A 115,343-nucleotide genomic window follows, 5' to 3' on the forward strand; every position below is an offset into this window, starting at 1 on the left:
CTCGGGAAATGTGCAGGTGAGTAAACCGGCAGCGCGGCACAGAACGACCAATACACAAAAAAGAAAAAACAAGCTATGACTACAGCACTTATTAATACTCAAATATTTACAGGTCAATCAGTACTTCAAAACCATGCCGTTATTGTAGAGAGCGACAAAGTTGTTGCGGTAATGCCCCAGAGTGAACTGCCCGCTACGATAGAAAGACGATTCGATTTGTCAGGGCGTTACCTCGTTCCTGGGTTTATTGACCTTCAGGTTAATGGCGGTGGTGGTGTGATGTTTAACAATGCCCCAACTGTTGAAGGGTTACGAACTATCGCCAGTGCCCACAGACGTTTTGGTACTACAGGCCTGATGCCAACTCTAATCACAGACAGTTTTGAGGTCATGAGACAGGCCATTTCTGCGGTAAAGCAAGCTATTGATGAAGGGGTACCTGGTATTTTGGGTATTCACCTAGAAGGGCCATTCTTGAACCCTGAGCGAAAAGGGGCTCACGCAGAGGAAAAATTTTGCCTAATTGATGAAGAAGGCTTAGAAGTCATTAGTTCATTAAATGTAGGCAAAACTATAGTCACCATTGCCCCTGAATTGACTACCACGGATATGATTAAGCGAATCCGCGATAAAGGCATCACTATTTGTGCAGGCCATACGGGAGCGGATTACGAGCAAACATGTGATGCATTAGCTGCCGGTATAACAGGCTTTACTCACTTATACAACGCAATGACACCTCTTCAAAGCCGTGCGCCGGGTATGGTTGGAGCTGCACTTAACGATGAAGATAGTTGGTTCGGAATTATTGCCGACGGTTTTCATATGCACCCAGCTGCGTTTCGTGTGGCTGTAGCAGCTAAGCAAACTGGCGGGGCGGTATTGGTAACTGATGCGATGTCAACCGTGGGGGCAATTGATAAGTCTTTCGTGTTAGATGGTGAAACTATTTATGCAGTTGATGGGCGCTGTACTAATGCCGCGGGATCACTGGCTGGTTCAGACTTAGATATGAATACTGCTATTAAAAACGCGATGAAATTTGCGCGGGTAAGTTGGGTCGAAGCGGTTCGTATGGCATCTCTTTATCCAGCTCACGCTATCGGCTTAGAGCATCAATTTGGACGCATTAAATCAGGCTATCAAGCGAACTTTGTCGAACTAGATGAGGAACAAAACGTGATGGGCACTTGGATTAGCGGCCAGAGATATCCCAGCGAATGCACATAATGCTTTCATCTTTGATTACAGAATAACGCTGACTTACCTGTTGTTCTCTGTAGAAGATGTTCTTGTTTTTTAATCTGCGTTGGGCTTTGGTCTTGCGTATTTCTCAACGGATAAATATTGATTATGAATAGAAGAAAATTTTTAGTTAACACCGCTGCAAGTGCAGCATTAGCTCTTTCAGCTTCTCCATTTTCTTATGCTACATCATCGACTGCTAGCAAATTACGTTTAGGTTTTATCGGGATTGGTGCTCGGGGAACAGGGCAGCTAGCCCTCACCTTAAAAAGAAAAGATATTGTTGTAACTGCCGTGTGTGATGTAGACAAAGAAAGACTCGAAAATTCGGCAAAAATGGTTGAGAGTGCAGGCATGGCAAAACCTGCCATGTTTGGTGCAGGCGATGAAGATTATAAGAACCTTTTACTCAGAGATGATGTTGATGCAGTGATTATTTCAACACCCTGGGTATGGCATACGCCTATGGCGATTGATGCAATGGAAGCTAAAAAAGCAGTAGGGCTTGAGGTAGCTGGCGCCTTTGATATAGATGAGTGCTGGGCATTAGTTGATGCGTATGAGCGAACTCAAACGCCTTTCATGATCTTAGAGAATGTGGCTTATCGCCGTGACGTGATGGCTGTTTTAAATATGGTAAGACAAAACCTTTTTGGTGAAATTGTTCATCTTCAAGGTGGTTACCAACATGATCTGCGTCACGTCAAATTTAATAATGGTAAGCAATTGTATGGCGGTGGCGTAGAGTTTGGTCAAAAAGGTTACAGCGAGGCGCGTTGGAGAACCAACCACTCGGTACTTCGAAACGGCGATTTATACCCTACTCATGGGTTAGGTCCAGTTGCTAATTGCATTAACAATAATAGAGGTAATCGCTTTGAATACCTCACATCAACGGCAACAAAAGCCCGTGGTTTGAATGAGTACATTGATGAGCACCCAAAGGGTGGGGAATCCCATCCCAATGCTTCTGTTGATTTTAGGTTGGGAGATATTGTTACCACCGTTATTAAATGTGCTCAAGGTGAAACCATAGTGTTAACCCATGATACTAACTTACCTCGACCTTATTCTTTAGGGTTTAGGGTACAAGGCACTGATGGTATTTGGATGGATTTGAATAACAGTATACATATTGAAGGCAAGAGTCCTGCACATGAGTGGGAAAAAGATGCTGCTTATATGGAAAAATACGACCATCCATTATGGAAAAAATATCAAGGTGATGCGGAAGGTGCAGGTCACGGTGGTATGGATTTCTTTGTTATCCATGCTTTTGTTGAAGCATTAAAAAGGAATGAGCCTATGCCGATGGATGTGTACGATCATGCGTCTTGGGCTGCGGTCACTTGTATGTCTGAAAAGTCTATCGCTAGTGGCGGTAAGCCTATGCACTTTCCTGATTTCACCCGTGGTAAATGGTTAACACGTCAACCTATATTTGGATTAGACGACAGGTATTAAATCTAAAAAAGCGTGTGTGATTAAATACACGCTATATTTTGTTGCTTATATGTCTTTGTTAACAATAACAAAGGAAATTGAAATATCGTGGGGGCCTGAAATAAAAATGAAAGTAAATTTCAGGTTTCTGTATCTAATGGATGTTAACTGAACATTCGAGCTGCTATGAGTTACGCTGTAACATAAAAACCTAAATAGAAATGACATTAGGTTTTTATGTGTAATATCTCTAGTGGACGAATCTAAACTAACAGTAAATTTTAGAATGCCATGATATGTTTCTCACCTCTGAGAGATGACTATAAGGAACAAAATGATGACACACATTTCCAACGAACAGATCCCCCAGCAAGCATTTGATTGGTACGATGATTATGCTCATGGTGATATAGACCGTCGTACTTTTATGAGTCGTTTAGCGACATTGCCTATTGCGGGCCTAACATTCGGTGCGGTAGCGGGTGCACTCACTCCTAACTATGCATTGGCTGAGCAAGTCTCTTTTAATGATTCGGCTATTAAAGCAACTTATGAAACGTTTGAATCGGCGAAAGGGCACGGTACTGGTCAGGGGTATTTGGTTGTACCTACTGAGCTAAAAGCCAAGGCTCCAGCGGTTTTGGTGGTTCATGAAAATAGAGGTCTCAATCCGTATATTAAAGATGTCGCTCGACGTTTAGCAAAACAAGGCTTTATTGCTTTTGCTCCTGATGCTTTATTTCCCCTTGGTGGATACCCAGGTAACGACGATGAAGGTCGTACTATGCAGCGGGGAATGGACCGTTCTAAAATAGAACAAGACTTTATTGCTGCAGCTGAGTTTTTGAAAAAACATGAGGCTACAACGGATAAATTAGGAGTGGTAGGTTTTTGTTTTGGTGGCTACATAAGCAATATGTTGGCAGCCGCAGCACCAGAGTTAATTAATGCTGCCGTACCTTTTTACGGAACGCCTGCTAAAGATGAGTTGGTTAAAAACGTAAAAGCTCCGATTATGTTGCAATTCGCTGAAAACGATAAGCGGGTGAATGCCAGCTGGCCAGCCTATGAAAAGGTTTTAAAAGCTAACGGAGTTACCTATCAAGCTAATGTTTATCCTAGTACCCAACATGGGTTCCATAATGATTCTACAAGTCGCTATAATCCAGAAATGGCAGAGCTTGCTTGGTCTCGTACTTTAAGTTTCTTTAAAGAGCATTTAAGCTAAACATTCAAATCAAACCCTGTTGCGACGTCAGTGATGGCAGGGTTCTTTTATTAATGAAACTTTTAAAAAGCATTATATATTATTGCTTTTTCGTCATTTATCGTGAGTCTTGGTTTAACGCTACAGGTTAAATTGTGCCTTGTGCAAACCATTACCACTAAAGTCATTAAATAGCTTCACTTTGCGCCTGAGTTAAATAGTAACCTCTAATATTTTTATCTTATTAATGGTTAATATAATTTACCCTTATGCGTTGCGTTTTAACAAAATCTTGCCTATTTTATTTTTGGGGTATATTTATTACCTTTAACTTTAAAAATAATAATTATCAGGCAGAAAAAATGAAACTATCAAAACTATCTATATTACTACCACTAACACTTGTTGCTTTCTCTCTCGGCACATATTCACATGTCGCTGCTGCTGACGGGATCAAGAGCAAAAGAGTGATTGTTAAGTTCTCAGAGAACGAAAATGATCTGAGTACAGAAAGTCAAAGAAGGTTTTTACGAGCACAAAAGGTATCCAATTACCTTGCAAGAAAAGCTAAACATCTAAAACGCACTGCGCTTGAATCTGATGTGTTTGAAATAGAAGGTATGGCTGATTCAGACATGCAAGAGGTGATTAACAGGCTAAACAGTATGGCTGGAGTTTTATACGCTGAAGAAGATAAGCTTATGCAACATCAACTGCAACCCAATGACACCTTATATAGTAATCAATGGCATTATTTTGATTCAGGTACCAGCATCAATGTTGAGCCTGCTTGGGACAAGGCCACAGGTAATGGTGTAGTGGTTGCTGTGCTGGATACTGGATATCTCGCCCATGGGGATTTAGCTGCTAACATTTTACCGGGTTACGATATGATTAGTGATTCATTTATTGCTAATGATGGTGATGGAAGAGACAGTAATGCCTTAGATCCAGGCGATGCAACTGCCGCTAATGAATGTGGTTTTGGATATCCCGCGTCATCTAGTTCTTGGCATGGTACTCATGTTGCAGGAACAATTGCAGCGGTAACCGATAACAATTCAGGGGTAGCAGGGGTCGCTTTCGATGCACAAATTCTTCCAGTACGTGTTTTAGGCAAATGTGGTGGTTACACCTCAGATATTACTGACGGAATAATTTGGGCTGCTGGCGGCAGTGTATCTGGTGTGCCTACTAATACGACACCTGCACAAGTTATTAATTTGAGTTTAGGGGGATCGGGTAGTTGTTCACAGTCTTACGTTGCAGCGATTAGTTCAGCTAGAGCGAATGGCGCAACGATAGTCATTGCCGCTGGAAACTCAGGAATTAATGCATCAAATGCAGTGCCTGCAAACTGTGCTGATATTATTTCAGTTGCAGCAACTGGGCCGACAGGTGCAAGTGCTTATTACACTAACTATGGTAACGTAGTTGATGTAGCGGCGCCGGGTGGTGATTTATCTTTTGGTACCTCTAGTGGCGTATATTCTACTTTAAATACCGGAACAGGAAGCCCAGTTTCCGATACGTATGCGTATTATCAAGGTACGTCAATGGCAGCACCACATGTAGCGGGCATAGCCGCACTATTGTATGAGGCTGACCCTAGTGCCATGCCGGATGAGATTGAAGCTGCAATTGTAGCTTCTGCTGCTGCTTTTCCTGGAACATGTAGCCAATGTGGTTCTGGTATAGCCGATGCAAGTGCTGCAATCGATGAGTTGCTTGATACAAATGATGATGGAGGTGGCGATGATGGTGACTTTGAACCTGTTACTTTTTCAGTCAATATTCCCGATTTGTCACGTCGTAGTTGGGCGCATTATACCTTGGATGTTGAATCGGGTGCGTCGACATTAAGTGTCGATATTTCTGGTGGGACTGGAGATGCCGATTTATACATACGTTATGGTGCACAGCCCACTGTGGGTAACTGGGACTACCGTCCATACTTAAATGGTAATAACGAGTCAGTAACTGTGAGTTCCCCTCAAGCGGGCACATGGTATATTAGTGTTAGAGCTTATAGAGCAACGACTGGAGTTACCTTATCAGGCTCAGTTAATTAGTCAGTTTTAAGTGATATTCTAAAGCTCCTACTGGAGCTTTAGAATATCTTCATGGGAAAGAATGATTAGTCTGTTAACCCATGACAAATGCTTAGGCAATTGAAAATAAATCTGTAATAGATGACTAGGGGGAGCGTCTATTTCCAATAGTTTTGCTTACACGTTGGCTAGTCCCTTAAAAATCGTATGATACTTGTAAGTATATCCGGCGACGTTCACCAACAATTGCACCAGATACTTCATTGAAACCCGCAAGAGCAAATTCTTTATCGAATAAGTTTTTGATATTCAGTTGCAGTTTCCAATCTTGCAGTGCGGTTTGCCAAGATAAATCGTAAATTGTATATGGCTGAATAGTGAAAGGTGCGTCATAGCTCGTTGTACGGTCGGTTCTTTCACCTACGTATTCAGCGCCAAAAGCGATAGAAGATGAAATAGCTGGGAACTCATAACGTGTCCACACCCCAATTTGATGATAAGGGTTGTTGGCCAACACTCTATAAACTGTGCTGTCTTCGGAGATATCATCGGCTTCTACATCTGTGTAGGTGTAATTGATACTTGCCACCCAACGTGGAGTGATATCCATAAGCGCATCAAGCTCAAAGCCTTGGCTCCGAACTTTACCAATTGCTGATGTATTGCCATCTTCATCTGCGGTTATGGTGTTTTTACGATCAATATGATAAATCGCAGCGTTTAGGTTCAGGGTATTGTCTAGCAAATAGCTACGAATACCCACTTCAAATTGCTGTGCTTCTTCAGGGGCAAATAGCTCGTCATCTAAAGAGTCTTCTTGATCAGAGGCACTTTGGGGGGTTAAACCGGTAGAGAAAGACGTATAAGGTTTGATTTGTTCGTTGAGGTCATAAGTTGCACCTAAACGTACCGAGTAACCTAAATCATTGTATGAGGTGTTGTCTGCATTATCTTCATTATCAACGTAATCTTCAGAGAAATAATCTAGTCGAGCACCAGCCAACACATTTAGCTTATTTGTTGCTTGCCACTGATCTTGAATGTAAACACCTACTTGGTCTAATTCAGTTAGCCTGTCTCGGTTTAAGGTTGCATTGTAAGCACTGATATCAGAGTCGTAACTGGGGTTTGTGAGGCTTAAATTAGACACTCCAGTATTGACGCCATTGGCATAATAAAAGACTTCATCTTCACTGGCGAAATGGTAATCAGCACCCGCTACTACAGTGTGTTCACCTAAATCGGCAACAAGGTAAGACGCTAGATCTATCCCTTTATAAATACGCCTTTGGTCTTGGTATCGGCGAGTTACTTCGTCATATACACCATCATCGTCAGTATCTACTAAGGCTCTTGCTTGGTGAAATTTGATCACTTCTTCTGTTTCGTAATAACGCACAGTCGAGTGACTGGTTAGCCAATCGTTGAAAGAATGTTCGAGGTTAACTTGAAAAATGTCTGACTGAAAATCTTGCTCATCGTCAGGTTCGTTGCTATTCCAAGATATGTCCGTTAAAAAATTACCATTTTCATCAATGGGGACACCACGTAAGCGTTCACCTAACTGGTCAAAATGTGTGTATTGAACCGTTAATGTACTATCGTCACTAAAGTCCCAAGCATAGCCTAGGTCAAGAATTAGGTTGTCTTCTTCAACATTGTTACGGTAGGAGTCTTCGGTACTCGAGTAAATACCCACGCGATAACGCTGTGAGCTGTCTTCATTGATTGGCCCAGAAGATTCTAAGCTGCCACTTAAGAAGCCTTTATTACCTAATCTTAATTCGGCAGTATTTTCTTGCTCAAAAGTAGGCTTCTTAGTGACATAGTTAATGGCTCCACCTGCTTCCCCTGCTCCGTAAGCGGCACCAGACGGTCCTTTTAAGGTTTGAACTTGTTCAATATTAAAAAGTTGAGGAATAGTAAAGGTTCTAAAAGGGTCGCCTTTTATGCCGTCATAAAATACTTGGCTTTCTTGCTCGAAACCGCGCATTTTAACAATGCCGTAATTTAAATAAGACACACCTGACATTGAACGGAATAGGTCCGATATTTCATAGGCAGCTTGGTCTTCAATGAGCTCTTGGGTGATGATTTGAACCGTTTGTGGGATTTTATCAATATCTGAATTAGTGCGTGTGGCAAATACAGCGCCATTGCCTTGATACAGAGATAAAGCTCGACCTTCTACAGTAAGCACTTCTAGCTCAGGCTCTTGGTTAACCGAAGCATCTTGCGGTGTAGCTTGGCCAAAAGCCGAATTTGATATAAATAATAGGCCACAGACTTGCATGGCTATTAAAGTGATTTTTGTAGGCACAGCACGGATTCTCCGAATCGATTTTGAGGCGCGGGACTATAATCTAAATGGTAATGATTATCAATAACTTGCTTGAGCTCATTGATAATCTAAGTTAGTAACTCATAGTTTTTGGTGTACACAGCAGAGCTGCTTGACCTTGTATCGTGATGAAAATTTATAAGAGACGGGTGAAGTTACAAAAAGACTTGGCAATTTGATAATGGTATAAACTAAAAAAGCTCCCTAAGGAGCTTTTTAAAAAGTGATAAAATCTAAAGCTACACTCGTTCAAATATTGTAGCGATACCTTGTCCTAGCCCTATACACATAGTTGCCAAGCCAATTGATTTGTCGTTAGCTTCCATCAAATTAATCAAGGTGGTTGAAATACGCGAACCAGAACATCCTAGTGGGTGGCCTAACGCAATGGCACCACCGTTTAAGTTGACTCTGTCATCGTAGTTGTCTATCCATCCTAACTGTTTAATGCAGGATAGCGCTTGAGCTGCAAAGGCTTCGTTAAACTCAGCTAGTTCGATATCAGCCATGGTTAAGCCTGCACGTTTTAGCGCTTTTTGTGTGGCAGGTACTGGGCCAAAGCCCATAATTGCGGCATCACAACCCGCAACCGCCATGGCGCGAATTTTAGCTCGTGGTGTTAATCCAAGGGCTTTAGCTTTATCGGCAGACATAATTAACATAGCTGAGGCACCATCAGATAAAGCGGATGATGTACCAGCTGTTACTGTGCCGTTAACCGGATCAAAAACGGGTCTTAAGGCCGACATAGTTTCAACAGTTGAGTCAGGACGAATGACTTCATCTACGGTAATAGATTTTAATACGCCGTCTGCATCATGGCCTTGTGTGGCTACGATTTCACTTGCCCAGCGGCCTTCAATGGTGGCTTGGTTAGCACGTTGATGTGAACGTGCCCCGAATGCATCTTGCATCTCACGGGTAATGCCATTTTGGCGACCTAGTAACTCGGCTGTCATCCCCATGCTACCAGAGGCTTTTGCTGCGTGTTTGGCGATCCCTGGGTGAAAGTCTAGGTTGAAATCCATGGGTACGTGGCCCATGTGTTCTACCCCACCAATCATGTATACATCACCACGGCCAGACATAATGCCGCTGGTGGCATCGTGCAGGGCTTGCATTGATGAGCCACATAAACGGTTTACAGTAACTGCAGTCGTTGAGCGTGGAATATCAGTAAGTAATTGCGCATTACGGGCGATATTAAAGCCTTGCTCTTTGGTTTGTTGTACGCATCCCCAAATGATGTCTTCTATCTCACTTGGGTCAAGGTTTGGATTACGTTCTACTAATTTTGACATTAAATGTGCAGATAGGGTTTCTGCACGGACATTTCTAAATATACCGCCTTTAGAGCGACCCATTGGTGTACGAATACAATCGACGACTACGACTTCTTTCATGATCTTCTCCTTAGGCTATTGTGCAAAGTATGATTTATTAGAGGCGGCCATTTCGCGCACACCATCTGATAGTTGATAAATAGGACCTAAGTCTGCGTATTTATCTGCTAACGCCACAAAGTTGGCTAAGCCCATAGTTTCAATGTAACGGAATATACCGCCTTTAAATGGAGGGAAACCTAATCCATAAAGCAAGGCCATATCTGCTTCGGCAGCACTGGCGACTATGCCTTCTTCAAGGCAACGAATGGCTTCGTTAGCCATAGGGATCATCACACGTGCGATGATTTCGTTTTTATCGAACTCTTGAGTGGCTGCACAATGTGGAGCGAACAATTCATAAGCTTCTGGGGCGGCTGTTTTAACAGGACGGCCGCGCTTGTCTAAGCTGAAGTTGTAAAAGCCTTTGGCATTTTTCTGACCAAAACGTTCTGCTTTGTATAGTAAGGTGACCGGGTCGTTAGCAATTTTTTGCATACGCTCTGGAATGCCATCAGCCATTACACCAGATGCGTGATCTGCTGTGTCCATACCTACTACGTCTAGCAAAAATGCTGGGCCCATTGGCCAACCAAATATTTTCTCCATGACTTTATCAACGGCAACAAAATCGGCACCGTCCATCACTAACTTGCTAAAACCTGCAAAGTAAGGGAACAACACACGATTCACTAAAAAGCCTGGGCAATCGTTAACTACTATGGGGGTTTTACCCATTTTTAAGGTGGCAGCAACGACGGCAGAGATAGTGTCTTCAGTGGTCTTTTCACCGCGAATAATTTCAACCAAAGGCATTTTGTGCACAGGGTTAAAGAAGTGCATACCGCAGAAACGCTCAGGTTTTTGCAAGCTCTCTGCTAATTGATTGATTGAAATGGTAGAGGTGTTAGAGCAAATAATGGCATCGTCAGCAACATGTGTTTCTGTTTCTGCTAACACTATGCCTTTAACTTTAGGGTTTTCTACAACCGCTTCAATCACAAGATCGACATCCTTTATGGCTGAATATTCAAGTGTGGGCGTGATGTTGTTTAGGGTGGTGGCCATTTTAGTCGCGTCCACTTTACCGCGCTTCATACCTTTACCTAGTATGGTTGCGGCTTCTTTTAAACCTAAATCTAAAGCAGCTTGGTTAATATCTTTCATGATAACAGGTGTACCTTTAACCGCAGATTGATATGCGATACCACCACCCATTATGCCTGCACCTAACACAGCCGTTTGTTTTACTGCTTTTGTGGCGGCTTTAGCTTGTTTTTTGCCTTTGCTTTTAACGAGCTGATCCGCTAAAAAGATACCTACTTGCGCTCTAGCTTCATCGGTTTTAGCAAGGGTCGCAAACCCTTGGTTTTCTAGCTTAAGTGCCCCTTCTCTATCAAGGCCTGCAGCTTTGGCTACGGTATCGACCATCATGTGAGGGGCGGGGTAATGTTTACCTGCTTGCGCTGCCACCATAGCTTTTGCGGTTGAGAAGCTCATCATAGCTTCGTTTTTGTTGAGTTTAAGAGGGGATGTTTTCTCAGTACGACGAGCATGCCAATCAAACTCGCCAGCAATGGCATCTTTAAGCATGCTGATTGCGGCGTCTACTAGTTTTTCTGGAGCAACTACTGCATCCAGTGCACCTTCTGCTAAGGCTTTAGCTGCCTTGCGATCGCGACCTGTGGTCATCCACTCTAGTGCGTTGTCAGAGCCAATTAATCTTGGTAAACGAACGGTGCCGCCAAAGCCAGGCATAATACCTAATTTGACTTCAGGTAAACCTAGGCTAGCCGTGGTATCGGCCACACGAAAGTCACAGGCTAGAGTCATTTCACAGCCGCCACCTAGGGCAAAGCCGTTCACTGCTGCGATAGTAGGGAAAGGTAAATCTTCAAATCTATCAAATACTTGTGAGGTTTTAGCTACCCAAGTTAATACCTCTTCATCAGGCATATCGAACAAGCCTGTAAACTCAGTGATATCAGCGCCAACTATAAAAGCTGATTTTTCTGAACGAACTACTACCCCTTTTACGTCAGTGTTATCTTTTAGTGCTTGAGTGGCGGCATCTAAGTCGGCAACGGTTTGTTGATCAAACTTGTTGACCGAACCTGATGCGTCAAATACTAATTCTGCAATACCGTCTTGCAGCAAATTTACCGAGAGGCTGTTACCTTCGTATATCATTATCATCTCCTGTGATGTGAGCCAGAGCGCAGGTTGCAACGCGCACTCTCTTTCTTAAATTTTTGAGGCCAGTATTGTTAAAAAAAAGTTTCACCTGAAATCTAATTTTAACAATATTTACCAAGAATAATTACATGTGGGCAACTATACTGATTTCAACTGGTCATTCCAGTTAAACTTGAATGTTTTTGATAAATTTTCAGCTTTCTTTAATTAGCTACAAAAAGACCTAGGTAAATTTGTTACTATCGTCACTCACCCTTGTTTAGTTTTTTTTAATGACTGTGGAACCTGTGATTACTCGCTATTTGATTTGGTTAGTTGTGTTTATTGTCTTGAAATCTCAAGTAAGTTTAGCTGCGTCGAAACTTACCTTGGAGCAGCAAAGAACTTTATTCATTGAGGCTGAAGCTTTCACTGATAAGCCTAATAGCAAGGCTTATCAAAGTTATATGCAGCAGTTAGATGGGTACCCATTAAAGCCCTATCTTGAGCTCAAGATGCTTACTACATTCCCTTTTATGGCGAATAAAGCTCAAATTGAAGCCTTTTTAATAAAATATGATTCGTCTCCCCTCGATAGACCGCTCCGTAAAAAGTGGCTTAGCTATTTGCAGAAGCACCATCATGATGAGTTGTTTATCGCCTCATATCGTGACGTAGGTGATACCCAATTAACCTGTCGTTACGCTGAACTCTTAATGAAAGATGAAGATACTAGAGCCAAAGCTTTAAAGTTGGCTGAAACACTTTGGGTGGTTGCGAAGTCACAACCTAAGGCTTGCGATTCTCTTTTTAAAGACTGGCAAAAGCAGGGGAAACGTACCTCAGAACTAGTATGGAAGCGCTTAATTAAAGTGGCTCAGGGAGGAAATCAAACCCTGATCCCATATTTAAAAACCTTATTGCCCCAAGAGCAAAAGTATTTGGCTGACCTTTGGTTAAAAGTTCGCCGGTCTCCAAGTCAGGTGAGTCGCCTCTCTAATTTTCCTAATAAAATCTCTAATTTAGAAACTGAGATCGCCATCTATGGTTTAAAGCGTTTGGTTTGGCAAGACAGGGACTTAGCGCTGCGTACTTGGGATGAGCTTAGTAAACGACTTGTTTTTACTAAAGAGCAGCAGCAACAGATATTTCATAGATTTGCTGTCGCTTTAGCTCTTAGCAATCATGAACAAGCGGATCTTTGGCTGGAGAAAGCCATTGAGTTTGGTATTGATTCAGAACTGTCACGCTGGCATTTAGCCCATGTGATTAGAAAAAAAGATTGGCAGCACGCTCTGGATGTGGCTGATTATGCTATCGAGCAAGGGGGCATAGACAATGTATTTAGATATTGGCAAGCGATAGCCTATAAGCAATTGGGAGCTGATGAATTAGCAGAGCAAGGGTTTCAATACCTAGCCAAACAGCGTCATTATTATGGCTTTTTAGCCAGTGCCCAATTATCGGTAAATACCAGCTTAAACAATAAGCCAGTTCAAGTGCCACAAGCAGAGATAGATCTACTGATGTCAGAGCCAGCGGCTCAACGGGCTTTTGAGTTTAGAGCGCTAGATCGCAATTTAAGCGCGAGAAGAGAGTGGTATTACTTACAAAGTAACTTGGATGAACAACAGAAAGTGGCTGCTGCAGTACTCGCTGATCAACAAGGTTGGCATGCCCAAGCTATTTTTGGCTTTGCGAGGGTTGGATATCTTGATGATTTAGATAAACGTTTTCCCATGCCTTTTGATAATGAAGTTCAAGCAAACGCTGAAAAAAACGATATTGATGTGGCATGGGCGTACGCCATTGCTCGAAGAGAAAGCTCATTTATGGCTGATGCAGCCTCTGGTGCTGGGGCATTAGGTTTAATGCAGCTGATGCCGGGTACAGCTCATTATTTGGCAAAGAAAAAAGTGCATAGAAAAGTGTTGTTTGATCCTCAGCAAAACGTAGAGCTAGGGACCCAGTACATGCGTTATTTGTTAGATAAAATGGATAATAATCCTGTACTCGCCACTGCTTCTTATAATGCTGGTTGGCGTAAAGTTAAAGAATGGCAACCTGAGACAGGTACCATGCCTTTAGATGTCTGGATTGAAACTATTCCCTACAAAGAAACACGAAACTATGTGAAGGCCGTATTGGCATATCAGCAAATCTATCATCAACATCTGGGAAACAAAGATAATATGTTTCAAGATTGGGTGAAAATGCAAATAGCCCCCAAGAGCTAAGTGCAAATATCTTTTTACTTGGATTATCCTAATACAAGCTAATAACGGCATGTGATAATCTAAGTAGCTAACGTTTTTAGAGAGTGATTTATGTCATTATTGAAGCAAACCTACCCAGAACATATTGCAGAGTTACAGAATCGAACTCGGGAAGCCATACAGCGAGAGAGCATAGATGGCTTAGTTATCCATTCAGGGCAAAGCAAACGTTTGTTTTTAGATGACAATAATTATCCTTTTAAAGTTAATCCACAGTTTAAAGCATGGTTGCCTGTAATTGATAACCCAAATTGTTGGTTAATAGTAAACGGTGAGGATAAACCCAAATTAGTATTTTATCGTCCTAAAGATTTTTGGCATAAGGTACCCGATGAGCCGAATGACTTCTGGGCTGAACATTTCGATATTGTGTTACTAACCCATGCCGATACTGTTGAAAAGCACTTACCTTTTGATAAGACAAAGTTTGCTTATGTTGGGGAGTATATTGAGGTAGCTAAAGCCCTAGGGTTTGAGTTAGTTAACCCGGATAGAGTGATGCATTATCTACATTATCAAAGGGCCTATAAAACAGATTACGAGTTAGTTTGTATGAATGAAGCTAATCGTATTGCTGTGGATGGGCACCGTGCTGCAAAGTTGGCATTTGAACAGGGCCTAAGTGAATTTGATATTAATTTAGCTTATCTATGTGCCGTTAGGCAGGGAGATAATCAGGTGCCTTATAATAATATTGTGGCCTTAAATAAAAACGCTTCAATATTACATTACACCGAACTTGCCACTAACCCTCCCACAAATTTTAATTCATTTTTAATTGATGCCGGCGCTAGTTTTAACGGTTATGCAGCAGATATAACCCGAACATATTGCCCGCAAGATAATCTGTTTTCTGAGCTTATAGAAGCTATGGATATGGTGACGTTAGCTTTAGCGGATGAGCTAAAGCCTGGATTGCCATATACCCGTATTCATGAAAATGCTCATCAGAAAATTGCCCAAATTTTAACGGATTTTAAGATTGTTAATTTAGGCGCAGCTGATGTGTTAGAACAAGGTATTGTGAGTACGTTTTTCCCCCATGGAATTGGGCATTTCTTAGGTCTACAGGTACATGATGTAGCAGGCCATGTGTCTGACGACAGAGGTACCCCAAACCCTGCACCTACAGCCCATCCTTTTTTAAGAACGACTCGTACAATTGAGCCAAGACAGGTGTTTACCATAGAGCCAGGCTTGTATTTTATTGATAGCTTATTGAATGAGTTGAAAAGCACTCAACAATCAAAGTTTATTAACTGGGATGTAGTTGACGTATTGCGCCCTTATGGCGGAATTAGAATTGAAGATAATATTATTGTGCATCGTGATAAAAACCAAAATATGACACGAGAGTTTGGCTTGGAGTAGGTTGTTTTTTGACTGTGTGATGTTATTTATTGCTGTATTAGTCTCAAGGCGACTAATACAGCTGGCGTTTTAGTAATTGAACTTACAACCATTTTTTATCTTTGATTTCATTTAGCCATATAAGTAAATCATCAGCTTTTATTGGCCTACAAATGTAGTAACCTTGCGCTAGCTCGCATCCCCATTGAGCTAAAAGTTGCAACGACTCTAAATTTTCTACGCCTTCTGCGACAACATTCATATCAAAGCTGTGTGCAAGATTAATAACTGTTTGTACAATTTTTTTATCGCCTTCTTGCTCATGTAAGTTCAATACAAAACTTTTGTCTACCTTTAAGGTAGTAACGGGTAAGTTTTGTAGATAGGCCATTGATGAATAGCCTGTGCCAAAGTCGTCAATGGCAAGCTCAAATCCAGCATCTCGGTAGGCTTGCATATGCGCAATCGCTTTGGCGTGGTCTTTAACTAAGTCTCCCTCTGTTAATTCGAAAGAAACACTAGTTCTGGGTAGGCCACGAGCGTCTATTAACTCAACTATTTGTGTAAGTAGAGCAGAGTTCATAATATCTTTGGCTGACAAGTTGATAGCCACTGATTGAGGGAATCCAGCGTGATAAAATTTTGCGGCATCATTTATGGCTTGTTTTATCACCCATTGGGTAACATGTTGAATAAAGCCCGCTTGTTCAGCAATGGCTATAAAGTCTTCGGGGGATACAAAACCTAAGTGTTTATTGGTCCAGCGAATTAGAGCTTCAACATGGGTGACTCTTCCTGTTTTAGTGTTTAGTTTGGGTTGGTAATTAAGAGTAAGTTCTTGTTTTTCATTTTTAAGGGCATTTTTTAGCTCGGTAATGATCGCCAGGCGTCTTGAATATCTAGCTTCTAAACTGGGGTCAAATGGCAAAACAAATTGTCGTGTTATTTGGGCTTCATCTAACACTATATTCATACTTTTGAATATTTCTTCAGGGGTTTTTGCATCTTTAGGACATGTCATTAAGCCTAATGCAACTTTAAGATCTATATTGAATTCGCCAATGTTTACTGCGGTCTCTAACTCAGATTTCATTGCAGCAATAAAGGCATCACTAGGAATTTCATCGGGCAACCAAAGTAGTTCACCGCCAGTTAAGCGTGCAGATATGCCACCAAAACTGCTTAGTCTGAGGGCAAGTTCGGTTAAACATTTATCTCCATTGTGGTAGCCAAAAATATCATTAATGCCCCTAAAACCAAAAATATTGATACCAATAACTAAGAAGGAGCTACCAGTTTTAAACTTTTCTTCTATTAGGGTTTCTACAAACTGGCGATTATATAATGAAGTTAAATTGTCATGCCGGGCTTGAAAGGTGATCTTTTCTTCCCGTAATTGAATATTTCCCTGCATTGAAGTAAACGCTTCTGATAACTGATTAACTTCTTCGGTTGAGCAATGCATATCGATTGGATTGGAGTAATTTCCCACTGAAATTTCTTTTGCCTTGGTAGCCAATAAAGATAATGGTTTTGCCATTCGATTTGAAAATAAAGCCCCTAATAAACTCGCAAGCAAAATGGCTAAGGTCCCGGTTATAAATAACCTTAGTTGTAAGTCTTTGAAGTCTGAAAATAGTTTCTGTACCTCTTCTGATAAGGTCAAAACAGATTTATGCCCTAGCTCATCGGCGAGTATGAATTGTCTCGAAATATAGGGAATATCATTGGAAACAGTGATAGATAACCAAGAAGGCCGAGTTTCGACTTGTGATAAGGCTTGTTCCATCTGAGGAGCACTAAGGGTACTAATCTGATAGGTTTCTTGGTTATCGTTAAACACCTGAAGACTAGTGTTTAATTTAGTTATTGCTGTTAACTCTCGCAGAGTGGCTATATCTAGTTTAAAGCCAATTAAAGCTATAGCGATTGGCCTTGGGGCATCAACGGTTAACATGATGACTTGGTATAGTTGCTGGTCTAGCATCATCAATACACTAGCGCCTCCACCCTTTACAATGTCATTGAATACAGACTTATATGGAAAATCTTTGGCTGGGGTTAATATTTCTGGAGCGCTGGTTATCGTCTTACCGTCTAGAGCGATAAGGGCCATAACATCAGCGTTAATTCTCGAACCATGGTTTTTCAAGGCGCTGTCTATGGTACCTTTGTCCTTAGAGGCAACCGCTTGCTTAAAGCCAAAGTCAGCGGCCAATACATGGGCAGAGGTAAAGAGCAAATCTTCTCTACTTTTTAAAACTCGTTCTAGTACGTTTTGACCAATCTCTAATCCTGTATCAAGGCGTTTTTGGGTTTGCTCTATTGTTGCCAGCCAGACATTCAAAAATAGTGTAATTGAAGTGAATACAATTAGACCAACCACGAGTCGAAATATACTTTTATTAAGGGATTTTCTAGCCAACTATTTATCCTTATTTACATCGTTAGGATTGCGTTAATACCATACAAATTTTAGCTGCTTGGCTAAAATTACAATTTCGTCAGCTTCCCGCTTTGGTGCAAAACCATTAATCTCGTCCAAGTTAAATAAAACTATATCATCAAATGAGTTTATTAAGCTTTGCTTTATGGCTTTGATAATAGGTTCTGGTGTATCAAAAGTGTTACTCTCTATACTGAATTTATCTTCATATAGATCTTCAAATTGGTAAGCCTCAGTAAAGGGATCAAATTTTAAATTTCCCTTAAAACGAATTTTTGCTATTAATTTGGGGTTTTCACCCGAAGTGACCGTCATCATTAGTTTGATATTCTTATCAAGTACGTTGATTAATATCTCTGGCTCTGAAAACGTGGCGCTAATGCCTTTAAAAGAACGGATTACAGGGAATTGAGTTTGTAGCCCCAGATTGATCTTTTTAGCGGTTACAAGCTGGTATACCGATGATGCTTGACTACTGCTTGTTATAAATAGCCCCATTAGTAGCAGTGAAATAATGGGTAAGTTAGCTATTAACTTTAGGCCTTTTTTCATGTTTCTCTCTTCGTTGCCCATCTTTATAATATTAAGAATGAGTCTTATTATGGTTACCATATCACTGTCCGATTAAAATCGCTAAATTTTGAATTTACCTAGTATTTATTCTCATACTTAAAAGTTGAAAATATCTAGTCTATTAATTGAGCAGTGATTCAAAGTATTGCTTTAGTTTCAAGTTATTGGCTCTTGTATTTCAGCGTTAAACCTCATATAAACGTCATAGCTCTTTTAATGAAAGTACAACCGTAGATTTTTAAATGGCCCGGCACAGACCCTTATTCAAACATATCAGAAATCATGACACCCTCTTTGCAGAGTTAGCAATTGTTAGAAACACTTATGCTCAGAGCTTGGGGTTAACCCATTACGATTATCATAAAACCCCTAAGTTTGTGACTGAGGATGGCCGAAGGCTTACAATCGAACCAGAGCGCAGTATTGTCGTGAATAATTATCGTGATCTGCGAGGCGTCAGACATGTCTTAGAGCGACAGATTCAAGGTTTGTATATTATTAATAATAGTGACATTGGGTTTCGTTATCCAACAGCTGCCATTGCTGGATTAGATGCACCGTTTATTAAACGTTTTCGATCAGAGTTTTTTCACAAAGTAGATGAAGATAGAAGTATTTGTCGACCTTTAAATCTGTCGTATGGTATTAAAAGTCGCGGTAAAGCTGATAATCGTCAAGAATATGAAGTCTGGGTTGCTGATGATAATTTACAGCAAGATCCTTCACCTCTGTTTATTGATAAATATGGTGAAGACTTACCCGATGATATTCGTTTATTTGCAGCAGAACCACCGATAGTTCATGGATGGATGGGGGTAAAGCGAGCCGCATTTGAAGCCATCTATCAAGATAAGCAAAATATGGGTGATATTGCTATTAATATTGGGCTATCGGTTGATGCTTATAATATTGGGTCAATGCCTGATCTTTCTTATTCGCCACTGACAGAAAGCTCTATTGCTGTTGGAAATGCAGAACTGGAATGGGAGGTTATGGGGTATTACGCACCCGCGGGTGTGCGACTTGAACATGACCAAGTATGGTCTGCTATTAATTATGCTATCGAAGCCATTGGTGGGCCAATGGGTGATAACTATGCAAATGTGACTTTAGCTACTAATGAAAGTAAAACAGAACGTATTTTAAGCACCATACGTGACCAACAAGTTACAAATGAACAGATTAGAGAGTTAGATTTGAAACCTTGGGAGTTTTTACAAACAGCAAGTGACCATAGGCGTAAAGCCCATGATCCGTCACGAACTGTTAATCTGTTAGGGCGGCTCAATCGACTTTTTTATCAAGAATCTCATCAATTACCTTCACTGAATGAAATCCATGACTTAATTGCTGATCCTATAGGTCGATAATCAATATTAATTAGGTTTAGTTACCTTTAAGTTCTTTATCTAAAACCTCAAAAGTGTAATAGAAATAACTTTATTTTAGGCTCTCATTGCCGTACCACAGGGCTTTCTAAAAAATGAAATTTAAGAAGATATTATTGGTATTTGGTACCCGTCCCGAAGCCATAAAAATGGCTCCATTAGTACTAGAGCTGAAGAAACATTCAAAGTTGGATATTAAAGTATGTGTCACAGCACAGCATAGAGAAATGCTTGATCAGGTGCTTGATTTATTCGCAATTAAACCTGATTACGATCTTAATCTTATGCAGCCTGAACAGGATTTGTTCGATATAACCATCGGGGCACTGCACGGATTAAAAACCGTCTATGCTGAGGCTAAACCAGATTTAGTGCTAGTTCATGGTGATACAAGCACTACCTTTTCTGCTTCTCTGGCCGCATTCTATCAAAAAATTGCAGTTGGCCATGTTGAAGCTGGATTGCGAACGGGTGATATAAACAGTCCATGGCCTGAGGAAATAAATCGCAAATTGACAGGCGCTTTGACTCAGCTGCACTTTACCCCTACAAAGCAGTCAAAATTAAATTTATTAAAAGAAAACATCAGTGAAGATACTATTTTCGTAACAGGTAATACTGTTATTGATGCCTTGTTACAAGTTGTCAATCTTATAAAAACCGATACTAAGCTTAATGAAAGTTTAACGAAGCAGTTCGATTTTTTGAACCCAACTAAAAAGCTGATTCTTGTAACTGGGCACCGAAGAGAGAGTTTTGGTCAAGGATTTGAAAATATCTGCCAAGCCATAAAACAACTAGCGAATCGAAATGATGTGCAAATTGTTTATCCGCTGCACTTAAACCCAAATGTGAAAGAGCCTGTTGAGCGTATTCTTGGTAATGTGACTAACGTGTTTTTGGTTAAACCAATAGACTATTTGCCCTTTGTTTATTTGATGAACTTGTCGTATTTAATTTTAACGGACTCTGGTGGCATCCAAGAAGAAGCCCCTTCTCTAGGTAAGCCTGTGTTGGTGATGCGCAATAGCACTGAGCGCCCTGAAGCGGTTGAAGCTGATACTGTGAAGTTGGTGGGGACTCAATTAGCTTGTATAGTTGAGCAGACTGTCAACTTGTTAGATAACAAAGAAGCCTATAAAAAAATGTCAGTTGCACACAACCCCTATGGTGATGGCAGGGCCTGTAAAATAATTACCGAAGTCATTGTTTCGCAATGCTAGGCCTCTAAGCAACTTTCAGCCTAAGGGTAATGGACTATATGGCAAATATCGTAGTGAAAACGTCAGAGGTTTTTGACAGTGTTTTGAGTTCTCACTAGGGCCTGAGTTGGGATTTTTTTTAGCTGTAAATGTCTCATTATTTGCAGATGTTTGCAGAAAGTTTTCAGAAATAACACCGATATTACATCCCGCTTTTGCGATTACTTGATGGGCAATCGTGTCTTTTGTTAATCCATTACCTTTTTGCAACCATAACTTGAATCCCATGCTAGTTAATTGGTTTATATCAAAAAGAGCGGCTTTCAGTGGTGTACTCTCAGAAAGAAAATAGCTAACGGCTATATTTTCATCAATGGTCAAAATAAAGGATTGCAAAGCATAATTCAGGTCTGCCCGACCTTGGTTAGGGGGAGATGTGAGATATTCATGGGTAAGTTCCATTGGGAGATACCAGCCAGCAAAGTTGTCCTTATTAATTAAAGATAAAACCTCTAACAAGCTAACTCGTCTGCTATTTTCTAATAATACTCTTTGGAAATACTCTCTAGAATCAGGCTTATTATTACCCATTATTTGATAGTAGTCGTCAGGTAGGTATAGCCCTAACCAAATACGAAAATGCTTATTTTCAGCTATGGTCAGTACTTCTTTTAAAAAATTACCTTTGGTCACAAAGTTAGTGGGGCCGTATTGGGTCCACTGGATCACAATTTCTCGGTAACCTTCTTCATAAACCTTATCTAATAATGCATTCCATTGAGGAACTGTTATGAGCGAGTCCTGGCTTAAGGGTTGATAAAATATGGTGTTAGCAAATATCTTAGGTGCATGTAAACTACAGCATGCTAACAGCACAAGCAGACCTTTGCTAAAGTAGAAAAGCAAGTTGTGGGTTGTGGGTATCATCCTAGTAAAAGTAACTACCAATTAAAAATATGCCATGATTGTCATTGGTCAGGTTTCCTGAAACTGTTAGTCGCCACTCTAGAGCTAAGCTGTATGAATGCACTCGATCGTAGTAAAATTCGGGAGTGGTATACAAGTTCCATTTTAATCCTAAACCTAATGAACTTTGATTATAGCTAGATAGATTGCCTAATGGACCTATTTGTAGTCGACGAAAATCATATTGAGCTAGTCCATAGTAGCTGATAGTTTGTTTGGATGAGGTTTTTAGCGCTTCAGTATAGCCAATATCAAATCTACCTAAGCCTAACAATTGTTCTGATTTCGGTAGATATAAGAAATCGAAATAAAACAGTCTTTGCCACCAAGCATCCTCAAAGCGCCAGCCATTGCGCCAATCTCCTTGATCGAACAAGCCACCATTTACTCGAACTATGGCTTCCCAGTCACCAGAGACAAAGCGTTGCGCTCCTAGACTTGTTTTTATATTGTACTCATCAAATATTTTGTAACTCACTCCGAGTTCTTGGCTCCAATCACTCAAGGGGTGAGAATTACTTCCGTTGGCTGAAAGTTGAGCGTATACAGACCATTTTTTATTAGTGGTGTTGAAAAAGTATTCAGCTCGGCTGCTAATATTGTTAGTCGGAAGTGAAGCTATCCCTAAGTTACTATTTTCGTAAAACACGTCTCCTAATATGGCTCCACTGCCCTGGGAAAAACTTGCGCTGAAATGCCAATTTTGGGATAAGTCTCGATAATATTGATGCAGATTCCAGTTTAGCTCTGCTGTTTTAGGCTCACTACCTTGGGTGTGAGTTTCTATTCCTTTTTTTACATAATGGATGGCGGCATCTTGTTGGTTATTTTTAGCTGCGATATAGCCTAATTGTTGCCATATTAGGGTGTCTATTTCAGCTTCTCTCTCAGTCAGATTTTGGAGGATTTCATAGGCTTGTTGAGGTTGTGAATCAATTAAGCTATACGCTAAAGATAGTTGATAGGTTTCTTGTTCTGGAGCGAGTTGAGTGGCATTTTGCCATGCTCGTATTTCTTTGTTTTTTTGCCCTGTACCCTGATAAATGATGGCTTGCCTAGCCCATTGCTGTGCATTGAACTGATTTCTTTGGTTAATAAGCTGAGTCGATAGAGCTTGGGCTTTTGTGTATTTCTGTTGTTGAATTGCTAGCTCAATACCAAAATCTAACCAAGTCTCAGTATCATTCTCTGCTAAGAGCCAGAATTCCTCCGCTTTTTGGTAGTTTTGCTGTTGATAATACAATTGCGCTAAATACAGAAAGTCTGCCTGATTCCAGTTCGGGTCTCCTAGTTTATTTAGGCTATCAATGGCTGCTGAATGCTGGCCTAAGTTACCTTGTGCATAGGCTATGGCACGTAATGTTTCATCACTGGGCGATTGTTCATATGATTTTTGCCAATATTGCAGCGCTAGCACGGGGTCTTCGTTAGCACTACACAATGCTCTGGTCGTCCAGCTGAGGGCAGTCTTTATATTAGCTCGGGTCAAGATCTCAATTGCGTCACTACACGCTTGATTCAGTCTCAACATTTCTGCGACTAGATCTTGAGAAAAACTAACTTTGGCTAAGCTTTCTATGGCCACCGAGGAGAGTTTATTTGGTTGGAGCTGGTAGAGCTGACTTATACGTTCAACTAAATTCTGGGGCATGGTTTGGGGGGCTGCAATAAGTCGTTTTTCTAGCAGCGATAATGCTTCTGTATTTTTATTTTGCTTGAGCAAAAGAAAGCTACCAGTATCTAAATATTGGTCATCCTTGGTATCACGATATAGCCTTATGAATTGTTCTGTTGCTAAATCTAGTTGTCCTAATTTTTCATAACTAAAAGCCAGAGTTTCAATGTAGCTATCTGCCAATTTTGCTTGGTTTATTTGATTGACTGCTAATTGATATTCTTGCTGTGAAACGTATCTTGAAATGAGTATTTTAGATATGGACGTAGAGTACTTGGCCCCGCTGGTAATGAGATCTTGTAACTGTTGATTACTTAACAGTGTTGCTGCATAGGTTAACCATAATTCCTGTTCCATGGTGTTTTCACAGCGGATCAAATCTTGTTCTGCTCTACTTGTCCAATTAAAAGACAGGGCAAGGTCAATATGTTTTTGGCAGCTTTTATGAAGTTGAGACATGACAGCAAAGGTGGCGTCTCTGTCTTTTGACTGTATGGCATGTTCAAATTTTTGTTCTAATAAGCTGGAATTCAGCTGATGATATTTTTCTATCCATGCAAAGGCACTATTTGTTTCAGGTATATTTCCATTAGCGATGTTAGCCTGTAAATATTGATAGTAAATATCAAAGCTAAGCTGCGATTGTGGATCTTCTTGTGCAAAATCAAGTGCCTTGTGGATTTTACCTATCTTGAATAGTGTAAATGCATAAAGGCGTTTAGCATCAGCAGTGCGTTTTTCCAGTGGAATTTGCAAAAAGTATTTCTCAATTTCATCAAATTCCCCTAGCTTGTTCGCCAAACTCATCTGTACCTCTATTAACTCTGGAGGTAGATTGTCAATCTCACTTAACCATTCATATGTTAAAGCGTCTTGCTCTTTTGCTATAAGTCTAGATGCAACAACTTGATAATGAAACTGACGTTGTTGTGCTGGCGTTTCTTCAATTAATTGTTTCAGTTCTGCCGTTAATTGTAAGTTATTGTCAATAATTTGAGCTTCAATTAGGCGACTTAGTAAGGTACCTCTTGAGTCTTTTGGTATTGCAGAATAGACAGCAAACGCTTCATTAGTCTGACCATTGGCCAGTAACAATTCAAACAGTAATACTTGATAGGGTTGATGCTCAGGTGCAAATTCAATGGCAGATTTTAATTCTAAAATGGCAGAAGAGTATTGACCTTCAGCTTGCAAACGATAAGTTTTCTCTAAGTAAGGGTAAGATACAAACTGCTGATAATCGTTCAGTTTTGCAAAAGTGGTAGGGACAAACAAAAGTAATGTAATGATCTTAAGAGATTGACTCACTCCATAACTCATTCTCTCTCTCCTTTTAGGTTTTCATAGTGGGAGATAATAGAGTCAATGTTTTGCTGCCTTGATTTTTGTAGCTCGATAATATTCTTTACAACTTGCTCACTGATTACTTGCTGGTTAACTAAATAATCACCTAATCGCAGGTGACTAGAATAATCAAACCCCAAAATAATTTGATTAAATACCGCAGGCTCTATAAAACCTGCTTGCTGCAGAGCATCGCCAAACATAATTTGAGAGTTGTAGTACTGGTCTAATATGACTTGCTGCATATCACTGGCTAGGGTGCCAGCTGCAACTTTTTGTTTGATTTTTGCTGTTGGGTTACTTTCTGCATCACCTAAGTAGTGGTATCTAATGCCAACGGTACACGCGCCAAGTTGACACAACTGATATTCTACCTTTTTGTCTAATTGCCGTTCAATTGAAGCCAGTGCTACGGGCGACAACCTGTTTTCTCCTGTTATTATAAGTCGGCCATTGTCTTCCCTTAGGGGAATGAAGCGATACTTGAGTACTATCTCTTTGGGGACTAATTTGATGATATCGGATGAAATTTCGAAAGGCGTTATTCGCTGATACTTTTTGCTGGCTTGTTCAGCTAATGCTTCACCTAAGGTGTCCATATCAATAATGTGTAAACGGATCAGAGACTGGCCCAATTTTTCATCTGGTAAACGTTTTTCTAGCGCCATAGTAATTTGTTGTTCAGTTACCTGATGCTTTGATTTGAGAATGCTTCCCAATGACTGTGTATAGACTCGCTCGCTGACAGTCGGATATTCGTGATCGGTATTATCCCAAGCAACTCTGCTAGGGTTTCCACCTTGCGCTATCACCTGTTTGATTGCTCGGCAGTTTGCTAAGAAGTTTATTAAATTGCCCCAAACTAACCTAAAAGGGCTCACTAAGGCCTCGAGCATACCGTAGTATCGTCTAACAAAAATGATCCTCTGTATTATACGGTTTACAAAAAAGCAGAAGTTTATTTGTATTAATAGAACCGTCAATTCATCATTCATGAAGATAGACATGAATCGATATCCATCTTGAGTCATGTGCTCAAAAAGCCAGATGACTATTGCTTGCAGCGAAATTAAGGTGGCTAAAAAACTAAGAAAATGTGCGATAACCCCTTTACGATCTCGCCACAAAAAGTAATTGAGTTTCCAATCCTTTGACCACCTATGGACTAGGGTACCTTGAAAAACAATGCCGACTATCCAGCGGCTTTTCTGCCTCACTGAGGTGCTTAGCGTTTTAGGAAAATATTCTCTTACGCACACGACATTTCCGTCTCGCTTGTTTCTGCTTATGGACTTTTCAGCATAGCGAGCATATTTTTTATCGGTGACTGAAAAACGCACAAATATTTCTTCCATGCCCCAAGCTTTCATTCTGAAACTAATATCGTAATCTTCGGTTAAAGATTGAATATCGAATGGTAAGCCATCCCCTTCTTCAGTTAATTTGATAATCGCGCGGCGGCTAAAGCAGGTGCCGACTCCGGCGCTAGGTACTTGGCCGACAAAAGATTCACGTACAATAATATCTTTGCCGTGCATTTCTGAAAACTCATCTAAATAATGACCAGCGGTGAAGTGAAGGGGGCCTCTGGAGAAGGGATAAACTGGTAATTGAATAAGGTCTTTGTTTTCTAATAAGTGGTTAAACAGCCTCAATTCCATGGCTGATACTACATCTTCAGCGTCATGGATAATGAAGCCGTCAAACTTAACCTTAGTCTTCTCTTCAAATGTTAGGATAGAGGCTATGACATTGTTCAGGCAATCCGCTTTACTGGTAGGCCCAGGGCGAGCACAAACAACTTTGTGGACATTGGGATACTGTTTACAGACTAGGTCGACATCATCTTGAGTAGCTTGGTCGTTTGGGTAAGTACCAACAAATATTTGGTAATTTTCATAGTCTAACTCGGCTGCAGTAAATTCTGCCATCCTTGCTACTACACCGACTTCTTGCCAAGCGGGAACCATAATCGCCAAGGGCTTTTCTTTGGCTTTTAATAGAGATTTTTCATCAAATATGGGGCGCTTGCGGTATATAAAAATAGCTCGCCAAGCTTTGCGAGACCAATAATATATATCGATGATCACATCATCGACAGCGGAGATTAACATTAATACCATCAAGACAACGGCTATATAACGCAGCGCGAACAGGTAGTTCGCAACTATATCTACCCAACTCATTTAGAATTCAACGGCCTAATGCCTATTTTATATAGCCAAAAATGTACAGTCCATGAACTTTAGGCAAACTAAATCTACAGTGACTACATGTCAGCTATGTCTTATTACTATACTATTCATTGAAGCTAACAGGTTCAGTAATCTATTTTTCTAAGATGCTAGATAGTTAACTAACACTAAGCATAACTGCAACCAAATACAGAGTTTTACATATATTTAGGCAGTGGATCAGCTTGAATCTAGCAAAGGTCAATGAAATCAATACAGGCGTGTACTGAGCAGACTAACTGAGCAAAATGATAGCTAATGAATTATTCTCTTTAATTTAAAAATTATGTCAAACTATTTAAGAATTCAAAAGCTATCTCTTTAATTTTATTGCGGTTTTATAAAATAAAGCTATTCCCCAGCAATTTGCATTTCGTCAATAAGAACCGAACCCGTGTGGATACTTCCGCGGGTTTCTTGTACAGATCCTATTGCCACTATATTCATGAGCATGTCGGTTAGGTTACCAGCGATAGTGATTTCGTGAACTGGGTATTGAATGATGCCATTTTCAACCCAAAAGCCCGCGGCACCACGCGAATAGTCACCCGTTACAATATTAACTCCTTGTCCCATGAGTTCGGTAACAAGTAAGCCCGTGCCTAGTTTTTGTAGTAAAGCTTGGTCTGATTCACCTGTGTGCTTGATAAACCAGTTATGGATGCCGCCAGCATGTCCTGTAGTTTGCATCTTTAGTTTACGGGCAGAATAACTCGTTAATAAGTAATGATTGAGTATTCCTTCACTGATTACATTCATGTCTTGGGTTTTTACACCTTCATGATCAAATGGAGAGCTGGCTAAGCCTTTTAACAAGTGAGGCCTTTCGTTAATCTCAAACCAGTCTGGTAAAATTTGCTGTCCTAATTTGTCTAGCATAAACGAAGATTGCCTGTATAAGCTGCCGCCACTAATTGCACTGATTAGGTGACCGAATAGGCCCGAGGCAATTTCACGATCAAATAAGACCGGGACTTTGCAGGTCTTTACTTTACGAGCTCCCAAGCGATCTATTGTGAATTTAGCGGCTTCCTCACCAATTTGCTCTGGGCTCGCTAACGATGATATTTCGCGGCCAACTGTATAGCTATAATCACGCTGCATATCACCGTCTTGTTCGCCTATGACTACGCAGCTTAAGCTATAACGACTGCTGTTATAACCAACGTTAAGGCCGTGACTATTACCATAAACTTTGGTGCCCAAGTTGGCATTGTAAGATGCACCATCAGAATTGCTGATGCGCTCATCAGCTGCTAAAGCGCTAGCTTCAGCTGCTATTACTTGTTTAATGGCGTTTTCGGTATCTAGCTCTATGGGGTGAAATAAGTCTAAGTCGGGTGCGTCAAAGGCCATTAATGATTTATCAGCTAGGCCTGAACAAGGGTCGTCACTGGTGTGTTTAGCTATTTCTATGGCTTTTTCAACTGTAAGTTGTAAGGCTTTTGGTGATAAGTCTGCAGTAGAAGCGCTGCCTTTTTTTTGGCCTTGATAAACGGTAATACCTAAGCCGCCGTCGTTAGTAAATTCTACGGTTTCGACTTCTTTTAGGCGGGATGAAACGGCTATCCCTTCTACCTTTGACATGCTGGCTTCGGCTTGGGTTGCGCCTTTCTGTTTTGCTAGCTTTAATACGTCTTCTACTATGTTTTGAATTTCTGTTAATTGTTGTTGCATGAGACCTTCGTTATTTGGCTGCCGCTAATTTTCAAAACTCCGCCTCGAAACAATGGATTGGCTGAGCGTTGATTGATTTTGTGTGTAGTTTATTCTTGCATAGGGGGTTACAATCCCTCCTAGTGTATCACTAAAGATAAAGTCATGGTTGCCCCGAGAAAAAACAAAGATGTCGAAAATGAATTCGACCTTGTAGATGAAACTGAACAACTCAGTAAAACTCAAATTAAAGCCCAAATGCTAGAAAGACAAAAACTAGGTGAATCCCTTGTGCATCTTGGGCAGTCGTCTTTAGCAAAAATTCCTATGGAAGCTGAACTATTAGATGCCGTAATGCTTGCTCGTAAAATTTTGCGTAAAAAAGAAGGTTATCGTCGTCAACTGCAATTAATTGGTAAGATTATGCGTCATCAAGATATTGCTCCTATCGAGCAGGCGATGCTAAATATTAAATCAGCTCATAAAAAGTTAAATGATGCTTTTCATGAACTTGAGTTACTTCGCGACGCTATTTTGGCCGAAGGGGATAGTAAAATTGAAGAGGTGATGACAGATCACCCAATACTTGATAGACAAAAGTTGCGGCAGTATGTACGTCAAGCCAATAAACAAAAATCTGAAAGTAAGCCACCAAAGGCTTCGAGAGAGCTTTTTAAGTATTTAAAACAGGAAATTGGTGAGTAATAGCTGACTGACTTGGTTTAAAATTAGAGGCTAGTTTTTTATCCCGTATAAATATGTGTTAAATGAAAAGACTAGCCACTATTGAGTTTGAAAGAATGTTTCAATAATCACTCGAAGTTTATCGATTACCAGCTGCAGCCTCTTTTAACATCGCGCGGTTTTGATCATTCGCATCAGGCTCTGACTCACCAAAAATACTTGCCATCCAATGCCCATCTGTTGGGTTAGGAAATAAAACATATTTTTTGCCAAACATTGCGCGGTCTTCTTTCATTTTTTTCTTGCGGCCGTCGACATCATCTTTGACATAGTATTTACGACGGAAGTCATTCAGATTGTCACCAAGAAATACTGCAATGTCATAGTCTTTCATAATTTCATTTTGGCGAATCTCTTTGTTAGACGTGTCTCTTAACACAGTAAGATGAGACTCGTCTTTTAATGGAAACCCTAAATGGCGGATGTTGCCCAATGCATATTCAAAAGTTTTCTCACCCTGCTCACGGCTTGTAATATAAAAAATTTCTACCCCATTTTTGTGACAGAATTCAAGAAACGCTTTAGCCCCAGGGGAGGCAATCATTTCATTCTTGGGGATCCATTTATCCCAAATAGCATCGTCAAAAAAGTCGATATCTTTGTTTACCAAATGTCCCCAATAGGTAAGCGGCAGTGCTAAGGTATCATCAAAATCAGAAACGATAGCAAGGGGTTTATCCCCTTTCTTATGTTTCGCCAAAGCCAACTCCACATGCATTTTTGCTATATTAAAACCTTGATAATAAAGGGCTTCATATTCAGCAGACGCTTGCTTCCAAGCGAGAGAGTATAACAATGGGTTTTATTATTAGGCCGTTCAGTGGAAAAAGCAGGCGTGCCAACCAATACACTACAAAAAGCGAACGATCTTAATATGTGATGAAACAAGCTAGCCATGAAATATGTATTCCTAATAGATAAATTCAATTTTAAAGGAAATAAGTAAACCTCTAAATAGTGGTTTTAGAGCTGTTCATATAAAACCTAAGCCGTTCCGCCTACGGTTAATTCATCAACTTTTAAGGTGGGCTGGCCAACGCCAACAGGAACGCTTTGGCCATCCTTTCCGCATACACCTACACCTTTATCTAGTGCTAGATCATTTCCTATCATAGATATTTTCTGCATAGCTTCTGGGCCATTACCGATAAGTGTTGCACCTTTTATAGGTGTACTGATTTTGCCGTTTTCGATTAAGTAAGCTTCTGAAGTAGAGAATACAAATTTACCTGATGTGATATCTACTTGTCCGCCGCCAAAGTTGGGGGCGTATATACCTTTGTCGATAGAGGCAATAATTTCTTCGGGGCTATGTTCGCCGCCTAACATATAAGTGTTCGTCATTCGGGGCATAGGCAAGTGCGCATAAGACTCACGTCTGCCATTTCCTGTAGGAGCAACACCCATTAAGCGCGCATTTTGTTTATCCTGCATGTAGCCTTTCAGTATGCCATCTTCAATTAGTACATTGTATTGAGTAGGCGTGCCTTCATCATCAACACTGAGTGAGCCACGTCTGTTTTCAAGGGTGCCGTCGTCAACTACGGTACAACCTTTAGCTGCGACTTGCTCGCCAATACGGCCACTAAAAGTTGATGCGCCTTTACGGTTAAAATCACCCTCTAAACCATGACCCACTGCTTCGTGTAATAACACACCAGGCCAACCAGAGCCTAATACCACAGGCATTTGGCCTGCAGGGGCAGCTATGGCTTGCATGTTGACTTTAGCCATATGAATGGCTTCATCTGCTATTTGCTGATATCTAGGTTTACCGTCTTGATCTGCTGCAAAATAATCGTAAGCGTAACGCCCGCCAGCGCCTGAGCTTCCCCGTTCTCTACGGCCGTCTTTTTCCATTAAAACAGAGCAGTTCAAGCGGATTAATGGACGTATATCGGTACAAAAAGTGCCATCTGTAGCAGCGATTAATATTTCTTCGTAAACACCGCTAATGCTAATGATTACTTGTGTTAATGATGACTCTTGCTGGCGTATATAACTATCAACTGAGCGAAGCAGGGCGATCTTCTCTTGATCTTGCATGCCAAGTAATGGATTTTCTGAATGATAACGCTGAGTTTGTGAGCTAGGGGTAAGTGATTTTACTGTATGCTTGCCACCAGAGGCTGAGATACTGCGAGCCGCTTTTGAGGCTTTTAACAATGCACTGGGAGATATCTCATCTGAATAAGCGAAGCCTGTTTTTTCACCACTTACCGCACGAACACCAACACCGCGCTCAATGTTATAACTACCCTCTTTAATGATGCCATCTTCGAGAACCCAAGTTTCATGTTGGCTGGCTTGAAAATATAAGTCAGCAAAATCGTTGTCGTGCTTGTATATGCTATCTAGTGCTGTTTCAAGGTTGGAACGAGTTAAATCTGACGCATCCAATAAGTTTGTTTCCACTAGATTAGACAAGGTGACTCCTGAATTTGTTATGTTGGTAGACTGGCATGTTATTGCGAATTTCAGTCAATAAATTATGGTCAATTGGGCTTTGAATTAACCCTGTTTCGGTGGGGATTTCTGCGAGTTTTTCACCCCAAGGAGAGATGATACAGGAGTGGCCGTAGGTTTGTCGCTTATTCCTGTGTTCACCTGTTTGATTTGCCGCCACTAAATAGCATTGATTTTCGATAGCTCTGGCAGTTAGTAGAGCATCCCAATGTGCGCTGCCGGTTTTTTGAGTAAAAGCAGCGGGTAGGGTTAAAATATCTAACTTGTGTATTTCTGCCATGGCCTGAAACATAGCTGCAAAACGAATATCGTAACAAATAGCTAGGCCTAAGGTACCGAAAGGGGTGTCAACCACAACGAGTTTGTTACCCGCTTGGGTGTTACGAGACTCAAAGTAACTGCCTGTGTTATCGGCAACTTGTACGTCGAATAAATGAATTTTTTGGTACTCTTCAACCCGCTCTCCCTCACTGTTAATCAGTAAGCATGAAGCTGTATATTTTTCCTTTAAGTTACAAGTGATTGGCATGCTGCCTGCCACTAACCAAACATTATATTGTTTGGCTAAGTCCTTGAGTTTACTTTGAATGGGCCCTTGGCCAAGATCTTCAGCAATGTCGAGTAGCTGATGTTCTTTACCTCCGAAACACGCAAAACACTCCGGCAAAACTACTAAGCATGGTTGCTCAGCCTGTAAAATTTGTAATTGCTGTTCCACAAATTGCAAGTTTTCTTCAACCGTATCTGAAGAGGTCATTTGAATGGCTACAAGGTTACTCACTAATTGGCTCCTCTTCTGGCATATTAATATCTGTTGGGATATCCAGCTCTTGGTCTTCTGGTTGTATAGGCTCAGGTACTTGTTGAGCGGGTAGTGCGACTTCGCGACTATCGCGGCCTAACTCTGTGATGACAGGTTCGTCTATGGTACCCGTTAGTGAAAAATTAATGTTTGATATTACTTTTGCTGACGTTAACATTTGATCAATGGCCAATGCTGCAATGGCTGTAGCTGGGTTAACCATCCAAGCGACTATTACCGGCAAGCTTGACGTAATCTTTGGTGTAAATTCGATATTATAGTTTAGTTCTCTTGCCGTTAAGTCTGTGTATCCTTTCATAATGATTTCACCAGCCCCGCCATCAACTACTGTGTCTCTGGTGTCAGCTATACCATCATGAATTTGAAAACTGCCGTTAATTTCGTCGTAGAAAAAGCCTTTGGCGAATACATCTCTAAAATCTAGCTTCAATTTGCGGACTAAAGATTCAAAACTGAGAATACTAAAGATTCGAGAGCCTTTATCTGTAATTTCAGTGATGTAACCGTCACTCAAGCTCCAATCAATTTGTCCATTTAGGGTATCAAAATTAAACTCGTAGGGAGCTTTTTGCCAACTTAAATCAAAGGTAGATTGAGCTTTTGAGTCTTTCACTCCTGAGTTTACTTTGAAGCCTTTTAGTAGTGCACCAAAGTCTGAACTATTGAATTCACCTTGCAGCCTAGTGCTGCTTTTACCGTCTGTTATAAACCAATCTCCCGTTCCAGAAAACAGGCCGAGATTGTTATCGACTCGAATATTATCTATTTTCATTCCAGTTGCAGCACGGGATAATTTAAGGTCTATTTTCCCTAGATTATGCTCCATAAAGCTACAACGCAGACATGAAAAACTGATAGGGGGGATTGAGTTTTGCTGATCTTTTCGTAATACAGTGGATTGGGTATTAGGCTCTGTTGATTGCCATGAGTCCAGTGCAATAAAGTCTGCGTTAATATCTATACCTTTTTCTAACCAATTTTTGTGCAGTGCGATCTCCATTCTGGCCTGTTGCGCATTGATATCTAGTAGCCAACTTTCGTCAGTATTTTTAGCCACTACTTCAAAATCGGTCAAGCGCTGGGATGAAATAATGGCGTTGTCTGCATTAATGAAAATTCTTTTGGGTGCTTCAAGTATTGGTTTGTGCTCGCTTGTTGATTTTTCACTGAGCAGCACTTGTAGTGTATTCAACCAAGGTGCTGCATCAAATTCAGCGACGTTTGCAGATATGCTAAAGCCAAGGCCCATACCCACTAAGTCGCTTTCTCCGATAGACAGGTGAGCCCTAGAAAATTGCTTGTCTTGATGAGGCAATATGCCGTTAAACTCAATGTCGTTTCCTAGAGATAGCTTGATACTTGAAGCCTGTTGATTGCCTTCACTCGTAATCAGCAGAGGAAAAGCTTGCTCTGTTTTTTTGGCGAAAGGTTTAGGCAGAGATGACTCAATTGCCATAAGCTCGCTGCTAAACTTAGCTGTATATTGGAATCCTTGGCTTGGTATTATCAAGTCAATATTTGCCTGCCACTCACCACTGCCATTCAGATAATTGGCAAGTTGAGGATGATACTCTTGTAATATCGGTGTGACCTCACAATTACCAAGTGCTTCTATTGTCGTATGATACCCCGAAGCTTGTTGGCCGCCAGATAACGTAAGAGAAATAGGCTGATCCAATAACAGTGCGTCTACTTTTTCAATGCTAATTTTGTCATTTACAAAGGTTAGTTGCCCCTGGCTCTCAGATAAAGACAAATTCAAATTAGGAATAGTGACGTCATTACCTAATAGGGTTACTGTGCCTTTTGCGATAATATTTTTGCCTGTTAAGGGTATACTTAAATCTAAGTCTGTCGTGACAGGGCCTTCAACTATAACTTGTTGTAAGGTTTTACCTAAGGTATTGGCCAAATTACTTTGCGAGATCAGCAGGCTAGCTTCTTGGCCTGTCGCCTTTGCTTTTGCTGCTATCGTTAGCGTGGCATTTTGTGTGAATGAGGGAATAGATGCGCTTAAGTCTACTAAAGCCGCATCCATTAAATTAGCCTGCTTGCTTCTAATCGTTAGGCTCTGGTTAGTAAATAGCAGGTTAGCGGATATATTGCTTAATGCTGGCCATTGCGGGGCAAATTTAAATTGTCCATCGGTAACATCAAACTGCGCTTGGAATATCCCCTGATTGTCTGTAAAAGGAAAATCTGTCAATACGCCATGCCACAATAATTCGGCATTGCTAATCTTTCCATCTTGTATGGCATTGACTAAGTAAGCTCTGGTTTTCTTGCCCATTTTTTCTGTCGGGTAGAGTTGTGTCAGAGCCTCAACATGCACAGTGTCAATGGTGGATTTGAATGCCAAATAACCATCTCCAGTATTAAATGAAAAGTCTGGATTCAAGGTGATGAGGTCACTTTTAAATACTGCATTATCAGTATCAAACTGTATCCCTTCAGAGGATTTTTGAATGTGTAAGTCAGCATAAACTCTTTGATAGTCTATGTTTTCAGGTAATAAGTTATCGATAAAGAGTGTGCCACTTTTACTTTTTATTGTTACCTTGCCGCTGTCATTATTCCAATTAAAGTCTGCGTCTAAGCCACTCATTCCTGGTAGATAATTATTCTGCCGCCAAGATATATCGCTAATAGCGGCATGAATGGTTAAATTACCTTTAAGCGTACGCTGGATAAAAAGATTATTTAAGGTTGCTTCTGGCTGGATTTGTTCGAGTCGCAGCATATCTTGGTGTTTAAGACTTAACGCTAACATAGGTAACAGAGTGTCAAGTTTTAGGGGGGTAAGGTGTTGTATCGAAGCGGTACCTTGGGCGTCTATTTTTCCTTTCCAATTTGAAACTGATACTTGATCGTTAACTTGCAAGGTTAGATTGTCAAAATTAAACACCCAATCATCATTAATAGGGCTACCATTGATTTGACCTTGTAATACGTTGGCTTCTAACGTTTTAGATGGTTGGCTGCCCTGGGGTGTTTGCCATGCAAAACGACTATTAGATAGATCAAGTTGCACAGATTGAACAGCTTTATTTTGTATGTCAGCCCACATCACAAAACTGCCTCTACTTTCAACGAGTTCGTGTTTACTGGTTACCCATTGTTGAACCCAAGGGGAAAGGTCTACTTCTTCGCCTTCAGCAAAAAAAGTACCGTATATTTCGCTGCTTTTACCGTACAAGTCCAATACAAATGAAGCTGAATTTTTGGCTATTTCTTCAATTTGTAATTGACCTCTACCTTGGTGATGTTCATCTCTATTTAACCAAGATACTTGGTCAATTAAGACAACTTGTTGTCCTTTTATAGTATTGAGAATTATTTTACTGTCACTCACTGAAAACGATTGAAGTTGCTGTAAAAACAATTCTTCTAAAGCTTCTACTATAGGGTAATTAGATTTACCTGTTTTTAAGGTGGTTAGGTCTAAGGAGAGTTGCATATTACGCAAATCAAATTCATTTGACTTAATTTGCATAGCAAGTATAGATTGCCAAAAATCAACCTCAATGGCGGTTTCATCAATTAACAGGCTTACGGGAGATTGTTGATTTTGGGTTAACTCTATATTTCGCAATACTATTGCGGGCCCTAAACCTCTCCACTGAGCACTGATTTCAGCTATGGTAAGTTCAGCGCCTACCCTTTCAGACAACCAGTTTTCAAGGTGATGCTTTTGCTCATTCATGTAAGGCAAGGAATAACGCAACAAAGTAAGACAAACAGCAACCAATACAAGGCATAGAGCGGCTAAGCCCCAGAGCTTTTTCAATATGTATGCGACGTAAAATGACGCAGATTTTTGGTTAGTTTTCACTTTTGTTGATAGCGTTTTGGATATTCGGTTTAATTACATCATCACCACGTCAAACTTGTCTTGGCTATACAAGGATTCTGTGTGGACTTTTATTTGTTTACTTACAAATAGTTCTAATTCAGCCAGCATATGTGACTCTTCACCTAGTAAAGCTTCTGTTACATTAGGTGCGGCGTATACAACAAACATATCAGCATCATACGCACGATTGACTCTAACTATTTCTCGCATAATCTCGAAACAAACGGTTTCAATCGTTTTTACTGTGCCCCGACCTTTACAGACTGGGCACTCTCCACATAGTACATGCTCTAAGCTCTCTCGAGTACGCTTTCGAGTCATTTCGATTAGACCAAGGGAAGTAAAACCGTGAATATTAATCTTAGCCCTATCGTTAACAGTAGCAACTTCTAAGCTATGCATGACTCGTCTTTTGTGATCTTCGACTGTCATGTCGATAAAATCGATTAATATCATGCCTCCTAAGTTTCGGAGTCTTAATTGTCGTGCAATGGCCTGTGTTGCTTCAATATTAGTATTAAAAATCGTTTCTTCTAAGTTACGATGCCCCACAAATGCGCCGGTATTGATATCAATAGTCGTCATGGCTTCAGTTTGATCGATAATCAAATAACCACCAGATTTTAGGTCGACTCTTCGCTCGAGTGAGCGTTGTCCTTCATTCTCAACATCGTATAAGTCAAATATAGGGCGGTCGCCAGGATAGTATTCAAGTAATTTATTAAGTTCAGGTACATAATCCTTAGTAAACTGTTGTAACTCTTGAAAGCTTAGTTTGGAGTCTACCCTAATACGGTCAAGCTCTGTGCCTACAAAATCCCGTAAAACCCGCCTTGCCAAAGGGAGATCTTCATAGAGCATGTGTGTTTTATTTTTTAGTCGAGAGCCTATCTTTTCCCATAAGCGTCGTAAAAATTTAGCGTCTTGTATTAGTTCTTGTTCCTTCACTCCTTCAGCAGCTGTGCGTAAAATGAAGCCGCCATCTTCACTGCAAAAATCTTGGACGATTCTTTTTAGTCTTTCTCTTTCTTCTTCTTCCTCGATACGTTGTGAAATGCCTACATGCTCAACACTGGGCATAAATACTAAATATCGTGAAGGAATTGTAATGTCTGTGGTGAGTCTGGCTCCTTTAGTACCAATCTGATCTTTTACCACCTGTACAACTATATTTTGACCATCTCGGACTAGTTCGCGTATATCAGGCTTTTCAATATCATTAGGTGAAACTGCTTCTTCTACTTCGTTGTGGAAGGCGATATCTGAGGCATGTAAAAATGCGGCTTTGTCGAGGCCTATATCCACAAACGCCGCTTGCATACCAGGCAGTACCCGGCTTACCTTGCCACGATAAATGTTTCCTACTAAACCTCGTTTAGTATGTCGCTCAATATGAATCTCTTGCAGAATTCCGTTTTCTATTAATGCCACCCTTGATTCAGAGGGCGTGACGTTGATTAATAATTCAGCACTCATGGGTGATCCCTAGCTCCGCTAATAAGGTTTTAGTTTGATACAAGGGTAACCCTACTACCGCGCTATAACTACCTTGAATATGTTTCACGAATTGTCCTCCCAACCCTTGGATAGCATAACTTCCTGCCTTATCTTTAGGCTCACCCGTTTGCCAATACTGCTTAATTTGTTTTTGACTCAAAGGGCCAAAGGTCACTTGCGTCGGTACCACTATATGTTTGTGTTGTGTCGCTGTGACAATGGCTACTGCCGTCAATACTTGGTGGGTATTATCCGACAATATACTTAGCATACGCATTGAGTCGGCTTGGTCTTTTGGTTTTCCAAAAATCTCACCTTCAATGGCAATTGCTGTATCTGACCCCAACACTACATCTTTACTTTCACCTATGTGTAAAGATGCTTTGGCCTTTTCTAAGGCCATCCTTAGCACATAAAGTTCAGGTTTTTCGTCTTCAATCGGTTTTTCATCTATAGCGACAGCTCTTTGTATAAAAGGGATTTGAATCTGTTTTAGTAGTTCTGCTCGTCGTAGGGATTGTGACGCGAGTATTAATGAAGGTTGATTTAGCATAGTTACTTTAATCTTAATTGGCGGCGTATTTTACGTAATAGCCAGAATAACCAAGGCCAAATGATCATTGAGCTCGCTACGGGCCATAGGTATTCGAACAAAAAGTAAATATCGGTAAGTAAGTGTTGAAACCAAAAAACCACTAGATTATACAAAGCAGACATGATGCCAATAATCGTAGATTGCTGCCAAACTGAGTAGTTTCGCAGGCGCTGATAATTGGCAGCCAATATGTAAATACACAAGCACATAGCAAAGCTGTGGATACCCATACTTGTGCCAAGCAATATATCTAATATTAGCCCAGTGATAAATGCGACTCCGACACTGACTCTATTTGGGAGTGCTAAAGCCCAGTAACTTAACACTAACAAAACCCAATCTGGACGATATAGATCTACCACTGATGGCATGGGCGTTATTTGTAATACAAGAGCAATGAGTATACTCAGGGGAATGGCATAAGTGCGTAAACTCACGGGTTAACGTCCTGTGTAGATTGATCGCTGTCGGTTTCAGTCCATAACAGTAAAAGGTATTTAAGTCTGTCTAATTGGGCTATTGGTTTAGCTTTTACTTGTAAAAAAGGGCGACCTTCATCACTGACAATAGAGGTGATTTCGGCTACGGGGTAGCCCTCTGGGAAAACGTTACCTAAGCCTGAAGATAATAATAAGTCACCTTCATTTAGGTCAGTACTGTGGGGCACATGCTGAATAATTAACTCATTTAAGCTACCTGTTCCAGATACAATCAGGCGCACATTATTTCTTGCAACTCTTACGGGGAGAGCGTGAGTGACGTCGGTAATGAGTAGTACTCGGCTATTGGTAGACCCAACCTGCATAATTTGCCCAACTATACCTTTATCATCGAGGACAGGTTGGCTTTCATACACGTCATTTAATGTGCCTTTGTTTATAATTATTTGTAGGCTATAGGGGTTATTATCAACTGCCATTAGCTCTGCAACTTCTCGGTGGATATTATTTTTTACAGGAGAATTTAATAAGCTTCGAAGTCGGTCATTTTCAGCTTCCAAGAATCTAAATTTTTGTAATTGTTCACTCATTAACAGTGCTTCGCGAGTTAACTGGGCATTCTCTTTGAATAATTGCTCATGGGAGACTAAACGACTCGCACTGACACTTAATAATTCGCCTGGAAGGTTAGCTAAATATTGTAATGGACTGACAAAAGAGTTGAGATAAACGCGAGTGGTCGCAAACCCATTTAATTTATGATCAAACAAGATAAGAAAAACGGAAAACAACAAACCTAATACTAGCCGATTAGGTAGTGAAGGTCCTTTGGAAAACATCAAGTTCATTTATGGGCCTTGATTAAGTACTTGTAAACTATCGCAGGTGATCACTGACTATAATGTAAAGTGATATTAGGTGGTATTACACCACCTAATTGTTTAAGACATGTTTAAAGCTACTCTTCGTAACTAAAGAGGTCGCCTCCGTGGATATCTATCATTTCGAAAGCTTTACCGCCGCCTCTGGCGACACAGGTTAAAGGATCATCAGCTATAACTACTGGTATGCCTGTCTCTTCCATTAATAAGCGATCTAAATCTTTTAATAAGGCCCCACCACCGGTTAGTACCATGCCTCGCTCTGAAATATCTGAGGCTAATTCTGGTGGAGACTGTTCTAAAGCAACCATTACAGCAGATACAATCCCTGTTAATGGTTCTTGTAAAGCTTCTAGAATTTCGTTGCTATTAAGGGTAAAACTGCGGGGTACCCCTTCTGCTAAATTACGACCTCGGACTTCAATTTCTTTCACTTCTTCGCCTGGGTATGCAGCGCCAATTTCATGTTTAATTCGCTCGGCAGTTGCTTCACCAATCAAAGAACCAAAGTTACGACGTATGTAGGAAATAATGGCTTCGTCAAACTTATCACCACCGATTCGGACTGATGAAGAATACACGATCCCATTCAAGGAAATAATCGCGACTTCGGTAGTACCACCACCGATATCAACTACCATAGAGCCAGTGGCTTCAGAAACTGGTAATCCTGAACCAATTGCCGCGGCCATAGGTTCGTCGATTAGATAGACTTCACGAGCTCCAGCACCCAGGGCTGATTCTCTAATAGCTCTACGTTCAACCTGAGTTGAACCACAAGGCACACATACTAGAACTCTAGGACTAGGACGCAAAAAGTTATTATCGTGGACTTGTTTTATAAAATGCTGAAGCATTTTTTCGGTTACATAAAAGTCAGCAATTACACCGTCTTTCATTGGCCTTATGGCTTTAATGTTACCTGGCGTTCGGCCTAACATTTGTTTTGCTTCAACACCTACGGCTGCAACACTTTTAGGACCGCCAGTACGCTCTTGACGAATGGCAACAACAGAAGGCTCATTTAGAACTATACCCTGATCTTTAATATAGATGAGGGTATTTGCTGTACCGAGGTCGATTGATAAATCGTTGGAAAACATTCCCCGAAGCTTTTTAAACATGAAAAAACCGCACTTTTATTGATAAGTTAAATATTGCGCTAACTGTACCAATGCACTGTGGTTTGGGCAAGTAGAGTAGATCAACCTCGCAATAAAAAAGAGGGTTTAGGGGGGAATTTTGATAAATGACTACAAAATGAACAATATTCAGGGGGGAAGGGGCGGTACATACTAAAATTTGTAAGTAATTCAAAGTGTTTCTAAGTTTAGTCTTGAAGTGTGGCTCGCAATACCAATTGGCATTAATGCATATTTAACAACTACCAGTAACGACTGTAACTATTGGCGGTGTGTATTCATTCGCAGCTTCTGTGTATAAAGCATGGCAACTAAGGCCTGACTCACCTGTTTCTGTAAAATCTACATGAGCATTGCCCGTAGGGAAAAAGGCGATAGTACCGCTGGCTGGCGTCTCTTTTTGGGGATTTGATAAAGTTCCAGCTATGAGAGTCAATTGAGTTGAGTGAATATTTCCCCAAGACTGAACTGAGGTAAATGTAGCGGCTTCGGCATCAGGGTAGCCAAAATTTGTTTCGACAGGGTTTTTACCTAATGTTATTTGAGAGGAGGTGTTGAAAGTTGATGGATTCTTTTGTTTTCCTGCGACTACTGACTTAGCATAAACCAGTTGAGAACCGACTTTCAGTGCAGCTTGCACGCCTTTTAGGGTTGCTGCATGTGCATTACTCTTTGTATCAATCAATTTAGGTGTAGCTGATACCGCAGCAACCCCTAAAATAGTCATCACTATAATGAATTCAATAAATGTAAAGCCATCTTGTTGTTTCATTTTTATCTCAAAGGTAAGGTTTAGATTATAACTACTCTTAGGTTGGTTGTTATTTTAACCTCAGGCAGGTTTGTAACAAGTTAGTTTATCTATACCTCTGTATATTCAAGTCCAATTAGCGGCACCTATTTGTTGGGTGAAATTTGAATTGCTCTTACACGGTATTTTTTAATTTTAGCTCTAGCTTATACAGCTGTGTTAGTCGCCTAATAGTTATATCTGGCAAAAACAGAGAAAAGTTCCCAGTGATGTCCAGTGACTTTAAAGAGCCTTAAGACTTAACTTGCGATACTAGCCCTGAGTGCGGTTTGTATTCAAAATAAGGACCGGTTGAAAGCCTAAACCTACAGGTCGAATCTAACGGGTTATTTGTTAGTTTCAATCCATCATAATATTCTGCAATTACCTTAAAACCTTCAATTGTCATAGGAGCATTGAGTACCATATCCCAAATTTTTGCACAGCCTTTTGAGGTTGAGGCCGCTTTAGGCCAACCATCGTGAGTCATAAATATTGGTTTTCGAGACGTTTCGGTTACCGTTTCCTTTTCACCTATTTGACTCGTGTAAGACACTAACATTAATATTTCAGGCTTGCCTTCACCTTGCCACTGCCAATGAGCATTTTGGATATTTGTAGCAAATTGCTCAGCTAAGTTTTCTAAGGCGATACGTTTTATGTTTGTTGAGCCCGAATACAAATAAACTATAATGCCCAGCATTAAGCTACTAAAAACGACTATTGCGGAAATGTTTACAAACACACTTTGAGTATTTTTTTCAGGCTCTTGACCTTTTTTCATAATTTCGCTCGGGAATTAATGTAGCTCTATTTATTATATCTTAAACAGAGGTAAATATACCCCAAGTTGAGGACAACACCAAAAAGGGTTACCGGGTAACTCGAGCATTAGAAGAGCACTTTATGCCAATCGGTTTGAGGGTTTGTGTATTTCTCAAAAAATTACAACAGTAGGCATCCCAATCTGCACTTACGCTATTTTACGAGAATGAGAAAATTTAATAGGTACATTTGAAAAGCTGTTTGATAATAATTTTATTCTTTGGAAGGGGATAACGCTCAGTATTAAGAATTGTTACTTAATAGTAGGGGTAAGGGCAGATTTTTATGAAACATAAATCTAGCCCTTAAGGAATATTACTTGGTAACCAATCCTGATTTCAAACAACCATCTTTGAGCTCTTCAAACATCTCGATGTTTGCTCTAAGTCGTTTAGCATGTTTAGGTGTAGAAGAACCTACTTTTTCACGGGCTTCCATTGAATCGAGTTTTTCTTCAACAATTTTGCAGTTATGTGCTGAAACAGGTAGCTGTGTTTTAGCAAAAGCACCTGTTGAGAAAATAGCTATACTGATTAAACCTACATTTAATAATTTCATATTTTGGCTCCTTGGGTTGAGAAGTAAATACTAGGCTATATTTTCAGAAATGGTTATCAATTAATCCATACACGGTTACCCAAAACGATACCTTTAAAAAAGTAGTCAATTGTTCTTGGTGTAAACATTGACTAATCAGCAATAAACTAAGTTATTCATCTCTAAAAAAGCCGCTTAGTAGCGGCTTCTAACTGTATTTTTCAATATTTTTATTTTTGTCTAAAAGGGTTTCTATCACTAAAGCTATAAAATATAATTGTCAATTATTAAAAATAGCTCATTAAAATCAATAGTTTAGATCAAAAAAAGAACAAAAAAATCAAACTGCGTAAATTTTCATGTTCACTTTTAAGCGTAAAATATTATATTAGCCATCACATATCGTACAAAAACCAAATAAAAAGCATTAAACTTGGCATTTGTTATTGTTCACTGGTCTCGTCTTTCACGCTTCTTTGATTGTGAGCTATTTGTGTCATAGGTAACAGTATTCTTGGTAATCGCATTCTATCGCATTGCGACATTAGAAGTTCTCGCCAATAAGGCCAAACATGGTAGCTAACATTATGCAGGGCGAATTCATTAAAACATTCATCTTCTAAATCGTCTTTAACATCGTACTCAGCAACAAATTCTGCTTCGATGAATACTTGAGGGTTTAATTCTTTTTCCTCGTTTTCAATTGACCATTTAACACCGACCTCAACAAAGACTCTAAATAACTTCTCTTTATTGTCATTTTCAACAACCTCAGATTTCGTTACCAAATGCTTAGTTTGAACGACTAACTCTTCCATATCTGAATGCTTAGGATCAAATCCTTCATAACATTTTGATTCTAAATTTCTAACATAAAGATCTGATATACGAAGAGACTCAATAGCCTTTTGTAAATTTGTATTTGCCATTAACCTACTGCCTGAAGATCACCATAACCAGCATTGTGTCCAAAATCTTTTGACTTAATAACCTTGAGTACTGGACGTGGTTTGGGTTTCGTTGTCGCATTTAACTCAGGGATGAATTGCTTCCAATTCCATTGTTCACTGGATATCTCTTGTTCGACTTCTTTAGTGTATCCAGAGTTATGTGTTAGGTGAGCATATGCTTCAGGCACAGCATGGGCTAATCGCAATAACTTGTCCATTGATTCAGCTTGAGCTACATCGTCAGCTTCATATTTTGAAAATGCTACTGGACCACCACCAAATATTTTAGCGGCATCAGCTTGAGTAAGGACAAGTTCAATCCGAATTTCTTTAAGTTCCTTACCTGTAAGTAAACCATCGACTTCTTTCTTGAATTCAATCATTAATCTTTTATTTTTGCGTAAATCAGAAGATGAAGCTTGCTCTGAACCACAACAAGCACATTCACTATAGTGCATAGGAATAGTCTTACCTTTACCTTTGTATTCAACTTCATTTGTTCCAATTCTTGCTTCAAGAATACCTTCTTCGCAAATTGGACAAGTGGAAATTTTTTTCATTTTTAATTCCTCAATCAAGAACCTGATGGATGGCAAGAAGCAAGTAATAATACTTTTCCAGTCTTACCTATCGCAACTTTGATATAATAATTAAAGCTCATTTCTCTATACGCATTTTCATTCCACTCTCGACGAGTAAATCGATAAGAGTCGCATGCGGCAAATGCACCATTAGGTTTATTTGTACACCATTCAGAATCTATATATTGCCCATGCTCAATTGCATAACGAGTTAGCTCTTCTAAGTCATCTCCATCAAACGACCATTTCTGCATGTCTGATATACACCCATTAGCCCAAGCAATAGGTTGTTTTACATTAAGTATTTCCAATACTTTAGCTGGATCATATAAAGGGCCAGTCACGCCTTTTATCTTTCGACTTTTGCCTGATTCAGGTAGCTCACCAGAATATTGGCTGACGATGATACTGCTTACCATTATGGTAAGTCCACTTTATTTGTCAAAATTTGCTCACTTTAGTTCAATTCATTTGCAAAAATCCCTTTTTTTCGTCTCATCATATTGAAAAGGCGAAAAAAGAAATTTTAAATTATATTAGCCATAACATCACTTCGAAACGTTTTTAATATTCTCAGTATCCATACTCTGGCACTATGATCGTAAGGTGACTGGTAGATAATTTTCTATATGCTCTCATATCTCTCTCCATTATGTTCACTGTTTAGCCCAAAATGATTCAGGAGCTAACTAACACTAATTTCCGATTAATGAGCACTACTCATACAAATACTTTTGAAAACCAACAAACGTTTCCCTAATCGCTGCGGTTGTGCCGAACTCTTGCACCGCATCGCCAATGGTGTGGTATTTCAATTCAATTAAGTTGCGCATTTTACTGGTAGCTAATTCTCCGGCGCCGTCTTCTATGTATTTTTCCAAGATGAAGTCGATAAACTCTTGTTGCTTGTAATCACCAAAGGCTGTTTTGATTTTTGGCTTAGTAGTGGTTACTCGACTTTGACGACTAATTGCTTCTCTTGCGTATGCCACGTAGCGGAGTAAGTCGTACACATCGCTGTCTTTGGCATCTATTAGCTCTTTCATGCCTTCTAGCTTATCTTCGTCGTAACCCGCTTCAGCAAGGCTTTCAAGGAGCTGTTCTCGGGTTGTTGGGTCGCTCCATATTTCTCGCAGTTGGTCTTCGTCTTTGAAGAACTGTGGCAGATCTGAAAAGAGACGTTCTACAAATTCCTTAGCTGTAATTGGCTTATCGCCAAACCAGTACATTACTGACGAGATATGTTTAATTTGTCGCGTTTTACCATCACTGAGTTTAATTGTGATTTTTTCCGATTTATCGCATATACAAGGCGTGTTGTTGCACTCTGGACATTCAACAGGCTCGCATACACAGGGAGAGGCTCCGCAGAGACCACAAGGCGGTTGTTCACATACACAAGGCCCACTTCCACAGTCAGCACAAGGCTCTTTGGGGCAAGTACAAGGGCTAAAGCCGCAAACTTCACAGGGCACTTTTACACAGCTACAGGGCGAGTCACCGCAGACCCCACAAATGTTTTCAGGGGGCAATGGCTCACCGTCCCATTCGGGGTCGGCAAAGTTGTGGTGAGCTTTTACAAAATCATAGATAGTAAAGTAATCTTTGCCCTCATACATACGGGTGCCACGACCAACTATCTGTTTAAACTCAATCATGTTGTTGCAAGGGCGCATGAGCACAATATTGCGTACATTGCGAGCATCAACGCCAGTGGAGAGTTTGCGTGATGTAGTCAATATTGTGGGAATGGTCTTTTCGTTATCTTGAAACGTTTTTAAGTCATTGTCACCAGCTGCACCATCATTGGCGGTAACGCGCACGCAATAGTTGGTGTTGGTCGTCCAGCCTTTTTGCCTAGCATATTGATTGATAAAATCGCGCACCATGCCTGCGTGTTCTTGAGTCGCGCAAAAGACGATGGTTTTCTCTGTTGGTTCGAATAAGTCCATCCAATAATGAACGCGCTTTTGTTCACGCTCTGGGATAGTAATAATGCGATTAAAGTCACCTTCTTTGTACAGCCTGCCAGGCTCTGGAATGCCGTGTACCACCACGCCATCACCTGGGGTATACACATACTCGTCCATTGTCCCTACAATCGGGTACACTTTAAACGGAGTTAAAAAACCGTCGTTAATACCTTGCTTTAAGGTGTAACTGTATACTGGCTCACCAAAATACTTATAGGTGTCGACGTTGTCAGTGCGTTTCGGAGTAGCGGTTAAACCTAATTGAACAGCCGGACTAAAATGTTTAAGAATGTCTTGCCATGCACCTTCATCATTAGCGCCACCACGGTGACATTCATCAATAATAATTAAATCAAAAAAGTCTGAAGGATAATCTCCAAAATAAGGACAATCATCGCCATTATCATCCTTACCTTGCATAAAAGTATTAAATATTGTGAAAAATACAGCGGCATTCTTTGGAACATTTCTCACGCCAGCCTGACGAATTTTATCAGACAATTCAATGTTCATTTTGTCTTCGTCGCTGCGTTCGTTTGATTTTCGCAATTCATCGGATGCTATGCGTAATAGTGCATCCTCGGGAAATGAAGCAAAAGAATTATATGCTTGATTAGCAAGCAAATTTCTATCAGCAAGAAACAGTGTTCTTGGTCTGCGCTTAGCATCATCAGGGTTATGCCAAGAATTCAAACGCCAACGGCTGTGGAATAATTTCCAGGCAATCTGAAAAGCGATGGCTGTTTTCCCAGTGCCAGTCGCGAGCGTCAGTAATATTCTGTTATCGCCTCCGGCAATAGCCTCCAACACGCTATTAATTGCATTTTCTTGGTAGTAACGAGGTGCCCAGTCCCCTTTAAACTCCATCGGAATATTAGCAAAACGTTCTCGCCAAACCTTTTTAAAATCAGGTGCCTTTTTGTCTTGCTCAGCAAAAGTAAGTGACCAGAGTTCTTCTGGTGATAAATAACGCTCAACTAATTTTTCATCACCGGTGAGCATATCAATTTGGTAGATGTCGTGCCCATTGGTGGCATAGGCCAAACGGCATTGTAAGCGCTCGGCATAATCCTTAGCTTGGCGCACGCCTTCGGTATAGCTTAACGCTTCTTTTTTCGCCTCAACCGCCGCTAATTTGCGGCCATTGTACACCAACACATAATCACTGTTTACAGGTTGACTGCGTTTACCACCGATGAGTATACGTCCCGGGCAAATCATTTCCCGTCGAATAGAGCTTTTCTCTACTTCACCCCAGCCGTCATTTATTAACTGAGGATCAATTAAATCAGCGCGGGTGTCAGCTTCATTGCGATTGGCTTTATTCTTAGGAGTTAATGTCACGCGACAATTCCTTTGCTTTTAGTTAATTCGCCAGTAAAGGCTTTTTGGAGAATGGAGCTTTTAAGTTCATCTAAGTCCACTAACTTTTTGCTATATATTCTTGCTAATTTCAAAGCTTCTACTTCTAATTTATCGAAGTCACGACATAGCTCTAACTGCTTATCCAAACTTGGAATACCAATCAAAATATCTTTCATTGTTGTCGTGGAAAGATTGGCTTGTCGAGTTCCATTAGCCGTTGAATACAGCTTATCCAAGAATACTCTTGATCTTAATATTCGAAGAAGAAATCGTTTATCCAACTTCTTCATGTCTATGCTTGTAATTTTTGCAATCCGTTGATTTAGCAATAAAGTTTTGTCAGTCTTCGGTATCTCAACAGTATAGCCATAATCTTCTTTCCCAACAGTTCCAGTAAGGGAGATAATCATATCGCCTTCTTTAAGCTTGAACTGCTCATACTCATCTGAAAAATTATCTGGGTAATATACTGACTTCCTATTTAAGTCTAAAATATTTTGATACAGGTTTCCCATCCGTAGCAATTGTGTATTCGAGGTCTCAACAGTATCTTTACTTTTAAAGGCATATCCATTCTGAAAATTGCAAATATTACCTAGAGATGTATCAACCCAGCCTTCACCTCGTTGACTAAACACTTGCTGCAAATAGCTATCAAACAACTCACGGGCATTTCTCAGGTTTGTCTCTGCTGTAGCGTGGGCCTTTTCGATATCTGCAAAGACTTGATCTAGAATGGAGACGATGCGTTTTTGGCCCTCAATTGAAGGCAGCGGAATCAATGTCGATTCGATGTAGTCTTTCGGAACTCTCTTATGACCAACGGCACCGGTCATAACTGCCTTTCCTTGTTCTCTAAATTTTGGCCGCAGCAAAAAATAATATAAATATTCAGCAAGCAATTCTTTTGACGGTCTGAATACAATGAATTCACTTGACCCAAACCCAATTCCGTTAGTTAGGCCTCGGGCTATACCCAATTTCCCATTTTCAAAGCATGGAGTAATTTTTGCTAACAAGACGTCATTTTCTGCGAAGTAAGTATAGCTGCCACTAACTTTTGATAATTGCTTATTCTCGTCTAATTCAAGGTCAACAGTATTAATTCCGAGATTTTTCATTGGAACAAACGATACGAGATCTGTTGGCGATAAAACTTTCTTAGCTTCAGATTTTGGTGGCTTAATTTCGCAGCAATCATTTAATTTAACAAATTTCATGACCATCAACTAATTACCTTTTGAATATTAGCTAAAATCGCTTCACTCTCTTTATCCAGCGCAATAATTTCGTCAATAATTGCTTCCGGTTCACGCAAAGGTGCTTCTTCCTTGGCATTAGGATTTTTAACCGATAAATCCCAAGTGCTGTTGTCCAGTTCACTGGTTGCCAATGACCATGAATTGTCTGAATCGGTGAAACTTACTTGAGACTCAACAAACTCTTTTAAGTCCTTGTCATTTAATGGATTAGTTTTACCCATATTACGACCAACATTAAGCTGATAAAACCACGTGCTTTGTGTCGGTTCACCTTTTGTAAAAAACAACACAACCGTTTTAACCCCAGCACCAATAAAGGTGCCGCCGGGACAATCCAAGATAGTATGTAAATTACAGTTTTCGAGTAGCTCTTTACGCAGGGCAATGGCTGCTTTATCGGTATTAGACAAAAAGGTGTTTTTAATCACTATGGCAGCGCGGCCGCCGGGTTTGAGTGATTTGATAAAATGTTGCAAAAACAGGAAGGCGGTTTCACCGGTTTTGATAGGGAAGTTTTGCTGTACCTCAGGACGCTCTTTGCCACCAAAAGGCGGATTAGCTAAAATAATGTCGTGTTGCCTATTAGGGGTAATGTCTTGAAGGTTTTCAGCCAAGGTGTTGGTGTGAATAACGTTAGGCGCTTCTATACCGTGTAATATCATGTTCATGATGGCAATCACATAAGCCAGTGACTTTTTCTCTTTGGCGTAAAAGGTGTTTTCTTGCAATACCGTTAAGTCACTGGACTTAAGTTGTCGCTTTTCAGTACCGCCTTGACGTAAATAATCAAAGGTTTCACATAAAAAGCCAGCTGACCCTGCGGCGGGGTCGTATATGGTTTCACCAATTTGCGGTTTTATCACGTCTATCATGGCGCGGATTAGCGGGCGCGGTGTGTAGTATTCGCCACCGTTACGTCCAGCATTACCCATGTTTTTAATTTTTACTTCATAGAGGTGAGATAACTCGTGCTTGGCTTCTTGTGAGCGAAATTGCAGTTCGTCTACTTTTTCAAGGGCGTCTCGCAGCGAGTAACCACTTTGAATTTTGTTTTTTATCTCACCAAAAATTTCGCCAATTTTATATTCAATGGTATTAGGGCTTTCTGCGCGCTGCTTAAAGCCTTTGAGGTAGGGGAATAACTCGCCATCGACATATTCCATCAAGTCATCACCGGTTAAAGCGTTGTCGTGATCAAAGCTGCCATCGGCTTTTTTAGGCGCTGCCCACTTGCTCCAGCGGTGCGCTTCGTCAATGATGTAGCTGTAATCCTGCTCCATTAACTCAGCTTCTTGCGACTTGGCAAATTCTAAGTCATCCAGATACTTTAAAAACAGCATCCATGAAGTTTGTTCTGTATAGTCTAACTCGCTTGAGCAACCAGCGTCTTTATGGAGAATGTCGTCGATGTTTTTAAATGTTTGTTCAAACACGTTGTAATATCCTTTTGGCATGGGGCCAACTACGTCCCCATTATTATAATTTTTAATCTATAAATCAATCAGATGAGTAATTCGCTTTAAACAGGCCAACTCTGATTTAGCCCACTAATTTCTGCACTCAATTTTTCCATTTGAGTATTAATTGCTAGCACCTGTGACCTTATTTGCTCTGCTCGTTGTAACTCTTCTTCATTGAAGCTTGGAACTTTAAAGTTTGCCATTGCTTTCGAGGCAATCATTAATGCCGTTGTACCAGTCGCTACGCCTTGCAATTGTGATTGACCAACTGCTGATATAAAAAACTGATAAAGAGCTATAGTCGAGATTCCAGAGGTACTATGAACTCGAATAATTGAGAACACTTGGCTAGCGATACTATTTTCAGGAATATCGTCTGGAACCACAGCAACTTTGCCTATAGCCCCTTTACATACAACTAAGAGATCACCCGGTTTAATTATTTGCTTTGATGCTTTTACTTTATCAACCAATGAGACTTTTACGCTTCTTCCATAACCTGTTAGCTGACCCACAGAGTTGATGTCATGAATACTAAACTCTGTAAATTCATGATTACCAGATTCCTTATGCTTCAGCGGTTGAGGGCGGATTAAAGTTGCAATTTCAGCCAGTTCTTTACTATCGTGGTTATCTAGAAACTCCTGAATTTGCTTTTCTTCCTCACTAATAACATACCGACTTGGGGATAAGCTAAAGTTATTCTCTGTAATCCCTTCCATTGTTACCAATTCTGAGATTTCAGAAGGACGCATATCCTCTACAAGTTCAGAAATATAATGAATGTTTGTTAGTTTATTTCGCGATCTACCAATCGATTGAGTAAATTCATCTCCAGAAGCGTCTACGAATAATGTTGCTCTACTATTGTGTTTCTTATCTAGAATAATTAGATTGATGCTAATACCAGACTGAGCAAGTAGTTTTTGTGGTAATGCCACTACTGCTTTAAGCCATCCTTTTTCCAGAATGTCTCGTTTAAATTCCCCTTCACCTGCTGCGCTTCGGTGAAGAAAGCCCGATGATACGTATGCTGCAACAAAGTCGCTTTGCGCTAACATATGACGCAAATGATACACTTCACCCATCAGGGCATTTTCAGGGAATCGATCCCAAATATCTTTTACTTTGGAGTACTTAACATTTACTGCGGGGAATGCAAATGAACTGTCAAACTGTTGCAAACCACCTTCACCAATGAAACTTGGGCTGGCAATAGGATCAGAGCAATTCACCTTAGCATTTAGGTCGAGCAGTAAATTAAACATCTCAGCAAACATTGCTGTTTGAGCGTGCTTCGTTTCAATTGCGATATTACTGTTAACTGGCAGCTCTGATATGAAGCTCACACAGCTCTCAAACGGGCAGTACAGTTTGGTGTCTTCGTCTGGTTTCATAGAGACTGCAAGCTGAATCAATTCATATGGAGTGTGAAAAAAACCAGAATGAAAGCCTTCCGACAAATTAGCAATCGCATAAACAATGTCTCTGTAACTAGCTGCACCAGATTGTAAAAGCATTTTTAATGCAGCTAGATATTCAGTCAGTTCATTATTCGTCATTTCTTTCATAAAAAGATTGAATACTTCTTCCCAATAGGGGAAGAAGTATTCAACTAGTTTCTTAACTTCTTCAAAATTTATATTGGACGATAGCTCAATTCCTTCAGGCAGCTTATTTTCATCTGCTAATTTGATGATTACTGCCATTAGTCCCAATATTTGAGCTGCATTTACCGTATCGTATGATCCACGGTAAGTATCTAATAGAGAATGTAATGCTTTGTTCACGGTATAGTTCCTTGAAATTAATGTAGATGACGAGCTTTATTACGGCTGTAGCTGTCAAGCGAGTAAGCCGTGATTTCAACTCCATTAGCTTCCACAAGCACTACGCCACCTTTGTTTTTCATTTTCTGCATATCTTTGGATAGCTTGTTGATTTCAGAAAGTGCCGCTTCAATACCTTTCTCGTTAAGAATGGTTTTGTCACCATCGTCAACACCAAACATTTTCACGATCTCTAACATTTGTTGTTTGATTCCGCGTTGGTTCATACGTTGATGAATGTGTCTTGTTTTAGCCATGTCTAATACCCTCCGTATCTTCGATGGTTAAAACTATAGCGTTTATAAAATAAATTGCAACAATATTATTATAATTTTTTACTTATTTTTTTATGGTTAATTTATTAAATTTGAAGGGTTTTAAGTAACCTATTGTTTTGTTTGATATAAATCTATTAAGAGAATATGAGCTGAGTTTTAATGTTACTTTGGCAACGTAAATATTGATATTTTCAATGTATACACTGCAAAAATAAAAAACCCAGTTTTTACACTGGGTTTGAATAAAAACTCTAATTAAAAGTGGTTCATATTTACACTTTTAAGTCATTCGTAAGCTAGAACGGAATGTCGTCATCAAAGTCAAAATCTGGCTCAGGTGCAGGATTCGGTTTACCTTGAGCCGGAGCTTGATTAAACCCTTGGTTTTGAGCTGGAGCTTGGTTGAAGCCTTGATTTTGAGCTGGCGGCTGTTGATATTGAGGCTGTTGTTGATAGCCTTGGTTTTGCTGAGGTGCTGCTTGTGGTGCAGACCGCTGCTGTCCTTGGAAGCCGCCTTCAGATTGTGATTGTCCGCCACTTTTGCCGCCCAACATTTGCATTACGCCATTAAAGGGGTCGAGAACAACCTCTGTGGTGTAACGGTCTTGACCTTGTTGATCTTGCCATTTACGGGTTTGTAATTTGCCTTCTACATATATTTGGCTGCCTTTACGTAAATATTCGCCTGCTATTTCAGCTAACTTGCCAAACATTGAAACTCGGTGCCATTCGGTTTTTTCTTGAATCTGACCACTTTGGTCTTTCCAGCTCTCTGAGGTGGCTAAAGTTAAATTAGCGACCGCTTTGCCATTAGGGGTATATCTGACTTCAGGATCTTTACCTAAGTTACCTACTAAAATTACTTTATTTACGCCTTTACTCGCCATTATGACTCCTAATTATTCTGGTATGTTCAACAAGTCTCTAGCTTGCTGAATATCGAAATGTTTACCATCTGCTTTTAAGTAAACAACTTGCTCACTAGGTACTAGGGTGATATCCATTACACCTTCTAATTTGGCAAGTTGTTGAAACGCTAGATCAGTGGATTTATTTTGTGTTTTAAGTGTATATCTTTTTAAGCGATTAGTCGCCTGTAAACCGCGTATAAAAAATAGCCAAAGAACACATACAAGGCTGGCAATTACAAATACCCACTGCAGACCAAAATACTCGCTTATGCTACCGGATGTTACCCCGCCTATGAATGCACCAAAAAATTGAAAGCTAGCATAAATACCCATTGCAGAGCCTTTCTTTCCGGCAGGAGCAATATTAGACACCATCGCTGGGAAGTTGGCTTCAAGATAATTGAAACAGGTAAAAAACAAGCTAATTAGTATTATTAAATAGATCAAAGAATGATGGCCAAAAATCATACATGTGAATACTAGGGCGAGACCTAATACACTAATTTGTAATATGGCACTTGGATGTTTAGCCGCTACTTTCATTAAACCTAATAATCCAATTATGGAGGCAACTAATACCATTAAATAAACCTGCCAATGGCTAGCTAGGGGCCAGTTCAAGTCCACTAACAATATAGGAATTTGCACAAACACTAAGGTGATCATCATGTGAAGTAATAACACACTAATATTTAGACGTAGTAGTTGGGGGTGTTTAAATAGATTTTTAAGATCATCAAGAACTGGCAGGGTGTCACCCTTAGGGGCAATGTTAACGGCATTAGGCACCGCAAATATCACTAATAAAATACACACTACAGCTAAAAATCCGGTGGCCATAAATATGCCACTTAAGCCAAACTTACCGGCTATGACAGGGCCCAATAACAAGGCTAGATAAAATGAAAAACCAATTGAAATACCTATTACAGCCATTACTTTAGGGCGCTGGGATTCGCGGCTTAAATCGCCTGCCAGAGCCATGATTGCTCCGGCAATTGCACCAGCTCCTTGCAGGAATCTTCCAATTACTATCCATGTCAAACTTTCAGATAAACCTGCTAATACACTGCCTATGGAGAATAATATTAAGCCTACTACAATTACAGGCTTACGACCTATTTTGTCTGAAAGCACACCCATAGGAATTTGTAATATTGCTTGGGTAAGGCCATATCCACCAATAGCTAAGCCTACTAAAAATGCAGAGTAATCTACATAATTTGTGGCGCTAATCGCTAATACAGGCATCACCATAAACAAACCAAGCATGCGTAAAACATATACAAATGCTAGGGAAAATGCGGTGCGAAGTTCTATGGAGTTCAATGTAGAGAGTATCTGTTATTAGTTAATTTATAAGTGTGGTTAAACAAGGGAAAAACTGGCCGAATAGTCTAACATAAGTTTTTGCATGACTCACCCAATTAGCGCTTTGCTAATTGGGTTGCAGTTTAGTCAATTTTATTAAAAAACATATCTAAGTATTCGTGGTTTTCAGGTTCTTCTACCTTAAAGGGCGTCAAAGTGAATGAGGTTACTACACTGTTTATGTCAGTATTAAAGTGGATAAATGCATGACTAGCGGCATTTTGATTATCCCAAATTATTTTAAAGCTATGTTCATTAAATGGTTTTAGTGTTCCTGTAAGACTCAACATTCGGTCTGAATGAATACGTAATTTACCGTTAGAATTTTCTATAATTATCTTTCCAAACCACTTGTCTTCAAAAGTACCCACATAGTTTGATTGCGCTAATAAAACAGTGTTTGTGCCCTTGGGCTCTTGCCAATTTGCTAAGTACTCTTGCTTGCGAACTTCGCGATACTCAAATTCATCTTGTACCCAATCATAGTCATCATTTGGACTTACAAATGCTTTTAAGATGGTTTGCATAATCGATGCCCTAGCGCCTGAATTTGAGCCATTACTAAGCAAAACAATGCCTAACTCTAATTTTGGCACTAAAGTAACAAAGGCCTGAAAGCCTGATATGGTACCGGTATGTGAGGCAAGCTGTAGGCCGTCTACATCAAATAATCGCCAACCTAAACCGTAGGTTTTAATGTGGGTTTGGTTGTTCTCTCGCTCTCTTTTGGGTAAGGGTAATATGGTGGTGGGAGACCACATTTCTTTGAGTCTTTGGGCGCTAAATACCTGAGTTTCAAATTCTTGTTCTTCTAAATTTAACTGTTTATTTAAGGTTAATAAATAAGCGGCCCACTTCAACATGTCTTGTGCATTACAGACTATACCGCCAGCTGCTGCAGACATTAATGTTTTGCCATTGATGCCGTTGCGGGGTATTTCAAAAAAATCATTATTTGAGTTAATTCCATATCCTTTTGATACATTCTCAAGAGCTGCTTTTGGCATATCACCGGCATAGCAATTCATATTGAGTGGCGCAAATATTCGAGTGTCTACGAATTGTTCCCAAGGCATATTAGTTATTCGGGCTACAATTTCAGCTGCGGTAATATACATAACATTACTGTAAGCATATTGGGACCTGAAGCTATATTTTGGTGTTAGGTAATGTAGTTTAGAAATAACTTCTTGCCGAGAAAATCCTGAAGGTTCTGGCCAAATCATGCTGTCACCAGCTCCACTGACTAAACCACTTTTGTGAGTGAGTAAATCTCGAATGGTAAACTCTGCTGTTACCCAAGGGTCCATCATTTTAAATTCTGGCAAATGATCGGTGACCTTGTCTTCCCAGTTTAGTTTTCCTTCGTCTACCAAAATTCCTAAGCTTGCAACGGTAAAGGCTTTGCTGGTGGAGCCAATACGAAATTGAGTGGTCGCAGTGACTGCTAAGTCACCTTTGATATCCCGTTTACCATAACCTTCTAGATGAATTGCTCTCCCTTTGTAAGTCACACCCACTGCCATACCGGGGGTAGCAAACTTATCTAGGGCCTGAGCAACTTGTGCTGGCAAAGACGTTAAATCAACAGGTTCCGATAACTGCTCGTTAGCGTGAGCTTTTAATAGCCCAAGTATGCTGAAAATCAAAAAGAAGGTAATAGCTTTAAAGGTTTGGGTCATTGAAAATCCAGCTTGTTTATCATGAATAATGTAGGAGTCTGCGCTCAATATAGTGAGGAATAATGAACTATTCATAGAATAGAGTCTAACGTGAATTGTTCGATAGCAAATTTTTATTGTCACGGCTATTAAAATTGGTAAACACAGAATCGCCCTCACTTTAGACATAGGTAATGAAAATACGCCTTGCGCCTAAATTATTACTTTGTTTTAATATTCACTCTTGTCGGAGTGCGAGTATTTTTACTTAGGTAATGATGCGAGCTGAGACCGTTAATTCGGGATCCGTTGAACCTGATCGAGTTAGAACTCGCGAAGGAAACAAGCATAACCTTGTTGGATAAGGCTATTTTAGAATTAGCCTATCCAACAAGGTTACCGCCTAACAAAGTGTATTTTTATCCACAGTAGCTATGTGGATATTACTCTTTGTTGGCGCTTATCAACATATAACCTCTCCAGACAAGCAACTTCATTTTTTAACACTATGAGAGATTGCTAATGTCAAACCGTCGTCAAACTCGTGCTAAGGCACAACAATTTATAGATAACCTAAAACCACTGTTACATCCAAACTCTCACAAGGTACATTTGCGGGGAACCTTGCATGATATCCAAGTAGGTATGCGGGCTATCACTCAAACTGATACTGTTTTAGGAGGGAGTGAAGATGCCCCCGTTACTGAACAAAATCCAGATATTATGGTATACGACTGTGCCGGGCCATATTCAGATCCTAATGCCAATATCAATGTGCGTCAGGGCTTGGTGAAACTGCGCCGTGACTGGATCATGCAGCGCAATGATGTTGAGCAGCTCTGCCATGCTAGCTCACGCTTTACCCAAGAGCGAATGGCCGATGACGGCTTAGATCATTTACGTTTTGATTCACTCGACAAACCCCTCAAAGCCAAAGCTGGCAAATGTGTCACTCAAATGCATTATGCCAAGGCTGGTATTATTACCCCCGAAATGGAATACATAGCTATTCGTGAAAACATGGCTCGTGAGCAAGTAACTGCTGAAGTCTTAACTCAAAAAGCCCCAGGTAATGCTTATGGTGCTGTTGTTGGGCAGCCTATCACTGCAGAGTTTGTGCGTGATGAAGTGGCTAGAGGGCGCGCTATTATTCCCGTAAATATTAATCATCCAGAAGCGGAACCCATGATCATTGGCCGTAACTTTTTAGTGAAAGTAAACGCTAATATTGGTAACTCGGCGGTAACCTCTTCGATTGAAGAGGAAGTTGAAAAGCTTGTTTGGTCCACCCGTTGGGGCGCAGATACAGTAATGGATTTGTCCACAGGTCGTTATATTCACGAAACCCGAGAATGGATTGTACGTAATTCACCTGTGCCTATTGGTACAGTGCCTATTTATCAAGCTTTAGAAAAAGTAAATGGTGTGGCAGAAGATCTTACATGGGAAGTATTTCGAGACACCTTAATTGAGCAAGCTGAACAAGGCGTTGACTACTTTACTATTCATGCAGGTGTGCTTTTACGCTACGTACCTATGACAGCTAAACGCTTGACGGGCATAGTGTCTCGAGGTGGTTCTATCATGGCTAAGTGGTGTTTGTTTCACCATAAAGAAAGCTTTTTATATGAACACTTTAAAGAAATTTGTGAGCTATGTGCTGCTTATGATGTGTCGCTTTCGTTAGGTGACGGTATGCGCCCCGGTTGTATTGCCGATGCCAATGATGAAGCCCAATTTGCTGAGCTAGAAACCCTAGGTGAGTTAGTGAAAATTGCGTGGGAGTACGATGTACAAACCATTATAGAAGGGCCCGGTCATATCCCTATGCAGTTAATTAAAGAGAACATAGATAAGCAATTAGACATATGTGGTGAAGCGCCATTTTATACATTGGGCCCGCAAACCACTGATATAGCGCCTGGGTATGACCATTTTACCTCAGGAATTGGCGCGGCCATGATTGGTTGGTATGGAGTGGCAATGCTTTGCTATGTGACACCTAAAGAACATTTAGGTTTACCCAATAAAGAGGATGTAAAGCAAGGCTTAATCGCTTACAAGATTGCCGCCCATGCTGCGGATGTAGCTAAAGGTCACCCAGGTGCGCAAATTCGTGACAATGCTTTATCTAAAGCCCGTTTTGAATTTAGATGGGAGGACCAATACAACTTAGGGTTAGACCCTGATACTGCTAGGGCTTATCACGATGAAAGTCTGCCTCAAGAGTCTGCCAAAGTGGCACACTTTTGTTCTATGTGTGGACCAAAATTTTGTTCCATGAAAATAACCCAAGAAGTTCGAGAATACGCAGCCAAACAACAGATACAAGTTGAACAAGATGCTTCTCGTTTGGCTGCCAACCGAGCTAGTTTAAGTTCGGCCGACATACAATCTGCCATGGCTGAAAAATCAGCAGAGTTTAAGGCCCAAGGTGCGCAAATTTACACTCCTGTTAGCAGTGAATTTACTACTGAGTCCGAATAAATAATGAACAAAATGAGTAATGATAAGGGGTCAGTAAACTCTGATCCTAATCGGCCCGTTGTTTGGAGTATAGCTGCTTCAGACAGTGGCGGTGGGGCGGGTATTCAGGCTGATAGTTTAACTATTCAAGATTTGGGTGGGCATGCTTGTAATATAGTCACAGCTATAACAGCACAAAACTCTCAAAGAGTAGTCGAGTTAGAGGCTGTTTCCACAAGCATGCTGACCCAACAGTTAAATTGTTTACTTGAGGATATGCCGCCAAAAGCCATCAAAATTGGCGTGTTAGCTAATGCAGAGCAAGTTAAATTAGTGCGGGATTGGTTAGCTAAAACCTTAGCGAGCTACAAGAAAAAACATGGTGTTGAGATCCCCATTATTTGGGACCCGGTCATGGTGGCTAGCAGTGGCCAAGAATTATTGAGTGAAAACCAGATAATACCAGCAGATCTATATTTAAGCTTGGCGAAGCAAGTCACTTTGCTAACGCCAAACCTACAGGAATTGCAGACCCTAACTAGTGGTAATCATAACCAAGGTAATGGTGACCACGGAACTTTGGTTAATTTGAGCCAGTTAATCAACACCAATATCTTACAGACTGGGGGGGATAATCAAAGCTCATTGTCTGTGGATTGGCTTGCGGCCCATAATATTGCTCATACATCTTTGTACCACCAAGAGCAGTTGTTTGGCTTCAAAGCCAGCTCAGTGGATACCTTTCATAACCATGGTACAGGGTGCACCTTATCTTCAGCGATAGCCACGGCCATGGCATTAGGTCATCCGTTATTAGACGCTATTGTAATCGCCAAAGCATATGTGCATCGAGGTCTTGAGTGTAGCTTTGGATTGGGCAAAGGCCCTGGTGTGTTAGCCCGTAATGGCTGGCCCAATGATATGCGCTATTTTCCTGAAATCATTATGCCTGAATACCCTAAATTAGCAGTTAATAGTCAGTTAGTGTTTGCCAAGGTAAGTCAACCTTTACAGGTGTATACGGTCACTCAATCGCTAGATGTGTTGGAGCAAGTTTTAATAGCAGGTGCACACACTGTACAGTTACGAATAAAAAAACCTAAGAATGTAGAGCAATTAGAGCAAGATATTCAGCGGGCAGTGGTTCTTGGTGAAAAATATCAGGCTCAGGTTTTTATTAATGATCATTGGCAACTTGCGATTAAACACTGTGCGTTTGGTGTGCATTTAGGCCAAGAAGACATATTGCAAGCAGACCTAACCCAAATTGCTGCTGCAGGTTTGGCATTAGGCTTGTCCTCTCATGGATACTTCGAAATGTTATTAGTGCAGCAATTATCGCCAAGCTATTTAGCCATAGGCCATATCTTTGCTACACCCACCAAAGCAATGCCTTCGCAGCCGCAAGGGCTAGTAAAACTAGCGCGATACTGTCGGTTACTTAAAGGTCGTTTACCTCTTGTGGCGATTGGAGGGATTAACCAAGATAACCTTGCTCAAGTAAAAGAGACGCAAGTAGACGATATTGCAGTTGTTAGAGGTATTGAACTAGCCGCTGAACCCGGTAGAAGTTGGCAAGCATTACAACAAACATGGCAGGCATTAATATGACGTTCGCCACAACTGACACTCTAACTAAGCAGCAATTTATTCAGTACTACAGGCAAATACTCTTGCCTGAGGTAGAAGAGCTGGGCCAGCAAAAATTGCTTAATCAACACCTTATTATTATTGGCGTGGGAGGGTTAGGTACTCATGTGGCGCAACAACTTACGGCAGCTGGCATTGGCCACTTATATTTAGTTGATGACGACAAAATTGAAAGCTCTAACTTACCTAGGCAAATATTATTTAACCCAGAGTCTATCGGGCAATACAAAGTCAGCCATGCTGCTGCAGAACTTATAAAGTTAAATCCTGACGTAAAGGTTACTGCTTACGCGGAACGTTTCAGCAAGGACTTTTCTGAAAGCTTATTTGCAGGTAACTCTGCCCTGAAACAAGCCTATGAAGATGAAAGATTAATATTACTTGATTGCTCAGACAATATGCCAACTAGGCAGTTGCTTAATCATTGGTGTGCACGCCATTTTATTCCACTAGTAAGTGCGTCAGTTAGCGCTTTTTCTGGGCAACTTATGCTGATTGATGGCAAAAATACGCCTGAAGCAGGTTGTTACCAATGCGTGTTTTCAAGTTTAGATACACAACAAAATTGTCAGAGTATGGGCGTGCTAGGCACTGCAGTATCTTTGGTTGCAAGTATGCAAGCACTTACTGCAATGAAGCTAGTCTTAAACATAGGAGCCGTAGACAAGTATTTACATATTTTTGATGGTGTAGCTATGTCTTGGCATAAGGTTATGAGACACAGGGATGTAAAGTGCCCAGTTTGCAGAGACTGGCCCGAATCAAACAAAACTGAGTCTATGCACAACGTGGCGCTAACCTCTGGGGAGACAAAATTATGATAAATGTTGTAGTAAATAGCCAAGATCACCGCGTACCTGAAAACAGCAATTTGTTAATGACTTTACAGTTATTAGCAGAATCTCAATCATTAGACCTGAGTAATATAGCAGTAGCACTTAACCAACATATTGTGCCCAAAAGCCAATGGGCGGAGATGCTTTGTCAGCATGGTGATCAGATTGATTTGTTTAATGCTGTGGCTGGAGGATAGAAGATGTTAACCATTGCTAATCATCAATTTTCATCTCGTTTATTTAGCGGCACAGGGAAGTTTTCTAACAGTGATACTATGCTAGATGCGTTGCGAGCTTCTGGTACAGAGCTAGTAACTTTAGCCGTTAAACGTGTGGATTTAAAGCTGCGTACCGACAATTTGATGAAACCTTTAAGCGACTTAGGCGTAAAGTTACTGCCCAATACCTCTGGCGCTCGCAATGGCAAAGAAGCGATATTTGCAGCCCAGTTAGCTCAAGAAATGTTTGCGACAAACTGGGTTAAATTAGAAATACACCCCGACCCTAAGTATTTAATGCCGGATCCAATCGAGACCCTAATCGCCGCGGAAGCCTTAGTTAAATTAGGGTTTGTGGTATTGCCATATGTTCATGCGGATCCCGTTTTGTGTCACCGTTTAGAAGAAGTAGGCTGCGCGGCGGTTATGCCTTTAGCTAGCCCGATTGGCAGTAATCAGGGGTTACTCACAAAAGAATTCTTGCGAATTATTATTGAACAGGCACGGGTGCCGGTAGTGATTGATGCTGGAATCGGTTGCCCATCTGATGCAAGCGCCGCCATGGAAATGGGTGCAGATGCGGTGTTAGTTAATACCGCTATTGCTTCTAGCCCACAACCTGTGGCCATGGCTAAATGTTTTCAACAAGCAGTTATTACAGGTAGAGCGGCTTATCAAGCAGGGTTTGGGCAAGTGTCTTGTCAGGCTAATCATACTAGTCCACTCACGGGGTTTTTAAATGGCCTTAGTTAACAACTTTTCTGAAGTGTTTGCAGCAATAGACCGTGAGCACTTACGTTTGTCTATGTACAGCTGTACCGCTGCAGATGTAGAGCGAGCATTATTGCATCCAACCGCTAATGTTGAGGCATTAATGGCTTTGTTATCGCCAGCCGCTGAGCCTTATTTAGAACAAATGGCACAGCGTTCAATGCAGATCACTCAAAAGCGTTTTGGGCACAATATTAGTTTATTTGTTCCCATGTATTTATCTAACTTGTGTGCCAATGAGTGTGACTACTGTGGTTTTACTATGAGTAATAAAATCAAACGGAAAATCCTCAATTCACAGGAAATAGGTAATGAAATTGCAATATTAAAATACCGAGGCTTTGATTCTATTTTACTAGTGTCAGGTGAGCATGAAACTAAGGTGGGGGCAGATTACTTTGCCAAGGTTGTACCACAAATAAAGCAACAGTTCAGTTACCTAGCGTTAGAGGTGCAACCATTAGCCACTGATGAATATACAAAATTAGTGGGCTTAGGTTTAGATGCTGTCATGTTGTATCAAGAAACCTATGCCCCTGTTACCTATGCAAAACATCATACCCGGGGTAAGAAGCAAGATTTTCAATATAGGTTAAATAGCCCTGACCGATTAGGCCAAGCTGGCATTGATAAGACGGGCTTGGGGGTGTTACTTGGTTTAGATGATTGGCGCTTAGATGCTTTGTTGATGGGATATCATTTAAGTTATTTAGAGAATCGGTATTGGCGCAGTAAATACAGTATTTCATTGCCACGACTGCGCCCCTGTACTGGTGGTATAGAGCCTAACTCTCCAATTTCAGATAAAGGGTTAGTGCAAGTTATCTGTGCTTTTCGATTGTTTAGCGAGCAGCTTGAAATCAGTTTATCTACCAGAGAGCGCAGTGAATTTCGTGATAATTTGATGCCCTTAGGTATTACTCATATGAGTGCAAGCAGCTCTACTCAACCGGGAGGGTATGCCAACCCGGATACTCAATTAGACCAATTTGAAATCAGCGATGAACGTTCGGTATTACAAGTTGTAGCGGCGATAGAAAATAGCGGTTATACCTCTGTTTTTAAGGATTGGGAAGCAAATTGGTAGTATATCTTTGTTGAGTTGCAAGCAATTAACTTGCTTCATTAGGTTAATGTCCATAGAGCTAGTTTACAGATTGTGTAATACTTCTTCTTTTGCGGCGCATCTGGTAACCAATGGATAGAATAGAAGTACGTGGGGCTCGAACTCACAATCTGAAGAACATTAATTTAGATATTCCCAGAGACAAGCTGACAGTTATCACTGGTTTGTCTGGCTCAGGTAAGTCTTCTCTGGCTTTTGATACCTTGTATGCAGAAGGGCAAAGGCGTTATGTAGAATCTTTATCGGCCTATGCTCGTCAGTTTTTATCTATGATGGAAAAACCCGATGTTGACCACATCGAAGGGTTGTCACCCGCTATTTCTATTGAGCAAAAATCCACATCCCATAACCCACGTTCAACCGTAGGTACCATTACCGAAATATATGATTATCTAAGATTGTTATATGCCCGTGTAGGTGAGCCTAGGTGTCCGGAACATCATGTTCCTTTAGATGCACAAACGGTAAGCCAAATGGTAGACCGTGTACTAGACATGCCTGCAGATACTAAATTAATGTTGCTAGGCCCAGTGGTGCAAGACAGAAAAGGTGAGCACGTAAAAACCCTAGAGAACCTAGCCGCACAAGGTTTTATTCGGGCCCGAATCGATGGCAATGTGTGTGATTTGTCTGATCCCCCTGAGCTAGATTTACATAAAAAACACACTATTGAAGTAGTGGTTGACCGCTTTAAGGTGCGTGAAGATTTAAAATTACGCCTATCCGAGTCATTTGAAACTGCACTAGGTTTGTCTGGTGGCACCGCAAAAGTGGCTTATATGGATGAGCCTGAAAAAGATGAATTAGTATTTTCTTCAAACTTTGCCTGTCCACATTGTGGTTACAGTATGGCGGAACTTGAGCCAAGGCTGTTTTCGTTTAATAACCCAGCTGGAGCTTGCCAAAGCTGTGATGGTTTGGGAACTAGGCAATTCTTTGACCCCCATCGCATAATTGCCAATGAAGAAATTAGCTTATCTGGTGGTGCCATTCGGGGTTGGGATAAGCGCAGTTATTATTATTTTCAAATGTTACAAGCCGTAGCGGACCATTATGATTTTGATTTGACTGTACCTTTTGGTGAGTTAGATGAAGCGGCCCGAGACATTGTTTTACATGGTAGCAAGGGCACATCTCTTAAGTTTAAATATATTAATGACCGTGGCGACATTATGGAGCGCAAACATCCTTTCGAAGGGATTATTCCGAATATGGAAAGGCGCTATAAAGAGACTGAATCTAATGCAGTCCGTGAAGAGTTATCAAAATACTTAAGCCAGCAACCTTGCTCTAGTTGTTCAGGCTCTCGTTTAAGATTAGAAGCGCGGAATGTATTTATTGCTGATACCCCATTGAACCTAGTCTCTGACTTATCGATTGCAGAAGCTTTAGACTTTTTCTCTAATTTAACCTTAACGGGGCAGCGAGAGAAAATAGCTGAAAAAATCTTTAAAGAAATCAACGACAGGTTGAGCTTTTTAGTGAATGTTGGTTTGAATTATTTATCCTTGTCTCGCAGTGCAGATACTCTATCTGGCGGCGAAGCTCAGCGGATTCGCTTAGCGAGTCAAATCGGTGCTGGACTAGTGGGCGTGATGTATGTGCTTGATGAACCATCAATTGGGCTGCATCAAAGGGATAACGAACGTTTACTAAAAACCCTTATTCACCTTCGTGATTTAGGTAATACAGTGCTGGTGGTAGAGCATGATGAAGATGCTATTCGAGCCGCGGACTTTGTTCTTGATATTGGCCCAGGTGCTGGTGTTCATGGGGGAGAAATTGTCGCCCAAGGAACAATAGATGACATAAAAAACAGTGAGCATTCACTAACGGGTAAATACCTTTCTGGCCGAGAAAAAATTGAAGTCCCAACAAAGCGAGGTTCGGTTGCTGACGACAAATGGTTAGAGTTAAAAGGCGCGTCGGGTAATAATCTACAAGATGTGACTTTTAGAGCACCAATAGGTTTAATGACTTGTGTTACTGGGGTCTCTGGCTCAGGAAAGTCAACGCTAATAAATGATACCTTCTATAAAATTGCCCATCGTGACTTAAATGGCGCTACAACGGGTGAACCGTCTCCTTATACCTCAATAACGGGTATGGAGATGTTGGATAAAGTGGTGGATATAGACCAAAGTCCAATTGGGCGTACTCCACGTTCTAATCCGGCCACTTATGCAGGTATTTTCACTCCAGTACGAGAATTATTTGCTGGTACCCAAGAAGCGAGGTCTCGGGGTTATAAAGCTGGGCGCTTTAGCTTCAATGTTAAAGGTGGTCGCTGTGAAGCTTGCCAAGGTGATGGTGTAATCAAAGTCGAAATGCACTTTTTGCCAGATGTTTATGTACCTTGCGATATTTGTAAAGGCAAGAGATACAACCGCGAGACTTTAGAAATTCAATACAAAGGCTTGAATATTCATCAAGTCTTAGAAATGACCATAGAAGAAGCCCGTCCTTTCTTCGATGTCATCCCTGCAATTGCAAGGAAACTTCAAACCTTAATGGATGTGGGCTTGTCATACGTACGTTTGGGCCAGGCTGCTACTACTTTGTCGGGTGGTGAAGCTCAGCGGGTCAAATTAGCGAAAGAGTTGTCGAAGCGTGATACCGGACAAACCTTATATATTTTGGATGAGCCAACTACTGGTTTGCATTTTCACGATATTAAACAGCTTTTAGAAGTGCTACATAGGTTGCGAGATCATGGTAATACAGTTGTGGTTATTGAACATAACTTAGATGTGGTAAAAACTGCTGACTGGGTGGTTGATTTAGGCCCTGAAGGTGGCTCGGGTGGTGGTCAAATAATTGCGCAAGGAACGCCTGAACAAGTAGCTGAAGTTGAAGGCTCACATACCGCAAGATTCCTAAAACCTTTACTAAATAATTAGAGTGTAAGGGGCGAGTATGTATTTAGAGGAGTTTAATGTTCGATTTTACGAAACTGATGCATTAGCTCATGTTAGTAATACTGTACTCGCTGGCTGGTTTGAAGCCGCACGAGAACCTATTTTTAGATTGTTTACTCCAGAACTAGATTTAAGAAATTGGCCTCTGATTTTAGCCACTTACAAGATGGATTTTTTACAGCAAATTTTTATGGCCATAAAGTTGAAGTTAGAACCACCATTTGTAGGATAGGGAGTAGTGCGTTTGATGTTCACCAAGAACTATGGCAAAACCAAAATAAATGCGCAGTAGGGGTCACCACTTTAGTTCATTTTGATTTTAAGACAAATAAGTCAAAACCTATTTCAACAGACATAGTCGAAGCATTACAAAAGCATCTGAAAGAAGCTTAAGCTTCTTAGCATTAGAAGGTATCGATGAATTCACTTTGGTGGCAGGGTGATTCGTAACTTTATAAGACCTTTATCAAAAAACTTGATTGTTTTTTGATAAGGGCTAGCACGATATCTATACTTTAAATTGTGTGGCTATGCCTTCTAAGTGCTTCGCTAGTTGAGCTAGCTCGCCACTTGCCGAGCCAATCTCTTTAGAGCTTGTCGCAATTTCTTCCGTTTTCTGGTGAATTTCATCAACATTTGAGCTGATGGTTTGTGCCACTGCCTGTTGGTCCCCTGTAGAGAGCGCTATTTGATCATTCATATTAGTAATACGGCTAATAGTATCAGTAATAACCGTTAAGCTAGCCCCCGCTGTATTTGCAGTCTCAACACTAGTAGTGGCTCGCTCGGTCCCTTTTGCCATAGCACTCACCGCTGAACGAGCCGCATCTTGTAACTGCTCAATTGTGCTTTGAATTTGTTCAGTCGATTGTTGGGTTCTAGAAGCTAGGGTTCTTACTTCATCTGCGACAACGGCAAACCCTCGTCCTTGTTCGCCGGCTCTGGCGGCTTCAATTGCGGCGTTTAATGCAAGTAAGTTAGTTTGTTCTGCAATACCTTTTATCACATCAAGCACCACACCCACTTGATTAGAGTCTGCTTCAAGCTTACTAATTACTTCTGCTGTTTCTTCAACATTAGTTGCTAATTCTTGAATACTCATAACCGTGTTATTGACAACGTCTTGCCCGTCGTTAGCTGCAGTTGATGCATCTCCTGCTGCCGTAGCGGCTTCCGCGGCGCTCGATGCCACTGCACTAACACTATTTGTCATATCATCTACAGCTTCTTTAGCTTGTGAAGCTGAGCGTTGTTGTACAAAAATGGTTTGATTAGTGTCTTCTGTTAGTTTATTCAGATTTTGGGCTAATTGTGACAACGGTAAGGTAGAGTCAACTATGTCTTTCACTACCCCCTGAAGCTTTACCATAAATTGGTTAAACCAGTTAACTAAATCGCCTATTTCGTCTTTATTTTTCGAGTTGAGTCTAACCGTTAAGTCGCCATCACCTTGGGCAATATCTTTTAATGAACTCACCACTTCTACTATGCTGCCTTTTATACCGTTTACTATTGGAATTGCCGTTGCGAATAGCAACACTATGGTAAATAGGGCTAAAATGAAGCCAATTAAAATCATGGATTCACCGTTTGAGCTAGCTTCTTGTATGTCAGTTTGAAATGAGTTGACTCTGGCATCCTTGAACGATGTTAAGCCTTTGAATGCACTGTCATAACTGTTGTTCATCTTAGTCGACATTTCGCCTAGTTTAGAGTAATCAGCTGTGCCATCAATCATAGACTTAGATACTGTGAACGCTATCTCATAGTATTCATTAAACGAGTTGAGTATTTTGCTGATTTCTGAACTGAGAATAGGGTCAATTGATTTGATATCTTGCAGTAGTTTTTTGGTTTCAGAAGCAAAAGTCTGAGCATTACTTAAGGTATCTTCATCAGCGGTAGTCACCGCACTTGTTAATGCTTCTTTGACTTTTTCCATTTTCACCAAGGCAGTTTTGGATAAGTCAACTGAAGGATATTCAACCTCAATCACGTTCTCTAAAATTTTTACGTTGTTTAACGCATTGGCGGTTGTAATGCCCAAATATAAAATAAAAGCTACCGTTCCTATAATAGGAATAAGAAACAACTTTTGTGCAATAGACATGTTTTTTAAAAAGCTCATATTTTATCCTTGTAAGTTTACGCACCTCGTTTTTAGCCGTGCGCTCGCTTATTATTAACTAATATTGATGCTATTTAATATAGTAACCAATAAACTTAAGTGCGAATCATTAATTAGATTTTTTTCATAAATATTAATCATATACGTCAATATTTAGACCTTGTAACGTATATCCAACAGTGGCTAAATCACCCTGCCAAGTACTCGTTGATAAGGTTCCTGTTACCCAAACCGCGTCATATAAGTTGTTTATCGACACATCTTTAGAAAACTTCACATAAACAATTTGATTAGGTGGCGGGGGGGGGACATGTACGCAGGCACCAAAGTAGGGTACTAACAAAAATTCTGTTATTTTTTCATTATCTCCTTCTAGCGGCACCACGAACCCAGGTATTTTAACCAGCTTTCCGTTTAGTTCTGGCACTATGGGCGCGTCAAGGTTTTGCTGTTGCATACTATTACTATGAGCAAGTGGAATATCAGACGCAACATAGTCTTTAGGGATCATATCTTCCCAATACAATTCTAATGGCGCGCCAAAACTCATTTGAGTTATCAGCAGTAATATTGAAGTAAATAATTTATACATTTTATAGTGTGTACATATGTGTTTTGTTGTTTGCCTATGATAAAGGGTTTTTAACAAGCTTGTTACTTATGATGCATGGTATATCTGGGGTGTAAATTAATAATCATAGTGAATATACTGCAAACTTAGCCGAATATAAAATACCATGCTTTGAGACACTAGTGATATTAACCTTTAGTAGAGTCGCCTAATGAAAAGCCCGCTAATTACATACAACTGTATGCGTGTTTAATAATATTTATGTCATTGACTCTTGGGACAACTTTATATTGTCTATTAACTCTGTTTAGCTGCTTATAGTCAATACTCACTTTAAATACCTTCTAGCGATGCTGTCTTAAAAGCTATATTCTCAGATTTAAAAGAACAGAATAAAAATATGACAGGAAAACATAATGATGACTAGATTAAAATTAATCCCCTTAAGTATGCTAACTATCGCAATATCTGCGTGTTCTCCACAGCCCAGTGAGCAAACAGAGAAACCAATTGGACAAGCCGCGCAAAACGTCGTACAAACTGAGTCTGAAAAATTAGCTCAATACTTTGCGGATATGTTTGAACAAGATTTAAAACGCTCACCCATAACGCAGAGCTATTTAGGTTATAAATGGGATTACGATAAATGGAATGATATATCCGATGCCCATCAAGGTGAGACGATTGCTATTCAAAAGGCACGCCTAGCTGCTTTACAAAAATTTGATACAAGTCAACTGACTGAGCAAGAGAAGTTAAGCATTGATGTCGCTATAACTGATATTCAGCGCCGTTTAGCGAATGATAAATTTCGTGACCACACATACATAATGCATCAGTTCAGAGCCTATCACACCATTGTGCCTAGCTTTTTGATTAATATTCACAGAATCAAAAGCATAGATGACGCTGAGGCCTATGTGGCTAGGTTGAATAATGTAAAACCTCTATTTACTCAAGTGATTCAGCAAATGAAAAAACGTCAAGAGTTAGGAGTGTTTCCACCTAAGTGGGCTTACGATCAGATGATCCAAGCGTCTCATAATGTGATTAGCGGCAATCCATTCGAAGAGTCACCAGAAAACTCAACTATTTGGGATGATTTCATCACTAAAGTGGATGCATTAGGGCTAACTAATATGGAGACTGTTGGTTTAATAGCCGAGGCTAGAGAGGCTATTGAAGAGTCTGTTTTACCAGCGTATAGAGAGCTCATTGATGAGTTAAAAATTCAACAAAGACTCACTCCTGAAGGAGATGGAGTATGGCGTTTACCTGATGGCGAGAAGTGGTATAAAAACCGGTTAGAGTGGTTTACGACCACAGATTTAAATGCTGAGCAAGTTCATCAAATTGGTTTAGAAAATGTTGAACGCATTCACAACGCAATGAAAGTCATCAAGCAAAAAGTGGGCTTTGAAGGAGACTTAGCAGCATTTTTTGAGTTTATGCGTACCGACGAGCAGTTTTATTATCCTGCTACTGATGAAGGTCGTGCTCGTTATATGGAAGAGGCCAAAGCCTTAATTGATACCATGGAAGAAAAAGTGCCTGAATACTTCGGGTTAACGCCAAAAGCGCGAATGCAGGTAAAGCGTGTTGAAGCTTTTAGAGAAAAGTCTGCAGGTAAGGCTTTTTATCAAAGTCCTTCTAAAGATGGTTCACGACCGGGTACTTATTATGCAAACCTTTACAACATGAAGGATATGCCGACTTATCAAATGGAGGCCTTGGCTTATCATGAAGGTATTCCTGGCCATCATATGCAGCGCTCAATTGCTCAAGAGCTAGAGGGAATTCCAGAATTTCAAAAATATGTGAGCTTTACTGCGTATACAGAGGGGTGGGGCTTATATACTGAAGAGTTAGCCAAGGATATGGGGTTTTATGAAAATCCTTACTCAGACTTTGGGCGTTTGGCCATGGAATTATGGCGAGCCTGTCGTTTAGTGGTAGATACAGGAATTCATGCTAAAAAATGGAGTCGCGACCAAGCCATTGATTATTTAATTAAAAATACCCCTAACCCTGAAAATGACTCTGTTAAAGCCATTGAGCGGTATATCGCCATGCCCGGGCAAGCTACGGCTTATATGATTGGTAAGTTGAAGATTATGGAGTTGCGAACGAAGGCAAAAGACAGTCTAGGAGACAAGTTTGATATTCGTGGTTTCCATGATGAAGTGTTAAAAGACGGGCCGGTACCTCTGAATATTTTAGAGAGCAAAATCAATAATTGGATCGAGCAACAGAAAAACTTAATTTAATATAAACCTTAGTGTTAGTCGTAACCTAACTGATGCCGTTTACTGTGAGTGAACGGCATTTTTTTTGAAAATATCATGTTGGGAAATTCACGTATACTCGCTTACATTATCTTGTAGGGTTTATTCCCAAGTAGTACTTGTAATACCGACCTTAGTCTTATTGACCAAATTGAAGAGTTAGCCAATGCTTTAAGCAAATATTTTCTCGGAAAATTTGTATGAAACGCCTACTACTGCTTTTTTGTTTTTTTCCTTATCATTGCGCTTCTGCTAGTCCTCAAGTGACAGATGTAGGCTACGGGATGTCCAGTATTATTTTGGCGTTTACAGTTGGTTTGTTACTTGCCTCTATGGGTTTTTTAGCGATTAAATTCATTTCGAAAAAGCAGCACTTACCCCAGTTAAATAAGGATGCAGTAAGCGAAATAGGTGAGTTACACTCTCGGGCTGCTTTGGTCGGCTCGACAGTCGGAAAAATAGCTATCGGTGGGGCCAATGTCTCACACTTTATTGACAAACTTTCGATATTATTTGGTGAACAAGTTACTCAAACGGAACAAGCTCTTAAGGATATCCAAAGCCTAGAAAGTGCAAATGAGTCATTAATATTACAAGCTGATCTAGCTATGGAGAAGATTGGTGCTTCAGATGATATGGCCTCAAATAGCAATGCCATGCTAAAAGATTTAATACCTAAACAGTCATCTTTGAACGAGCAAATTTCTTTATCAAAAACCTTACTCAATGGCTTACTAACTCAAGCTGCATCAATTGGAAATATCATTACAACCGTAAACCAATTAGCCGATCAAACTAATTTGTTGGCTCTAAATGCAGCGATAGAAGCCGCCAGAGCTGGGGAGCAAGGACGAGGCTTTGCAGTAGTGGCTGATGAGGTTAGAGTGCTAGCTAAGCGAACCTCAGAAGCAATAAGTGGCATTGAAAATGTTTTGTCTGAAATAACCTCTGGCACCTCTGAATCCGCTAAAACTATTAATTTGGTTTATAGTGAAGGCCAGAGTATGTCACAGGTGATAGAGGATGTTTCTGAATCGATTGAGGCTAGCACTTTATCAACCAGTGAAGCGAGCGATGCTATGAAAACTGTGAAAATCACAGTGGATGGGCAAAAACAAACTAATCAGGGAATAACCGATACCATGAAGCAACTGCTGCAAACTTCACAAGCTTTTCAGCATGATTTTTCAGATGTTTCTAATAAGGTATTAGGTTTAAGCCACCATACTGAAAATATTTTTAGACTACTTAGCGTATTTGATTTTGAGAACAGGAACACTTATGTACAAGAAATTGCAGAGCAAACTGCGTTAAAAATTGGGCGAGTGTTTGAACAAGCGATTGCGAATAATGAGATTACCGAATCCGCACTTTTTGATTTATCTTATTTAGAAATACCAGATACGAATCCAACTAAATTTACCACCAAATTCGATACCTTCACCGATAGGTATCTGCCAGACATTCAGGAACCCATTTTAGTTAAAGATGATTTTATAGTGTTTGCTGGTGCTGTAGATAAAAATGGTTATTTTCCCACCCACAATAAAAAGTTTAGCCAACCTTTAACTGGAAATTATAAGAAAGATTTAGTTTCTAATCGTACTAAACGGATATTTGACGATTATACAGGTAGTCGTTGTGGTTCAAATACTCAACGCTTTTTACTGCAAACCTACAAGCGAGATACTGGCGAAGTGGTGCACGACCTTTCGGCTCCAATATATGTAAAAGGCCGACATTGGGGTGGGTTTAGAATAGGCTATATGGCTGAAGTATTCTCATAGCTTTGCCTAAAAATCAAAACGAGTAAAGGTGAGCTACTGCTCACCTTTTTTGAATAAGTAGAGTTTACTATTTATTAACGTAAGCTAGACAAGTCTCTACTTCTTCTTTAGAGCCAATTAAAACTGGTACGCGTTGATGGATTTCTGTTGGCATGACTTCCATTATACGGCCAGCTCCTGTATCTGCTAAGCCCCCTGCTTGTTCTACCAAAAATGCCATTGGGTTTGCTTCATATAATAAACGTAATTTTCCAGGCTTACTTGGGTCACGTTTGTCATAGGGATACATGAATATTCCCCCACGAGATAATACTCTATGAATATCACCTACCATTGCCGCTACCCAACGCATATTGAAGTCTTTTTCACGAGGCCCTTCGGTCCCAGCTAATAGATCACTTACATATTCTTGTATTGGGGCTTCCCAATGACGTTGGTTAGAGGCGTTAATAGAATACTCAGAGGTTTGCTCTGGCACTTTAATATTTGGGGTAGTTAAGAGAAAACCACCATGGGTTTTATCTAGTGTATATAAATGTGTGCCCTTACCTGTAGTAAGTGCAAGCATGGCTGATGGGCCATATAAAACGTAACCTGCAGCAACACTTTGTGTGCCTGGTTGTAAAAATGCAGATGGATCATCGGCATCCATCCATTGTGGAGCGTGAGTGATAGAGAAAATAGTCCCTATCAAGCTATTAATGTCTGTATTCGAAGAGCCATCTAGAGGGTCAAAGCTAACTAAGTATTTACCATCTGGGTTACAAGCTACTACGTCATCTTCTTCTTCTGAGGAAATTGCTTTTACATAGCCTGATTCACTTAGGATGTCTTTCAATATTTGGTTTGAAATTACATCTAACTTTTTCTGCGTTTCACCTTGAACGTTTTCACTTAAGGTAGAACCTAACACACCTGCTAATGCTCCCTGACTGACCCTAAAGGATATTTCTTTACATCCCGCTAAAATAGTTCTCAATAGCAGGATTAGCTCCATTGGAGCGCCGTCTTCTTGTAGTTGCGAGTTAAGTCTTTTCATGCTTTTTTACGCCTTGTGTTGTAGGAACAGAGTAGGTGACAAGTTTATTTTTTATTATTTTTGCCACAAGTTTCAATGATTGTACCTTCAAAAAGCAAGAAACTCAGCAACCGAAACGTATTCTTTATAACCGAATGTTAAGTCAGTTGAAAATGGCACATATTTTTACATTCAAAATTGGGTTCACCTTTGCTGTTCTGGTAACCTAAGAATATTGACTATATTGAACGACGAACTATGCATATACACATTCTTGGCATTTGCGGTACTTTTATGGGAGGCATCGCTGCATTAGCGAAGTCAATGGGACATAAAGTGACAGGTGCAGATGCAAATGTTTACCCTCCTATGAGCACGCAACTAGAGTCTCTTGGTATTGAGCTATTTGAAGGCTGGGATCCAAGCCAATTTAAAGTTGCATTAGACTCAAGTGACGGTTCAGAGATTCAATACGGAGAGCCAGACGTTGTCATTATTGGTAATGCTCTGTCTCGTGGTAATAAAGCCGTAGAATACGTATTAGACAGAAACTTACCTTATATAAGCGGCCCTCAATGGCTATTAGAAAATGTTTTAAAAGATCGTTGGGTACTGGCTGTATCTGGGACCCACGGAAAAACGACTACCTCAAGTATTTTGGCGTGGATATTAGAGTATGCGGAGTTAGCCCCGGGGTTTTTAATTGGCGGTATACCTCAAAATTTTGATGTGTCAGCTCGACTAGGTAAGCATCCGTTTTTTGTTATTGAAGCCGACGAATATGATAGTGCCTTTTTTGATAAGCGCTCTAAGTTCGTCCATTATCGTCCTCGCACTTTAATCATGAATAACCTTGAGTTTGACCATGCAGATATTTTTGAGGATTTAGGCGCTATTCAAAAGCAGTTTCATCATTTACTTCGTATGGTGCCTAATAATGGACTCGTGCTATCGCCTAAGTCAGATAAAGATCTTTTAAGAGTATTAGATATGGGCTGCTGGACACCGGTTCAATTTACAGGGACAGATTGGCAAGCTAATAACTTGATTGCTGATGGTAGTAAATTTGAGGTCTTGTTCAAAGGGAAGAAGCAAGGAGTCGTAACATGGGATCTGGTGGGGGAACATAATGTTAATAATGCACTTATGGCAATAGCTGCTGCTCATCATGTTGGAGTGCAGTGCCCCATAGCGATTGAGTCGCTTACCGAGTTTGTAAATGTTAAGCGACGCATGGAAGTAAAAGGTGTAGTCAATAAGGTTACTTTATATGACGACTTTGCTCACCATCCTAGCGCTATAGCTACAACCATTAATGGATTAAGGGCAAAAGTAGGAAAGGCTCGTATTTTAGCTGTGCTGGAGCCTAGATCTAATACTATGAAAATGGGGGTGCATAAAGATACCTTGGCGAAGTCATGGAGTCATGCGGACCATGTTTTTATCTTTGAACCTTCCAATTTAACTTGGTCAATGGACGACTTATTAGCCGAGAGTGATGTCACAGCCATGTTGTATAAAGATATGGATGTATTGATAAAATCAATTTTATCTTACGTACAAGCAGGTGACCATATTTTGGTGATGAGTAATGGTGGTTTCAGTGGGATCCATAAGGTGTTGCTAGAACAGCTAGCATTAATTAAAAACGATTAATTGAAGAAGTAAATATGAAATTGAAACCAATAATTTTAGGTGTAATAGTTGCTGTAATGAGTTTTCAGGCATTGTCTTGGGGGCAAATAGGACACAGGGTGACGGGTGCTATTGCTGAAAATTACTTAACTGCTGAAGCAAAATTAGCAATAGCCAAAATATTACCAAATGAAACCTTAGCTGAAGCCTCTACTTGGCCCGATGAAATGCGCTCTAACCCTAGCGAATTTTGGAAAAAAACGGCAGGTCCTTACCATTATGTAACTATCCCAGATGGGAAAACCTATGGCGAAGTAGGCGCGCCGGAACAAGGTGACGGTTTTAGTGCTTTGCAAGCTTTTACAAAGCAGCTTAAAAGTGACAAAACCACCATCGAGCAAAAGCAATTAGCATTACGTTTTATTATCCATATTATTGGTGATTTACATCAACCATTCCATGCTGGAAATGGCACCGACAGAGGCGGTAACGACGTAAAGCTTAAATTTTTTTGGCAGGACTCAAACCTACACAGAGTGTGGGATTCAGGGCTAATTGATAGTCAGCAACTTTCATATACCGAATGGAGTGCGATATTACTCGCTAAGATCAGCAAACAACAAGCACAGCAGTGGATGGATGTAGACCCACATATTTGGATTGCTGAAAGTGCTAAGCTACGGGCTAAACTTTACCCTGATTCAGATGAAATCTCATGGGACTACCAATACCAAAACTTACCTATCGTTAAAGAACGTTTGCAAATGGGCGGCGTGAGAATAGCGGCTTATTTAAATGAGCTGTTTAAGTAGGGTTGGGGTGCAGCTTAGTTGAGTCAGTCTACTTTTCAGCCTTTACCGGAAGTTTTAGCCGGGCCTATTGTTAGGCAGGTACATACAAAGCAAGTTAACTTTTGGTTAATGACCTCCAAACCTTATGATTTTGAGGTGCTGTTACATAATCTAGTTAATCAAGAAGTGCTGTTTGATGGGGCTGCTAGTACACCTGAATTATTTTCACAGGTACAGGTGGGAGAGCATGCTTTTGTAAACTTATTGACAATACCTGTAAATGTTGACGTGAAGTGCGGTACCAGAATTTACTATGATATTAAATTATGCCGCGAGAATGAGCTGCCGTTAACAATATCAGAGCTATTACCAGATTTACTTTATCAAGGGCAAACCCTGCCCAGTTTTGTGGTTAAACAAGCTGTCCGCCAGATTTTACATGGCTCTTGCCGTAAGCCTCACCATGACAGTGGTGATGGTTTGTTGGTAGTTGACTCACAGTTAGAAGCGGCGTTTAAAGATGCTCAGTGTAGCCCTGACTTGTTAATGTTATCGGGAGACCAAGTCTATACGGATGATGTAGCTGGCCCCATGTTAGTGGCAATTAAGCAAACCATTGGTCATCTTGGTTTGTTTAATGAAACCCTGTCAGGTGCGGTAATAGAACACAGCCTAGATGTCTTTGAACACCCAGATTGTTACTACCAAAGACCTAAATTATTACCCGATGAGCCAAGTGCAGAGAACACTCAAAAAAAGTTTTTTGGCGCTAAAAAGAAACCTATATTCACTTCTGTTAATGCTAACAATCATCTTATTTCGTTTGCTGAAGTCATGGCTATGTACATTTTGACTTGGTCGCCTGAGATGTGGCGCTTGGTTAATATTGATGACAAAGATATACCTATTCCTTTTCGCGCAACCTTTGCCAAAGAGAAGATTGCAATCGATCAGTTTTCGAGAGGCCTATCTAGAGTTAGGCGTGCACTGGCTCATGTTCCAGTGTATATGGTGTTTGATGATCATGATATCACCGATGATTGGAATTTAACCCGAGGCTGGGAAGAGGCAGTTTACGGTAATCAATTTGCAAAACGGATAGTAGGTAATGCATTAATAGGTTATTGGCTATGCCAAGGATGGGGGAATAATCCTCAAGATTTAGCTGGGTTATATCAGAACTGTAGGGAGCATTTTAGTAAGACGGGGATAGTTGAACACGATAAACTAGTAGACCAAGTTTTAGGTTGGGAGCATTGGCATTATCATTTGGATACGTCTCCAAAAATTTTGGTGCTGGATACCCGAACCCAGCGTTGGCGTTCTGAGTCAAATAAGAATAAGCCATCTGGTTTGATGGACTGGGAAGCTTTAAGTGAATTGCAGCAAGAGTTGATAGGTCAAGAAGCCGTTATTATGATTTCTGCGGCTCCTGTTTTTGGCGTAAAGTTAATTGAAACTATTCAAAAAGTGTTTACGTTTTTTGGAAAAGCACTGACCGTTGATGCTGAGAATTGGATGGCTCATAAGGGCACGGCTAGTGTCATCCTGAATATCTTTAGGAATCGAAAAACACCTCCTAACTTTGTGATTTTATCGGGGGATGTTCATTATTCTTTTGTGTATGACATAACTCTAAGGTTTAGGCATAACTCTCCAAACATTACTCAAATAACCAGTAGTGGTATTAAAAATGAGTTTCCAGACAGTTTGTTACAATGGTTCGACCGTTTAAATAGAGTATTTTATAGTAAATATTCACCGTTAAATTGGTTTACCCAGAGACGAAATATGTTGGTGAAACATCGTAGGCCAGATAACCATAAAGTAAGAACTTTATTAAATGGTTCAGGTATAGGGTTACTTAAAGTTGATGCCGATTGCTCAAAGGTTGAGGCGCAACAAATGTGCGCCTCGGGTAAGATAGTGACTTTTAAGAAAAAAGACTAACTACAGATGATAATGTTTACTGTACTTGTGAACCGCATCAATAAATATTTTGGCATTTTCTGGTGGAACATCTAAATGAATGCCGTGGCCTAGATTAAATACATGACCATTACCTTTTCCAAAGCCTTCTAGTATTGTTTGTACTTCTTGTTCAATTCGTTTTGCTGGTGCATACAACATTGACGGGTCCATATTGCCTTGCAGGGTAACTTTATCGCCTATCCGTTTTTTAGCATCAGCCATATCAACGGTCCAATCTAATCCCACCGCATCGCAACCTGTATCAGCAATAGACTCTAGCCACAGGCCTGCGTTTTTAGTAAATAGGGTAACAGGTACTCGTCTACCATCGTTTTCGCGAATTAAACCATCTACAATTTTATGCATATATTGTAATGAAAACTCTTTGTAATCACGCCCAGATAATACGCCCCCCCAAGTGTCAAATACCATAACAGATTGAGCACCAGCTTTAATTTGCGCGTTTAAATATAAAATAACCGAGTCAGCTAATTTATCTAGTAATAAGTGCAGGGCTTGAGGATCGCTAAATGCCATTTTTTTAATTTTGGTAAAAGCTTTACTAGAGCCACCTTCAATCATGTAAGTGGCCAAAGTCCAAGGACTACCAGAAAAACCAATAAGAGGCACTTGCCCCTGAAGGTTTTTACGGATGGTGCGCACCGCATTCATAACATAACCTAACTCAACTTCTGGATCTGGGTTAGGCAGTTTTTGTATGTCGGCCATACAAGTTAATGGGCGTTCAAATTTAGGACCTTCACCGGTTTCGAAATACAAACCTAAACCCATTGCATCTGGAATGGTAAGAATATCTGAGAATAAAATCGCAGCATCTAACTCAAATCGGCGTAACGGCTGTAATGTAACTTCACATGCAAGTTCTGCATTTTTACACAAGGACATAAAGTCGCCAGCTTGTGCACGAGTCGCTTTATATTCAGGTAAATATCGACCAGCCTGGCGCATCATCCATACGGGAGTGAAATCAACAGGTTGGCGCAATAATGCACGTAAATATCGATCGTTTTGCAGTTCTTGCATAGGTTACCTCAGATAAAAATTATTGATTATAGCGGCGTGGCTTAAAAAAAACGGCTGTATTGTAACGACTTTCAGAATATAAAGCTGAGTAATTTTGACAAAGTTTTTGAAATATTTACAAAGATTAACTGATTTTAATAGGAGATCTGGTCAAAAACGTCATATGGAAATTGAACTATAAAAATATTTTCGTGCTTTAACCAACCCACACTAGATAATGTAGGTAGGCATAGTTAATTAATTTTTCTGAATAATTTCAAGTTCAGCATTGTGTTCAATTTCCTTTAATGTGTGTTGAATGAGCTGTCCAGAAATTGAACCTGTAGGAGGAATATTAGGTAAGGCTTTCGGATCGAACCACTCTGCCTGGAGGATTTCTTTACCGTCTACTTGTATATTGCCAGAGTCAAAATCAGCTAAAAACCCTACCATTAATGAATGGGGAAATGGCCAAGGTTGGCTAGAAAAGTAGCGTAAATTTTTAACTTTTATACCTACTTCTTCGAATACTTCTCTATGTACAGCTTGCTCTAGTGTTTCACCACTTTCAACAAAACCTGCTAGGGTAGAGAACATATTTCTGGCTCGTTGTGGTTTGCCTTGAGCTAATAAAATTGTATTTTGATGCCGAATAGAAACAATTATACAGGGTGAAATTCTAGGATAGCAGCGGTGTTGGCACCTAGAACATTGTAACGCCATTTCCCATTCAATTTGCTGCATGACACTACCGCATTGACCACAAAAGCGATGGGTTCGTATAAATAAAGCTACCTGCCAAGCCCTAGATATAACGCTAAAGAAAGCACTGTCTATTTGGAATAATAAGGTGCGTATGCTAACGAGCGTATATTCATCATTTCTTATTTGTTCACTCCCCATATCTATCAATAAGCAAGGAATATCTAGATGACTACCTACTTTAACTATTTGTTCTTGATATTCGTGGGCAAAATCAAGGGCTCCCCAAGTGCTAACAAGGAGTTCAGGGCTATCCACTTTTTGAAATATTTTGTCACCATTTATTATTAACCAAATGGCTTTTGTATCGGGTGTCACAGATATATTTTGTTCTATCATGCTTTATTCTAAAAAGAGGTTTTCGGGGTAGATTATCATACCTATTACAGTGGATGCTTGTCTGTTAATAAATATGGTATCTAATATGTTCCAACTAGTGATATTTATTTGTGTTGTTAAACTATCGATTAGGGGGAATCGATAATTAATTAATGATAGTATTTGGCTGTTCATTTTGAAGGAAGTAATGTGACTACCACAGACCAAGCAAGTATAGATAACCAAGTATATAAGGCGCGGCAATTTTGTGAAGATAAAGGTGCAAGATTTACCCTGCTAAGAGAAAAAGTATATGGCCTGCTATTAGAGCAAGGTGGGGCTGTTGGGGCGTATGAATTATTAGATACGCTAAAATTAACGGAATCAAATGCAAAGCCTGCAACTGTGTATCGTACCTTGGACTTTCTATTAGAGTTTGGGCTGATCCACAAAATTGAATCAACTAATGCTTTTGTTGCCTGTCATCATTTTGACTGTCTTCATCCTGTACAGTTTTTAATATGTGATACATGTGGTGAAGTAACTGAAATTCAGTCTGCAGGCCTTAAAGATACATTAGATAAACAAGCATTAAGTGTAGGCTTTAATGTCGTAAAACAAACCATTGAGGCACACGGTACTTGTTCCGATTGTAGGGATTAACTTAACCTCGAATAAAAGAGCTAACTAAATGAATGCTGAATTTATTAACCCTTTTGTAGCTGCGCTACTGAATGTATTAAAAACTATGGCTCAAGTTGAGCTGGTGCCGGGCAAGCCGCGTAAAAAAACTGATGAGAAAGCCGGTGGGGATGTGTCTGGCCTAATTGGTATGGTTGGAGACAATATCCAGGGCTCTTTATCTATATCATTTGAAGAAAGTTTAGTATTTGAAATTATGGAAAAAATGTTAGGCGAGAAGCCTGAAAGCATAGACTCAGATGTAAAAGATATGGTGGGTGAAATAACTAACATGATTTGTGGCGGCGCTAAAAGTGACTTAGATCAAAAAGGGTTTGATTTTGGTATGGCGACTCCTATCGTGGTTTCAGGAAAAAATCACAGTGTAGACCACCAAGTTGATGGTAAAAAAATGGTGATGCCTTTTTCCCACCCATCGGGAAAATTATATTTAGAAATGTGTTTTAACAAATAAGCTTTTATACATGTCTGTTTGGCTGCAACAACCTATTGTGTTGAGTAAGAAATCCCGAGGGTATCACCTGATTACCAGCGAGGTGATTAAACAGCTACCTTTTATCCTGGAAATTGAGGTTGGCTTGCTACATTTATTTATTCAACATACTAGCGCAAGTATAACTATCAACGAAAATGCAGATCCAACTGTTAGATTAGATATGGAAACCCATATCAACAAAATGGCGCCTGAAAATATGGCCTACTATATGCATGACTATGAAGGTGCGGATGATATGCCTGCCCATATAAAATCCAGTTTGTTAGGGAGTAATTTAACCATCCCTATTTCTGGCGGGCAATTAGCCTTAGGCACATGGCAGGGCATTATTTTAGGTGAACATCGTAATTTAGCTGGAAACCGTCACTTAATTGCGACAGTTTCAGGTAAAAAAATGTAAATAAACAATAAAGCGGTTGCTTTCATTTTAATCATATATATGATCGCGCCCATTGTTATAAATTGAGATACATAGGAATAGTTGAAATGAAAAAATTATTGATTGCCAGTGTAGTAGCTGCTGCTATAAGTACTGCGGTTCAAGCAGAAGATAAAGCCAACGACAAATGGGTTGCTGGATTCGCTGAATATTATTTAACAGATGAAAGTGAATCAGGAGCTCCAAATTTTTTAGATAACGGTACTGGAATTGGTGCTGAGTTTGGTTATAGATTTGCGCCAGAATGGGCTACTAGGCTTGAAGTTTCTCATTTAAACATTGACGCCTCACCTGCTGATGAGTCAGGTAACCGTGTTGGTGTTGATGCATTGTATTTTCTACCAGAAGACCTTTTATATGTTTTTGGTGGTTTAAAATACACTAAAATCGTAGATGGCGGTTCTATGGTAAACGTTGGTCTTGGTAAACATTGGCATGTGAATGATGATGTTGCTGTTATAACTGAAGTAGCTGCTTATCAAGGTTTAGATGATAGTAATGAAACTCATGTTGGTTTTAAACTTGGCCTAGCATATACCTTTGGTGGCTCTGCGACTTCTAGCGCAAGTACTGATACTGACAGTGATGGTGTTGCTGATGGTCAAGATAACTGCCCTAACACAGCTTACGGTACCACAGTTGACGCGTATGGTTGTGCACTAGTTGCAGATGTTGCGCCTGCATCAGTAGTAGTAACTGATACAGATGGCGATGGTGTTGCTGACGATCTTGACGAATGTGCTAACACTCCAAGCACAGACGTGGTTGATGCAACGGGTTGTGGTGTATTTATCGAAGAAGAAGTATCTTCTAATATCAAAGTATTGTTTGCAAATAACAGTTCTGTAGTAACTAACCCTAATGATTCTCAGTTCCAAGATTTCGTGGACTTCATGAATCGTTACCCTTCAGCTGATGCGCTTATCGAAGGACATTCATCTGCTCCAGGCGCAGCTGATTATAATATGTACCTTTCTCAGAAGCGTGCCGATGCAATCCGTACATTGTTAGTAGAACAATACGGTGTTGATGCTGATAGATTGACGACTCAGGGTTACGGTGAAACTCAATTGTTAGATACTGCAAATACAGCAGAAGCTAACAAAAAGAACCGTCGTATCATTGCAATTGTATCTGCAAGTGAGCGTGTTAAATTACAAAAGTAATTTAAGCTTTTAAATAAAAAAAGAGATGCAATTGCATCTCTTTTTTTTATCTTAAATTTAGTCGTTAGATAAGCTATGACTATTTTATAGGCTTTAATTAATACTCGTCATCTAAAGCTGGGCCTGCATAATTATCAAATCTTGAAAACTGTCCTTGGAAAGTAAGGCGAGAGGTTCCAATTGGTCCGTTACGTTGTTTTCCAATAATTATTTCTGCTATTCCTTGTTCGGTACTTTGCTCGTTATAAACTTCATCCCGATAGATAAACATGATCAAATCTGCGTCTTGCTCTATTGAACCTGATTCCCTCAAGTCAGAGTTGATTGGGCGTTTGTCACTTCGTTGCTCCAAGCTACGGTTTAACTGTGAAAGTGCCACCACAGGTACTTCTAACTCTTTCGCTAGTGATTTGAGTGAGCGTGATATTTCAGCTATCTCTAAGGTACGGTTATCGCTTAAGCCTGGTACTTGCATGAGTTGTAGGTAATCAATCATGATTAAACTAATCCCGCCTTTGTCACGAGCAAGTTTTCTAGCGCGGGTACGAACTTCCATAGGCGTCAGGCCAGACGAATCATCAATAAATAGATTATCTTTGTCTTTTAACATTGCCATGGTGTTAGACATGCGAGCCCAGTCTTCGTCATCTAATTGTGCGGTACGGACTTTGGTTTGATCTACACGGCTTAGTGACGCTAACATCCGCATCATGATTTGTTCAGAGGGCATCTCAAGACTAAATACTAAAACGGGCTTCTCTTCCAATAACATGGCATTTTCACACAGATTCATGGCGAATGTTGTTTTACCCATTGAAGGCCTAGCTGCCACTATAATTAAATCAGATGGCTGTAAGCCACTGGTTTTTTTATCTAAATCTGTATATCCAGTGGAGACGCCCGTTACTTCTTTATTACTTTTAACTAGTACTTCTAATCGGTCAATAGTTTTGGTTAATACTGCTTCTACATTTTTTGGGCCTTCGTCTTTACCTGTTCTTTTTTCTGCAATTTCAAATACTTTACTTTCGGCCATATCCAGAATTTCGCCTGAGTTTCGGCCTTCTGGGTTATAACCGGTGTCGGCAATTTCATGTGCTACGCCTATTAATTCTCGAGTAACAGCCCGCTCTTTAATAATACTGGCGTAAGCTGAAACGTTAGCTGAGCTAGGCGTATTTTTTGCTAACTCCCCTAAATAGGCAAAACCACCAGCATCTTCCAGCTCGTCTAATTCTTCAAGGTTTTCAGAAACAGTAATCAGATCTATTGGCTGATTTTTTGTAAGCAGGCGTATGATGGCAGCATAAATGATCTGATGAGAGCGGTTGTAAAAATCTTCAACTACTACGGACTCAGCAACTTTATCCCAAGAATCAGGGGCAATAAGCATACTTCCCAAAACCGACTGCTCTGCTTCGATTGAGTGAGGAGGGACTTTTAATTTTTCGACTTTATCGTCCGAATTTTTCTTAGGAACTGCTTTTACAGGCATTGTTTTTTCAGTTGAATTACGGGCGAATAGTATGCGTTAAAAGCAGCTCAAAAGTAAACCTTGAGAGGCGTAAGTATGTAGACCATTTACTTATTAAGATGTGCCGAAATAGTAGAAATGAATCGCTCACCATAGCGGCTTAATTTTGTTTGCCCTACGCCATGGATATCTAAAAACTCGACTTCAGACTCTGGGCATTTATTAGCCATGTCAGCTAAACTGGCATCACTGAACACCACAAAGGGAGGCACGTCGTCTTGCTCTGCGATTTTCTTACGTAAATGTTTGAGCTTGGCGAATAAGGCTCTATCGTAGTCGGGAGTTTGCCAAGACTTTTGGTTGCCAAAGTTCATATCAAGCCTAGGCACGGCTAATTGTACATCTTGAGACTTTTGAAGAATGGGTCTGGCTTCTTCAGTTAATTTCAGCACTGCATTCTGCGTTATGTCGACCCTAATAAATCCCCTATGTATCAATTGGTTTATAATATTGTGCCAGTAGGCATCAGATTTATCTTTACCTATAGCAAAAGTACTCAGTTCATTATGTTGTTGTTCAATTATTTTTTTTAATTGTTTGCCCCGCAAAACATCAATTAAATATTGGCTAGCAACGCTTTGTTTTAGTCTAAGGATACACGATAGGACCTTTTGTGCTTCAACTGTCCCCTCAAACGCTTTAGGTGGATCTAAGCAAATATCGCAGTTACCACAATGCCCCGCTGAATATTCTGCAAAGTAGTTGAGCAATACTTGTCTACGACAAGTTTGGGCTTCTCCAAAGGCTTCCATTGCTGCAAATTTTTGTAATTCGATAGCATTACGTTCTGGGTTTTCACCACTGGATATCCATTGTTTAATTCGACTTGTGTCTTTTTCATCAAATAATAATAGAGCTTCAGCAGGCATTCCATCTCGACCAGCTCTGCCGATTTCTTGATAGTAAGATTCAATGCTTCTTGGTAAATCAAAATGCAATACAAACCGCACATTAGATTTATCTATACCCATTCCGAATGCAACGGTAGCGACTATGATATCGATTTTATCTTGAATGAAATCTCTTTGTATAATATCTCGAATATTGGGTTCTAGACCCGCATGATAACCTGCGCTGTTAATACCCTTACGTGCAAGAGCCATAGCCAAGTCGTCTACTTTGCTGCGACTATTACAATAAATTATACCGCTGCCTTCTTGCTGCTTTACAAAGCTAATGACTTGGTCAGTTGCTTTATATTTTGTGACTTGGTTATAGCGAATATTAGGGCGATCGAAACTGCCTTTAAAAATAAAAGGGGCCTTTAAGTTAAGTTGTAAGCTGATATCGGCACGTGTTGCAAGGTCTGCTGTTGCTGTCAAACCCATGATCGGTACGTCAGGAAAGTGGTTTTTAAGTTGCCCGAGTAGCCGGTAGTCTTTCCGAAAATCATGGCCCCAATGGGATACGCAGTGAGCTTCGTCTACGGCAATTAAACTGATACATAAGCTTTTTAAGCGTGCAATAAACTCGAGTTGCATTAATCTTTCTGGTGCTACATAAATTAACTTGTATTGGTTGTCCTGCATCCCTTTATATATCTTGAAAATGTCCTCGTATGAGAGGTTAGAGTTAATGTATGCGGCATTGACTCCGTAGGTTAATAGTCCGTCAACTTGGTCTTTCATCAATGAGATAAGGGGGGATACTACTATGGTTAGTCCCGGCAGTAATAATGCAGGTATTTGATAGCAAAGGGATTTTCCACCGCCAGTAGGCATTAAAACTAAGCAGTCTTGTTTATCTAGCACGCTAGAGATGACTTCAGATTGACCGTCTCTAAATTGGTCATATCCAAAAGTATTTTTTAAAATCTCTCTCGCTTTGGATAAGGGATTAGCTGATGATGGAGAGTGATTAGGTGCTTGCTCAGACAAAGATTTCTCAATGGGAATAATTTATCTAGTAAGTTTACGTGTTTTTAACTGAGTGTTCACTTGCTATCACTTAAAAAAGCACTTTGAGTTTATGAGCGCGGTATAAATATACATGACAACAGAATCATTGCGGCCTCAGTTATCAGTTTCTTAAATATTGAAATGCCGTTCAATCAATTAGTAGAGTTTAAGGTTGAGCATGTTGGGGGAGATAGAGTAGAAATTATCCTTCAATGGGATGATTTACAAACTGAAGTCGAGATCACACAGTATTACCAACAGTTACCTAATGGTAGCACTTTGGATATGGGGGGAGATTACTTGCGCCCAAGGTTTATTGCATCAGCTGAAGTAATACGTAAAGGAAATAAAGTCGCTGTCTGCAAAATGAACTTACATAATTAATCAGGTTTGCATATCGCAACTAGTACAGTGACTTGTGTTATCTAAGACTCTGAAAAATAACATAATAATATATTTGTGGTGGAAAGTTACCAGACAGGCGGGCGGTTGAAAGAAGACCTCATCTCTTTTTTAAAAAGAAAATACTTTATTGTTGCCAAATATTTAGACAATATGCAGAAGAGCATTTAGTTAATTTATTATCAGTCAATCGTGGCAGGTAGCTTGTAGATTAAATTTCAGGGAAGTTATGACAGTTTTTCAACAAAATCTTACATTGCTGATTGTTGATGATGATGTTGTGAATATATCAACACTTACGTCCCTGTTCGCTCAATTGTTTAATATTGAGGTTGCTCATGATGGAAAAGCTGCGCTACAAAGTATCTTGTTAAAAGATATAGATTTAGTGTTGAGCAAAGTGGACGCGCCAATGATTAACGGTCAAGAGTTATGTACATTCGTGAAAGACAATCGTTTAACATCACATATCCCAATAGTTTTACTTACTCAAAATGCAACGGCTGATGAAGAGGAAGCATGTTTAAGCATAGGTGCAATTGATTATATAGACCTAAATGCCCGTCCAAAAACGATACTCTTCAGGATTAAAAACCATATGAATATGGTGGCTCAGCAGAAAAGATTAGCTCAAGTATCCTGCACGGATGGCTTAACGGGGTTAGCCAATAGAATGCAGTTAGACACTATGCTAAATAAAGAATGGTATGCCGCTGTTCGTGGTAACCATTCAGTCGCTATCTTGCTGATTGATATTGATAACTTTAAATTATTTAATGACGAGTTTGGCCATTTGGAAGGTGACAAATGTTTAAAAACTGTGGCGTCGATTATTGCTAAAAGTAAAAGACGGGAAAGAGACTTTGCGGCTAGGTACGGGGGCGAGGAGTTTGTACTATTGTTACCATTTACAGATTTAGAAGGTGCAATTCAAGTCGCTGATAGTTTAATTTCTAAAATTAGAAATAGAAATATCAACGCTGCTAAAGATGCTCATTTTCCCATGGTGACTATAAGTGTTGGCATTACGGCTTATGTTCCTAAACATAATAAAGGAATCATCAAGAACCCAATAGATCTTCTTAATTGTGCAGACAAACATTTATTTAAAGCTAAACAAAATGGCAGAAATTGTTATTCGGCGTCAGAAGAATTTTAGAGGTTAGTTAAGTTTGCCCCATATGTTCAAAGAATAATAAATATTCATTCACCCTTGATTGCAATTCCTTTTGGCATAACTCACACTGCGCCACTAAATTATCCTGTTTTTTATTCGGTACGTATTTTTGAACCAAAAACCTGTTAAATCTGGTGTGCTATTCGCTATTGCAGCTTATGTGATGTGGGGCTTGGCGCCCATGTATTTTAAAGCCTTGAATGAAATGGCGGCTCCAGAGATTATGATGCATAGGGTGTTTTGGTCTGTGCCTGTATTATTTATTCTGTTATTGGCTAGAAGAAAACTTGGCCAAGTCATTGTCGCTATCCTAGCCCCTAAAATTTTAAAAACATTGCTAGTTAGCGGGTTGTTGTTAGCCGTTAATTGGTTGGTGTTTATTTGGGCTATTAATAATGACCGTTTGTTAGAATCTAGTCTTGGTTACTTCATTAATCCACTTATAAATGTGGCACTAGCGAGGGTCTTTTTAGGAGAGAAACTGACCCGATTACAAGGTGTGGCTGTTGCAGTTGTGTTTATTGGAGTAGTGAACGTTTTGGTTGCATATGGGGAACTTCCTTGGGTGTCTTTGGTTTTAGCTGGAACTTTTAGCTGTTATGGCTTATTACGCAAGAAAGTTGCTGTTGAATCAATGCCTGGTTTATTTATTGAAAGTCTTTTTATGTTTCCGTTTGCTGTCGCTTATTGGATAGTAGTTCAGCCGGAACATAGTAACTTAATAACCAATGATATTGAGTTAAACAGCCTTCTTGTATTGGCTGGAGTGATCACTACTGTGCCACTATTATGTTTTACAGCAGCAGCCAGACGTATTCGTTATACCACTTTAGGTTTCTTTCAATATATAGGTCCGAGCATAATGTTTGTTTTGGCCGTGGGGGTTTATGGAGAACCTATTGATAGTACCAAAATTTTTACTTTTATTTGTGTTTGGGCCGCTTTGATTATTTATGTGTATGATCTACTCAGAGTATATAAACAAGCTCCCAAAGTTTAATCTGATACTACTTTGTTGCGGCCACTGTTTTTGGCTGTATATAAAAGTTCATCAGCTTTACGTATCATTCCCTTTATACCAGCGCTATTACTGTGGGTAAGACCAATACTCACAGTACAAGACAAGGTTTGTTTTTCAAACGTCAATTTTTTATTGCTCATAGCAAGACGAAATTTTTCAATTATTTCTGATACTTCATCTTTAGGGATATTGGTAAAATATACACAAAACTCTTCTCCACCAAATCTGGCTGCAGTGTAGTCAGAAAAGTAGTCTGCAACTAATTTGGCTATTTCTTTGAGGGTATAATCTCCACAATCATGGCCATATGTATCGTTTATGTTTTTGAAATGATCCACATCAACAATCGCTAAGCTTTCTAATTTAGGGTTAATTTTTTGTAACGCTTCAACTCGTGTAAAAAAATAACGGCGGTTAGGTAATCCAGTTAAATAATCTGAATTGGCTACTCGTCTAATGGTTTCAATGTTCTCTAGTCTTTCTATATTTTGCATCACCCTACAAAAGAACTCCTCGTGGGAATAGGATTTATGTAGGTAATCCGTGGCACCGCTTTTAATAAAGCGTGCCGACAGACCACTAGTTGTATCAGCAGTAATGCCAATGATCCCTAAGTCTTCTTTAGAATGGGTGAGACGTAACTCTGAAATAAGCTGTATTGCAGACGAGTCAGACAAATTTTCGTCAATAATCACTAAGCGAATATTTGAATTGTGGCGCAAAGCCTGGATACTCTGTTCTGAGTTTACGGCTTCAAAAGTAATGAAGTTATGACGTTTAAGTAGGGCTGTCATAGCATTTCTGCTATTTCTAGATTGATTTGCGACTAATACCGCTATTTTTTTATTTTTGTCTAAGCGACTTAATAAACGAGTTAAGTATTCATACACTTGAGCGTTTTCTTTGGGAATATAATCCACAATATTCTTTTCAAGAATAATACTTCTTGTGGTTTCATCTAGGTTTTCAGTAACAACAATCGTGGGTAAGAAAGAATCAATTGTAAAATCAATTGCTTCTCCGTTAGGCGCATCCGCTAGATTAAAGTCGACTACAGCGCATAAATATTCTTCAGGTGTAGAACTACAGAAAACATGTTTTGCCTCGACTAAGCTAGTGGTGCAAACGGGTTGCAAATTAGCATCAGAAATAAGACGTTGCATTACAAGCATACTTGTTTGGTTGTTTTCGACTATTAATACTTTATGTTGCATTGATTCTTTTAAACCTTAGCTAACTTAGCGAAAGACATGACAAGCCATTTACTACCAAAGTCATCAAAGTTGACTTGAATACGAGCATGCTCTCCAGAGCCTTCGTAATTGAGCACTGTACCTTCAGCAAACTTGGGGTGGCAAACTCTTTCTCCTAATTGAAAGGCAGATGATTCAAATGAGGTATGCCCTGTTGCTGGGGTAAATCGATTATGTACAGGACGAGAGATAGTCGTGCGTAGTCTTACTTCTTCTATGTGTTCTGATGGTATTTCTTTAATAAACCGTGATGGAGTGTGGTATTTGTCTTGCCCGTATACTCGTCTGTTTTCAGCGTAGGTGATATACAGTTTTTGCATAGCCCGGGTCATGCCCACGTAACAAAGCCGGCGTTCTTCTTCTATCTTGCCTGGCTCTTCATTACTCATTTGGCTTGGAAACATGCCTTCTTCTACACCAACCATAAACACTAAAGGGAACTCTAAACCTTTAGCTGTATGGATTGTCATCATTTGTACTGCGTCTTGATGGCTATCGGCTTGGGTGTCGCCAGCTTCTAAAGAAGCGTGTGCCAAGAAGGCTGAAAGTGGGGTCATATTGTCAGCTTCTTCTGGTACTACAAATTGTTTACATGCTGTGACCAGTTCTTCTAAGTTTTCGATTCTTGCTTGGGCTTTTTCGCCTTTCTCTGCTTTATACATGGCGTACAGGCCAGAGTGTTTTATCACATAGTCGGCTTGTTGCTCTAAAGGCAATTCAATAATATCTTGTCTTAACTCCTTAATGAGTTTCATAAAGGCGTCGAGAGCATTTGAGGCTCGGCCATTAAGCCTTTTTTCAGCTAACATTTTGGCACTGGCATCCCACATAGATAATTCAGAATCTCGTGCTAGCTCTCTTACTTGGGATAAGGTTTTATCTCCTAAACCTCGAGTAGGTGTGTTTACAATTCTTTCGTAGGCCGCATCATCAATAGTTTGATTGATAATACGAAGATAACTCAGTGCATCACGAATTTCTTGTCGTTCAAAGAATCGTAACCCACCGTAAATTCGATACGGAATTAATTCTTGAAGTAGAGCTTCTTCTAATACCCGAGATTGTGCGTTACTTCGATAAAGGATAGCACAATCAGTTAAGGCGTTGCCGTTGTCACTCCACTCTTTTATTCGTGAAACGTTAAAGCGCGCTTCATCAAGTTCATTGAAACCCGCATACAAGGATATTAATTCTCCTTGACTATCCTCGGTCCATAATTCTTTACCAAGACGGCCGCTGTTATTATCAATCACTGCATTTGCAGCTTTTAATATATTGCCTGTAGAGCGATAGTTTTGCTCCAGGCGAATAGTGCTTGCGCCCTTAAAGTCTCTTAAAAAGTGTTGAATGTTCTCAACGTTGGCGCCGCGCCAGCCATATATAGATTGGTCATCATCTCCCACAATAATCATATTGTTAGTGGGTGCTGCTAGTAATCGTAACCATGCATATTGAATATTGTTGGTGTCTTGAAACTCGTCTACCAGTATCGCTCTAAAGCGTTTTTGATAATGTTGTAAAATGTGCGGGTTGTTTAACCATAACTCGTGAGCTCTAAGTAATAATTCAGCAAAGTCTACTAAACCTGCGCGGTCACATGTTTGCTGATAGGTTTGGTAAATTTCACGCATTTTCTGTTGAGTAGCATCACCATTTGTCTCAATATGTTGTGGGCGTAAACCTTCATCTTTATTGCCATTGATATACCACTGCACATGCTTAGGTGCCCAATGTTTTTCATCTAGGTTTAAACTTTTAAGTACACGTCTTACTAATCTATATTGATCATCTGAGTCTAAAATAGTGAAATTTTCGGGTAAATTCACATCGGCATAATGGGTGCGAAGTAATCTGTGGGCTATACCATGAAAGGTTCCAATCCACATTGAGTTGAGAGCAGACCCTTGCAGCTGCTCTACTCTGCCACGCATTTCTTTGGCGGCTTTATTGGTAAAGGTTACTGCTAAAATCCCATAAGGTGCAATATTTTCAACTTCCATTAACCATGCAATACGGTGCACTAAAACACGAGTCTTACCACTACCGGCACCTGCTAAAATTAGCATGTCAGATGCGGGAGCTGCTACAGCATCCCTTTGTTTATCGTTTAATTGGTCTAGAAGTCGAGATACGTCCATTACACTACATGTCGTCAAAAAAATTATGTGACTAGTATATCAGTAATACTGTATTTAATTACACTAGACTATAAAATTGTAAATTTGCCCCAATTGTATTGAGTAGTGTTCTACAAACAACGTTTATCGTTATTTTAATGTTAAGTTGGTAAAATGGAAATTACTGAAATTATTGAATGTATAAATGGTTCTAGTGAATATGAGTACACCCCTAGTCGAGGAATAGCAAATGACGATAGAGTTTTGGCAGCGTTTAAAATCTGAAGCGCAAACTTTGGTGACCAAAGAGCCGTTATTGGCGAGTTATGTGCACAAATGTATTTTAGCCCATCATAATTTCGAAACCGCATTGAGTTTTATTTTATCCACAAAGCTAGCGGATGACGTAATGGGATCTTTATCATTACGAGAAATGTTTGAGCAGAGTTATTTATTGCACCCTGAGATAGTTGAGGCAGTTGTTGGTGATGTTGAAGCTGTGTATAACCGCGACCCAGCAGTGCATTCTTATTTAACTGTATTGTTGAATTTCAAGGGGTTTCACGCTATTCAAGTGCACAGATTAGCTCATCAATTGTGGTTAGCTGATAGGCATGACTTAGCGCTGTTTATACAGAGTCGTAATTCTGAAGTGTTCTCAGTAGATATTCACCCCGCAGCACGTATTGGCCAAGGAGTGATGTTTGATCATGCCACTGGGATTGTTGTAGGAGAAACCGCGGTAATTGAAAATAATGTATCTGTCATGCAATCGGTTACTCTAGGGGGCACAGGTAATGAAGCAGGAGACCGCCACCCTAAAATTAAAGAAGGGGTTATGATTGGTGCCGGTGCAAAAATCTTGGGTAACATTACTATTGGTAAAGGCGCTAAAGTTGGAGCGGGTAGTGTGGTATTAAATGATGTGCCAGCACATGTTACCGTTGCAGGTATTCCTGCTAAAATAGTCGGTAAACCAACCTGTCAAAGTCCCTGTGAAACCATGAATCAAAATATACTTGAAGACTAAATATTTTATAGGTTGAACTCAGTGTTAACTATCCTATTTATATAAGTAAAAGTAGCTCTTCAAGCTTATCAAGTTGTACATGAGGTATAGTTGTTACGTGTTCATTCACCAACGCCATTGTTCTATTTTCTGCATACCAAGCGGTTTGATAGCCAGATTTTAATGCGCCCCATATGTCTTTATGTAAGTCATCTCCCACATGCAAGATATTACTCTCTGGCAGTTTTAAAAATTGCTTTGAGGCTTCGAACATAGCGCTATTAGGCTTCATGGGTAAGGTTAAAGACGCTTTCAGCGTTTTTGAAAAATAAGGCGCTATGCCAATTTGTTCGAGGTTAACATTACCATTAGTGATAGCTACAAGAGGAAGCTTTGCAGACAGGGCTGCTAATAAAGAATGAATATTTTTGGATAATGAAAAGTTACTCCTCTGAAAATAAAAATAATCAAAACTATGCTGAGCAGCTTCTTTAGCCGCCTCTGGTAATAGCCCTAAGTGTATAAAACCAGAATGCATGGTTGAGTAGCGCAATTGTCCCATGTCATGTTTTAACATTGGTTTGCTTCTTAAGACATTTAATTGATGGGTTTTCCAAAAGTATTCATCTGTGTTTTTAGTCTCAGGATAGTGTTTTTCTAGCCATGCAAAGAGAGCGTGATTTGCTTTCACGATAATGGGGTAGTTGTTGTATAAGGTGTCATCTAAGTCAAAGGTAATAGCCTTAACTTTTTTTAGTTTTTTATAAAAAATCATTCGTGATTAATGGTTCTTCTATAAGTGTATGACGGCGCATTATTTATTCTTTTTAGCTCTAGGGTGGGCGTTGTCATAGACAGTTGCTAAATGCTGAAAATTTAAATGAGTATAAACTTGAGTCGTTGCAAGGTTAGCATGGCCTAAAAGCTCTTGAACACCTCTTAGGTCAGAGCTTGATTCTAATATATGAGTTGCAAAGCTATGCCTTAATTTATGGGGATTGACAGATTGTTTTAAATCTTGATTTGCTGCCCATAGTTTCATTCGCTTAGCAATTTGGCGAGTGCTGATCCTATTTTTTCGTTTACTTAGAAATAATGCTGGTTCAGCCTCATCGGCAAATTCAGGTCGTAATTTTAACCACTCTGAGATTGCTAACATTGCCACTTTACCTATTGGGAGTAGGCGCTCTTTGCTGCCTTTGCCTAATACTCGTAGTTGGCAGTTGGCTTCTATACTTTGCAAGTTCAGAGATGCTAATTCTGCTAATCGTAAACCACAACTGTACATGAGCTCCATTATTGCCTTATCTCTGACTGCCAGTATGTCGTCATTTTTGATATCGAGTAATTGATGCATTTCATCAACGTTTAGTTGCTTAGGTAAAGGTTTACCTTGCTTAGGAGCGCTAATCGAAGTGGCAGGATTTTGAGTTAGGACATTTTGTTGAATCAAAAAAGCACAAAACCCTCTGATTGCTGATAACCGTAATGCGATTGAGCGGGGGTTAAGGTCTTTTCTTCTGGCTTGATTTAAAATATGCCGCACATTATGAGTGTCAAATAATGTCCAGTTATCAATATTTAAGTCCTCAAAAGCGGCATTAAGCTGCCTTTGGTAGCTATCAATAGACTTACCTGCAAGGTGCTTTTCATACTTTAGATAAAACAGATATTTGTCTAACCAAGACTGCAAACTTGGCGCTAACATAATGACGCGCGCTGTTAGTAGGTAAGCATTTTAGGCAATAACACGCCTAAAAACTGTTGTAACTGAGTGATTAGCAAGGTGTCCATATCTGGATTAAAGTGACTAGCATCTCTGCTACCAATTGCTAAGATTCCTAGCTCTCCAGTTTCACCAATCAGTAATAATGCCACTGAGTTGGCTTCTTGATCGTTGAACAACAATTTACGCTCGTGCTCACTTAAGCGGCCAAAGAAAAATTGATTACGTTGAAAACGCTTTTCAATAAATAATCTACGTTGAATTTCAGGAAGTGCGTGGGGGCCTTTGAATGGCTTAATAGTGACAGCTGATAATTCGAGGTTCTCTTGGATAACTTCTTCTAGGGTAAATTTTATTTCATCTAAATCTTTACATTTTAAGATACGCAGGTTTAAGTCAGCATAGACTCGATATATCGCTTCATTTTGTTTGGCGATAGAAATCAATTGGTTTAGTTTATGATTTAATGTCCTGACTTTTTTACGCAACTGCTCACTTTGCAACTCAACTAGAGAAACGCTTCCTTTAAGGGAATGCGGAATATTTATTTTTTCAATTAAATGAGGATACAGTGCAAAAAAATCAGGGTTTTCAAGTAAGTAAGTGGCTACTGACTCATGGGATAAAGTGGCTGGCTCCTCAAAATTAGAGTTTATGTCAGTATTGTTTTTATATTGTTCCAAACTCTCACTCATATGTTTATATGTCCATCAAATACATGTTCAGCTGTTCCCGTCATTTTTAAGACATTATCTTTGCCTTGCCAACGTATTTTTAAACTTCCACCAGGTAAATCTACTCTAACATCTTTACTTAATTTGTTGTGTATTTGTCCAATAGCCACTGCGGCGCACGCACCACTTCCGCAGGCTAGGGTTTCACCTGCTCCACGCTCATAAACCCTTAACTTGACATGGTTAGGGTTGATGATTTGCATAAAGCCGACATTTGCGCCTTCAGTAAATCTTTCATGTTGCTCAAGTAAAGGTCCCATTCCTTCAACATCTGCTTTTTGTACGTCATCAACCAGTAATACACAATGAGGATTACCCATAGATACGGCACCACAGAAGAAAGTATGGCCTTCTGCCCGCAACACATAGATTTTTTCTTGCTTCTTAGCTTTTATTGGTACCATATGAGGTTCAAATTTTGGAACTCCCATATTGACCGTGACTTGGCCATCTTTTTCAAGATATAAAACCATACGCCCTGCTTTGGTACTCACTACGATTTTATTACGATTGATCAAACCTCTCATTTTGACAAATCGTGCGAAACATCGAGCGCCATTACCACATTGTGATACTTCGGACCCGTCAGCGTTGAATATTCTATAATGAAAATCTTGCTCAGGGTCATAGGGAGGCTCGACCAACAATAGTTGATCGAATCCTACTCCAAAATTTCTATCTGAGAGCTGTTGTATTTTCTCTTTTGAAAAGAAAACATTCTGGGTGACGTTATCAATGACCATAAAATCATTGCCCAGACCATGCATCTTTGAAAACTGGATTTGCATTGTAATTACTTAGCTAAAATTGTTATCTAACCGCTTTAAGCAGGTCGTTAGATTCGTTGCTCACAGTTATATCATTTCAAATAAAGACTGACCATGTCTTTAGCTAACATCAGCAAAAATAATCTAAATAACTTTCTGTTTTAACATAATTTTGTAATAAACAAGTTTACCAATAAACTAGGTTGGTATGTGTTCACTCTCAAATAAGCTCTCGATAGTTTCTCTGTCTCTTATTAAGTGAGCCTCTGCATCATCAATTAGAATTTCGGCTGCACGACCACGGCTATTATAGTTTGAAGCCATCACAAAGCCGTAAGCGCCCGCGCTTCTTACTGCAAGATAGTCATTGGGGGCAATTGCAAGCTCTCGTTCTTTTCCTAAAAAGTCACCTGTTTCACAAATGGGCCCTACTACATCATAGGTGGCCACTGCTCGGTCTAAATCTGTTTTAAGAGGAATAATATTTTGCCATGCTGAATATAATGAAGGACGGATTAAGTCGTTCATAGCTGCATCTACAATTGCAAAATTTTTCTCATCACCTGCTTTTAAAAACTCAACTTTTGTCAATAACACGCCGGCGTTTGCCATGATGGCGCGGCCAGGTTCAAAAATAAGTAATAAGTCTTCACGCCCTTGCATGCGCTCCGCAATTGCTTGGGTGTACTCATCAGGGTGAGGAGCTTTTTCGTTATTGTAAGTGACCCCTAATCCACCACCAACATCTAAATGTTTCAGATGAATGCCGTGTTCTGCTAACTCGTCAATCAAGGCTAATAAAATATCTAACGCATCAACAAAAGGTGATAGCTCAGTTAATTGAGAGCCAATATGGCAATCAATACCAATTACATTCAAAAATGGCAGGCTCTTGGCGTATTGATATATTTCAACTGCATTTTGACGGGCTACTCCAAATTTGTTGGCTTTTAGCCCTGTAGAAATATAAGGATGAGTGTTGGCATCAACATCTGGGTTTACCCTAATTGAAATAGGTGCGTGTTTACCATGTTGTTCGGCCACTTCATTAATTCTGGCTAATTCGCTGCGAGATTCAACGTTGAAACACTTGATGTTATGTTCTAGTCCAAGGGCTATCTCTGCTTCTGTTTTACCTACCCCAGAAAATACTACTTTGCCGGGGTCGCCACCCGCCTTAAGTACTCGTAATAATTCTCCTCCTGACACTATGTCGAAACCAGAGCCTAGTTTTGCCATTACATTTAACACAGCTAGATTAGAATTGGCTTTAACCGCATAACAAATTAGATGAGGCTGTTCACCAGCTGCTTTATTGAAAGCATGCCAATGACGCTCTATTGTAGCTTTTGAATAGACATAACATGGTGTTTTAAATTCTTCAGCTACGGCAGTCAACGAGACATTTTCAGCGTAGAGTTCTTGGTTTTTATATGCAAAGTAATCCATATCAATTGGTTCCTGTAGCAGGGGATTCGGTGGCATCTGTAGTTGTTGTTTCTGCTTTATTGCTTTTAGGTTCTTCAGGAAGATAAAGCGCTCGCTTTTGACCACAAGCCGACATACCTAGTAGGCATGAAAGTAGTATGAGTTGTGATGCAACTTTTAAATTTTTCAGCATAACTACCACCGCAAAATAAATAGCTGGCAATAATGTCATTACCTAGCCAAAAAACAAGAGGTAGAGTGAGATGATTTGGCATTTTATGCAATAAGAAATAACTAAGTCTAAAATTTAATGGGGAATTTGACGTAGTTGATTTAGTACTGATTCAGGAAACTTCACTTGACGCCACAAAGCCGAACATAAACTTTCGGTATCAGACCATTGCTTATTCAGAATCCAGTCTATTAGTGTATCTGGGTTGGCTGAAAATCGAATAGTGTCCGGTGTATCACTTTGCAACCATTGCTCAATGGCATCTAAATCTAAAGCGCGCATAAATTGGCAAAGCCCTAATTCAGATAAGGTATGCGCGTTAGAAACCTGTTCATACTGACCATTGAGAGGCTTTAATAACATGCGTTTATTAAATTGTAAGCACTCACTAGCTAATTCAAACCCAGCATTGGCGATTACGCCATTACATTTGCTAAGCACCCTATGAAAAGGTGCTATGGCTGTAGGGTGCCAGCATATGTTCTCATGTTTGTGGGCATATTTGATAGATGGATGAAAACTAATAAAGTCATGCTCAGCAAATGAACTAAGTGTTTCTTGTATTGCTGAAACATCTTCAAAAGGAAGATATACAAGTATGCTTTTATCTTGCCTTTCACTATGAAATTCTGGATCAATAAAGGGAGGAAGAATAGGGTAACCATAATGGTACCAATGTACTCCAAGCTGTATGTCGGTGGGAGCAAAATAACGAGTAATTAAATTGTCAACAATATCGGCCTCTTGTTTGGGAATTGGGTGAGCGAAAGCTGCCTGGTGACTGATTGAAATAGAAGGCACCTTTTGTTTTTTAGCAGCCCAAGCTGTTACGGGCTCAAAGTCATTTAGAACAAGGTCATAACTTGTCACGTCAAAATGTTTAATGTCATGAAAAAATTGTCTAATTTTCGCTGATTTAATGGTGTCCCAATGATTCACTGCGCCATTTTGGGTTGCGAAAGATAAACCTTGTAAGCTTTGGTATTGCCCAAACACTTCCATATCAAAGTATTTATCTGGATCTCTACCAGAGAATACAAAATCTACATCCACATCAGCTCTTTTTGCAAATGCCTTTGCCATTATTCTTGCGCGGCTGATATGACCATTTCCCGTACCTTGCACGCCAAAAAGAATTTTCATAACACCCTACCTTAGAAAAGCGACAAACTAAGCATTGATATACCCATTCCAAGAGCAGCTCCCGCTAAAATGTCTCCAGGGTAATGCACACCTAACAAAACCCTAGAGCATCCGATGCAGCAGGCCCATGTATAAACTGGAATAGCGATTATTGGATAAAAGCTGGCTAGCAGAGAAGCCATAAGAAAGGCTGCAGCTGTATGCCCTGAAGGTAAACTAAATTTATCAGAGGGGACGATATGTGCAGCAATATCGGTTTGTTGATTACAAGGTCGTTGACGACGTAAACTTTTTTTTAAAAAAATATATAATGGCACTTCAAAAGCATAGGCAAGTAGAGCGGTATATAAAAAAAGATCCCCATGTTCAGGCTCTAAGTACCATAATAACAAACCTATAATTAAATAGAGTTGTCCATCTCCGGTTTTAGAAAGCCACTTGATCCAGCGACAATCCCGATTAGCCGTTAAGTTAAATAACCAATGAAACAAGGCTTTGTCACTTTGTAATAAAGATTTCATAGGCATAGCTCTCACTCTTACAAAACTAAGCTTATCTTATAAATCACCTATGAATCGTATATGACAGTTTTGCTAAAGCTTTATTACAGTGAATTTGAGTATTCCTAGAATATTGATGTAAATACACTAGATTTGAATTTCTCTAGCAGTATACTCGGGGTAAACCTAGCAGACTTGGAATTAATATGGACTACAACACATCTACTTTATGCGATATTTTTGCGGACAGCGTTGACGTGGTTGAGCCCATGTTTATATCTTTTGGTGGTAGACCTTCTTATGGTGGTGAAATAACTACAATTAAATGTTTCGAAGATAAAGGTTTGATTGATAAAACCTTAGAAATGCCTGGCGTAGGAAAGGTTTTGTTAATTGATGGTGGGGGCTCTATGCGCCGTGCCTTAATTGATGCTACTTCAGCTCAACTCGCATTTGATAATGGTTGGGAAGGGATAGTGTGTTACGGCAGTGTCCGTGAAGTTGATGAACTGGAAGATATAAATATTGGCATTCATGCAATTGCTTCAATTCCTGTTGGTGCTGACGATCAAGAATTAGGTGAGGTTGATGTTGCAGTTAATTTTGGTGGGGTAACCTTTTTGCCAGAAGATCATCTTTATGCCGACCAAACAGGAGTGATCCTGTCTCCTGAATCTCTTGACCTTGAATAACCTTTGAAGTCTTTAGCTTAACACTTACTTTATTTAGGATAATAAAAAAGCCGTGCTTCACTGAAACACGGCTTTTTCAATTATGGCAATGGTAAGCTCTAACTTATTTGCCAACCAATACAGAAACGTTTGCAATACCAGCTTTCTTAACTTCGTTAATTACTTCAGTTACGTCACCGTGTTTTGCTTTAGGGTGAGCTTGAACAGCTGCAGCATCTTGATTGTTTTCAGCCAAGAAGCTTTGAATATTCGCTTCTACTCGACGAATATCAACCTGACGACCGTTCACAACTATTGTTCCATCTTCTTCTACACGAATAGATAAAGATTTTACGTTAGTTGGTGGTGGTGGTGTATTAGAGTCTTTAGGGCGACTAACTTCTAAGCCTTTCTCTTTTACGAAAGAGGTGGTCACAATAAAGAAGATAAGCATGATGAACACTATGTCCAACATGGGAGTCATATCAATTGCAGCTTCGTCGTCTGCGCTGCCGTGCTTTTTTCTTTTCATCGGTATAAATCGCCAATTGGGTTAATACGAATACTGACTTAATAAAGACAGTTCATCTTTAGAGATCCTAAGCATTGTTGAACAATAATCAGAGTACTCTGTGGGTTAGTGTTTTTCACTTCCCTATAGCGTGCCCCAAATGACGAAAATAATCCAGTAGGTTTTTTGAAATTGTTGCTCTATGTTCATCTACTGGGTAGATCCCTAACTTAGCCTCAGGGCTTTGTTTGGTACCTTGCACCAGAAACGCATTTTTTCTAAAGTGATCTTGGATACAGGCCTCAAAGGCACGGGCACTAAGCTCCTGAGGTTGGGCGTAGTAGTAAATTTGCAGTGTTTTGTCAGCCAATGCGCAACGATTTACATAGTCACTTGGTTGGCTTTTACTGTTAGTTAAAAAAATTGACTCAAAAACTTTGCTGAGTTTAAGATTTAAAGCATGTTGCTTTTGATGGTTATCTTTTAACCAACACTGTGATGCAAAATGATGATGTTGAGTGTTAATAAATAATTTATTGCAAATGTAATGGTCAAATGCATGAAACCACTCATGGGCTAAGGCTCCTCCTCCGGCATTTTTTGCCAATGCTAAGGTTTTAGTTTGTGAGTCATAGTGAGCACTACTGTGTTTTCTACCACCACTTCCAAATGCTAAAGATAGACTGCTATTAAGGGAGATAACTGTTTCTGAGACTTCTAATATTTCCATTAAGTCACACAATGCATCAAAAAATAAATTAGCAGCTATTTGTTGTTCTGTTTTGGTGACCCACTTGCCAATTGTGACTGTTCTAAAACCAAAGATTTTGACTATGTCTTGGAAACTTACATCTGCGCCGTCTCTATGCGATGGGCCATTTCGATAATATGGCTGATGAATTCGCGAGGCTCTGTCTGACATTTTAAATGGCATCAAGCTCGGCTAATACTTGGGTACTCCACTCTTTTATTCGTTGCTCAGTTAAATCATATTGATTCTCATCGTCTAAACTTAAACCAACGAAGAAACTATTTTCTGCCACTAGTGCTTTTGAATGGGTAAACTCATAGCCTTCATTTGGCCAATAACCAACAAATTCGCAGTGCAAAACCGCTAACTCATCGTGCAGCATACCTAGCGCATCTTGAAACCAGTCAGCGTAACCAAGTTGATCTCCTAAACCATATAAAGCGACTGTTTTACCTGCTAGATTCAAGTCTTTAATATCTTGCCAGCTAGACTCCCAATCTTCTTGTAATTCGCCAAAGTCCCAGGTTGATATTCCGAATATCAATAGGTTATATTCCTCCGATTTTTTTAAGTTGGTGTCTTTAACATCAAATAATTCAACCTGACAGCGATCTGACAATTCGTGTAATTGAGTTTGAATTTTTTCAGCAGCCATTTCGGTGTAGCACGTTGTGGAGCCATAGAATAAGCCAATCTTTAGTTCTTTTGTGGGCATGTGGACCTTAATGAAAAATTTAATCAGACGATATGTAGTAACTTAAAAAAATCCACTGATATTATACCTAATATTACACATTACTCTTTGGGATTTTTACTTACCCAGTCTTTTAACAAAGTGTATTAGAAAAAAATAAAGCGGTATTATTTGGTTTTATTTTACATTGCTTTGGGTAATATTCGAGTGCTTGGAAGCATGAGAGCGATTTTTCATTGCATCACTTATTTAATTTGTACGGAACGAATATGAAACTTACCTCAACATTATTAGCCATAACTAGCTGTTTTTGGATGCTAGGGTGCAGCAAACCGTCTATCACTGACAATATTGATGTATACGGTTATTGGGTAATGGAGCACGACGGCACTATAATGAAGGACCCGCAGCCATCAGGTTTAAAGGCTTGGCAAGGTGGCTTGTTAACTGTGAGTGACCGTAGTGCGATACCTTCACAACGTTTACAACTTCGAAAAATATCAGCTAATAAAGCTCAATTGAATGGTCCAGATTTACTCATTTCATTGTCTCCAAGCCTAGCCAATAGTTGTTTTGCAACTTACATCAGCGGTAATCCAGATTTAGAAGCCTTGGCAATAGACCCTGACGACGACAAAGTATTTTACTTAGTGACAGAAGATGCTAGTGGCGCTGAGCCTATGCCAGGTAAGTGTCAGCAAAAATATGCTAATACAGGCTCTACACATTACCCCAGGTTATTAATACGCTTAGAGCAGCAAACTAATAGCTCAGTCCTGATGACTCATGTTCGCCCCATCAAATTTGCCGAAGAGATGCAAGTTGGGGACTTTCCTAACGATGGTGTTGAGGCCTTAACTTTTGGTAGTAATCGCACTTTGTATTTGGGCATAGAGAAAGATAAACAATCAAAAGCACGTATTTTTTCTTTGAAAATGGGGGAAGGTTTCTGGGGCACTGAGGATTTTGCAGAAGTTTCTGACTTACCTTTAAGGTTACCTAATTTTTCAGAGGGCAGACATCCCATAAATGGCATGGATTTTTACCAAACACCAGCAGGGCAGGAGTTTTTGATTGCAGCAGCCCGTAATGATGGAAAGTTATGGGTAATAGACCTAAGTGGAGCAAAAGAAACACGTATATTACCACTTACATTCTACGCTGAGTTAAAAAATGGAAGTGAAAACTGCACAGGTTTTGAAAAAATGCATAATGCTTCAATTGAAGGAGTCGCAGTAATGGATGATACCCTGTGGTTGATAAATGACCCGTGGAAAAAGATGTATCCGAAAAATATTCAGTGTATCGAAAATAAAGAAAACTATGAAAATTACTCCCCTTTATTGTTTAGCTTAAAGGTTCAAGCTGAGTGGTTTCAATAGTCAATTTATAAATTGAGTTGCGCACTATAGGTTTAGTGCACAACCCCTAAAGCCTTTACTTTAATTTACTGGCGAATTTTTTCTTAAATTTTGCCAGTTTAGGGGCTACAACCATATTGCAATATTGGTTTTGTGGATTATTAGAGAAATAATCTTGATGATAATCTTCAGCTTGATAGTAATTATTCACTTCGGTTAATTCGGTGACTATAGGATCTGGCCAAATTTTTTCTTCTGTAATTTCTTGTAAAATATTACTCGCAATTATTTTCTGTGACTCATCGTGGTAATAAATTGCACTACGATACTGGGTTCCCACATCATTACCTTGGCGGTTTAATTGTGTGGGATTGTGCAAGGCAAAAAATATTTCAAGAATGTCGCGATATGTAATTAAGTCTGCATCAAAATTCACTTGCACCACTTCTGCATGGCCAGTACTACCGCTACAAACTTGCTCATAAGTTGGGTTGTCGAGTTGCCCGCCTGCGTATCCTGCATAAGCAGACACGACACCGCTAACACTATTAAACGCTGATTCAATACACCAGAAACAGCCACCACCAAAAGTTGCGGTTTGAATTGTTGCCATTTTTTACTCCAACATTATTTGTTTATAGTCATAATGTGGTTGTTACAGATACAAAATTCAAGATATAAAAACTTCAAAGAATTTTAAATGTGTGTCGGAATAGTCTTACCTGATTCGTTATTAAATTGAGAAGTTTGATGAGCAAATTTTTCAATAACCAATTAAGAGAGGAAAATATGCAATTTTTAGCGTTGATTTATGCTGGTGAAGGCAAAGATGATGTGGACATGGAAACTCTAATAAGTCAGTACGAGTCTTTTGAAGAGGAAGCAAAAAATGTTGTTTTGGGGAGTAATGCCCTAGAGGCAGTAAGTACCGCCACATCAGTGAGAGTTAGGGATGGAAAATCACACCTAACAGACGGTCCTTTTGCTGAGACTAAAGAGCAACTTGGAGGCTATTATTTATTTGACTGTAAAGACCTTGATGAGGCATTGCTTTGGGCTGCTAAAATTCCTAGTGCCCGTTATGGCACAGTTGAAGTGAGACCGGTCATGCTATTTGATTGATAGACACTGACTGTTTTGCATATGGATGAGATATCACGCATTTTTAGAGCTGAGTCAGGTAAGGTTATTGCCTCTCTGGTTTATATTTCTAAAGATATACAGTTAGCTGAAGATGCGCTACAAGATGCTTTGGAACAGGCGAGTATCCACTGGCCTGTTCAAGGTGTACCTGTTAATAGTTGTGCTTGGCTTTACTTAGTCGCTAAGCGTAAGCTCATCGATAATTTACGCAAAACAAAAGTCTATAATGATAAACAAAAGACCGACTTAATTAGGCAGAGTATTATTTTACATGAAGCTACTGCTGAGCTTGAATATGATGTACCGGATGAAAGGCTTAGATTAATCTTTACATGCTGTCATCCCGCATTAAATGAAGATGCACAAGTTGCATTAACTCTTAGAGCTTTATGTGGTTTAACAATCAAAGAAATAGCTCGGGCTTATTTTGTCTCTGAAGTGGCAATGGGTCAAAGGATCACCAGAGCCAAGAGAAAAATTAAAACTGCAGGTATCTCTTATGAAGTGCCTAGCCATGCACAACTAAACGCTCGTTTATCCAGTGTACTTAAAGTTATTTATTTAATTTATAACGAATCTTATAGCGCATTTGAGGGGCAAACACTGACTCGGCAAGATTTTGCTCAAGAAGCCATTAGGTTAAGTCGCTTGATGGTTGAGTTAACGCCATCTGCGGAAGTATTCGGTATGGCGGCATTACTGTTGTTTCATGATGCGAGAAGAGCATCTCGTAGTGATAACCAAGAGTCTTATATTCCACTAGAACATCAAGATAGACAGTTATGGGATGACAAGCTGATTGTTGAAGCGAATAAATATATGGATAAAGCATTGGCATATAAACAAGCCGGGCAATATCAACTACAAGCTGCAATTAGCGCGTTACATTGCCACGCACCTAGTTGGGAGGCAACAGATTGGTACCAGATTACATTACTCTATTTGCGCTTGTTAGATTTTAATGGGTCGCCAATGGTTCTGCTTAACCTCTTGGTTGCTAAGTCTTATACAGCAGAACTAGACAAGGTATATCAAGAGTTATTGTTATTAGAGGCTCAGTTGCCTGATTATCAACCCTACTATGCAGCGAAAAGCGATATAGAGGGTCGTTTAGGGTTACTGGTAGCGGCAAATGCCTCACTAGATAAGGCGATCAAGTTAAGTCAAAATGGTAGTGAGCGAGACTTCTTATTACGAAAAAGGGCCGTATCTCTCAAAAATTGAACCGACATCTTTGTTTGTACGTATTAACAATTTAAATGAATCTAATTGACTGGCTCTAATGTTAACTACCGAACTCATTATATTTTATGATGGCTATTGCCCTTTATGTTTAGCTGAAATGCGTAAGCTAAAGGAGTTAGATACATCACAGGCTATTTCTTTTGTTGATATCCAAGAAGACAGTTTTACTCAACATTATCCACACTTAGATTGGGGGGCGTTGAATGCCCGTATTCATGGTTATCTTGCTGATGGCAGGTTGATAAGTGGCTTAGATGTGACATACGTAGCGTGGAAATTAGTAGGAAAAGGTTGGGTATATGCCCCCCTTAGGTGGCCCGTAATTAGATGGTTTGCAGATATAGCTTACAAAGGTTTCGCTAAGCATCGTTACACTATTTCGTTTTTGTTAACAGGCAAAAAGCGTTGTTTACCTTGTGAGCAAGTTGATAGAGGTTCAGATGTCAAAAACTAACGCTCTTGTGATTGGTGCATCTGGGGGCATTGGCGCAGCATTAGTTAATCAGCTGCAACACTCAAATGTTTACCATCAAGTACATGCTGTTTCTCGCAATTTACCCTCTGAGCCTTTAACTCATGTCTGTTATCATCAAGTGGACTCGGAAGATGACCATAATATTTTTGAATTATGCCAACAGCTTAATTCCCAAGGGATTCAATTTACACTCGTTGTTTGTTGTATAGGAGCGTTACATGGGCAAATTGGTGAGCATTTAGTTAAACCTGAAAAGCGCATGGAAGATTTAGACTCTAAAAGCCTAGATTTTTATTTTTCAACTAACGCCATTACTCCTGCTATTTGGCTTAAAAACGTAGAGACGTTGTTGAAAGGCAAGCAAGCAGCAAAGTTAGTGTTTTTGAGCGCTAGGGTGGGCAGTATTAATGATAATGAGCTAGGCGGTTGGTATGGTTACCGCGCAAGTAAGGCAGCCTTAAATATGTTGATAAAAACGGCACAAGTTGAGTTGAAAAGGCGTGCTAAAAATGTCGCATTGGTTAGTTATCATCCTGGTACTGTAGATACTAATTTATCTAAGCCTTTTCAGAGCAATGTTCCTCAAGGTAAATTATTCACTGCTGATTTCACTGTGTCGCAATTGTTAAACATACTCTTAGACTTAACAACAGAAGATGCCCCTTATTACTTAGATTGGCAGGGGAAAACGATTTCTTGGTAACCTTCATCCGTATCGATACCTGTGATGATTTTTATGCTTAAGCCTACGGATTGCCTAACAACAAAGACATTCTGAAATTCTGCTGGTAATATCTGCCCCCAATTATAAAAATAAAATAGGACTTGTTATGAGCGCACCTCGTGAACAATTTGGCTCTCGTTTGGGTTTTATATTGGCTGCAGCGGGTTCAGCAGTCGGTATAGGTAATTTAGTTGGGTTTCCGGTTGGCGCGGCTAAAAATGGTGGCGGAGCATTCTTATTGATGTACGCCATATTTGTTGTGGCAATTTGTGTTCCTGTGATGATTGCTGAAATGACGATAGGCAGAGCTAGCCAGAAAGACCCTTTAGGGGCATTAACATCTCTGTCCGATGGTCATAAAGGTTGGCGCTTCGCTGGTTGGTTATCCATAGTTACGCCTTTTATGATCGCGGTATTTTACTTAGTTATTACTATTTGGATTTTTGGTTATTTATTTGAATCTAGTATAGGAAATCTAGACTTACTGGCAGACCCCGCAACGTTTGGAAATTTTATATCTGGCAATAGCATCTTTATATACATGGCTGGCGTACTGGCGATTGTATATTTGATTTTACAAGGTGGCGTAAAACAAGGTATCGAAAAAGCAGCTAAAATATTGATGCCAGCCTTGTTTATTATGCTACTTGGCATGGTTGTGTTTGTGTTGACCCGAGACAATGCTATGGCAGGGGTATCGTTTTACCTTGTTCCCGATTTTGACAAGATTAATGCTAGTGTCATTAATGGCGCGCTTTCTCAGGCATTTTTCTCTTTGTCCTTGGGAATGGGGATAATGATTACCTATGGTAGTTATATTGATAAGCGCTCTAATTTACCTTCTTCTGCAAAGCTGGTGGCACTGACCGATACTGCCGTTGCCTTTACTGCTGGCTTGATGATCCTACCTGCAATTTTTTCATTTAATCCTGAGGTAAATCCAAGTGAGTTAAGTGAATCTTCAGTCTCAATGATTTTCTCTTACTTGCCGCAAATATTTTTAGCTTTGCAAGACTCATTGGGATATGCAGGGGCTAGTGTTGTCGCGAGTATCTTCTTTTTATTAGTATTTTTCGCTGCCATCACTTCTCTTGTTTCTATATTCGAAGTCCCCGTATCGGCTCTAATGAGTGAGAAAGGTGTAAAGCGTAAAAACTCATTGTTTATTTGTGGCACTTTACTTGTCGTGTTTGCTCTTATGTGTGCATTTTCATTTGGCTTTTTCGAGTTTTTTACGTCATTTATTAGTTATGGTGGTTCTGAAACGCCTAAATCATTCTTCGATTTGGTATATGACGTTTTTTACGACACTATTTTGCCGCTTAATGGCTTATTGATTTGCTTATTTGTAAGTTACAAGTGGAAAGCTAAAGCTTTTAACCAAGAGTTAGACCAAGGTGCTCCTGAGTTCAAGAAGAGTTTCCTTGAACGATACGTAAATATTGCCCTTGGTACTTTTATTCCTTTGATTTTATTGGTTATTTTTGTGAATACCGTGGCGCTGAAGTTTTTTGGTAATGCTTTGATTGGTTAATGACCCTTGTATGGACAGTCACCTATGGGTACTGTCCTAGCATATCGAAGGGGTTTGGATATTTAAAGCGTAGCCCTAATAGTTGTAAGCTGTTGTCACTATTAATTTGTTTGCCTGATGGTATCCCTGAACCTGCTATAAAAGTTGGAGGGGGCAGACCAAGCTTTTTGGCGGCCCATGTGTAATATTGAATGCGAGTAGGATGAATCAGTGAACTTAAATTTATAATATTTCCCCATAATGACTTTTGAATCACTCGCTCGATTGTATTTATTACGTCCTCTTGGTGAATTAAATTCACCATATCATCTGGGTTTGCTACCCCAGTTTTACCTGCTAGGTAATTGACAGGGTGACGGTCTGCTCCCACTAAACCAGCTGGGCGGATAATACTGCTGTTATTAGGGAAGTATTTAGTGACCAGTTTTTCAACGTGGAGATTTATTTTTCCGGACAAAGTCGTAGGATTTGTAGGGCTTTTCTCTGTAATGACACAACTACTATTGCCATAAACAGATGTCGTACTGATAAAAATAACCTTTTTTATTTTACTATGTGAAGCCTGTTCCAATAGTATTTGCATATGCTGTGCAAAGTTTTCGATTGTGGGGTTTTTGCGGCCGACAGGTATATTTAAAATTAAAATATCGCTTTCAAACATCACTCCTAACGCCTTAGAGTGAATATTATCTCCTAGTGAATACTGCACTGGATGTAAACCTAAACTGGCTAATGCTTGACACTTTTGTTTCGAACGTGTTGAGGCCACAATATCGCAACCACAACTTTTTAATCTTAACGCTAGTGGTTGGCCTAACCAACCACAACCCGTAATCGAAATTTGCACGCAGTAATCCAACCTAACAGTTTAATAGCCCCTAGGTTATCACATCAATTGAGTTTCTTTACTCATGTGTAACACATCTAAGCTACTAAGTTGCTTAACATTTAGTTGTAGCTGATTTTCAGCTATATCTATCTTGGTGAGTGTGTCACACAAAGCATTGGCATTTTTTTCTAAAACTATGGCTTGAGTTTCAAATTTATGTTCAATACGTTGACCAAAATGTTCCATTTTTTGCTCGAATTCATCTAAATCCCCCCCACCAAAAATAATTTGGGTGCCTAGGGCAACCATAATGTGTCCAATTGATTCAGAAACGACCTCTTCTATAGTTTCTTCGAACTCTCGCTCCCACTGCTCTCCCATAAACGCTCCATCTTCAAAAGCATTTGAGTCGATTCTTATACTGCCGTTGTCCCCGTAAAAGTTATATTGAACTTGTTGATCTAATTCATACAGTTTATCTGACAAATCTTGCATGACATGGCTATTAGAGCCTAATAATTCTTCAAATACTTCATTCATAGCACTACTGGCTAAAGCGATGGCATCGGTTGCGATGTTAGCCGCTTGTGGTACTGCTTGATTAATACCATTGTAATATTGATTCACCCATTGCTGTTGCTCGGTAGACAAGTCAACTACCTGATTATTGACATATAGAGTTTTGTCTTCAGTAATGGTGAGCTGATTCTGGTGGTCCATTTGAACTTGTAAAACCTTATCTTCAAGTTGCAATTGACCGTCAAGCTCAATATTGCATTGATTGGCGAAAGCTGAAAGTGAACCGAAAGTTAGAGTGGCGGCTAAAATAATTGAACGCATATTGTTCTCCAAGAGTAATCGTTTTTTTATTCACTAGAGCAAAGGCTAAGCCAAAATTAAAAAGTCATATAAAACAATAAGATAGATGTGATTTATAAGTTGCCAACTAAAGTTCACATGAATTTTTTAGTGAGCGTGACTAATAAGTCGTTATTTAGACCATCTAATTTTTCTATTTATGCTTTTCGTCCTTTGGTTTTTTGGTGCATAATATGTAGAGATAGCAATAACTAGGAATTAGCTAATGAGTAACTGGTACGAACCCATTTTATTTGGATTCACATTAATCGCGTTTGTTTTGGGTATGACTAGCCTTATTATGAGTTTTTTGCCTGTTAAAGAAGGCGAAGATCCTATGCAGTCTAGAGTTGAATATGGATTTTTTGGTGTTTCAGGTTTAGTGCTGTTTATCGTATTTATTTACGCTTTGGCTGTTGCTTAAACTATTGTTGGGGCCTGTCACTGACACGTTGATAGGCTCTTAGTTTGAAGGTTGGCAATATAGCTAACAGATGATCAAAAATGTCGCTTTGTATCCCTTCATAGTTTTGCCATTTTTTATCTGCACAGAAACAATAAATTTCGATAGGCACACCTAACTCGGTAGCCGGCATTTGGCGCACAATTAACGTCATTTCTTTATTAATCATTGGATGATTTTGTAGATACGCACGCATATAGGCTCGTAAGGTCCCGATATTTGTAAGCCTGCGGCTGTTAACTAAATCTTCTGTGTCAATATTTTGAGCTTTGTGGAAAGCTTGTAACTCCTCAAGTTTGTGCTGAATATAAGCCTTGATATAGCGAATGTTTGAAAACTCTTGCAACATCTCTTGGTCACAAAACTTAATACTCTGAATATCAATGTAAACAGAGCGCTTTATACGTCTGCCTCCAGACTCTGACATACCTCGCCAGTTTTTTACTGAGTCAGTGATTAGCGCATAAGTTGGGATGGTTGATATAGTTTTATCCCAGTTTTGAACTTTTACAGTAGTTAAGCCTACTTGTAGTACATCACCGTCAGCTCCATATTTTGGCATTTCTATCCAATCGCCAGTGTTTACCATACGATTAGCCGCAATCTGAATGCCCGCAACGAAGCCTAATATGGTGTCTCTAAACAACAATAGTAAAATTGCGGTTACGGCACCTAAACCAGAAATTAGTAATAATGGTGATTTATCTAATAGGTTGGAAATAATAAGCAGTGCGGCAACGACAATTATGAACAGTTTACCAACCTGTATAAAGCCTGTTATGGGGGCTTTTTTGGCTAAGTTCGAGGCATTGTATGTATCTTCAACGGTATTAAGTATGGCGCTCGCGGCTAGTACTGAGGCAACTAATACATACACCACAGCTGATTTTTGTAAAAACGTTAGTAGTAGTACATTGTCTATCAATAAAGAGCTTAATAAATATAGCAATATAGCAGGAACGATATGGCCTACTCTTCTAAAAAAGTTATGCTTGTGTAACTCATCATCAAAGGTATTTTTGCTTTTGCTTATTATTTTGCGAATACGGCTATGAAGTATGCTTTTTGTTAGCCAGTTGCTAGTCCAAGCCAACAGTAATATAGCTACTAGCGCTGTGACTTGGAAAACCCAACTTTGTTCTGATACGTGAAAGCCAAAATATTCTATCAGTGATAACAATTTTTGACTGAGGTACTCACTCTTTTCCATTTCAATCTCGATAGATGTTTAATCGTTAGTCGCTGCTGGTTTATCTGTGTTGTTGTTATCTGACATTGACTGTAGGCGTTGGTCTTTTTGCAACCATAGACCCGTTAGCCAGCGTTGAAACTTCACTCTTTGCTCTGGGTTATTGAAATAATCAGGCCCATAAATATCATTTCTCAATATGTCTTCGATTGAATGAGTTTGAATATCTACTTTGATATAGCTCACTTTACCACACGCAAAATCCCAGAAACTAGGCGTACCCTGAGGGTAATGTATGGTGACATCTAACAATTTATGGAGTTGCTCGCCCATTGCACCTAACACAAACGCCATCCCTCCCGCTTTGGGTTTAAGTAAGTGTTGAAATTGACCAGAGAGTCGCTGCTGTTTTTCTTCTGTTAAGCGAGTCCCTTCAACAAAATTCATAATACTGACAGGTTTGTATTTGAATTTTTCGCAAGCTTTGCGAGTGTTTTCTAAGTCTTTGCCTTTTAAATGTGGTTTTTTAGCGATGAGTTTTTTGCTGTACCTATGCATAAATGGAAAATCTAGCGCCCACCAAGCTACCCCTAAAAATGGCACCCAAATTAACTCCTTTTTTAAGAAAAACTTCAAAAATGGAATTTTGCGATTAAATACTCTCTGTAACACTAAAATATCTACCCAAGACCTATGATTAGATATGACTAAATACCAGTCTTTTTGACTTAAGCCTTCTAACCCAGTGACCTCAATTTTGGTTCTGCTAAATAGAAATTGATTACAGCTGTTAACGCTTATCCAAAGTGTGGCGCATCCATCTAACAGGTAGGACATAAAAGTTCGCCATATCTCAATGGGAATAAGTTTAAGAAATGAAAAAATCAAGATAGGAATTAACCAAAAAATGGTATTAAAGAAATAAATGATAACGGACAGTGCGCCCAACAATGAAAAAAACATGGTATTCAACATAACTACTACTCCAAAACTTGCCCAAGTTTAAACTAAAATCATTCCAAATATGTAGTAGTTCTTTATTAGGGATTTAAGAGTTATAAATGTTTTGTAACACTTGGGGGTAGGAACTATTAAGTAATAACCAAGCCTGATGGGTATAAAGTCTTTTAAAGTGTGAGTTTGTATATCATTATTCCATTTGAAATTTTATTAGAAGGATATTTTTCGTAGTGAAAAAACATATTTTATTAACTGCTGGTATCGCAGCTATTTTGAGTTTAAACGCGTGCAGTGTGAAAGAGTCACATATTGATTCTTCATCTTCAAGCAATGACATCGTGGTTCCGGCTGGTTTTAAAAAAATTACTTCTGTGGTGAAAAACTCAGAAGAACTGGTTATTCCTTTTAATAAATATGAGTTAGACAATGGTTTAACTGTGGTGTTACACCCAGATAAATCAGATCCCTTGGTGCATGTTGATGTGACTTACCATGTTGGCTCTGGCAGAGAAGAAGCTGGAAAGTCTGGTTTTGCCCACTTTTTTGAGCATATGATGTTTCAAGGTTCTGAAAATGTAGCTGACGAACAGCACTTTGCTTTAATTACTGAGTCTGGAGGTACGTTAAACGGGTCAACCAACACTGACCGCACTAATTACTACGAGACGGTACCAGCCAATCAACTGGAGCGTATGCTTTGGTTAGAGTCTGACCGCATGGGGTTTTTCC

Annotated in this window: 95 protein-coding genes, 1 pseudogene and 1 riboswitch (1 of these 97 running past the window's edge); of the genes and pseudogenes, 39 read left to right on the plus strand and 57 right to left on the minus strand. The window is 39.8% G+C overall.

Annotation, left to right across the window (positions count from 1 at the left end; translation table 11 throughout):
* The first annotated feature begins 75 nt into the window (after positions 1 to 75).
* From nagA to ABJE44_RS15640, 4 genes are all read left to right on the plus strand, one after another.
* On the plus strand, positions 76 to 1,230 hold the full coding sequence (nagA, locus tag ABJE44_RS15625) for an N-acetylglucosamine-6-phosphate deacetylase (RefSeq protein ID WP_348110971.1): 1,155 nt from the start codon (positions 76 to 78) through the stop codon (positions 1,228 to 1,230).
* A gap of 123 nt (positions 1,231 to 1,353) precedes the next feature.
* Positions 1,354 to 2,709 carry a Gfo/Idh/MocA family oxidoreductase gene (locus ABJE44_RS15630; RefSeq protein WP_348110972.1) on the plus strand — a complete coding sequence of 452 codons (1,356 nt, stop codon included), beginning with the start codon at positions 1,354 to 1,356 and terminating at the stop codon, positions 2,707 to 2,709.
* Positions 2,710 to 3,025: 316 nt separating this feature from the next.
* Positions 3,026 to 3,916, plus strand: a complete 891-nt coding sequence (locus ABJE44_RS15635) for a dienelactone hydrolase family protein (RefSeq protein ID WP_348111089.1) — start codon at positions 3,026 to 3,028, stop codon at positions 3,914 to 3,916.
* A 341-nt stretch (positions 3,917 to 4,257) separates the two neighbouring features.
* Entirely contained in the window at positions 4,258 to 5,967 is a 1,710-nt protein-coding gene (locus ABJE44_RS15640) for a S8 family peptidase (protein ID WP_348110973.1), read from the plus strand.
* Between the two features lie 175 nt (positions 5,968 to 6,142).
* On the opposite strand, the gene ABJE44_RS15645 is transcribed toward ABJE44_RS15640, so the two are convergent.
* The 3 genes from ABJE44_RS15645 to fadB all read right to left on the minus strand — a co-directional run bounded on the left by ABJE44_RS15645 (position 6,143) and on the right by fadB (position 11,859).
* Positions 6,143 to 8,266: a TonB-dependent receptor gene (locus ABJE44_RS15645; protein ID WP_348110974.1), complete on the minus strand. Its 2,124-nt coding sequence runs from the start codon at positions 8,264 to 8,266 to the stop codon at positions 6,143 to 6,145.
* Between the two features lie 260 nt (positions 8,267 to 8,526).
* A complete protein-coding gene (fadA, locus tag ABJE44_RS15650; RefSeq protein ID WP_348110975.1) occupies positions 8,527 to 9,690 on the minus strand; it encodes an acetyl-CoA C-acyltransferase FadA in 1,164 nt (387 codons plus the stop codon).
* A gap of 15 nt (positions 9,691 to 9,705) precedes the next feature.
* Positions 9,706 to 11,859, minus strand: coding sequence for a fatty acid oxidation complex subunit alpha FadB (gene fadB / locus ABJE44_RS15655; protein WP_348110977.1), 2,154 nt, complete (start codon positions 11,857 to 11,859; stop codon positions 9,706 to 9,708).
* A gap of 278 nt (positions 11,860 to 12,137) precedes the next feature.
* Here fadB and ABJE44_RS15660 point away from each other — a divergent pair, with 278 nt between their 5' ends.
* Positions 12,138 to 14,081: a transglycosylase SLT domain-containing protein gene (locus ABJE44_RS15660; protein ID WP_348110978.1), complete on the plus strand. Its 1,944-nt coding sequence runs from the start codon at positions 12,138 to 12,140 to the stop codon at positions 14,079 to 14,081.
* Positions 14,082 to 14,171: 90 nt separating this feature from the next.
* Positions 14,172 to 15,491, plus strand: a complete 1,320-nt coding sequence (gene pepQ / locus ABJE44_RS15665) for a Xaa-Pro dipeptidase (RefSeq protein WP_348110979.1) — start codon at positions 14,172 to 14,174, stop codon at positions 15,489 to 15,491.
* 82 nt (positions 15,492 to 15,573) lie between these two features.
* Here pepQ and ABJE44_RS15670 read toward each other — a convergent pair whose 3' ends face one another.
* Together ABJE44_RS15670 and ABJE44_RS15675 are read right to left on the minus strand one after the other, a co-directional pair.
* Positions 15,574 to 17,895: an EAL domain-containing protein gene (locus ABJE44_RS15670; protein WP_348110980.1), complete on the minus strand. Its 2,322-nt coding sequence runs from the start codon at positions 17,893 to 17,895 to the stop codon at positions 15,574 to 15,576.
* 33 nt (positions 17,896 to 17,928) lie between these two features.
* On the minus strand, positions 17,929 to 18,468 hold the full coding sequence (locus ABJE44_RS15675; RefSeq protein WP_348110981.1) for a hypothetical protein: 540 nt from the start codon (positions 18,466 to 18,468) through the stop codon (positions 17,929 to 17,931).
* A 263-nt stretch (positions 18,469 to 18,731) separates the two neighbouring features.
* On the opposite strand from ABJE44_RS15675, the gene ABJE44_RS15680 reads away from it, so the two are divergent.
* Positions 18,732 to 19,859: a hypothetical protein gene (locus ABJE44_RS15680; RefSeq protein WP_348110982.1), complete on the plus strand. Its 1,128-nt coding sequence runs from the start codon at positions 18,732 to 18,734 to the stop codon at positions 19,857 to 19,859.
* Between the two features lie 113 nt (positions 19,860 to 19,972).
* Positions 19,973 to 21,100 (plus strand): UDP-N-acetylglucosamine 2-epimerase (non-hydrolyzing), encoded by a 1,128-nt coding sequence (gene wecB / locus ABJE44_RS15685; protein ID WP_348110983.1) that lies wholly within the window; start codon positions 19,973 to 19,975, stop codon positions 21,098 to 21,100.
* A gap of 15 nt (positions 21,101 to 21,115) precedes the next feature.
* Here wecB and ABJE44_RS15690 read toward each other — a convergent pair whose 3' ends face one another.
* The 4 genes from ABJE44_RS15690 to pmbA all read right to left on the minus strand — a co-directional run bounded on the left by ABJE44_RS15690 (position 21,116) and on the right by pmbA (position 28,975).
* The gene (locus tag ABJE44_RS15690; protein ID WP_348110984.1) at positions 21,116 to 21,955 is read right to left on the minus strand and encodes a DUF4434 domain-containing protein; all 840 of its coding nucleotides are present in this window, start codon (positions 21,953 to 21,955) and stop codon (positions 21,116 to 21,118) included.
* A 52-nt stretch (positions 21,956 to 22,007) separates the two neighbouring features.
* Positions 22,008 to 25,040: a tetratricopeptide repeat protein gene (locus ABJE44_RS15695; RefSeq protein WP_348110985.1), complete on the minus strand. Its 3,033-nt coding sequence runs from the start codon at positions 25,038 to 25,040 to the stop codon at positions 22,008 to 22,010.
* The gene (locus ABJE44_RS15700) at positions 25,037 to 27,250 is read right to left on the minus strand and encodes a glycosyl transferase family protein (protein WP_348110986.1); all 2,214 of its coding nucleotides are present in this window, start codon (positions 27,248 to 27,250) and stop codon (positions 25,037 to 25,039) included. Before ABJE44_RS15700 ends, ABJE44_RS15695 begins: the two co-directional genes overlap by 4 nt.
* A gap of 399 nt (positions 27,251 to 27,649) precedes the next feature.
* Positions 27,650 to 28,975 (minus strand): metalloprotease PmbA, encoded by a 1,326-nt coding sequence (gene pmbA / locus ABJE44_RS15705; RefSeq protein ID WP_348110987.1) that lies wholly within the window; start codon positions 28,973 to 28,975, stop codon positions 27,650 to 27,652.
* Between the two features lie 144 nt (positions 28,976 to 29,119).
* Here pmbA and yjgA point away from each other — a divergent pair, with 144 nt between their 5' ends.
* On the plus strand, positions 29,120 to 29,659 hold the full coding sequence (yjgA, locus tag ABJE44_RS15710) for a ribosome biogenesis factor YjgA (protein ID WP_348110988.1): 540 nt from the start codon (positions 29,120 to 29,122) through the stop codon (positions 29,657 to 29,659).
* A gap of 118 nt (positions 29,660 to 29,777) precedes the next feature.
* Here the strand turns inward: yjgA and ABJE44_RS15715 are convergent, their stop codons facing one another.
* The 23 genes from ABJE44_RS15715 to ABJE44_RS15825 all read right to left on the minus strand — a co-directional run bounded on the left by ABJE44_RS15715 (position 29,778) and on the right by ABJE44_RS15825 (position 57,284).
* A complete protein-coding gene (locus tag ABJE44_RS15715) occupies positions 29,778 to 30,494 on the minus strand; it encodes an HAD family acid phosphatase (RefSeq protein ID WP_348110989.1) in 717 nt (238 codons plus the stop codon).
* Positions 30,495 to 30,682: 188 nt separating this feature from the next.
* A complete protein-coding gene (tldD, locus tag ABJE44_RS15720) occupies positions 30,683 to 32,125 on the minus strand; it encodes a metalloprotease TldD (RefSeq protein ID WP_348110990.1) in 1,443 nt (480 codons plus the stop codon).
* The gene (locus ABJE44_RS15725; RefSeq protein WP_348110991.1) at positions 32,118 to 32,945 is read right to left on the minus strand and encodes a carbon-nitrogen hydrolase family protein; all 828 of its coding nucleotides are present in this window, start codon (positions 32,943 to 32,945) and stop codon (positions 32,118 to 32,120) included. Before ABJE44_RS15725 ends, tldD begins: the two co-directional genes overlap by 8 nt.
* Positions 32,938 to 36,819 carry a YhdP family protein gene (locus ABJE44_RS15730; RefSeq protein WP_348110992.1) on the minus strand — a complete coding sequence of 1,294 codons (3,882 nt, stop codon included), beginning with the start codon at positions 36,817 to 36,819 and terminating at the stop codon, positions 32,938 to 32,940. The genes ABJE44_RS15725 and ABJE44_RS15730 overlap by 8 nt, the downstream gene beginning before the upstream one ends.
* Positions 36,820 to 36,852: 33 nt before the next feature.
* On the minus strand, positions 36,853 to 38,316 hold the full coding sequence (rng, locus tag ABJE44_RS15735; RefSeq protein WP_348110993.1) for a ribonuclease G: 1,464 nt from the start codon (positions 38,314 to 38,316) through the stop codon (positions 36,853 to 36,855).
* Positions 38,306 to 38,890: a Maf family protein gene (locus tag ABJE44_RS15740; RefSeq protein WP_348110994.1), complete on the minus strand. Its 585-nt coding sequence runs from the start codon at positions 38,888 to 38,890 to the stop codon at positions 38,306 to 38,308. Before ABJE44_RS15740 ends, rng begins: the two co-directional genes overlap by 11 nt.
* 2 nt (positions 38,891 to 38,892) lie before the next feature.
* Positions 38,893 to 39,369, minus strand: a complete 477-nt coding sequence (gene mreD, locus ABJE44_RS15745; RefSeq protein WP_348110995.1) for a rod shape-determining protein MreD — start codon at positions 39,367 to 39,369, stop codon at positions 38,893 to 38,895.
* Positions 39,366 to 40,220 (minus strand): rod shape-determining protein MreC, encoded by an 855-nt coding sequence (mreC, locus tag ABJE44_RS15750; protein ID WP_348110996.1) that lies wholly within the window; start codon positions 40,218 to 40,220, stop codon positions 39,366 to 39,368. The genes mreD and mreC overlap by 4 nt, the downstream gene beginning before the upstream one ends.
* Before the next feature lie 110 nt (positions 40,221 to 40,330).
* On the minus strand, positions 40,331 to 41,377 hold the full coding sequence (locus ABJE44_RS15755) for a rod shape-determining protein (RefSeq protein ID WP_133469822.1): 1,047 nt from the start codon (positions 41,375 to 41,377) through the stop codon (positions 40,331 to 40,333).
* A gap of 253 nt (positions 41,378 to 41,630) precedes the next feature.
* Positions 41,631 to 42,167, minus strand: coding sequence for a prepilin-type N-terminal cleavage/methylation domain-containing protein (locus ABJE44_RS15760; RefSeq protein WP_348110997.1), 537 nt, complete (start codon positions 42,165 to 42,167; stop codon positions 41,631 to 41,633).
* 271 nt (positions 42,168 to 42,438) lie between these two features.
* Positions 42,439 to 42,969 (minus strand): hypothetical protein, encoded by a 531-nt coding sequence (locus ABJE44_RS15765; RefSeq protein ID WP_348110998.1) that lies wholly within the window; start codon positions 42,967 to 42,969, stop codon positions 42,439 to 42,441.
* A gap of 356 nt (positions 42,970 to 43,325) precedes the next feature.
* On the minus strand, positions 43,326 to 43,568 hold the full coding sequence (locus ABJE44_RS15770) for a hypothetical protein (protein ID WP_348110999.1): 243 nt from the start codon (positions 43,566 to 43,568) through the stop codon (positions 43,326 to 43,328).
* Positions 43,569 to 43,990: 422 nt separating this feature from the next.
* Positions 43,991 to 44,476, minus strand: a complete 486-nt coding sequence (locus ABJE44_RS15775; protein ID WP_348111000.1) for a hypothetical protein — start codon at positions 44,474 to 44,476, stop codon at positions 43,991 to 43,993.
* Positions 44,476 to 45,057, minus strand: coding sequence for a type II toxin-antitoxin system MqsA family antitoxin (locus ABJE44_RS15780; RefSeq protein WP_348111001.1), 582 nt, complete (start codon positions 45,055 to 45,057; stop codon positions 44,476 to 44,478). The genes ABJE44_RS15775 and ABJE44_RS15780 overlap by 1 nt, the downstream gene beginning before the upstream one ends.
* A 14-nt stretch (positions 45,058 to 45,071) precedes the next feature.
* The gene (locus tag ABJE44_RS15785) at positions 45,072 to 45,497 is read right to left on the minus strand and encodes a hypothetical protein (RefSeq protein WP_348111002.1); all 426 of its coding nucleotides are present in this window, start codon (positions 45,495 to 45,497) and stop codon (positions 45,072 to 45,074) included.
* Between the two features lie 297 nt (positions 45,498 to 45,794).
* Entirely contained in the window at positions 45,795 to 48,395 is a 2,601-nt protein-coding gene (locus ABJE44_RS15790; protein ID WP_348111003.1) for a DEAD/DEAH box helicase family protein, read from the minus strand.
* On the minus strand, positions 48,392 to 49,636 hold the full coding sequence (locus ABJE44_RS15795; protein WP_348111004.1) for a restriction endonuclease subunit S: 1,245 nt from the start codon (positions 49,634 to 49,636) through the stop codon (positions 48,392 to 48,394). Before ABJE44_RS15795 ends, ABJE44_RS15790 begins: the two co-directional genes overlap by 4 nt.
* A gap of 5 nt (positions 49,637 to 49,641) precedes the next feature.
* Positions 49,642 to 51,111 carry an N-6 DNA methylase gene (locus tag ABJE44_RS15800; protein WP_348111005.1) on the minus strand — a complete coding sequence of 490 codons (1,470 nt, stop codon included), beginning with the start codon at positions 51,109 to 51,111 and terminating at the stop codon, positions 49,642 to 49,644.
* An 86-nt stretch (positions 51,112 to 51,197) separates the two neighbouring features.
* Positions 51,198 to 52,928 (minus strand): N-6 DNA methylase, encoded by a 1,731-nt coding sequence (locus ABJE44_RS15805; RefSeq protein ID WP_348111006.1) that lies wholly within the window; start codon positions 52,926 to 52,928, stop codon positions 51,198 to 51,200.
* Between the two features lie 17 nt (positions 52,929 to 52,945).
* The gene (locus ABJE44_RS15810) at positions 52,946 to 53,224 is read right to left on the minus strand and encodes a hypothetical protein (protein WP_348111007.1); all 279 of its coding nucleotides are present in this window, start codon (positions 53,222 to 53,224) and stop codon (positions 52,946 to 52,948) included.
* 317 nt (positions 53,225 to 53,541) lie between these two features.
* On the minus strand, positions 53,542 to 54,132 hold the full coding sequence (gene ssb / locus ABJE44_RS15815; protein WP_348111008.1) for a single-stranded DNA-binding protein: 591 nt from the start codon (positions 54,130 to 54,132) through the stop codon (positions 53,542 to 53,544).
* A 12-nt stretch (positions 54,133 to 54,144) separates the two neighbouring features.
* Positions 54,145 to 55,485 (minus strand): MFS transporter, encoded by a 1,341-nt coding sequence (locus tag ABJE44_RS15820; RefSeq protein ID WP_348111009.1) that lies wholly within the window; start codon positions 55,483 to 55,485, stop codon positions 54,145 to 54,147.
* Between the two features lie 125 nt (positions 55,486 to 55,610).
* Positions 55,611 to 57,284: a serine hydrolase gene (locus ABJE44_RS15825; RefSeq protein WP_348111010.1), complete on the minus strand. Its 1,674-nt coding sequence runs from the start codon at positions 57,282 to 57,284 to the stop codon at positions 55,611 to 55,613.
* Positions 57,285 to 57,426: 142 nt separating this feature from the next.
* Positions 57,427 to 57,547: riboswitch (TPP riboswitch) on the plus strand.
* 163 nt (positions 57,548 to 57,710) lie between these two features.
* Between ABJE44_RS15825 and thiC the strand changes: the two genes are divergently transcribed.
* The 8 genes and pseudogenes from thiC to ABJE44_RS15865 all read left to right on the plus strand — a co-directional run bounded on the left by thiC (position 57,711) and on the right by ABJE44_RS15865 (position 67,566).
* Positions 57,711 to 59,675 (plus strand): phosphomethylpyrimidine synthase ThiC, encoded by a 1,965-nt coding sequence (thiC, locus tag ABJE44_RS15830; RefSeq protein ID WP_348111011.1) that lies wholly within the window; start codon positions 57,711 to 57,713, stop codon positions 59,673 to 59,675.
* Between the two features lie 12 nt (positions 59,676 to 59,687).
* Positions 59,688 to 61,265 carry a bifunctional hydroxymethylpyrimidine kinase/phosphomethylpyrimidine kinase gene (locus ABJE44_RS15835; protein WP_348111012.1) on the plus strand — a complete coding sequence of 526 codons (1,578 nt, stop codon included), beginning with the start codon at positions 59,688 to 59,690 and terminating at the stop codon, positions 61,263 to 61,265.
* Entirely contained in the window at positions 61,262 to 62,125 is an 864-nt protein-coding gene (locus ABJE44_RS15840; RefSeq protein ID WP_348111013.1) for a HesA/MoeB/ThiF family protein, read from the plus strand. Before ABJE44_RS15835 ends, ABJE44_RS15840 begins: the two co-directional genes overlap by 4 nt.
* Complete coding sequence (gene thiS / locus ABJE44_RS15845; RefSeq protein WP_348111014.1) at positions 62,122 to 62,337, plus strand: sulfur carrier protein ThiS; 216 nt, start codon at positions 62,122 to 62,124, stop codon at positions 62,335 to 62,337. Before ABJE44_RS15840 ends, thiS begins: the two co-directional genes overlap by 4 nt.
* Before the next feature lie 3 nt (positions 62,338 to 62,340).
* Positions 62,341 to 63,111: a thiazole synthase gene (locus ABJE44_RS15850; protein WP_348111015.1), complete on the plus strand. Its 771-nt coding sequence runs from the start codon at positions 62,341 to 62,343 to the stop codon at positions 63,109 to 63,111.
* Complete coding sequence (gene thiH, locus ABJE44_RS15855) at positions 63,098 to 64,216, plus strand: 2-iminoacetate synthase ThiH (protein WP_348111016.1); 1,119 nt, start codon at positions 63,098 to 63,100, stop codon at positions 64,214 to 64,216. The genes ABJE44_RS15850 and thiH overlap by 14 nt, the downstream gene beginning before the upstream one ends.
* 110 nt (positions 64,217 to 64,326) lie before the next feature.
* Positions 64,327 to 67,155: an excinuclease ABC subunit UvrA gene (gene uvrA / locus ABJE44_RS15860; protein WP_348111017.1), complete on the plus strand. Its 2,829-nt coding sequence runs from the start codon at positions 64,327 to 64,329 to the stop codon at positions 67,153 to 67,155.
* Between the two features lie 16 nt (positions 67,156 to 67,171).
* Positions 67,172 to 67,566: pseudogene (locus ABJE44_RS15865) on the plus strand (thioesterase family protein).
* Between the two features lie 115 nt (positions 67,567 to 67,681).
* Here ABJE44_RS15865 and ABJE44_RS15870 read toward each other — a convergent pair.
* Together ABJE44_RS15870 and ABJE44_RS15875 are read right to left on the minus strand one after the other, a co-directional pair.
* A complete protein-coding gene (locus ABJE44_RS15870) occupies positions 67,682 to 69,301 on the minus strand; it encodes a methyl-accepting chemotaxis protein (protein WP_348111018.1) in 1,620 nt (539 codons plus the stop codon).
* Between the two features lie 133 nt (positions 69,302 to 69,434).
* On the minus strand, positions 69,435 to 69,893 hold the full coding sequence (locus ABJE44_RS15875; protein WP_348111019.1) for a DUF3299 domain-containing protein: 459 nt from the start codon (positions 69,891 to 69,893) through the stop codon (positions 69,435 to 69,437).
* Between the two features lie 395 nt (positions 69,894 to 70,288).
* Here ABJE44_RS15875 and ABJE44_RS15880 point away from each other — a divergent pair, with 395 nt between their 5' ends.
* Both ABJE44_RS15880 and ABJE44_RS15885 read left to right on the plus strand, forming a co-directional pair.
* Entirely contained in the window at positions 70,289 to 72,139 is a 1,851-nt protein-coding gene (locus ABJE44_RS15880) for a DUF885 domain-containing protein (RefSeq protein ID WP_348111020.1), read from the plus strand.
* Positions 72,140 to 72,357: 218 nt separating this feature from the next.
* Positions 72,358 to 73,944 (plus strand): methyl-accepting chemotaxis protein, encoded by a 1,587-nt coding sequence (locus ABJE44_RS15885; protein ID WP_348111021.1) that lies wholly within the window; start codon positions 72,358 to 72,360, stop codon positions 73,942 to 73,944.
* 67 nt (positions 73,945 to 74,011) lie between these two features.
* Here the strand turns inward: ABJE44_RS15885 and ABJE44_RS15890 are convergent, their stop codons facing one another.
* Positions 74,012 to 74,983, minus strand: a complete 972-nt coding sequence (locus tag ABJE44_RS15890; protein WP_348111022.1) for a class 1 fructose-bisphosphatase — start codon at positions 74,981 to 74,983, stop codon at positions 74,012 to 74,014.
* A gap of 237 nt (positions 74,984 to 75,220) precedes the next feature.
* Here ABJE44_RS15890 and mpl point away from each other — a divergent pair, with 237 nt between their 5' ends.
* Genes mpl through ABJE44_RS15905 form a run of 3 tightly spaced genes read left to right on the plus strand, consistent with a single transcriptional unit; the run spans position 75,221 to position 79,338 of the window.
* Positions 75,221 to 76,618: a UDP-N-acetylmuramate:L-alanyl-gamma-D-glutamyl-meso-diaminopimelate ligase gene (gene mpl, locus ABJE44_RS15895; protein ID WP_348111023.1), complete on the plus strand. Its 1,398-nt coding sequence runs from the start codon at positions 75,221 to 75,223 to the stop codon at positions 76,616 to 76,618.
* Between the two features lie 14 nt (positions 76,619 to 76,632).
* Positions 76,633 to 77,409, plus strand: coding sequence for a S1/P1 nuclease (locus ABJE44_RS15900; RefSeq protein ID WP_348111024.1), 777 nt, complete (start codon positions 76,633 to 76,635; stop codon positions 77,407 to 77,409).
* An 18-nt stretch (positions 77,410 to 77,427) separates the two neighbouring features.
* Entirely contained in the window at positions 77,428 to 79,338 is a 1,911-nt protein-coding gene (locus ABJE44_RS15905; RefSeq protein ID WP_348111025.1) for an alkaline phosphatase D family protein, read from the plus strand.
* Here the strand turns inward: ABJE44_RS15905 and hemE are convergent, their stop codons facing one another.
* Both hemE and nudC read right to left on the minus strand, forming a co-directional pair.
* Positions 79,339 to 80,403, minus strand: coding sequence for a uroporphyrinogen decarboxylase (gene hemE, locus ABJE44_RS15910; RefSeq protein ID WP_348111026.1), 1,065 nt, complete (start codon positions 80,401 to 80,403; stop codon positions 79,339 to 79,341).
* Positions 80,404 to 80,640: 237 nt separating this feature from the next.
* Positions 80,641 to 81,483 carry an NAD(+) diphosphatase gene (gene nudC / locus ABJE44_RS15915; protein WP_348111027.1) on the minus strand — a complete coding sequence of 281 codons (843 nt, stop codon included), beginning with the start codon at positions 81,481 to 81,483 and terminating at the stop codon, positions 80,641 to 80,643.
* 189 nt (positions 81,484 to 81,672) lie between these two features.
* Here nudC and ABJE44_RS15920 point away from each other — a divergent pair, with 189 nt between their 5' ends.
* The 4 genes from ABJE44_RS15920 (at position 81,673) to ABJE44_RS15935 (ending at position 84,265) form a co-directional block, all read left to right on the plus strand.
* Positions 81,673 to 82,125, plus strand: coding sequence for a transcriptional repressor (locus ABJE44_RS15920; protein WP_348111028.1), 453 nt, complete (start codon positions 81,673 to 81,675; stop codon positions 82,123 to 82,125).
* A gap of 28 nt (positions 82,126 to 82,153) precedes the next feature.
* A complete protein-coding gene (locus ABJE44_RS15925) occupies positions 82,154 to 82,618 on the plus strand; it encodes a chemotaxis protein CheX (protein ID WP_348111029.1) in 465 nt (154 codons plus the stop codon).
* Between the two features lie 10 nt (positions 82,619 to 82,628).
* The gene (locus ABJE44_RS15930) at positions 82,629 to 83,060 is read left to right on the plus strand and encodes a secondary thiamine-phosphate synthase enzyme YjbQ (protein WP_348111030.1); all 432 of its coding nucleotides are present in this window, start codon (positions 82,629 to 82,631) and stop codon (positions 83,058 to 83,060) included.
* Between the two features lie 86 nt (positions 83,061 to 83,146).
* Positions 83,147 to 84,265, plus strand: a complete 1,119-nt coding sequence (locus tag ABJE44_RS15935) for an OmpA family protein (RefSeq protein ID WP_348111031.1) — start codon at positions 83,147 to 83,149, stop codon at positions 84,263 to 84,265.
* Between the two features lie 97 nt (positions 84,266 to 84,362).
* Here the strand turns inward: ABJE44_RS15935 and dnaB are convergent, their stop codons facing one another.
* Both dnaB and recQ read right to left on the minus strand, forming a co-directional pair.
* Complete coding sequence (gene dnaB / locus ABJE44_RS15940; protein WP_133469795.1) at positions 84,363 to 85,760, minus strand: replicative DNA helicase; 1,398 nt, start codon at positions 85,758 to 85,760, stop codon at positions 84,363 to 84,365.
* An 86-nt stretch (positions 85,761 to 85,846) separates the two neighbouring features.
* Complete coding sequence (recQ, locus tag ABJE44_RS15945) at positions 85,847 to 87,613, minus strand: DNA helicase RecQ (RefSeq protein WP_348111090.1); 1,767 nt, start codon at positions 87,611 to 87,613, stop codon at positions 85,847 to 85,849.
* Between the two features lie 225 nt (positions 87,614 to 87,838).
* Here recQ and ABJE44_RS15950 point away from each other — a divergent pair, with 225 nt between their 5' ends.
* From ABJE44_RS15950 to rarD, 3 genes are all read left to right on the plus strand, one after another.
* A complete protein-coding gene (locus ABJE44_RS15950) occupies positions 87,839 to 88,081 on the plus strand; it encodes a hypothetical protein (protein ID WP_348111032.1) in 243 nt (80 codons plus the stop codon).
* A gap of 247 nt (positions 88,082 to 88,328) precedes the next feature.
* Positions 88,329 to 89,258: a diguanylate cyclase gene (locus ABJE44_RS15955; RefSeq protein ID WP_348111033.1), complete on the plus strand. Its 930-nt coding sequence runs from the start codon at positions 88,329 to 88,331 to the stop codon at positions 89,256 to 89,258.
* A gap of 127 nt (positions 89,259 to 89,385) precedes the next feature.
* Positions 89,386 to 90,276, plus strand: coding sequence for an EamA family transporter RarD (gene rarD, locus ABJE44_RS15960; protein WP_348111034.1), 891 nt, complete (start codon positions 89,386 to 89,388; stop codon positions 90,274 to 90,276).
* Here rarD and ABJE44_RS15965 read toward each other — a convergent pair.
* Together ABJE44_RS15965 and uvrD are read right to left on the minus strand one after the other, a co-directional pair.
* Positions 90,273 to 91,511, minus strand: a complete 1,239-nt coding sequence (locus tag ABJE44_RS15965) for a diguanylate cyclase (protein ID WP_348111035.1) — start codon at positions 91,509 to 91,511, stop codon at positions 90,273 to 90,275. The two genes, rarD and ABJE44_RS15965, sit on opposite strands and share 4 nt — an antisense overlap.
* Positions 91,512 to 91,519: 8 nt before the next feature.
* Positions 91,520 to 93,688: a DNA helicase II gene (gene uvrD, locus ABJE44_RS15970; protein ID WP_348111036.1), complete on the minus strand. Its 2,169-nt coding sequence runs from the start codon at positions 93,686 to 93,688 to the stop codon at positions 91,520 to 91,522.
* Between the two features lie 229 nt (positions 93,689 to 93,917).
* Here uvrD and cysE point away from each other — a divergent pair, with 229 nt between their 5' ends.
* On the plus strand, positions 93,918 to 94,697 hold the full coding sequence (cysE, locus tag ABJE44_RS15975) for a serine O-acetyltransferase (protein WP_348111037.1): 780 nt from the start codon (positions 93,918 to 93,920) through the stop codon (positions 94,695 to 94,697).
* Positions 94,698 to 94,734: 37 nt separating this feature from the next.
* Here cysE and ABJE44_RS15980 read toward each other — a convergent pair whose 3' ends face one another.
* The 8 genes from ABJE44_RS15980 to ABJE44_RS16015 all read right to left on the minus strand — a co-directional run bounded on the left by ABJE44_RS15980 (position 94,735) and on the right by ABJE44_RS16015 (position 101,227).
* The gene (locus ABJE44_RS15980; RefSeq protein ID WP_348111038.1) at positions 94,735 to 95,451 is read right to left on the minus strand and encodes an HAD-IA family hydrolase; all 717 of its coding nucleotides are present in this window, start codon (positions 95,449 to 95,451) and stop codon (positions 94,735 to 94,737) included.
* A 39-nt stretch (positions 95,452 to 95,490) separates the two neighbouring features.
* On the minus strand, positions 95,491 to 96,384 hold the full coding sequence (locus tag ABJE44_RS15985) for a tyrosine recombinase XerC (RefSeq protein WP_348111039.1): 894 nt from the start codon (positions 96,382 to 96,384) through the stop codon (positions 95,491 to 95,493).
* 14 nt (positions 96,385 to 96,398) lie between these two features.
* On the minus strand, positions 96,399 to 97,097 hold the full coding sequence (locus ABJE44_RS15990; protein WP_348111040.1) for a DUF484 family protein: 699 nt from the start codon (positions 97,095 to 97,097) through the stop codon (positions 96,399 to 96,401).
* On the minus strand, positions 97,094 to 97,924 hold the full coding sequence (gene dapF, locus ABJE44_RS15995; RefSeq protein WP_348111041.1) for a diaminopimelate epimerase: 831 nt from the start codon (positions 97,922 to 97,924) through the stop codon (positions 97,094 to 97,096). The genes ABJE44_RS15990 and dapF overlap by 4 nt, the downstream gene beginning before the upstream one ends.
* 177 nt (positions 97,925 to 98,101) lie before the next feature.
* Positions 98,102 to 99,352 (minus strand): diaminopimelate decarboxylase, encoded by a 1,251-nt coding sequence (gene lysA, locus ABJE44_RS16000; RefSeq protein WP_348111042.1) that lies wholly within the window; start codon positions 99,350 to 99,352, stop codon positions 98,102 to 98,104.
* A 1-nt stretch (position 99,353) separates the two neighbouring features.
* Entirely contained in the window at positions 99,354 to 99,563 is a 210-nt protein-coding gene (locus ABJE44_RS16005) for a hypothetical protein (protein WP_348111043.1), read from the minus strand.
* Positions 99,564 to 99,638: 75 nt separating this feature from the next.
* Positions 99,639 to 100,706 carry an MJ1255/VC2487 family glycosyltransferase gene (locus ABJE44_RS16010; protein WP_348111044.1) on the minus strand — a complete coding sequence of 356 codons (1,068 nt, stop codon included), beginning with the start codon at positions 100,704 to 100,706 and terminating at the stop codon, positions 99,639 to 99,641.
* A gap of 11 nt (positions 100,707 to 100,717) precedes the next feature.
* Positions 100,718 to 101,227 (minus strand): phosphatase PAP2 family protein, encoded by a 510-nt coding sequence (locus tag ABJE44_RS16015; RefSeq protein WP_348111045.1) that lies wholly within the window; start codon positions 101,225 to 101,227, stop codon positions 100,718 to 100,720.
* Positions 101,228 to 101,412: 185 nt separating this feature from the next.
* On the opposite strand from ABJE44_RS16015, the gene rraA reads away from it, so the two are divergent.
* Positions 101,413 to 101,898: a ribonuclease E activity regulator RraA gene (gene rraA, locus ABJE44_RS16020; RefSeq protein WP_348111046.1), complete on the plus strand. Its 486-nt coding sequence runs from the start codon at positions 101,413 to 101,415 to the stop codon at positions 101,896 to 101,898.
* Positions 101,899 to 102,001: 103 nt separating this feature from the next.
* Here the strand turns inward: rraA and ABJE44_RS16025 are convergent, their stop codons facing one another.
* The 3 genes from ABJE44_RS16025 to fldB form a co-directional block, all read right to left on the minus strand.
* A complete protein-coding gene (locus tag ABJE44_RS16025) occupies positions 102,002 to 102,409 on the minus strand; it encodes a biopolymer transporter ExbD (protein ID WP_133469779.1) in 408 nt (135 codons plus the stop codon).
* 115 nt (positions 102,410 to 102,524) lie between these two features.
* A complete protein-coding gene (locus ABJE44_RS16030; RefSeq protein ID WP_348111091.1) occupies positions 102,525 to 103,310 on the minus strand; it encodes a CLCA_X family protein in 786 nt (261 codons plus the stop codon).
* A 1-nt stretch (position 103,311) separates the two neighbouring features.
* The gene (fldB, locus tag ABJE44_RS16035; RefSeq protein ID WP_348111047.1) at positions 103,312 to 103,854 is read right to left on the minus strand and encodes a flavodoxin FldB; all 543 of its coding nucleotides are present in this window, start codon (positions 103,852 to 103,854) and stop codon (positions 103,312 to 103,314) included.
* A 248-nt stretch (positions 103,855 to 104,102) separates the two neighbouring features.
* On the opposite strand from fldB, the gene ABJE44_RS16040 reads away from it, so the two are divergent.
* Positions 104,103 to 105,215: a hypothetical protein gene (locus tag ABJE44_RS16040; RefSeq protein WP_348111048.1), complete on the plus strand. Its 1,113-nt coding sequence runs from the start codon at positions 104,103 to 104,105 to the stop codon at positions 105,213 to 105,215.
* Between the two features lie 55 nt (positions 105,216 to 105,270).
* Here ABJE44_RS16040 and msrA read toward each other — a convergent pair whose 3' ends face one another.
* Entirely contained in the window at positions 105,271 to 105,807 is a 537-nt protein-coding gene (msrA, locus tag ABJE44_RS16045; RefSeq protein WP_348111049.1) for a peptide-methionine (S)-S-oxide reductase MsrA, read from the minus strand.
* Positions 105,808 to 105,983: 176 nt separating this feature from the next.
* On the opposite strand from msrA, the gene ABJE44_RS16050 reads away from it, so the two are divergent.
* The 5 genes from ABJE44_RS16050 (at position 105,984) to ABJE44_RS16070 (ending at position 110,315) form a co-directional block, all read left to right on the plus strand.
* Positions 105,984 to 106,316 (plus strand): YciI family protein, encoded by a 333-nt coding sequence (locus ABJE44_RS16050; RefSeq protein ID WP_348111050.1) that lies wholly within the window; start codon positions 105,984 to 105,986, stop codon positions 106,314 to 106,316.
* Positions 106,317 to 106,337: 21 nt separating this feature from the next.
* Positions 106,338 to 107,561, plus strand: coding sequence for a sigma-70 family RNA polymerase sigma factor (locus tag ABJE44_RS16055; RefSeq protein ID WP_348111051.1), 1,224 nt, complete (start codon positions 106,338 to 106,340; stop codon positions 107,559 to 107,561).
* A gap of 58 nt (positions 107,562 to 107,619) precedes the next feature.
* Complete coding sequence (locus ABJE44_RS16060) at positions 107,620 to 108,036, plus strand: DUF393 domain-containing protein (RefSeq protein WP_348111052.1); 417 nt, start codon at positions 107,620 to 107,622, stop codon at positions 108,034 to 108,036.
* On the plus strand, positions 108,023 to 108,760 hold the full coding sequence (locus ABJE44_RS16065; RefSeq protein ID WP_348111053.1) for an SDR family NAD(P)-dependent oxidoreductase: 738 nt from the start codon (positions 108,023 to 108,025) through the stop codon (positions 108,758 to 108,760). The genes ABJE44_RS16060 and ABJE44_RS16065 overlap by 14 nt, the downstream gene beginning before the upstream one ends.
* 127 nt (positions 108,761 to 108,887) lie before the next feature.
* Entirely contained in the window at positions 108,888 to 110,315 is a 1,428-nt protein-coding gene (locus ABJE44_RS16070) for a sodium-dependent transporter (RefSeq protein WP_348111054.1), read from the plus strand.
* Positions 110,316 to 110,337: 22 nt separating this feature from the next.
* Here the strand turns inward: ABJE44_RS16070 and ABJE44_RS16075 are convergent, their stop codons facing one another.
* Complete coding sequence (locus ABJE44_RS16075; protein WP_348111055.1) at positions 110,338 to 111,162, minus strand: NAD-dependent epimerase/dehydratase family protein; 825 nt, start codon at positions 111,160 to 111,162, stop codon at positions 110,338 to 110,340.
* 39 nt (positions 111,163 to 111,201) lie between these two features.
* Positions 111,202 to 111,984, minus strand: a complete 783-nt coding sequence (locus ABJE44_RS16080) for a DUF2884 family protein (RefSeq protein WP_348111056.1) — start codon at positions 111,982 to 111,984, stop codon at positions 111,202 to 111,204.
* Between the two features lie 244 nt (positions 111,985 to 112,228).
* Here ABJE44_RS16080 and ABJE44_RS16085 point away from each other — a divergent pair, with 244 nt between their 5' ends.
* Entirely contained in the window at positions 112,229 to 112,426 is a 198-nt protein-coding gene (locus ABJE44_RS16085) for a hypothetical protein (protein WP_348111057.1), read from the plus strand.
* Position 112,427: 1 nt separating this feature from the next.
* Here ABJE44_RS16085 and ABJE44_RS16090 read toward each other — a convergent pair whose 3' ends face one another.
* Both ABJE44_RS16090 and ABJE44_RS16095 read right to left on the minus strand, forming a co-directional pair.
* Positions 112,428 to 113,675, minus strand: coding sequence for a mechanosensitive ion channel family protein (locus ABJE44_RS16090; protein WP_348111058.1), 1,248 nt, complete (start codon positions 113,673 to 113,675; stop codon positions 112,428 to 112,430).
* A gap of 18 nt (positions 113,676 to 113,693) precedes the next feature.
* Positions 113,694 to 114,629, minus strand: a complete 936-nt coding sequence (locus ABJE44_RS16095) for an acyltransferase (RefSeq protein ID WP_348111059.1) — start codon at positions 114,627 to 114,629, stop codon at positions 113,694 to 113,696.
* A 215-nt stretch (positions 114,630 to 114,844) separates the two neighbouring features.
* Here ABJE44_RS16095 and ABJE44_RS16100 point away from each other — a divergent pair, with 215 nt between their 5' ends.
* Positions 114,845 to 115,343, plus strand: partial view of a pitrilysin family protein gene (locus ABJE44_RS16100; RefSeq protein ID WP_348111060.1) — the start only. Its footprint extends 2,381 nt past the window's final position; 499 of the gene's 2,880 nt are visible here — the first part of the coding sequence; its start codon is at positions 114,845 to 114,847; its stop codon lies beyond the right edge, outside the window.

The sequence above is a fragment of the Paraglaciecola sp. genome (genome assembly GCF_039942875.1).
Classification (GTDB): Bacteria; Pseudomonadota; Gammaproteobacteria; order Enterobacterales; family Alteromonadaceae; genus Paraglaciecola.

Excerpts from the sequence above, each read along its gene's own strand:
- nagA (WP_348110971.1), top strand. The coding sequence starts at position 76 with ATGACTACAGCACTTATTAATACTCAAATATTTACAGGTCAATCAGTA.
- ABJE44_RS15630 (WP_348110972.1), top strand. The coding sequence starts at position 1,354 with ATGAATAGAAGAAAATTTTTAGTTAACACCGCTGCAAGTGCAGCATTA.
- ABJE44_RS15635 (WP_348111089.1), top strand. The coding sequence starts at position 3,026 with ATGACACACATTTCCAACGAACAGATCCCCCAGCAAGCATTTGATTGG.
- ABJE44_RS15640 (WP_348110973.1), top strand. The coding sequence starts at position 4,258 with ATGAAACTATCAAAACTATCTATATTACTACCACTAACACTTGTTGCT.
- fadA (WP_348110975.1), bottom strand. The coding sequence starts at position 9,690 with ATGAAAGAAGTCGTAGTCGTCGATTGTATTCGTACACCAATGGGTCGC.
- fadB (WP_348110977.1), bottom strand. The coding sequence starts at position 11,859 with ATGATATACGAAGGTAACAGCCTCTCGGTAAATTTGCTGCAAGACGGT.
- ABJE44_RS15660 (WP_348110978.1), top strand. The coding sequence starts at position 12,138 with ATGACTGTGGAACCTGTGATTACTCGCTATTTGATTTGGTTAGTTGTG.
- pepQ (WP_348110979.1), top strand. The coding sequence starts at position 14,172 with ATGTCATTATTGAAGCAAACCTACCCAGAACATATTGCAGAGTTACAG.
- ABJE44_RS15675 (WP_348110981.1), bottom strand. The coding sequence starts at position 18,468 with ATGAAAAAAGGCCTAAAGTTAATAGCTAACTTACCCATTATTTCACTG.
- ABJE44_RS15680 (WP_348110982.1), top strand. The coding sequence starts at position 18,732 with ATGGCCCGGCACAGACCCTTATTCAAACATATCAGAAATCATGACACC.
- wecB (WP_348110983.1), top strand. The coding sequence starts at position 19,973 with ATGAAATTTAAGAAGATATTATTGGTATTTGGTACCCGTCCCGAAGCC.
- ABJE44_RS15695 (WP_348110985.1), bottom strand. The coding sequence starts at position 25,040 with ATGAGTTATGGAGTGAGTCAATCTCTTAAGATCATTACATTACTTTTG.
- ABJE44_RS15700 (WP_348110986.1), bottom strand. The coding sequence starts at position 27,250 with ATGAGTTGGGTAGATATAGTTGCGAACTACCTGTTCGCGCTGCGTTAT.
- pmbA (WP_348110987.1), bottom strand. The coding sequence starts at position 28,975 with ATGCAACAACAATTAACAGAAATTCAAAACATAGTAGAAGACGTATTA.
- yjgA (WP_348110988.1), top strand. The coding sequence starts at position 29,120 with ATGGTTGCCCCGAGAAAAAACAAAGATGTCGAAAATGAATTCGACCTT.
- rng (WP_348110993.1), bottom strand. The coding sequence starts at position 38,316 with ATGAGTGCTGAATTATTAATCAACGTCACGCCCTCTGAATCAAGGGTG.
- ABJE44_RS15740 (WP_348110994.1), bottom strand. The coding sequence starts at position 38,890 with ATGCTAAATCAACCTTCATTAATACTCGCGTCACAATCCCTACGACGA.
- mreC (WP_348110996.1), bottom strand. The coding sequence starts at position 40,220 with ATGAACTTGATGTTTTCCAAAGGACCTTCACTACCTAATCGGCTAGTA.
- ABJE44_RS15755 (WP_133469822.1), bottom strand. The coding sequence starts at position 41,377 with ATGTTTAAAAAGCTTCGGGGAATGTTTTCCAACGATTTATCAATCGAC.
- ABJE44_RS15760 (WP_348110997.1), bottom strand. The coding sequence starts at position 42,167 with ATGAAACAACAAGATGGCTTTACATTTATTGAATTCATTATAGTGATG.
- ABJE44_RS15765 (WP_348110998.1), bottom strand. The coding sequence starts at position 42,969 with ATGAAAAAAGGTCAAGAGCCTGAAAAAAATACTCAAAGTGTGTTTGTA.
- ABJE44_RS15770 (WP_348110999.1), bottom strand. The coding sequence starts at position 43,568 with ATGAAATTATTAAATGTAGGTTTAATCAGTATAGCTATTTTCTCAACA.
- ABJE44_RS15775 (WP_348111000.1), bottom strand. The coding sequence starts at position 44,476 with ATGGCAAATACAAATTTACAAAAGGCTATTGAGTCTCTTCGTATATCA.
- ABJE44_RS15780 (WP_348111001.1), bottom strand. The coding sequence starts at position 45,057 with ATGAAAAAAATTTCCACTTGTCCAATTTGCGAAGAAGGTATTCTTGAA.
- ABJE44_RS15785 (WP_348111002.1), bottom strand. The coding sequence starts at position 45,497 with ATGGTAAGCAGTATCATCGTCAGCCAATATTCTGGTGAGCTACCTGAA.
- ABJE44_RS15795 (WP_348111004.1), bottom strand. The coding sequence starts at position 49,636 with ATGAAATTTGTTAAATTAAATGATTGCTGCGAAATTAAGCCACCAAAA.
- ABJE44_RS15810 (WP_348111007.1), bottom strand. The coding sequence starts at position 53,224 with ATGGCTAAAACAAGACACATTCATCAACGTATGAACCAACGCGGAATC.
- ssb (WP_348111008.1), bottom strand. The coding sequence starts at position 54,132 with ATGGCGAGTAAAGGCGTAAATAAAGTAATTTTAGTAGGTAACTTAGGT.
- ABJE44_RS15825 (WP_348111010.1), bottom strand. The coding sequence starts at position 57,284 with ATGAATAGTTCATTATTCCTCACTATATTGAGCGCAGACTCCTACATT.
- thiC (WP_348111011.1), top strand. The coding sequence starts at position 57,711 with ATGTCAAACCGTCGTCAAACTCGTGCTAAGGCACAACAATTTATAGAT.
- ABJE44_RS15835 (WP_348111012.1), top strand. The coding sequence starts at position 59,688 with ATGAGTAATGATAAGGGGTCAGTAAACTCTGATCCTAATCGGCCCGTT.
- ABJE44_RS15840 (WP_348111013.1), top strand. The coding sequence starts at position 61,262 with ATGACGTTCGCCACAACTGACACTCTAACTAAGCAGCAATTTATTCAG.
- thiS (WP_348111014.1), top strand. The coding sequence starts at position 62,122 with ATGATAAATGTTGTAGTAAATAGCCAAGATCACCGCGTACCTGAAAAC.
- ABJE44_RS15850 (WP_348111015.1), top strand. The coding sequence starts at position 62,341 with ATGTTAACCATTGCTAATCATCAATTTTCATCTCGTTTATTTAGCGGC.
- thiH (WP_348111016.1), top strand. The coding sequence starts at position 63,098 with ATGGCCTTAGTTAACAACTTTTCTGAAGTGTTTGCAGCAATAGACCGT.
- uvrA (WP_348111017.1), top strand. The coding sequence starts at position 64,327 with ATGGATAGAATAGAAGTACGTGGGGCTCGAACTCACAATCTGAAGAAC.
- ABJE44_RS15870 (WP_348111018.1), bottom strand. The coding sequence starts at position 69,301 with ATGAGCTTTTTAAAAAACATGTCTATTGCACAAAAGTTGTTTCTTATT.
- ABJE44_RS15875 (WP_348111019.1), bottom strand. The coding sequence starts at position 69,893 with ATGTATAAATTATTTACTTCAATATTACTGCTGATAACTCAAATGAGT.
- ABJE44_RS15880 (WP_348111020.1), top strand. The coding sequence starts at position 70,289 with ATGATGACTAGATTAAAATTAATCCCCTTAAGTATGCTAACTATCGCA.
- ABJE44_RS15885 (WP_348111021.1), top strand. The coding sequence starts at position 72,358 with ATGAAACGCCTACTACTGCTTTTTTGTTTTTTTCCTTATCATTGCGCT.
- ABJE44_RS15890 (WP_348111022.1), bottom strand. The coding sequence starts at position 74,983 with ATGAAAAGACTTAACTCGCAACTACAAGAAGACGGCGCTCCAATGGAG.
- mpl (WP_348111023.1), top strand. The coding sequence starts at position 75,221 with ATGCATATACACATTCTTGGCATTTGCGGTACTTTTATGGGAGGCATC.
- ABJE44_RS15900 (WP_348111024.1), top strand. The coding sequence starts at position 76,633 with ATGAAATTGAAACCAATAATTTTAGGTGTAATAGTTGCTGTAATGAGT.
- hemE (WP_348111026.1), bottom strand. The coding sequence starts at position 80,403 with ATGCAAGAACTGCAAAACGATCGATATTTACGTGCATTATTGCGCCAA.
- nudC (WP_348111027.1), bottom strand. The coding sequence starts at position 81,483 with ATGATAGAACAAAATATATCTGTGACACCCGATACAAAAGCCATTTGG.
- ABJE44_RS15925 (WP_348111029.1), top strand. The coding sequence starts at position 82,154 with ATGAATGCTGAATTTATTAACCCTTTTGTAGCTGCGCTACTGAATGTA.
- ABJE44_RS15930 (WP_348111030.1), top strand. The coding sequence starts at position 82,629 with ATGTCTGTTTGGCTGCAACAACCTATTGTGTTGAGTAAGAAATCCCGA.
- ABJE44_RS15935 (WP_348111031.1), top strand. The coding sequence starts at position 83,147 with ATGAAAAAATTATTGATTGCCAGTGTAGTAGCTGCTGCTATAAGTACT.
- dnaB (WP_133469795.1), bottom strand. The coding sequence starts at position 85,760 with ATGCCTGTAAAAGCAGTTCCTAAGAAAAATTCGGACGATAAAGTCGAA.
- ABJE44_RS15950 (WP_348111032.1), top strand. The coding sequence starts at position 87,839 with ATGCCGTTCAATCAATTAGTAGAGTTTAAGGTTGAGCATGTTGGGGGA.
- ABJE44_RS15955 (WP_348111033.1), top strand. The coding sequence starts at position 88,329 with ATGACAGTTTTTCAACAAAATCTTACATTGCTGATTGTTGATGATGAT.
- ABJE44_RS15965 (WP_348111035.1), bottom strand. The coding sequence starts at position 91,511 with ATGCAACATAAAGTATTAATAGTCGAAAACAACCAAACAAGTATGCTT.
- uvrD (WP_348111036.1), bottom strand. The coding sequence starts at position 93,688 with ATGGACGTATCTCGACTTCTAGACCAATTAAACGATAAACAAAGGGAT.
- cysE (WP_348111037.1), top strand. The coding sequence starts at position 93,918 with ATGACGATAGAGTTTTGGCAGCGTTTAAAATCTGAAGCGCAAACTTTG.
- ABJE44_RS15980 (WP_348111038.1), bottom strand. The coding sequence starts at position 95,451 with ATGATTTTTTATAAAAAACTAAAAAAAGTTAAGGCTATTACCTTTGAC.
- ABJE44_RS15985 (WP_348111039.1), bottom strand. The coding sequence starts at position 96,384 with ATGTTAGCGCCAAGTTTGCAGTCTTGGTTAGACAAATATCTGTTTTAT.
- ABJE44_RS15990 (WP_348111040.1), bottom strand. The coding sequence starts at position 97,097 with ATGAGTGAGAGTTTGGAACAATATAAAAACAATACTGACATAAACTCT.
- dapF (WP_348111041.1), bottom strand. The coding sequence starts at position 97,924 with ATGCAAATCCAGTTTTCAAAGATGCATGGTCTGGGCAATGATTTTATG.
- lysA (WP_348111042.1), bottom strand. The coding sequence starts at position 99,352 with ATGGATTACTTTGCATATAAAAACCAAGAACTCTACGCTGAAAATGTC.
- ABJE44_RS16005 (WP_348111043.1), bottom strand. The coding sequence starts at position 99,563 with ATGACATTATTGCCAGCTATTTATTTTGCGGTGGTAGTTATGCTGAAA.
- ABJE44_RS16010 (WP_348111044.1), bottom strand. The coding sequence starts at position 100,706 with ATGAAAATTCTTTTTGGCGTGCAAGGTACGGGAAATGGTCATATCAGC.
- ABJE44_RS16015 (WP_348111045.1), bottom strand. The coding sequence starts at position 101,227 with ATGAAATCTTTATTACAAAGTGACAAAGCCTTGTTTCATTGGTTATTT.
- rraA (WP_348111046.1), top strand. The coding sequence starts at position 101,413 with ATGGACTACAACACATCTACTTTATGCGATATTTTTGCGGACAGCGTT.
- ABJE44_RS16025 (WP_133469779.1), bottom strand. The coding sequence starts at position 102,409 with ATGAAAAGAAAAAAGCACGGCAGCGCAGACGACGAAGCTGCAATTGAT.
- ABJE44_RS16030 (WP_348111091.1), bottom strand. The coding sequence starts at position 103,310 with ATGTCAGACAGAGCCTCGCGAATTCATCAGCCATATTATCGAAATGGC.
- fldB (WP_348111047.1), bottom strand. The coding sequence starts at position 103,854 with ATGCCCACAAAAGAACTAAAGATTGGCTTATTCTATGGCTCCACAACG.
- ABJE44_RS16040 (WP_348111048.1), top strand. The coding sequence starts at position 104,103 with ATGAAACTTACCTCAACATTATTAGCCATAACTAGCTGTTTTTGGATG.
- msrA (WP_348111049.1), bottom strand. The coding sequence starts at position 105,807 with ATGGCAACAATTCAAACCGCAACTTTTGGTGGTGGCTGTTTCTGGTGT.
- ABJE44_RS16050 (WP_348111050.1), top strand. The coding sequence starts at position 105,984 with ATGCAATTTTTAGCGTTGATTTATGCTGGTGAAGGCAAAGATGATGTG.
- ABJE44_RS16055 (WP_348111051.1), top strand. The coding sequence starts at position 106,338 with ATGGATGAGATATCACGCATTTTTAGAGCTGAGTCAGGTAAGGTTATT.
- ABJE44_RS16060 (WP_348111052.1), top strand. The coding sequence starts at position 107,620 with ATGTTAACTACCGAACTCATTATATTTTATGATGGCTATTGCCCTTTA.
- ABJE44_RS16065 (WP_348111053.1), top strand. The coding sequence starts at position 108,023 with ATGTCAAAAACTAACGCTCTTGTGATTGGTGCATCTGGGGGCATTGGC.
- ABJE44_RS16070 (WP_348111054.1), top strand. The coding sequence starts at position 108,888 with ATGAGCGCACCTCGTGAACAATTTGGCTCTCGTTTGGGTTTTATATTG.
- ABJE44_RS16080 (WP_348111056.1), bottom strand. The coding sequence starts at position 111,984 with ATGCGTTCAATTATTTTAGCCGCCACTCTAACTTTCGGTTCACTTTCA.
- ABJE44_RS16085 (WP_348111057.1), top strand. The coding sequence starts at position 112,229 with ATGAGTAACTGGTACGAACCCATTTTATTTGGATTCACATTAATCGCG.
- ABJE44_RS16090 (WP_348111058.1), bottom strand. The coding sequence starts at position 113,675 with ATGGAAAAGAGTGAGTACCTCAGTCAAAAATTGTTATCACTGATAGAA.
- ABJE44_RS16095 (WP_348111059.1), bottom strand. The coding sequence starts at position 114,629 with ATGTTGAATACCATGTTTTTTTCATTGTTGGGCGCACTGTCCGTTATC.